We start from the raw sequence: 115,343 nt of genomic DNA on the forward strand, positions 1-115,343 counted from the left end.
TAATAAAGTCAAGATAGGCAGCCAAATGGGACCGAATAATATTCCATAAAATGTGTTAGCAGAGTACATAACACCTATTGTCGTAAAATAGGCTCCGAATGCAAACGGAAGAACTGATAATCGAGGGTTTTCCCCTTCTGAAAATATATAAGCATCATACATTGCGTACATATAAACACATGGATAAAACATAAGCCATTGGTAATCAATCGTCCTAACGGCCTCCGATATTTCCCCAAGAAAACTTAACATAATAGCTTTATTAAATGAACTCATAACATTAATCACAAATTCTAAAATAATAAAAGTTATTCCTTTTAATATCTGGCCATTTAATAATTGGGCAAAACCGGGCAGTGCAATGCTCCAAAGAACTGCTTCTAACTTCTTTGTCTTTTTCATTTTATCAACCTTTGTGTAACGTTTTTTATCTTCCTTAGGAACTCATTCTTAAATTTATATAATCTTCCATATATATCCAAAAAAAACAGTTCGGAATTTTTTCAAATACTATTGATCAACATCCAAAGGGATATCTATATTAAACTTATCTTAGAGTTTTTCCTAACTTTTAGTAATTTCCCTTATTTTGATCCGTTGAATAAAAATGCCAAAGAAATAATGCAAAAGGAAAAAAGTCTATTTAAGATTTTTTCTCTATAAAAACATCCTTTCCAGGTAAAATTGAAGGCTACCCCCACTAAGATGAGATGATAATCCCCAAATTATTAACCCTAACCCTAATCCAATAATTAGAGAAATCGAAGACCAAATCATGGCCTGCTTCTTATAAGTTGTCGGAAAGTTTTCTTGGAATAACAAACTAAACCTGCTTTATTACTATTCGGAAACAAAATTATGCAAAATCCATAAAATAAGTAGGACATTATTTCTTGTACGTCGTCTGAAAAAAATATTGATGTTGTTGGGAATTCATCTTTTAAAATAGACTGGTCAATTTTTTCGTTTTTTTAGGGAAATTCTGAATGATTTTCTCAAATAATGTCTCGAATACCAACAATTCATCAATGATATTCTCACATTACATGAAAATTATTTCATTTCCTTTTTCTTTATATGAATTTAATATCCTAAACTCCACATCCTCACAATGGTTAAGCCTTTGTTGAAAAAATTTATAGTTCTTTTCCAAAGAAGTGCTGAGCTTTTCCATTCATTACACCTCATTCTTGATGAATCATAATCATTTTTTATTTGTCCACTTTGCCACTGGAGGCTCATTTAACCAGTCTTTTTTAACAAGCAGCTTAAACACATCTTTAGAAAAGTCCTCAACATCGTTAATCAATTTTTTTAAAATTTTCACATGTTCCTTTTTATAACTTGAGCTCACAGCACTTTGTAAGTTATTTATACCTATCGGATTTAAAAACATTATTAAGTTTGTCATTAGCCGGTCTGATAGACGTCTTGGTGATTCGCAGCAGTCCCAAAAAATTATTTAATTAATTGACTTTCATAAGCTTGTAGGTTGCAATATATAACTTTAATTAAAGGAGCATCTATACTATATTTGTTAGCGAGATTTAATAAGTATCCGTGAATATGTTCCCCTTCAATCTGAGTCCCTTTTTCCATATCTCTAAGCATTGACGACTTCATTTCTCCGGGGATTTCCATCATCTTCCTTAATTGATTATCCTCTATATTATTAGGAAGAGGAACTTCGTGTGCTTTCATTATGAGTCCAATCTCATTAATGAGTTTATTGATTATCTCTAAACCGTCTTTATCTCTAATGAATTTAATACTAGAACGAAATAAAGAAGTTATTCCCGAAAAGCATGCAATAAAGAAATATTTACCCCACATATCACTTACAATAGAATCACTAATACGAATCGATGCTTTTGTTTTTGAAAATACTTTATTTATATATTTCACCCTATCTGAAATTTCGCCTGTTAGTTCTCCAAACACTAAGTCATGAGAGGGGCTGGTTTGAACGATTACGTTTTCCTCGTTAGTTGTCGTTTCAATAAAGCATAAACCTCCCATTACATTATTATTTGGGAAGGCATTTAATAGTAAGTCGAGATGGGTAATACCGTTCAATAAAGGTATAATAACCGTGTCTTTACCCACGAATCGTTTAATATCTTCAACAACATTATCGACGTGATAGGATTTAGTACTAACTAGAATAACATCATAAAATTCAGGAGGATAACTTGCTGTAATTGTTTTTGGTGATATATATATGTTTCCATGGGTACTTAGCACATTTAATCCATTTTTCTTTAGTAACAATTGTTTGTTTTTTCTTACCAAAAACGTAACATCCACTCCGCTTTCTGATAATCTTGCTCCAAAGTATCCTCCTACTGCTCCAGCACCTACAACTAATACTTTCATAAAATTCACTCCTCATTTTCATCAATTAATCGATACATTCACTCACTGACTTCACATTTTAATATACATCTTCAGATTTTTAGGGAGCGTCTTACTCCAAACGCCATTAGCCTTAAAATTTTAGGTATATCATTTAATTGGGGTTAATGCGCCAAACCATCCCTTACATTTCCCTTAGGATATTTGCAATTCATATTTTCCTGAACCCGGGCCTAATTCTGATTAATGAATACCAATATTCATTGAAGGATTAAATAAGAAAACATGGTAACAGGATGTATAACTAGTTTTGGTGTACTCTATAGTACTCACGTATAAAAATGTCTTTTCTTTCTAAAATTAATTTGCATTCTCTTCCCTCGCTCGAAGTAACATCTTTCCCCCCTATAATATTTGTGAATTAATTGGTAAACTCATTTTGAAATTTCACTTTTTTGGAGTATCCACTCCAAAAAATGATGTATTGAAAGTATATACTATATTTTAGATAATTTCAATTTGTTTGAATTTAATTACAAGTGACTGTCGTACCTATACTAGGTCCATAAATGAAATTTCTATTTCAAGGAATGAAACTAAATTATATAGTACCAATGGCAATAGTTTATAAGTTATAATACATATATGAATAATAAATTTAATTCAACTAAAAAAACAAAACTTACGAAGAAGGGGCAAGAAACACGCTCTCGAATTATTGTAGCTGCTGCAGAATTGATGTATGAACAGGGCGTAGCTAGAACAACAATTGAAGACGTTCAGCATAGAGCAAAAATAAGTCCATCTCAGATGTATCATTATTTTAAAGAAAAAAAAGATTTGGTGTTGGAGGTTATTTCATTCCAAACCTCAAAAATAATTAAAAACCATAAACGATTCCTTAGTGATCTTGACTCGTTCGAAGCTCTATATGCTTGGAGGGATTTTATTGTAGATATTCAAATAAAACGAAATTGTGAAGGAGGGTGTCCTTTAGGGTCACTTGCTAGTGAATTGGCTGAAGTAAACACAGAAGCACAGCAGGAAATTATGTCTAGTTTCATTGAATGGGAAGATAGCATACGAAATGGTTTACGTAACATGGTTAATCGAGGCGAATTAAATTCAAATGCTGATCCTGATAAACTAGCAATTGCACTACTTGCAGCACTTCAAGGCAGCCTTTTACTAGCTCAAGTACGCAGAGATCCAAAGCCAATTATTATTACGTTAGATGCAATGATTGAACATATACGGTCATTTAAAAAAATATAAAATTATCTACAATCAAGGCATAAAAGTATTGTCCCTATCGAAAACGAATTGGGCTTCGCATTAATGGCAGTGAATTTAAGAAAATTCACTGCCAACAACTAAAGAAATAGAAGAACTTACTTGCTCAAATTCACCTTTTTTCTGTTAGAAGCTTGTCATGTCTCAGCCTCTGTATTTATATGAGCATACAAAGTTGTCCACTATGGAGGAGATTTCTATACGTACAATATGTAACATAAACCTTTATTAGATAATTGTTGATCTTCATTATCATAGTCTTTGATTATTTTTTGATTATAATCAGGCATAGTATATCTATCCCTTTAACATTGGTGTCAACCTATCAATCACCCTTTGTAATTTTTCGCTATTTTTTCTATACATCTTCTTTGCGTCCTCTGACTCAGTAGGTAAACAAAATAACTCTAAATCCGCCTGACATTTTTTCATCATCGCCAACAATAAAGGGTTTTCTTGAGGTGAAGGTACTTTAATTTTGTCATCAAATATATCGATTGTTAATTGCCCATACGAATCAACTTGAGCTAAAAACACATTTTCAATACTAACATTCTGCTTGTCTAATTCCGTTTCTAGCCAACGACGATTTCTTCCAGCTGATGAAAGTGGCTCATCTAAGACTTCACCGTCCATTATAACTGTTTGAGGCTCTTTTTCAGAAGGGGTTGTCAAACCCAGATCTTTAGCTGTAACTGGTCTATTTTCCTTTTTTAATAGGACATTTAAATCACCAGTAGGTTCTAATACAGCAAATTCAACGTCTGCAACTTTGAATACATCTTTTTTACGCAGAAGTTCTAGGAGTTCATCAGTTGTATATCTTTCTTTCTTTAAATTATCTTCCATTACTTTTCCATCTTTAATGAAGATAGTTCCTTTCCCTTCTATATAATCACGGAACTTTTTGTTTTTTAACGAAATTAATCCTACTAAAAAGGGGACAATACCAAAGATTAAAACTCCAAGTATCCCATGCCATATGTTTTTTTCAAGCCCCATTGTGACTTCAACTGCAATTCCACCAATCGTAATTCCTACTACATATTCAAAAAAGGAAAGTTCCGACAACTGCTTTTTCCCTAAAAATTTTGTCATAAAAAACAATATAGTTAGAAATACAAATGACCTTAAAACAACATCCGTCCAATTCATCATCAATTCACCTCTTATTTTAAAAACCTTTGTATTGTAATTCTTCTATCTCTAATTGGCCTACACGCTTTTTCAAATCGTCTTTTACTTCTTCCATTGCCATCATCATTTCATGAAAAACTCTTTTTGCTTCTTCATCTTGAGATATGATTGCTAGTCTTGATAGACTGGCATCAATGCTTTTTATATTTGAAAGACATTGTTTTACTTGTGAGCCGACTGTCATAAGAGAACCTCCCTTAACCTTTTGGTTTAAAGATTAGAGCACCTAAAAATCCAAAAATAATCGCAGCTGAAATACCTGAACTTGTTACTTCAAACATCCCTGTAATGACTCCTACGAGTCCATGCTGCTCTGCTTCTTGCATAGCACCGTGAACAAGGGAATTACCAAAGCTTGTAATTGGAATTGTTGCTCCTGCTCCTGCAAAATCGATCAAAGGCTCATATAAATTAAGACCGTCTAAAATCGCTCCAATAACAACTAAAGTGCTTAAAGTGTGAGCTGGTGTCAGTTTAAAAACATCAAACATAATCTGGCCAATGACACAAATGAGGCCACCAATGACAAATGCCCAAAAATAGATCATTCTTCCGATCCTCCTAACTCAATTGAAACTGCATGAGCAATACAAGGAATGGTTTCGTTCTGTTGAAACGTAAGAGGGGAGTGCAGTGCACCGGTAGCCACTACCAAGAGCCTCTTAAATTCACCAGCCTTCATTCGATTAAGCAAGTGACCGTAAACAACTGATGCGGAACATCCAGCACCACTGGCACCCGCAAGAACAGGCTGTCCTTCACGATAAATCATCAATCCACAGTCCTGAAACTTCTTTTCATCTATCCTAATCTCATGCTTTTTTAAAAGACCAAGTGTAACTTCATGTCCTATATGTCCAAGATCACCAGTTACAATCAAATCATAATACGATGGATCAACCCCTCGTTCCTTTAAATGAATTTCAATAGTATCAGCTGCAGCAGGAGCCATTGCACCACCCATATTAAAGGGATCCGTCAACCCCATATCTATCACACGGCCTATCGTTGCAGAAGTTACTTTTGGCCCTTCACCTTTGTCCCTCAATAACGCGACACCTGCACCTGTAACAGTCCATTGGGCAGTTGGGGGTTTTTGCCCTCCATATTCCGTAGGATATCGAAACTGTTTTTCAGTTGCAGCGTTATGACTAGAAGCCCCAGTCATTAAGCAGGTTGCCCCTCCGTAATTTACAATAAATGCTCCTAGTGCCAACCCCTCCATAGAAGTTGAACACGCACCGAATAACCCTAAATAAGGAACACCAAATCTTTTTATCGCAAAAGAAGTAGGGGTAATTTGATTAATCAAATCTCCTCCAAGAAAAAATTGAACTTGTTCTTGTTGAACGCCTGCTTTTTCCATTGCCTTTTGACATGCTTCCTCTAACATAACCTTTTGCGCCTTTTCAAATGAATCTTGCCTTAACCAGATATCTCCATGTAACAGATCAAAATCTTCAGGGATTTTTCCACGTGCTTCAAATGGACCTCCTATGGTTCCAGTTGAAGAGATTACCGGCCCATTTTGAAATAACCAAGTACGAGATCCGGATAACATTACATACCACCCCATTGAATAAGAATCGTTTTAATTGTTGCAATGACAAATGCTGAAAACACACCAAACATAATAACCGATCCTGCTAATTTAAACATATTACCTCCGACACCTAGAACGATACCTTCTGTTCTGTGTTCAATTGCTGCTGAAATTACAGCATTTCCAAATCCAGTAACAGGAACTGCTGAACCTGCACCACCGAATTGGGCAAGCCGGTCATAGACACCAAAACCCGTTAAGAGCATAGACAGAAAGATCATAACAGCTACCGTTGGATTACCGGCAGTTTGATCAGTAAAATCAAAGTTATAAATAAAAAAAGATTGAATTACCTGACCAATCAGACAAATAACACCGCCAACTAAAAAAGCCTTTATACAATTTCGTACTATTGGCCGCTTTACTTCACGTTCATCTTGAAATGCTTGGTATTCCTGTTGAACAGGGGTTAAGTTTTTCTTTTGGTTATTTGACATGCCTCGTATCCTTCTTTCATTATGTTTTTTCCTTCATAAGGCTTTTGATTATGTCTAATTCTTTTTTTAAATCTTTCCTTTTTGTCTTATCTTCTTGTAACCTTTGTTCTAATTGTTCCAATTCCATATACATTTTTGAATCAGTTGAGACGAGAATTTTATAGTCTGTATATTCTTCTTTTAAGTCTGATTTTACTTTTTTTTCAATTTCCTTTAATCGAAATCTGTCAAAATTATCGACTTTTACAGCCAATAATAACTCCTTATCTGTGTTGACAGCCCTTGCACTTGAAATCGCTTCTCTTTTTAATACTTTTTCTTTTGCTTCGTTAGCAATAAATTGATCAATTGGCTTTATTGTATGTACCTTTTCGACATTCACATCTTCATGGTTATTGGTAAACTGCTTTTGATTTCCGGCACATCCTGAGCATAGTCCGAAAGCTGTTAGTATTAAAAAGCTAATTTTCAATTTAGTTATTATGTCTTTCATGAAATCACCTCATGTTTTATTCATTATCAGAAGACGAAAAAGGGAAAGGTTGGTTCACTCCATCCAACCAACCTTTCTCTTTTCTAATTACTGTTGTTTATATTGAGGTTCTTCTTGCTCGATTTGTTGAATACGTGGTCCAATGCTGTCTACAATAGCTTGGGTTTGTTTGGCGGCATCTTGGTAAAGCTGCTTTGCTTGTTGATTCTCTGTACCAAGAGCAAATGTTTCTAAACTAGCCTGAGCACTTTTCAGCCCTGCTAAAGTTGTTTTAACGTCATTAATAACTGTCATATTCGATTCCTTCTTTCTTTTAATTAAATAAATTACGAATAGAATTGTTTCTTTTCATACCATGTTTGAAAAATGAAGAATGGATTTTATTGAAATACAGAATAGAAAACATTAACGTGTTTAAGATGTAAATCATACTTACGGATAGTTTGATTAATAAACTCAATACGCTCGGAAGGCAGCAACGGGTTAAGAGGATCGCTTAGAGTTATTATTTTTCAATTGCGGTTTGCCCCATTGCAATAGCAATTCTATTCCAAGTGTTAATTTGATTAATGATTAAAACAAGGTCAACATACTGTTTTTCGTCATAGTGGTTACGCACTCGTTGATAAAGCTGATCTGGCACACGTTTTGTCGGGATTAAGGTTACGTGCTCTGTCAACTCTAAAGCTACTTTTTCTGCTTCTGAGTAAAATTCACACTCTTCCCAAGCACTAATACAATATACTCTTTCTTCTGATTCACCCATTTTCATGACATCTGTTGTGTGCATATACATACATAGTGGACAGCCGTTAATTTGAGAAGCACGAAGTCTAATTAGTTCACGAAGTTTACGGTCTATACCTGTAGTTGCCGTATACTTATCCAATTTCCCAATGATGTCAAGTGCGTCAGGTGCTACACTGTAATAATCAATTCTTTGTGCCAATTTTATAACCTCCTTAAAAAGTTTATTCAAATCAATTCAATGAATAATTGAGTTGAATTCAGAGCTTATGCGTTTCTTTAAACCAAAATCGATTTCGGTATAAAATTTTCCTTAATATGTCTATTAGTTACATTTGTACATCTTAAGGTACGTTTGTTATAAACATTTCTATCTCCTTAATGAATTACTCTTTTATTAACTTCGTTTCACCTCCTGATTTTTGTATTGGCCATTCCGTTTTAATAAATCAATATTAATATTTTTTGGAATATCCACTCCATTTTTAGAGGTAAAATTATCCACCAAATATGACTTCGTTTCACCTCCTGATTTTTGTATTGGCCATTCCGTTTTAATAAATCAATATTAATATTTTTTGGAATATCCACTCCATTTTTAGAGGTAAAATTATCCACCAAATATGACTTCGTTTCACCTCCTGATTTTTGTATTGGCCATTCCGTTTTAATAAATCAATATTAATATTTTTTGGAATATCCACTCCATTTTTAGAGGGAGATTATCCATCAAATATGATAACCTAGATTCAAAATTCTTATTCCCGTTTTGTATTAAGATAGGAAGAAGTGAATCCCCAGGATGTACCGTCAGGTTCATAGAATTCAGGACATTATGCTTCATGCCGGGATCGCGATTAGTTCTGAGATCGGTTTTCCCATAACCCCATTATTATGAAACATAATGTCCGGGCCAGCAGGAAAAGGACCAAGTCCAAGTGCCGTAAGAATAATTAGACCGAAAACAATTTCAGGGATGGAACAACAAAGCTGAGGCAGACTCTGTTTAAATGGTAAACAAGTTAAAGCTGGTTTTGTTTTGTAGTAAAGGTAAAAAAGACCCGTTTCGAGTCCTTTTTCAGATTACATGTATCCTTCTAGGATTCTGTTCTGTAACAGCAACAATGATGGAAGCCCATTCTACATCTTTTTCCTTTAGGTCTTTAAGGAACAATTCAGCTTCTGTGTTAGGAACGGTTATTAAAAGCCCTCCTGAAAGTATGACATTACAAAGATTCACTTGGTTCACAACATCAATATTTTCTTATTGAATTCGGTCTGATAACCATTTTATGAATTTTTTGAAGACTTCAGGAATAATAATCTTTTCAGCAAGCTCTCTTGTTTTTGGAAGGATCTAAACGGCTTCGCTTTCAATGCTAGGCTCTGTGCTCAGGTCAATGCATGCACAGACATTACTGGCTTTGGCCTTTTTAGGGCATGCAATGGAGATTGCGGAAGGAAGAGGTTATCCATAGCTTCAGTTACGTCTTTATTCGATGCAATTATGACGTTATTTCTTTTTGTCCCCAATCGACTTAATGCTTACCTTTTCTGAATTAATAATATTTAAGATTGGACATCTCAACGTAGTCCTTTTTTTGAGTTCTTGAATTTTATCTTCGGTTTCATTTATATCCAATTCTGCAAATATAATTATGTAACGAAATGTTGGATTTAAATTCCCCCCTTATACCCCTTAGGATCGATTCGTCCCTCTATAATAAATTCGATATCTTTTAGACTAAAATTTATTTTTTCAGCAATCATAATGGCGATTATAGTTTCACTTGCGGCTAAAGCACCAAGAAAGGTATTAAGCGGGGTGGTCCCTTTTTCATTCCTTTCAAGTGTATTTGACTCGTCAATAGTATATTGGTGATTTTCGGACATTACTAAAACTGATTTTTTTCTGTTTGTAGTCGCGCGGAGGTCTTAGCATCATGCTGAAGAAAGAAAACCAGCCGCTTACCCCAAAGGATCTTCAATTGAATTTACCTCAGGAAAAAGAGTACAAACGTTTGCCAATGGCAATGATAAAAAAGTGTGCAGCTGTCCATCATCTCCTGGACTTGAAAATTACACCATATATATTAAACAAACAACAGAATGAAGATTGGTTATTTTTTTTATCCAAGTTACAGACTTTCAATGGCTTTTGTTTTACCCATGTGCTTATGTATTTGCCATAAGTGATGCAGAAAAGTATCAAATATATTATATTTTAATCGGGAGCAGTCTGCCTTTAAACGTTTTAATGATCAAATCAAAATGAAAGCCTTTTTTATTTCAAAGTGACTATCTTACTGGCCACAACTCAAAGAATACTCCATAGCTTTTGTCCTATTTATAATTATTCACTAAACAAGCCTGAATTATAATCCATTCGTTTAGGGTTGCAGCAGTTATTACTACGCCTTATTCCAATTTTTCCTTATTTTCGTGACGACGAACATAAACGGGATATACCCATAAATAAAATAAAGTCCGGCATCTAAATAAAACTCGGAAATCCATTGAAATATGTTAGGTTCCTTCACAAAATACTCTAATATCAGAATTACAACCAAAAAAGCAAGCAAGCTTGCACGCGGTTTGATCTGGAACACATTTTTCATTCCACGACATGCCGCCCATAAGTTTAAAGATATGTTTGCTAATATTTTTATCAACCACATTGAAATGGCTAGATACTCTACTCTCTGTAACACAGGACCCTCAATAATCTTGAGCATATTAAGCGTCGGCCAAAAGATTTGGAGTAATTGCCCTTCACTGAAATACATAAACGTTATGATTATTATCATCAAATACATTAATGTAACGAACACTACCGTTAAATGTGCCCATTTTTGAGATTTTGCCGGTGATTTAATAAATGGGTAAAAGAGTAGCAGAGCTTCAAATCCCATGAATTGATATATCATGTATTTAGAAGAGAGTAAAATGTCGGTTATTGAATGATTAAACAGAGGCATCATGTTTAACGGATGTGTATACGGCAAAACTAACAAATTCTCTGGAATAATAAAAGTAATAGTAATTAGTAATCCAAAAAAACTTAATGCTGTAACCGACCGAACCCCGCCGGATACGGTATAGTAAATGAGCAACAACAAAATGGTGCATAAGAGTAACATATTCATTGAGGGAAACACCCACACTTGAATAACTTCAATATAGGCTCTGAATTCCATATAAGCTCCGACACAAAAATAAAGAACGATTGCGAAATTGATTAGGTTCCCTGCAATTTTTCCGAAACATGATTTATTAATTGCAGTTACATCTAAATGTTCTTGATTAGAACGTAAAATATTATAAATCATCCATAAGATTATATTAATACTAATACCTACTAAAACAACAGAAATATAAGCATTATATCCTGCATGTTCGGCCAATTCTCGTTGGAAATTCAGTACACCGACCCCGACCATACTGACATACAAAAGAGGAACAATTAAGGATGGAGATATTTGGTGTTTTTCGTCAACAGGATTTTTCATATACTAAACACCTCACTAAACTGTACTTCCAGATATCTTTCAACCACTACCATTATTGACAATTTTAACCTGAACACTCACCGTTGTTTCTATTTCTTGATAAGTGTTTTCAAAATCTTGGGCACTCCATTCCTTAGACCGACTTCTTACCAAGTCGCCCAGGCCCACTGGATCAACTTTATTTTCCTTCATTAGTGACAATAATTTTTCAATTTCTGTTTTAAAATAAGAACCCATTGTTTTTTCAAGCTGTGTAAGCTGCTCTTCTGATTTCAAATCCACCCAATCCGGGACATCCTGAAGTTCCGTCACCATATCCAACCGAATTGAAATAGAGGGGATTGGATTAACTTTGTTTACAACATAGTTTGCAGTTGAATGCATGCTTCTTAATAAGATAGAATCTTCATCCTGTTTGGTTGATGCTTTTCCTGCAACTGGAACCACGTAGTTTCCATTTTTTGAGTTCTGAATAAGCATTTTTAATAAGAAAGCTTCCTTCATGCTAATTTCGGTTATCTTTTGATCACTTTTAAATAAAGCCAGACCATCGATTATTACTTCCCCGTGATCCTTTTTAAAATACGGTAAAAACATGTCTCGTCCTTCACCATAATAATTAAACAAGGATTCATGAAGGTTCATCAGCGGTAAGTTTCCGTTTTTCATGTTTTGCTCAATCATATCCGAGAAAAAAAAAGGTTCTTCATGTTTTTGTATGAATTCCAGCAGTCCCGAAGCGTCCCCATCCACGACTCCAAGCTGAAGCCGAGATGAAATTTTAGGGTCGATGAGTAAATTATGGATCTCAGGCTCAATCCCTTTTTCTGCCTTAGTTTTTCCGAATAACATCATCCTTAGCTGTCCCCTTTCAAGGGGGGCTTTTGTCCGCTTATTTAATCGTGACAGGGCGCCTTTACTAGAGTTGGATTCCGTATGTAAAACATGTATTTCTGTTTTTCCCTGTTCATTAAAGTGAGCAATTAGAGCAGAACTTTTTATCCCATTCCGAACGGTATCAAAGCTAATTACATGGGTAAGAATAATCTCATTCACAATTTTTTGATCGGCACAAGCCGTTAAAACTCCACACAAAATGATAACCAGAAAAATTTTCCTCCTATTCATCATGGCCCTCCTTTTATCATTTATTCTTCATCTAAGTCATTTTTCTGTTTAACTGATTTAGGCATATACCTAAATATAGAATTTGGTCTTAAATGTTGAGGTCTTTTATTCAAGATTTGAAAGGATGAACGTATAAAACTGTCTTTAAGATCCATAGTCCTTAATGGAAAAATCGGAACCATGTAAGGAGACCCTAATGATTTTAAACGACTAAGATGGACTAACAGAAAGCCCACCCCGATAAATAGGCCAATTTCCCCCCATATTGCTGACAAAATGATGATAGGGAAACGTAAAAATCGTATCGCATTTGACATCTTATATATCGGTGTCGTAAATGAGGCTAAAGCCGATAGCGAAACAAGAATTAGTAAAATATTACTTGTTAAAGCTGCTTCGACTGCAGCTTGACCAATAACAATTCCTCCGACAATACCTAAGGTTTGGCCAATTTTTGTTGGTAATCTGGCCCCAGCTTCCCGAAGAAATTCAATGGTTATTTCTAAAAAAAGCACTTCAATGAAGGGCGGAAATGGAACGTTTTTTCTGGAAAAAATAAGGGGGCTAAGTAAATCCTTTGGTATGACTTCATAATGGAATGTGGTTATTGCAACATACATTGACGTGGCAAACAGCGAAAAAATGACACCAAAGATTCGAATCAATCGAAAAAAAGAACCTAATATCCATGGCAAATAATAATCTTCGGGAGAAATGAAAAAATCAAATAATGTAGAGGGGCCCGTAACAATATAAGGGGACCCGTCGGTAATGACTGCGACTTGCCCGTTAATAAGTGAATACACCACTCGTTCCCTGCGTTCTGTTGATGCAAACAATGGAAATGGGGTCAAAGAATTGTCTGATATTATTTGGTCCAGTACGGACGAATCAAACACGACATCGTGATCAATAGCAGTAAGTCTTTGCTCAAAAGTTTGAATATGCTGTTTATTTGTCACCCCATCAATATAAATTAGTGCGACTTTTGTTTTTGAAGTTGTTCCAATGATAATTTCTTTTATAATCAAGTTGGGGATATTGATTTGTGATCTTAGCAAACTGATGTTTGTATCCAGGTCCTCTACGAACCCGACTTTAGGACCTACGACGCTAAACTCATTTTCCGTATCATTATTCTCTCGCAATCCACGATTGTCCGCTAAATTAACCAACGCACACTTTGGATCGTTTTCATGAAGTTGAACGAGCGTATATCCTTTCAGCAGTTTGGATTGAATGTTGGTTAACTCGTCGGTAATCTCTATATCATTAATGGGAATCCAGGCCTTAATATCCTCGATTTCCTTGATTTCAGAATCCAATGAGCGATTTTGCAACACAAGAATCAAATGTTGTTGCATCCACTTCGCATCGACTAAGGTAATATAATAGAAAATATTTACTTCTTGTTTTCCAAGTAAAATCGATGTTTTCTTAAAGTCACTCGATTGTCCGGAGAATTGTAATAATTGATCGAGGTTTTTAAATTCAGTTTTCATTGCGAATAAATCCTTCCTGGCTAAAATCTCCAAATGTTCATTATGGTACCATGTTATTTTTGTAAAAAACTCTTTTTTTATACATAAGTGGAATCACAAAAAAATTTGTCTGTCCAAGGACGTTGAACGTTGATCTGTATTTCTTTCAGTCCATGGGTGAGTATTGGAGGCTATTGGAAAAACATCGTGGTTATCCAGTAACAGGTCCCGGATTTTTTGGGATATGGGGACTAAGCGGACATTTTCGCGATATGTTGGTTGTGCTACAAATCGAGAATAACAGAGAATTCAGGCTTTATCTGCGGTTCGTACCGAATCCGAAAATATCGAAGACTTAAATGCGCTATCTGCCGAGAAATGGAGTTGTTGAAGTAGAGAGCTTGTAGTACCAGTTTTTTCGGCTTATCGGTAGATTTCGTAAGTACGGAATCTCATTAAATATTTATGGGATGATTTTGAACCGACTACAAGGAGAATTATTCCAAGTCTTTACTCTCGGGTTAGAATGTTTTATCAAGGAATCGCTCGGAAACCGTCCAGCCCTTTGCATTAAGTCGCTTTGTTCATGGAACAGCTACTACAAATAGCACAAGGAAAGAGAGAACGGGAATAGCCCAGAAATGCCGACAGGCTTTGCTGTCACTTTTATCTTGGCACTTTCACAGTCACTGCCACTACAGTAGCAGCAACTTCTAGCAAGCCGCACATCTTCTTTAATCGTTCGATGAACTGGATCTTAGTTCTTTACTTTCTAAAGATGACCGTGAAACTCTACACACATTGAAAAGCAAAGACCACCGGATTTCCGGTGGTCTTTGCTTTTACCTTAAGGACTTGTAAATTGCTTTTTAGTTCCCATGTCCTGAGCCGGAAATGACAGGGCCTCAAGGCGACGATTATTCACTAGGCCCGTTCCGTGAGTCCTTACGAACGAACGCGGATGATCGTCTTTCCCTTAATCCGCTCGGTTGGGTTGAAGGCGGCGACAGCATCTTCAAGGGTCGCCACATTGCCGATGTTCGTCCGGATCCGACCATCCCGGACCCGCTGAACGATCTCACCAAGTTGGACGCGATCAGCCTCGACGACGAAATCAATCGCCAAACCATCGGCCGGCTGTGCCTCCGGCGGACCGGCGATTGTCACCAGCATTCCACCTGCGCGTACCAGACTCGCTGACCTCTTCCCGATGTCGCCACCGATCACGTCGAAAACCAGATCGACGCCACCTACCTCTTCAAGCGATTCGTTGTCAAGGTCTACGAATTCCTGTGCGCCGAAGTTGAGCGCCGTCTGACGGTCGGCGGCATGTCCTGTGCCGATGACGTAGGCTCCTGCCTCGCGGGCAAGCTGCGTCACCATCGAGCCAACTCCACCGGCCGAGCCGTGCACGAGAACACTCTGTCCTGCCTGGAAGCGGCCGTGCACGAACAGTCCCTGCCACGCGGTCAGACCTGAGATCGGTAGGCTCGCTCCCTCCGTGAAGTCGATATCTCCTGGCAACGGCGCGAGGTTTCGTGCCTCGACGGCCACGTACTCCGCGAGGGTTCCGTCGCGCGTCCAGTCCGTGATCCCGAATACCCGTTGTCCTACCGACAGTCCCCTCGTGCCATATCCGAGAGAGCTGACCACTCCGGCCACCTCGTGGCCGGGGATTGACGGTGTGCGGTCTCGACCATTGCGATCGGTCCAGGTTCCGGGCCACGTTAGCTCGCCTGGGGTGAATCCCGACGCATGAACCTGAACGACGACATCATTCCCCGCCGCCTTCGGTTCCGGACGCTCAGCCAAAGTCATCCCGGCCGTTCCCGCGGCCTCATCTGTCACTACAATCGCTTTCATTTGAATACCTCCCTGTATAGTCTTCGCCTGTACTGCACGTCGGTCCGAAAGCTATTAGCGCCGCCAAATCCCCGCTTACCACGGCAGTTAAACTGGCGTAGAGGCGCTGCTACAACCCACGTTATTCGTTTGTTGAGTACGATGGATAGTCACCATCGTACTCACCTCACCATTGATTAATTGCTTAAACGGATAAAATCGGATACAAAAAATGCTGGAAGCCACTTTCATTAGTTTGTACCGCTCACATACGATATGAAAGGGAGGGTCGCATCGACAACATTCATAAGCAATCCAAAATCTGTCTTCACGGACTTGCTTGGGAAGCTTACACGTGCCGCCATATTGTATTTATTTGACCCACTTCACAACATCATCAAACGGAAGGCGTATTCTCGGTCCCGGCTCTTTTTTACGATAACCGAAGGCAATCATGACCGAGATGGTAAAGTGTCCGTCCTCCAGAAGCCCTTCCTCTTCCAACAGCTGATTGATTTTCTCAATGTTAAAGCCTTCAATCGGACATGAATCAATGCCGATTAGAGCCGCGGCCGTCATCATGTTTGCAAGCGGAATATACGTCTGCTTAATGGCCCAATCGGTAAGAAAGCGTTCATGATCCAGAAGCTTGAAATCATGTCTCTGGAACTCTTCAAAGATTTCAAGATGTCTTGGCAGGCGCTCCTTCGGAACGGCTTTGGACTGCTGCTCCTTCTGGTATGCGGAGTCATATCTCATATCCTGTGGGGTCCGGGAAAGAATAATGACGAAATGACTGGCTTCTGGCAGTTTGCTGGCCGCACCATACGAAGAATTTTTTATTTTGTTCCGAAGCTGTTCGTTTTGAACAACAACAAATTTCCACGGCTCAGAGCTAAACGAGCTGGGCGAAAGCCGGCCCGTTTCCAAAATAAATTTAAAGTCCTCGTAGGAGATGGTTTTGCTTGGATCGAATTCTTTGGTTGCATGGCGAAAATGATAAGCTTTCAAAATTTCTTCCTTGGTAATTGTCATGATATATTCTCCTTTTAACCAACATTTAGTAGAGATGCTTAGTTGCCCAATGTGTACAACAGCAACCTACGTCTGCCGCACGTGGCTTTATCAAATTGTTCGAATATTTTATAAAATCGTAGAGCTTCTCCATAAATAAAGTCCTGTTCGAGCGCCGGCTCCTATTGTTGCTGAACACACCCATTAAAGCTTCTCTTGTATCACCAGCATATATGGATATGTTCGGTCTCATCGTACGTACTGCAAGATAATTATAGATGTAATATCCATTTCTTCAGACTTGTTCTTGGCAAGAACAATTGCTACAAATGAATGATGTAAAAATCGTTACAGCTTTTTTAGCTCTTGCAAAATTTCCTCCGGGCTTTGACGCTGCATGAAATTCGGATTGACATAGGAGGAGCGAATAATGGCGCTCTCATCAATCATGAAAGTAGCAGGAACTGGCAAAACCCATTTCGAGGTATTGTTGTACTCCGCAAGATCAAGTCCGATACCTTCCATGACCTCCTTTACTCCCGGCGGAACATCGAAGAGAAGATTGTACTTGGCCGTTACCAGGCCGTTCGGATCGCTCAGGACTTGAAATTCTAATTCTTCCTTTTCCTGAAGGGATAACGAATGATCCGGATTTTGCGGGCTAATCGCTATAAGCTGCGCACCGATCTCCTGGATTTCCGGCAATATCTCCTGGTAAGCCTTTAATTGCATATTACAAAAAGGACACCATCCGCCGCGATAGAAAACTAGTACAACCGGCCCTTTCGCGAGCTCTTCAAATAGAATTACGTCACGGCCTAGTGCGTTTGTTAATTTAAAGTCCACCGCCTTTTCGCCCGGTTGCTTCCCAGAAGCGATCCCCGATTTCTGCAGTTCCTCAATCATTTGTCCGATTTTGATCTGCGCTTCAATCGGTGAATTTGCCTTGAACTGCTGTGTGGCCACCTCAAGCTGTTCGGTTAAATTTTGGTTACTCATCGTTCTGGAACCTCCAATATCGAATGATAGCTTAATTATAATTCTAAAAAAAACAGAGTTCTGTAATGCAGCTTACAGTTCTCAATTTTATTTTTTGAAATAGGTGTATAACGGCGAACAAAGTAATGTAGATGACGGATGCCGATTTAAGTTGACATGTTAATCTGTAAACTAGACCGCAAATCACCATTGAGCTATCAGTGAATTTTATTTTTTCCTTGATGGCAGGAGAAAATTCGCTTAATTAATAAAATAAGGATACAAATGTAAAATGGAAATATGGATGAAGATAGTCGTTTTAGGAGGAATAGCGTTTTTCGAAATCCAACAATTCCTAAGCTTATATAAAACTGCTCAGAATTAGATTTTTTTTGAAGAACTGGAGTATTCATGGACCACACCATGGTACCCAAAAGTCCTACAGTGCGACTCCCAGATTTTTTTCACAAAGTTTCCATCTGATACATGTTAATCGCCATTTCAATTTCCAGCTGTTTTTTGGTTAAGAATTCAAATGTTTAAATACTCATAATATTTCTATATATTCCACGCTATTTAGATTTTCGCTTTTAACTTACCCATCTCTAATGAAAGTGGCTACGTTTAACAAAGTGATGGTTATTATTACCACCTGATAACCTGTTATGGATTATTTATATTTTAATCATTTAAAGAATCGATTAATAATTTCGTGGATTCCCTTTTTAAGGTATACTATCCATTTTTTAATGGCATTTCTAAAACGATTTTTGGAATTGTAAAATCTATTTTTTTGCATACTTATTATATGGAAAAACTAAATGAAACGAGGAAATCAAAACATCGGCTGACGAAAAAGGGTGAAGAGACTCGTTCTCGAATAGTTTCTGCTGCAGCCAAATTGATGTTTGAGAAAGGCGTTGCAGGTACAAGCTTAGAAGATGTACAAAAAGAGGCTCAAGTTGGATCGTCCCAGATATACCATTACTTCAAGGAGAAGCGAGAACTGGTTATAGCCGTAATTATTTATCAGACCGAGAAAGAGCTAAGTACCCAAGAATCTTTGGTAATCCAACTTGACAGTATGGAAGCACTAAAAACTTGGCGCGATGCGATGGTTCAACTTCAAATTGAGAGGAAATGTCGTGAAGGGTGTCCAATCGGAACGCTTGCCAGTGAGTTGTCAGACTTTGAGCCAGATGCGCGTTCCGAGCTCGAAGCCGGTTTTATGAAGTGGGAGAACTTTATTCGAAAAGGGCTAAGTGAGATGCAGAAGCGTGGCGAGCTGAGCATCAATGCCAATCCAGGCGAACTCGCTCTAGCGTTGCTGACCACGCTTCAAGGAGGACGTCTTCTTACGCAAGTTCGAAAAGAAACACTACCTCTTGAAGTAGGATTGGACAGTATGCTAGCACATATCAGCTCATTCATCATTTGATATCACAGAAAGATAAACCTTATCTAATTGCACAAGGCTAAATACATCATAATGAAAGGAGGATAATGTTTTTATCCTGTTTTGATCTATGAATGGAATCGGTACGATTGTCCCTTTTGAAACCATAACTCCCATAAGGATAAAGAGTTCCTTTTAAGGGCTTAAAGCAGAAAGTAGGATGGAAAAAGCACACTAATTCGAAACTGTACTTACCTTTAAATGTTAGATACTAACTAATTTCTACGGGGTAGTCAAATTATAGCTGAAGGAAAGTTAAAGATTGTTTAAGGGAACGAAAGTATTCATAATATCACAAGAGAAGCTAGTGGTTCTCCTACTATTGTGAGTTGGCGGATTAGGCTGTATGAACAATTCTGAATAGAAGCATTTTTAAATCTTATACAAGTTACTCTTTAGAGCTTGAACTAATAGCACATTATTGTATGAACGAAACAAGTACACACTCTGTTTTTCAGACATGGTCTGAAACTGGAGGGATCGTTGCACTAAGAAAATGGATTATCAGTTGTTTTGATTTGTGTATAGGAGAGATCATCCCGTTTAAAGTAAGAATTGTCCTGTTTGTTCCCTGGTTGGTGATATTGTTAGGAAGAACAGTGAACCCATTAAAAATTGAAAATACAATGATCCTCCATTCAGATCAAGGGTGGGCCAATATCAAAACAAACTTAAAGAGCACGATATTCGTCAGAGGATGTCCCGAAAAGGAAATTGTTTAAATAAATCAGTCATAAAAAATTTCTATGGGTTATTAATGTCATAATTTCTTTACATTTTATGGGACAATTTGAAAGAGAGAATTAGAAGAGTATCTTTATTATTACAATCGCAAAACGAATGAATGCAAAAATAAAAGACCTAAACCCAGTGGGATACCGAACTTAGGTCTTCCGAACCTGCATAGCCATTAATGTCTATCTTTATTGGGTCAAAACATAACAAATGTCGTGAGTTTTTATAATGGGAACATCAATGTTTTGGTTATTAGTAAACCATCTAATGTAAATTTAGATAAATTAAGAAAATAACACCCACTACTAACTATTTATTTTCATTAATAGGTGTACCTGGGATTACACAACCTTCGGGACCACAGGCTAATCCTTCTTTTAAAAGGGCTTCTTGTGCCTTTTCTTTCTTTAATTGTTCCTGCTGCCATTCAATATCAATAATGGGTGAAAATTTTTCTGGATATCGTATATACCATCGTTGTTTTCGAATAAGAAAATTATCTGTATCAAGAAAAAGAGACTCGTCTAGTTCTTTTAATGCTTCTTCTTTTTTTCCGTTATTCGCATATTCCATCCCTAACTTAAACTTAGTTTCTGAAAGTCGCTTTTCTATGTTATTAACGTTATTGGAGGGAGCATAGTATTCATCATCTAAAATAACTTTTTCTACTGTTCCGTGTATTAGTTTTTCAATTGCGTCCAAATGCGTGGGATTTGAAACATGGAATCCTTGTTTAATTAAACGAATTGTACTGTTTTTATCGACGAAAATCCCATTCGGTCCAATTTTAAATTCAAAATAATTCGCTAATGAATTGTCCGTATCGATTACTGAAGTAAATGCCTTATCTGCTACATAGGGTTTTACAACATCTGCACCTTGAATATCGACGGAAACAGATAGAATTTCAAAGTTTTTGATGCTTATATTTATGATAAAAATCCTGCCTACCTGGCAGTTTATCCCTGCACCGTCACCAGGAAGCCCACATAAAAATTAATATGTTTTTTCCTTTAAAATCGTTGATTGATACAGTCTTCCCTTGTAAATCCTTAAATGAAAAATTCTTCATTTTAGTTAATATCATCATTTCCCTCCTAACATTAGTCTTACCTACTCAAAAACGTTTACACTTTATAACTGTTTATTAATAAATAGAATAAAGGATAGCTTCAAAGTTGAAGGACAGATAATAAAACATTCACAACCGTTTTAACTCGTCAAATTTGAAATTATTATGCGTACGCACATTTTATAGTAGAACGATCGGTAGGAAGAAAAACAATTGTTTCTGCGATCTCATTCGCTAAGGCAGGACGGCTTGTCGAAGCTTGGGTTGCCAGTTGATCATACGATTCGGCCACTGCTCACGTTCGTGTAGACTCTGGAGTGATGGAATAAAATCTTCACCAATAGGACCATATTCGGCTGACCTAGCTAAAATCACTTCACGGTTTTTTACATCACTAATACCCTCACCATGGTCAGGATAAAATAGAAAGCAATCACATAGGAAATGATCGTCTCTTTGAAATACTGCGCTCAAGGGAAATCCTCTTTTCCTTTAAATAAGAAAACAAGGGTGAACTCATCGCCCTTGTGTATTCATTTTTAACACAGACCTAATCCAGCAGCTTTTACACTTCAATATTGATACCACTCATTCACACTATTTTCCCATTGATTGTAACTGCTGGAAAGGATTTAACTCCATAGTCGTTCGCTTTCGCTAACCCCTCTTCCCTATTCAAAATTTTGGAAAAAACATGCAGATCTTTAATAAAACGAACAAATCATAGACGTTCGGAACCATTCAAATAATCTGATTATTTTCCCACTTCCGGATAGCACTTCTCCCGGGTTTCATGGAACGTTCAACGTCTAACCGCCTTCAGTGACTCTCCCAAGGCAAACACAGAAGCGCCAAGCAAGACCAGATCCTTCAACAGAAATTGACCTGGCGCAGCAGAAAGGGCGGGAAAACCGAGGCTCGGCTCAAAGACACCCGGCGTGGAAACCATGAAACTCAGTGTCGTCAGAAATAGAATGCAGGAAAGAAACGCTCCAACAGCTGACAGCTTTGCAGACACAAAGCGGCTGAGAATCAGTAGGCCGACTAATAATTCTAATATGCCCAATAGAGAAGAAAACGTACGAATTGAAAAATAGTTGTAAAGCCATCCAAGTACTGGGCTGTTGCTTACAAGGCCGGCAATCTCGTTCGCTTCGTAGGCAGTGAATTTCATCGCACCAATCCAAATATAAACTATTGCAAGTGTAATAAACAAACCCTTTGTACCGATGATCTCAATTTTTTGACCGAAAGCTTCAAATAACTTGAACATGAACGTTTCCTCCTCTGCCATTAGAGATAGTAAGTTTGTTATTTACCGAACGACTATAAAAATGGTCCTCCATTTTCCACTCGGATCCATACTTTTTTATCATACCTGCGCTTTTTCGAAAAACCTGTCCGTTACATTCCAATGTGTCGAATTTTTTATTAAGTTTATAACCCACTTGCTTTAGAGCATCTTCACAAACACTACAGCCTGCTATAAATACTTCGATTAATCTTTTTGCCACTTTAATTCACTCCTTTTGATAAATTTTTTTCGAACACTGACTTTTTAGAACTCCAGAACCAGGGCATTTTTCAAACAAACCATCTAACAAGAATTACATATCGTTTAAACACAAATCTTTTTATCAATTTCCTCAATTTTTCCTGATGCAAATTCGATCATTTCTTCTTAATGAAGTTTTTTATCCCTGTTTGATACAGTTGGTAGATCTTTAATATTTTCCAAAGTAACCTAAGATCCTGAGCTCGTTTAATAAACTCAATGTCTTGAATTAATTTATGCGGATGCATTTTGTATCCGTATCACTTGTGGGTGGTGTAAGCAACGCTGGTACTACCCCGAAATGAGGGTTACTTCTCAATGCTTTTTTAGGCTTAGGTATGCTTATTTAATACTTCCTCAAGTGCTTCCTTAGACTTAAAACCAACCAAAGTATCTACAACATTGCCATCTTTCATGACTAGTAGAGTCGGAATACTCATGACACCAAATTTGTTGGCTGTTTCTTGGTTTTGATCGACATCAATCTTTATAATCTTAACTTGGTTCCCCATGTCTTGATCAAGCTCTTCAAGAACTGGTGTAATCATTTTACAAGGTCCACACCAAGTGGCGAAAAAGTCAGCTAACACTATTCCATTGTTAGTTTCTTCCTTAAAAGTTTGATCAGTCACGTTTAATAATGCCATCACTTATCCATCTCCTTAAAATTTGTAATAGTCTTTTCTTACACTTACGAGTATAGTTTTTTTTTTGTATTTAAATATGTTAGATGGCTAACATTTAGTCATTATATTTAAGAATTGTTGGTGGCAAAATTTTATCAATACAAAAAAACACACCATCTGTTCGAAGAGATGTTCATTTTCTCATTTAGCTTTTTAATTTTTCCAAGAGCTCTTCAACATACTGCTGGGCACTTTGTGCGGCAATACTACCATCACCAGTTGCGGTTACAATTTGACGTAAGGTTTTTTCACGAACATCCCCTGAAGCAAAGATACCTTCCACTTTTGTTTCCATTCGATTATTTGTTTCAATGTAGCCCATTGAATTCGTGATTCCAAGTTTCCTAAATGGCGCTGTTAGTGGAACCATTCCGACATATATAAATACACCATCTATAGTAAACTCTGTTTCAGCGCCCTTTTCCGTCGATACTAGCGTCACTGACCCTACCTTTCCGTTTTGCTCATTAATGGTTTTAACTGCTGTATTAAACATAACCTCAATTTTTTCATTATCAAACGCACGTTGCTGTAGAATTTTCTGCGCTCTGAATTCATCACGTCGATGTACAATTATCACCTTATTTGCGAAGCGAGTTAAGTATACACCCTCTTCAACAGCAGAGTCTCCTCCCCCCACTACCACAAGATCCTTGCCTTTAAAAAAGGCTCCATCACAAACTGCACAATAAGATACACCACGTCCTGCTAGCTCTTTTTCACCAGGTGCACCCAGCTTTTTATACTCAGCACCGGTTGCGATGATCACGGCGCGAGCTTTATATTCCTTTGAAGTGGTTTTGACAGTTTTATACTGCAAACCATTTTCAATGTCTTTAATATCTCCATATGCATATTCAGCACCAAACTTCTTTGCATGCTCAAACATCTTGTTAGAAAGATCAGGACCTAGAATATGATCAAATCCAGGATAGTTTTCAACCTCTTCTGTATTGACCATTTGTCCACCGGGCACTCCTCTTTCAATCATTAAAGTTGAAAGGTTGGCACGAGATGTATATACCGCAGCTGTCATACCAGCTGGGCCAGCTCCAATTATAATCACATCATAGATTTTTTCACTCATCATCTTATCCATCTCCTTTTTCATTTAAGCAACTTTGAAAGTCTAATATGAATTGTCTATTGTCTTACTTTTCGAAGTATAAACTAACTTAAAACATAAAAATGTTAGATAGCTCACATTAAAGATGGTTTATTTTATTAACAAAAACAGCGGTTAGACTATGGCTTGTAAACATATCTAATCATTTCATAACATCATACAAGTGGGGTACGAAGGTTTGAATTTGTACATATAAATGAAAACTTTCTTCAGCATGTAATAAATGCTGAAGTCGAGAATGAGAAGCTTGCGAAGGTTATTAAGCAATAGAAAAAAATAGGAGAAACTTCCTGATAAAAGAGAATATTTCAACGTGTAAGCCTGATTACAGAATACAAAGTGGTTATCTCGTATCATGATGTTGTGTTAGATAAATAACTGAACATTTATGGAAAGGAAGGTAAATATGGAGAAAAGAATAGAAAATCAACCGGATTTCAACTAAATTATTGACTCAAAGGAGCCAGTTGTTATCAAATTCGACACAAACTGGTGTCCAGATTGCAAACGTATGGGTGCATTTATGGGAGAAGTATTAGAAGAATTCAATCCATTTTCTTTTTATAAAATGGATCGAGATGAATTCCAAGAAATTTCAACCATGTATAAAGTGATGGGAATTCCGAGCATACTTGTATTTAAAGAAGGTGAGAAAATAGGCCACTTGCATAGTGCAAATGCCAAAACACCTGAAAGTGTAACTGAATTTCTAACAATTTATTTTGGGGTCCTACCAACAAAACGCGGAAAACATACGCTAAGAGAATTTTGGAATGAAAAAAGCCGGTTTTCCCTACGCTAAGAGAGTAACATCAGGAAAATACGGGTTTACAACGGTAAGGAAATCCAAATATAAAAAAAAGCCTAATTTCTCGCTTTTAACACCGAGAAATTAGGCTTTAGTTACTTCATTAAAGCGCCCTTTAATTGAGGAACTATCTACTTGTTTGTATAATTTCCCTCGATTTAGCATCATAAATTTTATAACCTAATTCAAACTCATGATCCTTTGTGACAGTGACCTCACAATAGTAGGGAACTGCCCCTCCATAAGAATCCAATTCAGGAATATCTCTAAAATAAAATACCTCGTTCGTATCAAGTATTTTAAATGCTGCTTCACTGGATCGCCCAGATGAATCTATCTCGATGGTGCAACTCCCTTTTACAACATCATACTCTTTAAATATCATATATTTTAGGCTAGGGAGAGTTATAACTAGCAATAATCCACCCAGTATTAATGACAAAAGAGCTTTAAATGTATTGAAAATAGTAAATTCTTTTTCCTTGTACATATAAATAAACCAAAAAACACCAATGAACAATAACACCAAACCGAGTATCAACATAGCATTATACATTTGAATCCTCATTCCCATAATGTAAGTAGTTTCATTCACTTTTCATTTTATTGTATATACTTTTAAATACATTAAAAAGTTTCGTGAAGTTACTCCATTACCTGGCCAAAGAAATAAAGAAAAGACACATTTCTTACTTCTGAAATGCGCCCTTTAATTGAATAACTAAAATCTGAAATCACTCATAAAATCACTTCAATTTTATTAAACTAACGCACCCGATAGTTTAAGTACAATATTTCACAATCTTCTATAAGCAAAAAGGTGGCCATCATACTGGAGAATTATAGAAGATTCTGAAATGAGATAAGGTGGACCTTGCAAGAGGAATTTTTATGCTTTATATAAGCATAAAACGTAAATGCATCCAAACTGGTGATCTGACCCAATAAAGTTAGACAAATATTTTTAGGCAGCTTCTAAGATCTGAGTTCGGTATTCTACTGGACTCAGATCTTTTAATTTTGCCTTCATTCGTTTGTGATTGTAATAATCAATATATGCTACTAATTCTTGTTCAAAATGCTCGATACTCTCAAATTCTTGCAGGTAAAGTAGTACAGACTTTAATAAGCCAAAGAAATTTTCGATGACCGCATTATCTAAACAGTTGCCTTTACGAGACATACTCTGCGTAATTTTGTGCTGTTCTAATGTTTTTTGATACCGTTTCATTTGATAATGCCAGCCCTGATCAGAATGAAGAATCACTTGATCTCCCGGTTGAAGATGCTCAATCGCCTTGTCTATTATATCGCCAACGAGTTTATAAACTGGGCGTTTCATAACGGTATATGCAACGATTTCACTATTGCACAAATCGAGTACTGGCGAAAGATAACGCTTCTCCCCAAACAAGTGGAATTCTGTGACTTCTGTAACCCATTTCTGATTCATTTTCTCTGCCTTAAAATCGCGTTGTAATACGTTTGGCGCAATTTTTCCTACGTTGCCTTTATAGGAATAATATTTCTTCATACGCACCAGACATTTTAAGCCCATTTCATTCATTAAACCATTAATAGTTTTTGGGTCATGATGAATACCTTTTTTCTTTAGTTCTTTCGCGATACGGCGATAGCCATAACGCCCTTTATGTTCATGATAGATTTCTTTTATTTCTTCTTTTATATTCGCATATTTATCGGCTTGATTTAATCGTTTTTCCCAATAATAATACGTACTGCGTGGAATGTCAGCGACTTCAACTAAATCCACGACATCATACTGATCCTTTAGTTCAAAAATTACTTGCGCTTTGATTTTGTTTGTAATTTTTCCTGCATTTGAACTAAAGCATTCAACTTTTTTAAGTAAGCATTCTCCATTTCTAATCGTTCATTTTTCGCTTGTAATGCTTCTACTGTGCCTTCAACTGGTGTTAGTGTTTCTTTCTTTGATTCACTTTTCTTTGTTTCTTTCTTCATTGATAGACGCCCCTTTTTCATTGGTTGTAGGGCATCTATTCCACCTTGTTTCCAATTTGTTCGCCAATTTCGAATCATTCCAGGAGAAGAAATATTGAAAATCTCAGCTGCATCAATAGAGGATGTACCCGTTTCGTTCATATAATTTAGTACATTCATTTTAAACTGTGTTGAATAGCTTGTATAGTTTTTTAGAAAGGCTTCGCTACCTTGTTGTTCGTAAAGGCGAATCCATCCACTCACAATCCTTTTATTTACCCGTACCTGTCGCGCAATTTCCTGGATAGATTCGGTACCATTCAAATACCGTAAAACAATATGTATTCTATCTTCTGCTGTAAAAATAGCCATAAAAAAACCCCTAAATGTTAGATTGTTGTCTAACATTTAGGGGGCAGTTCACTGGATCACTTGGATGCTTATTTCTACAATCTGAGATGAACACTATTATATTTTTTAGTAATTATTTTTCAGTTGCTGTATTTCCCATTGCAATAGAAATTCTATTCCAACTGTTGATTTGATTAATTATCAGAATAAGGTCAACATATTGTTTATCGACATAATGTTCACGTACTCGTTGATAAAGCTCATCCGGCACACGTTTTGTTGGGATTAAAGTCACGTACTCTGTCAACTCAAGAGCTACTTTTTCTGCATCTGTGTAAAATGTGCACTCTCTCCAAGCACTAATACAATATAATCGTTGTTCCGTTTCTCCCATTTTTCTAGCATCAGCTGTATGCATGTTAATACAAAATGCACAACCATTAATTTGAGAAGCCCGAATTTTTATAAGTTCACGAAGTTTACGGTCTATACCTGTAGTTTTCGTATACTTCTCCATTTCCATCATTATTTTAAGTGCTTCTGGTGCTACATTGTAATAATTAATTCGTTGTTCCATTTTAATTAACTCCTTAAAAGGGTTATTCAATAAAAATTCAAATTGAAGATGAAGTCAAATTAAAAGGCCATAGCATGTTTTTCTGCATCTAATATACCTTTGCGAATAATATCATCTGCTTTATCTCTGTCAAAGTCATGTCCTTCCACATACAATACTTCCACATCATCTATACCTATGATATTAAGCACTTGTTTTAAATATGGATGACTATGATCCATTTTCGCAAAAGGTCCATGTGAGTAAATTCCACCACTTACTTGAACGTGAATAGCTTTTTTACCTTGTAAATGTCCAACAGGTCCATTCTCCGTATAATGAAATGTTTTTCCTACCACTACAAAGGAATCGATAAATGCTTTTAATCGTGGAGGAGTTCCCCAGTTCCACATAGGAGATACAAATACATATTTGTCAGCGTTCGCTATCATGTCTGTAAATGTATTTAAAGCATTTATTTTTTGTTGTTCTATTTCATTCAATTCTGAAAAGGAAATTCCGTCTTTACGCATTTTTCCCCAACCGTTAAGGACATCGTAATCTATTACTGGAAAGTCTTCTTCATATAAATTTATTTCTCTAATCTCGTCATTTGTATGAGAGTGGCGATAAGCTTGAAGAAAAGCTTGCCCTACTCTATGACTAACTGAGTTTTCAACTGATTTTGGATTAGCAGTAATGTATAGAACTTTCGCCATGTTAAACCAAACTCTCCTCTTTTGTTAAATTGAAGGAAATGTCAAATTAATGATTAATTTTTCATTTCCTTTCTTTGGACAAGTGTTCTTTATTTCGTAGCTAATCTCGAAGCAGCTTCTTCAACTTCTTTATATGCTTTCTCTAATACCTCATTCGGCTCTAATAAAGCAGTTCCTTGTGCGCGAATGATTTGATAATCTTCAATCCCAAGGAAATTGAACATTGATTTCAGGTATTTATGAGAGTATTCAACTTCTGTATACCAATCATCATTTGTATAGATTGATCCACTTGCTTGTATGACAAGCATTCTTCGTCCGTCTTTAAGGAGGCCCACTGACCCATTTTCAGTATATTTAAAAGTTTCACGTGCGATCATGATATTATCCATATAATCTTTTAACTTTGAAGGTATATTAAAATTATGCAACGGTAAAACGATGACATACGTATTTGCACTTTTAAATTGTTGCAAGATCTCGGACATACGCTCCGTTACTTTTTGTTCTTCGAAGGTTAGTTCTTCTTCTTTTCGTTGTTTTTCCCATGCGCTTAAAACCGTTTGATCTACCATAGGCACTACATTACTGTACAGGTTAATCTGTTCAATTGCTTCGCTATCGGGAATTAGCTCTTTATAAGCTTTCAAAAAGTAGTTAAAAACCTTCAAGCTAATTGAAGAAGTATCATCTATTTTTGGATGTGCGTTAATGATAAGTGTTTTGTTCATTGTTATTTCTCCTTTAAAATGAATTTCATGCCCTGATTAAAGACTAGATTAATCGACGATTAACATGGTCAATAATATATGCTATAATTATTTTTGTCAAATGAATATGATTTACCCAAAAGATAATTCTTTTTATTGACTAACACTCTAAATACTCCTAAGATACAATTTGGTAACCCTTAAAATCAAAAGCAGGTGAGTTTATATGCAATATAGTGTCGGAGTTGAATATGCTTTACATTGCCTGGTTTATTTAATTGATGTTCCTTCAAAGGAAAGTGTTGGGATAAAGGATTTGGCTGAATTCCAAGGACTTTCTGAGACATTTCTTTCAAAAGTTTTTGGGAAATTATCTAAGGCTGGTATTGTAAGTTCTGTCCCTGGTGTGAAGGGAGGATATAGGTTATCTAAGCCCCCAGAAGATATTTCCTTTTGGGATGTAGTAGAAGCAGTTGAAGGTCCTAAGCCTATTTTTCAATGTAAAAATATTAAGGATAATGGTTATTTGTATAGAGAAAACTGTTGTTCAGCTCCCTCCTCTTGCACCATCAATTTAGTTATGCTCGAAGCAGAAGAAAAAATGCGTGATTACTTGCTTAGTAAAACACTTTCATGGTTGAATGAAGAGCTTGAACGTGTCTTACCCCAAAAAACACGTGAAGATACTCGGAAATATTTTTCGAAGAGCAACATATAAAAAAACCTCTCGTGAAATTCCTAAATTAACAGGAATTTAGAGAGGATTTTTTGATTAGTACAAGGAAACAGCTCGTTCAATTGTCTATCAATACCTAGAACCAATCTTCAACTAACCTGCTCGTTAGTTTAAGTGAATTTCTTCACAATCTTCTCTATATAATTTAAATTAAATACACAATTTTCCTTTTAGTGTTCTTCAACAATCTGGCCCGATTGTTGAACAAAATTAAAAAGTCATTTAATTCATTAGTTATGGATAAGTGACCATAAACGACCGTTTTTGGTTATAAATAGAGAACTTCTTTAAAAGCCTCGAAAACTACTTAAGTTCATAACCAAAAATATAACCAAAAACTAATTACCAATATATCTATCTATTACCCCTTTTTGGTGTAGTTAAGGTATTAAAAAGGGGGAATTCTTGTTGAAATTTGGATATGCACGTGTCAGTACACAAGATCAATCATTATCGTTACAACTTGATGCATTGACTCACTTCGGAGTGGACCAGACTTTTGAAGAAAAAGAATCAGGTAAGAAAAAAAACCGACCACAGTTAGATGAGCTTCTTAAAACTTTACGTAAAGGCGACACGGTGATTGTTTATAAATTAGATCGTATCAGTCGGAGTACCAAACATTTAATTGAACTAATGGAACATTTTGAATCATAGGAAATTCATTTTGTCTCCATACATTAAAACGGCAACAGGGATTGGATCAACAACTTTATATCGTTACTTAGAATAGAAAACGATATCCAGCCTGGAGGTGTAGCATGAGAGGGAAAGAATTACTAACAGAAGATCAAAGAACGGAATTTGTACAAATTCCAGCTGATATGAGCGAAAGTGAACAAGAAACTTATTATACATTTTCACAATATGACCTTGATATTATTAAACGACACAGAAGAGATCATAATCGATTAGGCTTTGCTGTTCAGTTATGTGTTCTACGCTATCCTGGATGGTCCCTTTCAGATGTTGGACCTATTCCAGATTACATAATCAAATTCATAGCTAGACAAATAAATGTTAATCCTAATACATTTTCTTTATATGCCCAACGAGAGCCAACTAAACATGAGCATATGGAAGAAATCCGTCAAGTTTATGGTTATCAAAATTTTTCCCTAAGTAACTATCGAAAGCTAGCTCAGTTTTTGTTGAATCATGCCCTTCAAAATGGAAATTCAATGTATCTTCTTCGTACAGCACAAGAAGAACTACGAAATCAGAAAATAATTCTCCCTGGTATGACTACTATAGAAAGGCTTGTTTGGGAAACTCGTCAACGAGCAGAGGAAAGGATTTTTAAATCATTAACTTATACTCTTTCTAAATGGCAAAAACAAAAATTAGATAAACTTATAGATCCCTTTGTAGACAATAGAAATACCCCATTAGCATGGCTTAAAGAACTTCCCGGCCAATCTTCACCTGAAGCCTTTTTAAAAGTAATAAAGCGCTTAGAATATATTCGAGATTTAAAATTAGAAATAAATTCAGAGCAAATCCATCCCAATCGTTTACTTCAATTATCTCGTATTGGAGCAAGGTATGAACCACACTCATTTCGAAGGTTTAAAGAAAAAAAGAAATATGCAATTCTTGTCGCCTATCTAGTAACACTAAGCCAAGATCTAATTGACCAAGCAATTGAAATTCATGATCGCCAAATGATGATCTTGCAATCAAAAGGACGTAAAACACAAGAGGAAATGCAAAAAGAAAATGGAAAAGCAGTGAATTAAAAAGTCGTACACTTTGCAGATATTGGTGCAGCACTTATCCAAGCACGAAATGAAGGGCTTGATCCATTTAATGCTATTGAAATGATTATGCCGTGGGATAAAATTGTTTCTTCCGTCGAAGAAGCCCAAAAATTAGCCCGACCGATGGATTACGATTATCTAGATTTGTTAGGAAATCGGTTTTCTTATCTAAGAAAATATACTCCTACTTTTCTTAAATCTTTTGAATTTCGTTCTACACAAGGTACAAAGCCATTATTGCAAGCCTTAAAGACGCTAAATGAAATGAATGAATCTGGTAAAAGAAAAATTCCAAATGATGCACCGGTAGATTTTATTCCTAAACGTTGGAAGAAGCATGTTTATGGTGATGATGGAATAATTAACCGACATTATGCGATGGCTGCACTAACAGAGTTGAAAAATCATACTCGTTCAGGCGACATATCCGTAGTCGGTAGTAGACTTCATAAAGATTTTGAAGAGTATCTTGTTTCTAAAGAAGATTGGACAACAACTCGTCTTACGGAAACTAAATTAGCCGTTCGTTCATCGGCAGATGAATATCTTGAGGAAAGAAGAAAGTCACTAGCTCAACGCCTTACATGGGTTTCAAATAATCTTGTTTCTCTAGAAGGAGTAAATATCGAAAAGGCTAAGATCCGAGTGGACCGATTGGAGAAGAATATACCCGAAGAAGCGAGAGCTTTTAGCCTGTCTTTATATAATATGTTGCCGAGAATAAAGCTCACTGATCTTTTAATGGAGGTAGCACACTGGACAGGATTTGACGAAATGTTGATACATGCCTCAACCAATCGACCACCAAAGGGAGAGGAAAAAGGAGTTCTCATGGCTGCTCTCATGGCGATGGGAACTAACATAGGACTTACTAAAATGGCAGAAGCGACACCAGGAGTTACCTATCATCAAATGGCTAATGCAGCGCAATGGCGTTTATTCGATGATGCTATAAGTCGTGCAAGCGACATTAGTGAATTTTCAACATAAGCTTAAACTAGCTTCCTATTGGGGAGATGGAAGTACCTCTTCCTCTGATGGAATGCGCGTACAGGTTGGTGTTTCATCGTTACATGCCGATTCCAATCCACACTATGGGTCTGGAAAAGGAGCAACCATTTATCGATAAAAAAATAGATATGGCTGTATTTAAACGTAACGGATAAAAGCTTCGCAACAGAAACAAATAATTGAGTAATACTGCTGATTATTTTGCTACATGGGGTGGGTCTTGTAAGTTATCTATATATTTCATAGAAGCCGCCAGAACTATGGTACTCGTACCAGACTTAGGCTTATCAATTGGACTAGTTCATTCTCATCAAATGAAAATGGAAGAGCTACTAGAAGGGGCAGACAAGCTTCTCTACCATTCGAAAAAATCAGGTGGAAGAAAAATTACGAAGGCGGAATAATCTTCTAAATAAACGTAACGGTATCCTCATAAATGTGAAATAGTTAACAATATTCATTCCAATATTTCTACAGTTAAATCAAAAATAATGTGAACATTATGAGATAAAATGCGCATATTCGGTGTAAAAATGGTAAAACAGTGAGGTGAACGGTTATCGAGAAGAAATACAGTGATTCGATAGTACCTCTTTACTTTTTGAGGTATATGATTGAGGTAAAACGGGGAGAATTGACAAAATTATTCAACGTAGATAAGGAACTTCAAAAATCTACCATTCTAAAATTGAGTCAAGAACTTGACCAATTAATCAATCAATATTTGAAGTACATGAGGAGTCATCAAAGTGAAAATGATGATTCATGAAGTTAAGAAAAGGGATCGAACACAATGCTCGGTCCCTTGTTTTTATTTAAAATGGGGTCCTACCAACAAAACGCGGAAAACATACGCTAAGCAAATTTCGACATGAAGAAAGCCGATTTTTCCTACGCTAAGGAATCATCGGCTTTTAGTATTATTGAGTTAGCAAGAGCCTTATTCTTTGGAAAACGAGGTGAGCTAAGAGAACGAGGAATACAAGACCAACTACAACGTGCAAGTGCTTTAAATATTCTAATAAACGCTATTAGCGTATGGAATACCGTTTATCTTACAGAAGCAACAAAATTATTGAAGGAAAAGGGGAATTTGAGAGAAGATTTACTTAAACATATTTCTCCGTTAGGATGGGAACACATTAATTTTCTTGGTGAATACAACTTTGATGCAAGTAAAGTAGCAAGTTTACATTCACTACGCCCTCTTGTGCTATTTCTTAACAAATACCCCGTAAAATTCAGCTAGCTTCTCTAAATTACTTCTCTTTGGTAAATTGATATTCCGTTCATAACAACTTATAATGCGAAAAGACAACCCTGTAGATTCAGCTACATGCTTTTGTGTCAGTCTTTTCTTAAGTCTAAGCATTTTTAAGTTCATTCCAATGCTGCCGTACATATAATCCCCCAATCGTAATTTTGGATTCAAGAACAGAATTTTTAATCATAAAAAAATCCCCTCTCTAATAGACAGATTAATATGCTTTCTGTTTTCTGCCTAATATGAGGGGAACGTATCAACTCGAGGTAGGATCCACATTGTTTTAAGGATTCAATGGCCATTCTCTCAATTGTTATCTAGCAGCAAACTATACATATACGACCCTTAATCATACAAACATTCTGACACTGCGGGCACTGTAAATAGGCCAAATTAGCAGCCTCTCCTTAGATTTTTAACCAGTACATCCCTGGGGAGGGGAGTGGATTAGTTTGCGGTCCTACAACTCCTTCTTCTCCCAAGTTGTCATAATCATAGCAGCAAAAGTGAATGCTATTCTTAATATCCTTTGTAATAAAGAAATGGAGGCAGTTTTCTCATCAATTACATCTTGTTTTCCTCAAACCTTTCTTTTGCTATAGCTGTCGAAATACTGCTCATGATTTTTTACACTCTTTTGATTGTTCGTTTAATAGAAGCACTTAAAATTTATCTTGATGTTTATCGGTGGTTATCCAATTTATCTCTTCTGAAGTATACCCAGAGTTCTGCTTTGTTAAAAGAGTTTGAACGAGTAAATACACTCGAAGTTGATTCATGTAGATGTCTTTTTAATTTAACGATTCGAACTAATAAAAATGGCTTCTTTATATCTCTGATTTAAATTGTAAAATTATATCCAGACGTACATGGAGTTCCAGAGTTGAAAAGAATTTGATACCTCCGAGACCTATATCTTCGATTAATACTTCCACTTTACTTAGTTTCACGTTTTGCCCTCTAACAGTTATTAATGACATTTGAGAACTTAATGGGGATTTTTAGGTTAATTCAATCATATTATTTATATTTAATTACCATAGTAATATTAAGTAATTCTGTTGGTTCAAGTATTCCCCTTTTTTAATAGTTTTTCAAATTCTGCCTTTGGTAATGGTTTGCTGAACCAGTAACCCTGCACTTCATCACACCTTTCTTGTTTTAAAAAGGTGAGTTGCTCAATTGTCTCTACGCCTTCTGCAACAACCCTAATTTTCAATGCTTTTGTTAGGGATATAAACGACTTAAGGATTATATTACCACGATGATTTGAAATATTTTGGACAAATGTTTTATCAATTTTAATGGTATATATTGGAAATTCTTTTAAATGAGTTAATGATGAATACCCAGTACCAAAATCGTCTAAGGCATCCCTTATGCCAACTTCTTGAAGTAAATAAAATGCGCTCTTTACAGTATCATTAGTTTGAAGTAAGGCTGTTTCTGTAATTTCAAATTCTAAGAATGAAGGAACAATATTTGTTTCTTTTAATACGCTAAAAACATTTGTTGTCCAATCATCTCGTGAAATTACTTTAGGCGATTTGTTAATTGAAATGGGAACAAATGGTGATCCCCTTTGTTCCCACTCTTTTATATAATGACATACCTGTTTAGCACCCAATCCTCAATCTCTATAATTGAGCCATTTTCCCCGTATTTGTATCTACTCTAGGTTGAAAATAGACAAGAAACTGGTTGGCTTTAATGGCTTTTCTTAAATCTCTTTCTAAACTTAATATTTTATTTGAATTTAAATTTATAAATGAGGAATTAATTTGGAAATTATTTTTCCCAATTACTTTTGGACGATTTAAAGCAACCTCAGAATTTTAAATTAATTTTTCTGTGGTGTCTCCTTCGGCTGGAATACGTCCTGTTACTTTCTCGATACCCGGTGGACTCAATAAAAAGCTATTTTTTTGCAAATCGAATGACCAAGTTCCCACTTCTGGATTATTAAAAATATTTTTAAAGTTTTTCGGAAATTCCAAATCTTTTATCTTTATGTTTGATTCTTTTTACTTTGAATGTGATCACTGATTATCCTTGATAACCCGAAAATTCCGGTCACTTGCTGGTTATTGTTTAAAATTGGTATGTATTTCACATCTGCAGCAATATGTTGACCATTTTTATTAATAAGAGTCGCTGAATAATTTTGGCAATCCCCTTTAAAGCTTCTTGTTGAAAGTTATTACTTTTATCTTGGAAATTTTCATCAAAGTATTTTTGGAAGTTTCCGGTAAGTTTTTTATCTTCATTACCAAAGATTCTTTTAAACGATTTATTGTAATCAATTAAATTTCCTTCTAAATCTAATGTGAAAACAGCATCTGGATGATTGTCGTATAAAGCAATAAATGAAGTATTTCCCATTTTTACCCCCTGGTTTGAACCATTGATACCGTAAATATCTCATCCCAATTCGTCTAATGTTGTACATTGCAGAAATGACACCAATCGCAACTGTAAAAAGTTAAACGACCTAATATCCCACATACTAATCCTATAAGAATACAATGATTTAGTGCATTGGTGAGTAAAATACGGGGTTTTGTCTCCCTCTCTAACAAGTACATTGCTGGACAGCTGTAGAACCTTTTTGTGCTTTCTCAGGTAAACTTCTTTACTGATTGGGGTACCACCAACATTTTGACATAAAACCCACGCTAAGTAAATTTCAACATAAAATAAGCCGATGATTCCTACGCTAAGGAATCATCGGCTTTTTAGTCATTATTTTGTCTTGTCATTTTATTTATAAAACCAGTTACATTACCAAGACAACAAGAACCTTGAGGGTTGTTTACTTCGCATCCACATCGATTTGCCATTATGTGCATTGAGAAACATCAGCATTGGCGATACAACGGTTAAAGGAACTAGACCTTGAAGTTATTATGATTCCTGGAGATAACCGCCGTACAGCTGAAGCCATTGCTAATCAGGTAGGTGTAAATCGAGTTTTAGCCGAGGTATTGCCAGAAGATAAATCTGCTGAAGTGGAAAAGTTGAAAAAAGAAGGTAAGATTGTAGCGATGGTAGGAGACGGGATTAATGATGCTCCGGCCCTTTTGGCTGCTCACATTGGTATCTCCATTGGCACCGGAACGGATGTAGCGATTGAAGCGGCGGATGTTACTTTAATGCGAGGCGACTTGACGGGAATCGTCGATACCATCCGTCTTTCCAAAGCGACGATGCGTAAAATCCGTCAAAACCTATTCTGGGCGTTCGCATATAATGCCCTTTTAATTCCTGTTGCCGCGTTCGGACTTTTGAATCCGATACTTGCCGGTGGAGCAATGGCTTTTAGTTCAGTGTCTGTTGTTACGAATACCCTTTTCTTACGCCGTTGGAAATCTGTGAACACATAATTAGTAGGATATAAACGATTTTTATGTTTTATTAGCGTTAAAAGGAAAAACATCTGCAATATAGGGGGCGCTCAAACCAAACTTCAATCGAAAATGGGCTTACTGGTATCCTTAACCCTTCTTTTGGATAGGTTTGTTGTTAGGTAGAATCAGCAAAACCTGATGATACTAGTATCAGAAATTGAATTAAAAATGAAGATATGTGAATAAAGTAAAAATATTACGAAAAAACAACAAAAACCTCCTCCTGAAACATAAAGGGGTTAAATATGAAAAGGCAACCAGATTTCGGTTGCCTTTTAGGATATGATTTTTTGATTAGTATCCTTATTAGAAATAGAGGGTACATTTGCTTGTTTAAATGATTTCATTTCATCCATTAGCTTCATATTTTGCTCCTGTCAATTTCGAACTTGCATTTGTAATGATTTCATCTCGCCAGTTGAATTATTTACTTGTTTTGAATGACAGTCCTTTTTACCTCCAGTAAACATCCCCTTCATGCAGAACAACATCATTAAAGGACAAAGTAAGTATAATAACCATTCCATAGTTTTTCTCCTCTCATCAAATATAACGAAAGACCTTCACAAAGAAGGTCTTTCCACAACATCTTAAAATAAGGAGTCTTTTACTTCTCCATCATAGAAGATTCCATAAAATTCCCGCAAGCTTTCATCATTTTTTGCCCTTCTGGAGAATTCATTGCTTCCATCATATTTTCCATCCCACTGCCATTCATCATGTCTGAATTATTTTCTGGTGTTTCCGCAAAAGTAAACTGGCCAATGACCAGCAATGATGCTAAAGCGAACGATGAAACAAATGCAATTTTCTTTTTCACCAAGATCACCTCCTTTTTGTTTATTCAAAGCAATTATAGATAATAAGATTGAAGAAAGTATGGAGAATACACCTTTTTCTCATATGACTCATTGAGTATGCTGCACTGCTTTTCTTCGATAAACTAAGATTAGTAAACTACAAATAACTAACACAATTGAAATAAATTGCGCCATTCTTAATGTCTCCGTTAACATCAGACTATCTGTTCGCATCCCTTCAACAAAGAAACGCCCAATAGAATACCAGATAATATAGCTTAAAAACAACTCACCATGACGAAGGTTTATTCTACGCAACATTATTAAAACGATAAATCCAACTATATTCCAAATTGATTCGTATAAAAAAGTAGGGTGGTAATATTGTCCGTTAATAAACATTTGATTAATAATCAAATCCGGTAACTGTAAGTTCTCAAGAAAGCCTCTAGTTACAGGCCCACCATGTGCTTCTTGATTCATAAAGTTTCCCCATCGGCCTATTGCTTGCCCTAAAATAATGCTAGGAGCTAAAATATCAGCTAACTTCCAAAATGAAACACCTCTTTTTTTAGCAAATACAATAGCAGTGATGGTAGCTCCAATAAGCGCTCCATGGATGGCAATACCACCTTCCCAGATAGCTATCATTTCACCTAGATTATTGGAGTAGTATTCCCATTTAAAAATGACATAATATAGCCTTGCACTAATAAGAGCAATTGGAATAGCCCACATAATTAAATCTATAATAATATCATAATGAAATCCTGAACGCTTTGCCTCTTTTGTGGCTAAATAAAGTCCAAGAACAATACCAAAAGCGAAAATGATGCCATACCAATAAACTGTTATGGGTCCAATTTCGAATGCTATTCGATCAATTGGTTGAATTATGCCCATCAGGCACCTCCTATGTTTTATTTATTTTAAAGAGTACATGAAAAGTTTGGAGAAAGTATGGAGAAAACAAGGAAGAAATACTGATTAAAAATATAAGTAAGAACTGAACATCTCTGGTCTTTTTAACTTGGAATTTTTAATTTTTAGTCATAAAAAGGGGAGAAAAAAGTTCTCCCCTTTAGTCAGTTTACTTGTTACACATTTTTCATTCATTTATATTGAAGCAATACAAAAAGATTTATTCATTAAATCTTAATTCGCCAGGAACAACAACATTGTACAGGAACCTTTTTTTAGTACCATCCTGATAGAAAGCTATAACTTCCATACTCATGGTCCCAGATGCATGCAACAAGTTTCCAGTTATTTTAAATGTGTCCTCGTCTAATTTGAAAGCGTTATATTCAACATTATACGTTGGTGGCATGGACAGGTTCACTTTTACATCTTTAACATTCTTACTAGTAAAATCCATTGTTAAAACGTTTAATCCAGGTGTCAAAGGTGAAAAACCGACCTTCAATTCATCTCCACCATCCACAATGGTTTGAGGATAGACTCCTTGTTCAGCAGCACTAGGGGTTGAAACAACCAATAAGGAAGCAAGCAATAAAATAATTGCACTATAGATGAGCTCAACTCTTACTCGTTGCATTATGAGACGTAAAGTGCTTTCCATCCATTTTTTAAGAGATCTTCTTTGGAAAAAACCAATCATCACAACTAGCATAGTCACGATTATCTTAAGAATTATAATCTTTCCCCACTCACTTTCAATGAAACTACTGGCAGAAAATGAAGGTACATACTGAAAAGTCATGATAATTCCCGTCACGATAATTATGACTAAACTTGAAAAAGCCCATTTAGAAAACTTCGGAATGACCTCTGTTATCCACTTCTTCATATCGTCTTTTTTGGGAAGGATAATCAAAGCAAACAGCCCGCCTATCCAAAGAGCTGCTCCAAGTAGATGGAGAGCATTAATCCCCATCGTGACATAACCACCATATCGAGGGTAAGCAGCATGTCCAACGACAAAGGGCATCAATAACACTGGGATGCTATAAAAGTACGTTTGATATTTATTAATTAAGTATCCGAGTACAAGAAACAGAATTTGTAGTAATGGAATCCAAGTAAATTTCAACTTCAGAAATTCCTCAATTGAAAGACCTTGTAATTCTCCTTTTTGAAGCAGAAGAATAATAACTTCTCCGGCTACTACAATAGATAAGATTATAGAAGAGATCTTCCTCCACTTTACATTCTTTTTCTCCTTTGCAATAAACTGCAGAAAGAAAGATCCTCCAAATAATATCGAAAGTCCAGTGAATACAAACCAATATCCTACCTGTTTTAAACTAAAGTTTTGGATTGAAAAGGATTTAGTTGACTCTCCTATATTTGATTGCTGTATTGGAGAGAACTCATCAACAGCAAAATAGAATACGTTTACTATATCGGGTTGACTCACATCAGCATCAATTGGTCTTGCGTACCAAGTTACTTGATATGTACCTGAATGAAGAGCTTCCTCAATTGGTATAGTAAGATGACTTGGATTACTAGGATCGACCTCAGGAGTACCTAAACGTATAGATTGCTGTTTATCATCAAATACACCTATTGCTGTAATTTCAGCTGGTTTATTGAACCAGAGATCAATCTGTTTAATTGTTTGATTGGTGATTTCACCATCTACTGGGGAATATTTCAAGACTTTTAGTCTGTCTTCTCCCAAAATTCCTTCATCATTTGTCATTTGAAATTTTATTCTTTCTTTCATTACAAATCCATCTAATGCAATTACATTTATCTCAGCAATATATAATCCTGAAGGTAATTCTTCTGGTAAAGCACCTATAATATGAGTTTTATCGTTCGGATCAATAAACGCTTTACCCATATCAATGTAGTTTCCGTTGTTATCCTTAACCTTAATTGACTCTGAGTGCAGGACGACTGGGTCTTGAAACCATACCTCAATCGTTTCTGGACTAGTGTTTAGCTTTTCTCCTTCTTTAGGGTAAGTTTTCTCAAGACTCGAATGAGCTAGACCAGTCAGTGGTGGATAAATAGAAATAATAACTAATAATAGAATTAATATTTTCTTTAGTCCTCTATAGTAGGATGATGCCATAACTATTTCCCCTTACACTTAATGAGTTTGGATGTTTCCATTGATGATATTGATATCCTTATCTTTAGGTTTTTGATTATTCTCGGTAAAAATATTAACAAACATGTTTATAAGAATGAAGATAATAATAATTACTATCAACCAGGTTGACTTACTGATCTTCATATAACTCTCCTTCAATTAATTCATTAAAACCCAGTAAATCCGTCAAAGAAACGGCTAGATAGAAATGATGTAACCTTTGTCATCCAATCTAACATTAAGAACACACCCATCATTATCATAAAGTAACCTCCAACCTTTATAACTATGAGGTTGTACTTCTTTATCCTTTTTAGTTTCCCAATAAAAAAAGCCATGACAAGAAAAGGTAAAGAAAAACCTAGAGAATACATCAACATATAGAATAAAGCCTGGTTTGGGTTCGTCACTCCTAAAGCAATGACAGAAGCTAAAATCGGGCCCGTACACGGAGTCCATCCCGCAGCAAAACCTACACCTATTAAGCTTGACCCCATATATCCAGTTGGCCTATTTCTAAAAGATAATACCTTCATATCTTTCATCAGAACAGAAGGTTTTATAATTCCAATTGTCACAAGACCAAAAAATATAATTAAAAGAGCCCCAACTTGTCTGATCAAGTCATCATATTGAAGAAAAAAGGTTCCAATAAAAGATGTCGAGAACCCAATGGCCACGAATATTAATGTGAAACCTAACAAAAAGAAGATCGTATGAAGGATAGCCCTTCTTCTAACCATATTGCTGTTGTTTTCTTTTAATTCCTCAACAGAAATTCCTGTAATATAAGATAAAAATGCTGGATATAAAGGCAAACAACATGGAGAGATGAATGATAATACACCCGCCCCGAATGCAAAAAGGGCATTTACATCGGTCATAGGATATACGACTCCTTCCCATAGAAAAAGGGAGTAGGTTACTCCCTTCACTCTTTATATTTTTCAGGCATAATAGAATTCATGTAATTTTTAATTGTTTCTTCTGATAAACTAGCTGTTACTCTTTCTACCACTTTCCCGTCTTCATCAATTAGGAATGTTACTGGAATGGGCCCCACTCCATAAGAATCTAACACTTCCTGATTTTGATCTAAGAGTATAGGAAATGTAAGGCCATACCGTTTCGCAAATTTTTCAACCGTTACTTTAGGTTCCCCCACATCTATAGCTAATATCGTTACTCCTTTATCTTTAAATTCTTCATATTGGTTTTGCATATAGGGCATTTCCTCTTTACATGGGGGACAATACGTTGCCCAAAAATTCAAAAAAACCCCTTGTCCTTTAAAGTCACTTAATTTGACGGTCTCTCCCTCCAAAGTTTCTAACTGGAAGTCTGGAGCTTGATCCCCCGCCTGAATCACTCCGCTATTACTGTTTGTTATATTTTGATAGAGCACATATCCAATCAAAGTAGTAAAGATAGACAACATGCTTATCCTTATAACTAATCTTCTTTTCTTTTTATCCATAAAAACCTCCTAAGCATATGAATGCAAACCAGCGATGACGAGATTCACAACAACTAAGTTAAACATTATAATAACGAAACCTAAAACGGTGAGCCATGCAGACTTTTGCCCTTCCCATCCTTTAGATAATCTAAGATGAAGATACGCTGCGTAGAATAGGAATGTTATTAGTGCCCAAACTTCTTTTGGGTCCCATCCCCAAAATCTTGACCATGCTTCTTGGGCCCAGATCATAGCAAATATAAGTGCTCCTAAGGTGAATACCGGGAATCCAATCATGACAGATCGATAGCTGATTTCATCTAGTTGCTCAGGGCGGATATTCTCTAACCACGGCTGAACTTTTGCACCAATTCTTTTCAGCAATAATAGCCTTAGCATTAAATAAAGAACTCCCCCAGCTAGAAGAGACCATACTAAAGTGTTTAATTTACGTGGGGCTTGGCTCCCATTCATCCAAGATGGTGCTTCTACTATTGGATTGAATGAAGGCGTTGTATTTACCACTTCCCCATTTGGCGGTCCTACAATAGCCGGTAATTGATAAACCAATTCTTCTTCTTGCTGCGTTTCACTTACCCATTTAAAAGTAGTTTCAAATTCCATAGCGGTGAAGGTATAAGAGATTATTGCAAAAGCGAGAGTGCTTAAAATCGAATAGAAGACAAACTCAATTCCAAATGTTCCCTTACTTCTTTTTGATTGATCAACAACTCGTAACAAATAAATAAAACCGGCTACAAAACTAAGTGCAAGTATCCCCTCACCAAGCGCCGCTGTCGTTACATGTATTTTTAGCCAGTAACTTTGCAAAGAAGGAACTAAAGGTGAAGCTTTTTTTGAAAAGACACTAGCGTATGCAATGACTGATAGAGCGGTCGGTAAACTAAGTAGACCCATAACATTTGTTTTATATATGAAATAAATGATTACATGGGCTAATACAATCATCATTCCAAAAAATGTTGTAAACTCAAACATGTTACTTACCGGAACATGCCCAATGGCAATCCATCTAGTCACAAAATAACCTAGTTGAAGGGAAAGACCGAAGAGTGAAAGTACTAAAGAAATAGTTCCCCCTCTTCTTGTTCTTGAACTAGCCTTTTTACTTTTGGAGGATAGTGATCCCAAAATGAAAATTGTTGCAATTAAATAGGTGAAAAATGCTCCACCCAATAAGTAATTACTTATATCAATCATCTGTTCCCTCTCCTTTTTCTTCAACTTGATCGACAGGTACACGGAGGCATGAATTTCCTACAGCATACTCAATATCTTTTTTTATTCCGTACCAATTTTTATTCGTATGTGCTGCAATCAACACTTCATTTTCATTCACTTGAACCCAAACTCGACGGTGGTTCCAATACAACCCCTGGATTAATCCAATCATAAAGATAAAGCCGCCAATCCCCAATATCCACAACGTATGATCCTTCCTTATGGTCAAACCAGTCAGGCTCCTAACATCCAATGCTGAGAAAGTCATTTTATATTGATTTTCTCCTAACGGCTCTAAGTTTTGTTGAATTGCCACAAAACTAGTTTCTCCCTCTGGGGTATCGGGGGTATACATCTTAAAGATGAACGCTGGATTATTAGGAAGGTTAGATTTTGTTATTGGCCCTTCATCAGAGTCATACTCAAAGTCAGGGAAATAGTCTAGCACTTCAACACTGTACCCATTCCCTAGGTCAAATTGAGTTTTAGGGTTTAATAAATCTAATTCGATTTCACCAAATGTCTCCCCGCTTTCCTTCTCTTCTAATTTAATCGTCATCTTATGGAACTCCCCTTGCTTGTAACTTGTTTGATAAAGGGAAAATCCGTCAATTTTCATGGGATTATTAACAGTAATAGAACCTTCCTTAACTTGAACTAATTCTGGCTTAGCCCCTGCTATTCCTTGGTTTATATTTTCATAAAGAACTGCATTTGTTTGATAAGTCTTAGGTATTGTATTTCCTACTTCTTCTATTGTTTCTTTGAATTTTTTATCTTTCTCTCCGTAAGTTTCGAAGATGAATTTCTCGTTTTTAATGTAGTACTGTCTGTCCGTACCTGGTACAGTTTCCGTTTCTCCATCACGGACCCACAGAATTTCATCTACATACATACCTGGAAAAAAGCGTAACATGGCTCCGATCAGTACAATGATTAGTCCTAAATGGTTCACATAAGGCCCCCATCGTGAAAACCGACCTTTTTCTGCTAAAATATTTCCATTTTCTTCACGAACGATATAACGTTTTTCTTTAAGACGTTCCGAAACTTTATCTACTGATTCTTGGCTGTCGGAAAGAATTGTAATGCCGAAAATTCTTTGTCTTTTAAGAAAGCTATCGTGCCTTGTCACCCGTTGTTTTTTTAGTGCTCGGTATAAAGGAACAACTCGGTCTAGGCTAGCAATGATTAAAGATAACCCCATTGATGCTAGCAACAACATGTACCACCAAGAACCATATATATTATGGAAACCTAAACTATAAAATAAAAAACCTATAGTTCCATATTGCTCTCGATAAAAATCTTCCGGAGTTATATTTTGTGGAATATACATTTCTTGTGGTAAAAATGTTCCTATAGCAGAGGCAACAAGTGTTAAAAAAATGATCCAAATTCCTATCTTTACAGAAGAAAAGAAATTCCATATCTTATCGACTATTGTTCTTTGACTGGTTTTCGATCTCCTGGCTACCCCCTCATAGCGCATATTTAATAACTTCTGACCCTCTATAAGCTGAATTGGCTTCCCACAAGCTTCACAAAATTCTGTTCCAGTTTTATTTAGATGCCCACATTCACATTTAACATTACTCACTAATAATTCAACCCTTCATTGAGAACTTATCAATCACACTGGTTTAACTATAAAAGATAAATGTGTAGAAAATATGGAGATTGAATCCACAGAAAAAGGAACTGATTTTAAGCTCTCTTGTCGAGTAAAAATCAGTTCCTTACTTATTTATGATTTAATTGTAAATTACATTGCCAGTAGGATTATCTTTCATTTCAAAAGTTCTCTTTTCTCTTCATATTCTTCCCTTGAGATATCTCCACGTGCAAAGCGTTCTTTCAAAATGGTTAGACCTTTATTTGACTTGCTTTCAAACGGCTTCATTATTAACAGGATAAATCCATAAATCGCAAAACCGATTATAACAATCCAAAGTAACATATTTAACATTATTCCGATACCCATCATTATAAATATCCCCCCTCTCATGTTTTAATAGGTGAGACTAAGGCACTTCAACTACAAACGGAACCGTCACAATTTTCCCCTTATGATTAAATTGTCCCCAAATCTTATATACACCAGGTTCCGGGAATACCGTCATAAATGTAGCTTCTGGACCACTTATTTCATTATTCATAGGATGACTGTGAACGTATTGTTCACCATCCTCACTCACAATGACAACATGACCGATTGCTCCTAGGTATGGCTTCAAATCATTTATAGACTCTCCTGTTTGATCATCCTTAAGTGTGAAGGTCATCGTCATGTCTTTATTTGACTGGATTTGGTCTTCGAAAGACAATGATATCCTTCTGCCATCAATTACTTTTGTTAATGATTCATCAACTATTACTGCTTCTCTGTTACTCTTTCCATCAATATCAATCCATTTTGTGACAGTGGACGTATCTTGTCCACTTGGAACAACGTCAGCTATTAGTTTGTAACGTCCACCTTGTGGAAAACTGGTACTCACCTTAAATAGTCCATTCCCTTTAAATTCTGGATGGATATGTTGAAAAATTGATAAATCTTCACTAACAATAATTAAATGCATTAACTTTTCATGTTCAATATCAAATTTATCAATCGGTTCACCTGATGAGTCTTTGATATTTATTTGCAATGTTTGCTTATTGCCAACAATAGGTTCATGATCAAACTCCCACGAAACATCTAATCGATCTTTCTCATTATTGTTACTTCCATGATCAGAAAGCTTCCCTTGAGAATGTTGACTTTCTGTTTGGGATTTAGATACTTTAATATTAATCGAAGACCCTACCCCTTTTTTAGCGATTTTCGCCCAATTTTCCCCCATATCACTTGTTGAGAAGATATCTTTTTTGAACGTTGAAATAACAATGTGTTGTTCATTTTGTGGATTTATAGCGATATAGCCAATTGCATCATCCTCTTCTAGTGATGGTATTTGTAGACTGGTTTTTTCTCCACTTTCAATATTTATTTGATTTAATTCCACATCACTAGAAACACTTCCAGCATAAAGCTTACCTTGATTTGAAAAGGATAATGCCGAAGTTGGAACATCAGATAATTCTTCAAATGTATCACCGAAATCTTTAGATAAGAAGATCCCTTGGTTTGTTGCTATAGCTACAATTTCTTCTTTATTGGGATGTACAGCAATGGCCGACACTTGACCTTTAATGCCTTTCATACCACTTTTATTCCAGGTTTTAGTATCATCTAAAGAATAGTAAATGCCTGTATCGACCATCTGGGAGTTTTCTTTGGGATTAAATACGTAAATTGCATGATTGTTGTACCCTACATCCATTCCGTGAAAATCTATTTCACCATATAAGCCTAAAGTTTTTAAATCCTCCCCCATATTGGTACTTCTAACAATACCAAATGGATTCTTCATGGATGAGTCAGGGGCTGGGTGACCACTGCTGTAAAATCCATCATCCACCATGGAAAAGCCCATATAGTCATGTTTTTCTCCGGAAGCCTCTGACCATTGACCATTACTAAATACTTTTAACCCATCATGAGCAGGGACATATATTTCAGATCCATCTTTGGTAAAGCCCAAGCCATGTATATGCATTAACTCAACAGAACTCTCATTCACATTATCCTTAGTGAAAAACGTAGCAGCTCCAGTGATTAAAAGGACAACAATAGCTATGACGGAAACCCATTGGCTTACTTTCATCCATTTTTGAAATTGTTTGCTTTTCACTTGGCCCTCTTTTGTTTTTACATTCATTGACTTTCGCTTTTGATTTAGTATTATTACTATGATAATAGCAATGGCAGCCATTACACCCGCAGCTATCATACTGTAGTCTATAAATGAAAACCTTGCTGTTTCTTGGTGTTCTTCTCCCTCATGTGCAAACGATTGAATAGGAAATGTCATCATTAATATAAATATCGATAATAAAATTGATTTAATATTTTTCAAAGCCATTAACTCCTTTTTTTAAAATAAATAAGATATAAAATAACTCCTGCTACTATCGGTAAAGACATCCAAAAACATAGAGTAGCAAAGGTCTTAAAGTAGGATCCTAACTCTTGATAAAACATGAAAGTCCCTGACATGGTTAAACAAGCTAAACCGGCGAATATCAATAAAAACGGTATGAGGAATTCCAATTTCTTCATGATAATCCCTCCTCTGTATAAACTGGGAACTCTAGCCTTACCTTGGTGCCTTTTCCTACCTTACTTTGAACATCGATGGAACCATTTTGTAAGCTCACAAGGTGCTTGACTATTGATAGCCCTAAACCCGTACCTCCATATTGTCTTGATCTTGATTTTTCAACTCGATAGAACCTATCAAACAAAAACGGTATTTCATTTTCTGGAATACCAATCCCTGTATCCTCAATTTCTATAACTACTTTTGATTCATCACTGAACAGCTTGATTTTTATATAGCCCTCCTCTGTATATCTAATGGCATTTTCAACTAAGTTAATGAGAACCTGTTCAACCCTTAGTCCGTCTGCCAATATACTGGGAATCGAAATGATAGGATCAAAGGAAAGCTGCAGCCCTCTTTCTTTAGCCTTCAACCGAGTTTTCTCCAAAGAATTTTCAATGACTTCAATAAGATCAATTTCCTCCAGTTGTAAATGGAAATGTCCTTCTTCCATTTTTGATAGTTCAAAGAGGTCATTTACTAACTTAGTCATCCGTGTTGCTTCTTGTTCAATGATAGATAAATACTTATCCTTTTCTTCCTCCGATTCGTAAAGGCCCTCTTTCAGAACCTTTGCAAAACCATCTACATATGCAAGAGGTGTTCTAAGTTCATGAGAAACACTTGCGAAAAACTCCTGACGATTCGTGCGATAACTCTCAAGTTCACTAGCTAAATCATTAATTGATCTTCCCAACGTCCCAATTTCATCCCCCGTAGTGATGCCTACTCTTGAGTTAAGTTCTCCTTTAGCCATACCACGGGTAACGGAAACCATATCCAATAAAGGTCTTGATAACCTTTTAGATACGATATATATCAAGCCTGAGGCCAATAGTATACTGCCAATACCAGCAAGTATTAGCAAATTTTTAATCACCTCTAAAGATTGTGTAATAGGTTCAATTGAAGAGAAGACATAAATACTGCCAATAATCTTATCATTTCTATCAAAGATGGGTCTCCCTATATATAGAAACCTTTCATTTAACAACCGATCATAATACTCATATCTCGGAATATTTTCATCTTTGCCAAGAAGGAACGGTTCCATTGTGACTTTTCGGTTTTCTTCAAAACTAGGAAGACCCGAATTTGCTAATACTTTTCCATTACTATCTGCAATCACTATTTCCTGGTCGGTCATCATTGCTAAAGTCTCGAACATATGGAAGATTTCTTCATTTTCCAATGAGGAGATTGAATCAGCATAGCGCTTAGACAAGTCCATAAGCTGATCCTGAACTTTACTAAAATGAAACCCCGAGAAAATCTGTTGGGTAACAAAGCCTAAAGGGAGCAAAATTATTAGTACAATGATTAAGATACTTCCACCGAGTTTAAAAACAATACGATTCCAATTCATTTGTCTGCCTCAAGCTCATGGAATTTGTATCCCACTCCCCATACCGTTTTAATTGGATTAAAAGAAAGCTTATTTTTTCTAAATTTCTCTCTTAGGTTCTTAATATGGGAATCGACTGTCCGTATGTCCAGGACCTCATGAATTCCCCAAACAAGGTCCAAGAGCATGTCCCTTGTAAAAACTGATTTGGGATTAAGTACTAATAACAAGATAAGTTCATATTCCTTAGGTGTTAGTTCAATAAATTGATCTTTCACATAAACTTCCCTCGCGTTTTGATCAATTCTTAAATCATGTATCTCGATTTCATCTTCTGAGTTTTTAAGTGACTCTTTCTTTATAGAATTAGATCGGCGGATAAGCGCTTTTACTCTTGCTATTAACTCTTCAGCTTCATAGGGTTTTACTACGTAATCATCTGCCCCTACATCAAACCCCTGCACTTTATCCTTAATTTCACTTCTGGCAGTTAACATTAAAATTGGAGTTGTTTCATTATGTTGACGAATTTCCCTACATACCTCCCATCCAGACATATCAGGCATCATAATATCCAGGATGATTAAACTTATTTCTTTCTCGCCCACAAAAACTTCTAATGCTTTTTTTCCATTTCTAGCTTCCACTACCTCAAATTCTTGTCCTAAATGAATGGATAATAACTTTCTCATATTCCATTCATCATCAACAATTAAAATTTTATCTTTCGTCATTTTACATCACGTCCAGGTTATAACTTCTTTCGTTTTCTCTTTCTTTTTTTGCCCATTTAAAAAATATATAACCAATCATTGAACCATACACTATCTCTTGGAACACTTTCATAATGATACCGCCTGTTCGTTGATCTTCTAAATGAGGAAGAACATCAAACAATTGGGGGGCATGTGCGTAAACCGTATAAAAAGGAACCTTTGAAAAAATAATTAATGCACATGCTGGTGTAAGTAAAACTCCTGACGCAAAAATATACCCTATTTTTTGAATTTCAGATAAACTTTCTAATTCTCTTGTTAGCGGGATTAATGGAATCCACATTAGAATTGCACTAAGTGTCAAAAAAGCATGTGTCATGTTATGAAGCAAAGTATCCGCAACAACCGTATTAAAAATTAACGGTATATGATAAAAAGAAAACAAAACGTTAAACAGAAGAAGCAGAATTAAAGGAAACTTTAAGATTGAAAAGATTTTCTTCCTTAATCCCCATACCACAACTGGCTTTATCACCTTTTTTGGCAAGTAGCAATAAAGGCGGAAACGCAACATACACAATAGATTGCTCCAGCATATGTGCACTAAACAGGTACTGATCACCCAGATAATGTAGTGGACTTCCTAGCGCTATATAAAAAACTACTAGTGCGAGAAAAAAACATATAGACTGACTAAATGATTCTCTAAGTTTAATTAAGGAGAACATGAATATTAATACAGCAGCTAGCAGGTAGTTCCATTCACTCAAGTAATTTGGGGACAGCTCACTTCCATCCCCGCCATGAGCTAATGAATATATTGGCATTAGCATTGTGAAAAATGGCATTAGTAACAAGATTCTTTTGTATTTAATCATTCATTCTCCCTCGTTCTAAGTTATCTCTAGATAGATTAAAATTTTAAGAATTAAAAGTAGTTAGATTGCCCAATAAGTTAATGTATCAGCCACTCCTAAAAGAATCATGATTACTCCAGCAATTCTTTGGATAACCAAACCTATTTTCCTCCCTTTTTTCATTACCGTCCCACCAGCCTCATAATACCAGATTAGAAATATAGCCATAAATAAAGGAAGAGTTGTTCCGATTGCGAATATGCTAGGCAAAACAAAACCATAGGAGGTTGATACCACAACCGGCATCAAACTTACGAAAAATAATACGAACATGGTTGGACAGAACCCTAACGAAAAGCTAACTCCCATTAAGAAGGAACCTAATTTTCCTTCTTTAATAAATTCTCTTGGAATTTTTAATAACGTTAAGGTCCCTCTTAGCTTGATGATTCCTACCATAAATAGACCAGCAAATAATAGGACTGGGCCAATTATCTTTCGCATCCAAGGAAAGAATGGGATAATTTCTCTTTGAAACTCATTACCTAAAGACCAGGCTAACAATCCTATAACTGTAAAGGTGAGGATTTTCCCTAAGGTAAAAAAGACGACTTCTGACCACGCCATCCCCTTCTGCAAAGATTTGTTTCCGTAAAGTGTGATAGCCCCTATATTTCCTGTGAACTGACATGGTGCAAGTGCACCTACAATCCCTAATATAAAAGCAAACAATATAGGTATTCCTTCAGTGCCATATGTTAGATTTATAAAAGGCTCGGATAAAATATTGCTTGCTTTTGAAAAAAACTCGTACATATTATCACCCTATTCATTTCTTCACAGCTAATTTTAATTAAAATGTTTGAAGAAAGTATGGAGAAAGTCCATTTTTATTTATGTGATTATATTTCTAAACAAAAGAGCCACTCTTGTTTGAGTGACTCCTTTGACTTCAATCTTATTTAATTAAATGGCCAGAAACACGAAAAGACGCGTTTCTAATGAAGGGACCGATCGGAATAAGAATAACATTTTCTTTTCTGCCTATTTTATATAAAGTTATTATCGGCAATTAAACGTTGCTATTTTTTCTCATTCAAGGGGTCCAACTTGTAAAATTAACGTTACATTTTCATATCGAAATTTACTTAGTGAATGTTTACGTACTGGAACCCCTATAAGGGATGTTAACATCAAACCCTTTATCCGTTTCATAAATCTTGAAATGCACAAATGGTTCCAGTTCTCCAAATGCATTCTTTACACTAATTTGATAATTTAATTTGGATTCATTGTAACAATATAAATCCGTTTTTTATGAAGCTTGTCGACAAGCTTCAGCACATTATTTGGCAATTTCGATATCCCTAGTTTCACAAATTTCAGCGCATTTAATACAAACATCCGAACAAGCTTTGGCGAGGGCACCCATAAATTCACTGTCGCGTGCGCAAAATTTGCCGCAAGTATAACACAAATCAGCACAATCCCTTAAATACCGAATGAGTTTGGTGTCCTCTGAATCCAATGACGCAGCGTATGTTTTTTCACAAAATCTTGCCGCCTCAAAACATAATTTCATTGTATTTCCTTTAACATGTTCCACTTTTTAAACATCTCCTTTATGCATACTCTTATTTACTATTCACTCAAACCAAAGAAAAATGTATATTAAATTCAAATTTGTCTTAGAGAAAACTTTCAACTTCAGTTATATAATATGGATCCTGACGTCAAAACCTGGATAACGTATATACCAAATCCGCGTTTTGTCTTTGCTCCTAGAATGCGAGATCTATCTGACTCTAAACTTTATGTCATGGATAAATCCAATGAATATTTAAAGATTGAAAGCATTCTACGAGGAAAAATCAACATTAAGGTTATTCAAGATAACTATGATGATGTCTTACGATTAGCACATTCCATACGGGAAGGTAAAGTATCAGCTTCACTTATTTTAGGAAAGTTAGGATCTTATTCTCGCCAAAATAAAATGGCAACAGCATTGCGTGGATGGGCAGAATTGAAAAGACAATCTTTATATTAGACTATATTTCTAATGAAACATTACGCCGGCGTATCCAAAGGGGATTAAATAAGGGTGAAGCTATGAATGGATTGGCAAGAGCCTTATTCTTTGGTAAACGTGGAGAGTTACCGGAAAGAGGATTGCAAGATCAACTTCAACGAGCTAGTGCATTAAATATTCTTATAAATGCTATTACAGTTTGGAATACCGTTTATCTCGCAGAGGCTACAAAGATATTAAAAGAAAAGGGCCTATTAAAAGAGGATTTATTACCTCACATTTCCCCATTGGGTTGGGAACATATAAATTTACTTGGTGAATATTCATTTGATTCGAAAAAAGTACCAAAATCAAATGAACTACGACCTTTAAAGATATAAAAATCATGCTGATATCTCCTTAGCGTTGGGAATATCAGCTTTTATTTTCCATTTATTGTATTAAAGTGGGTTTTATGACAAAATGTTGGTTATACCCCTGATTTATTTGTTCTTTTAACCATCATGGTCTAATGCCCTTTGGTCTTTTTTTGGAATAAACAATCCATTTTTTACAGAAACAATCATATCAATATTTTTTTTGGATTGTCAACTCCACTTTTATTATAATAAAAGTATAGATAATCAATTTGTGGGAATGAAATCAAGCCGGCGGTTAACGAAAAAGGGAGAAGAAACTCGTAATCGAATCATTTCTGACTCAATGATGATTGAAAATGCCTTTGAAGATGTAGTTTGATCTGTTAGTATATCAGACTGAACAAGTGCTGATTAATCAGGAAGCTTTGGTGATTCATCTCGCCAGCATAGAAGAATTAGGGATTTGGCGCGACGCAAGAACCTGGCGAAATGTGCAAAGATTCCAATCCGGATGCGCTCTTGCATTGCTGACGGCACCTCAAGGCAGCTTCTTCTCACACAGATGCGAAAAGAAACACTACCACTTAAAGTTGGGGTCAAACCAACAAAAGCGGAAAAGATACGCCAAACAAATTTCGACATGAAGATAGACAAATTTTCCTACGTTAAGGAACCATCGGCCTTAAATTATTGATTATTGTATGCCATACAAGAAAAGAACATTCCTAAACGCCTCCTTTACGAACGGCTTTTTCCTTGCTATAGAAAAGCTTCCCATTGAGGAATAACTAGAAAGCATATATTAGCTGTTTATATTTAAGCCTATTGAAAATTTAATATATAAAGGATGATCATCTTCGTAAAACCAATAAATTTTCCCAAATCTTCATATATTGTCATGGAGGTATTTTTTTATGAATAAACATTTTAAAATATATCTAACTGGAAATATTATTAGAATCGGTTATACTGACTACATATATTTATAAGAAGAAAGCGGAGGATGAAAACAATGAAGATCAAATTAGATTGGAATAACAAAATGGCATTTTCGAGTATAACACCATCCGGTCATGAAATAAAAATGGATGCTGCGGAAGAAGTAGGGGGATCAAATAGTGGGGCAAGACCCACTGAACTACTCCTTAATGCAGTAGCAGGCTGTACAGGTATTGATATTATCTCTATTTTAACAAAAATGCGATTGGACCCTACTAAATTTTACATGGATGTGGAAGGTCAGCGGGCAGACGATCACCCAAAAAAATTCACAGAAATTCACATTCGTTATGCATTAGAAGGTGACCTTCCTGAAGAGAAAGTTGTTCGTGCCATCCAGCTTTCAGTAGATAAATATTGTTCAGTGGCCCATTCATTAAGCGCAACTATTAGTGTAAGTTACTCCATTAATGGAATAGAAACAAAAAGTGTTTAAATTGTTGGCAAGGAACTATATCCAATAATTCTTATGTTCATCTAACTGAAGAGCATAAATAATAAAGAAGTTGCACCCTAGGTCATTTATTACATAAAAATTTCCATATAAAAAAAGCTCACCATTATGTTCTTGTCCCATCAAATAGATAACGTAAAAAGCTAAGCAGTGAGCGTGTGTCGATATTCAATCGGCGCGCGCTTCTTTAGTTTCTTTTGTCTTTGTTTGTAATTGTAGATGTAATCCTCAAGAGCTTGCTCTACTTATTGTTCTGACTTACACTTTTATATAGGCTTTCGTTTTTGAGGTGTGAGAATAACGATTCTATATAGGCATTGTCCAGGTAGCTTCCTTTTCGCGAGTGGCTGCCTTTGATGCCGTAATCCTCTAATCGGCTGCTGTATAGCTTTGACGTATACTGGAAGCCTTGGCCGGCTCCAGCTATGTCTTTTTTTTGTCCATTTTTCTACTGTATTTAAACACAATTTCTAGATCATTTCTCTTAGATGGCTCCCAACTTACTATTTCGTTATTAAAGTCTCTTTCCTCTTCAACCGACTTGAATTTAGTCCTACCATTTAGAGGTAAGAGACTCCTCTACTCTCATCAAACGGTACTCCATCTTTCCATTTCTTATCACACTTTAAGCTGGCTGCAGTGACGGATTCCCCAACTTCTGCCAACACTTTATAACTCTTAGACCCATTCACATATTTCATGACGGTATTATGTATAAACTCCTCCGAGTACTTATTAAAAGTTTGTCCTTTCATAACATAGAAAAATTCCCCTCCAAGTAGCATTCTCTCCTCCATGGTAAATTGAAGGTTTTTTTGAATGTCTACTTATAGGGGACATTTACATTATGGCAAGATTTTTTATATTTATTTTAGAGTGATATTAGATAATTTAAATAGAATTTTTAGAACTGTTATGGAGAAAGGGTAACTTTTATAAAGATTGGTCATAATTACTCACAACTCCAAAGTTATCCACTAAAAGATATATTCTCGGAACCGTAAGAAATAGTTGTTTATTTAAAGCAAATAGTTACTCATGCTCAGTTGGATTTTTATGTCTTCAGAATAGACCAAACTTTGCAACCTGTTTTTTGATAATTTTTGATATGAATTATGGAGCATTGACAAAATGGTCAACACTTCAGTCCGAAATGTGGATATATATCATCCATCATAAAATTCTCTTTTTTCTCTTCTTCCTCGAAGATTTCGTCAGTTACTTTTTCTATTTGGATATTCTTAGGGCGGAGAAAATTTATGGTTTCGTGCTCTTCATCATATTGCTGAACAATCCCTACCATGGTTGGATATTTTTGAATATGCTCTTCATAGCATGATTGAAAGTCTTCGCCCACAACGAGGATTTCCTTTTTATGACCACCAATTTCATTATCTTCTATATATGAAATAATAAATTCTTTCATAATTTCCTCCATTAAAAACAATTTATATTAGGTGAAGTTTAGAATCAAAAGCATTTAGGTAAGCCTGTTATTCATTTATATCTATTCCAGATAAATTTAAAGAAAGGTCATCTATTACTAAAAATACACAACCAAAAATGGTTCTGTGATCGAAATAGTCCCCTTTAACTTCAACATTTATCTCAATAAAATTCCTTCTATTATGTATGTATTTTTCCTCATATTGATTAAAATTAATACTTGTAACAGATACACTGATTTCCTCAAAAGATTTTTTCAGCTCTTTTTCGAATATTGAATTATTAAAGTTTTCCCTGAAGAAAATACGAATAGTAAATTTCATCTCAAATCCTCCTTTCACTTATAATTTGTCAAATCTTCCTTACTTAACCTTTTTTCGGATAACTTGTGTATCCTTTATCCCATTTATTCAACTCACTCATTTTAAAACGAAAGAAAAAGCTGCCTGTAACCTTTTGATAGAATGAATGGAAATTTTATACTACACTTTTGGATGTGTGGTTCGAAAAATTCCAATCGAGATTTTTGCTCCTTTGAAATATTTGAAGAAACTCCCGAATACTAGTCTAAATAAGCAGTTTTTTTAAAAGAAAATGTATTGTATTACGTATATTGGTCAGCGGCCCTCACCAATATAATTATGGTGAAGGGAATGCAGTAATTGTTATGTATGAAAGAAATAACTGGCACATCTGCCTCGGCAATCTCAGATAATATCGTTCAAAATTATTGTTTAATTTAAAAACTGTGGGTATAATAGAGATATATTAAGACAAAATAAAAAAAGGCCACTGGCGGGAACCAGTGACCTTTCAGCACAGCAAACTGCATAAAGAGCAGCGACTTTTAGCGGTATAAGTTGACTGTTAGCTCAAAAAAAGAGTAACCATTTTCTTAACGCCTTGGTCGGGGGTAAGAGGGGGCTACTCTTTTCCTTTCGTAACCGCGATTACTGCAACGATGAGGGAAGCGAATGCTATCATTTACCCTAGTGCGTCTGCTATTGTAATCACCAGCGTCACCCCCTTTCTACAAGGGAATGGCCGCTGCCCTTTACCGACTTGCCGTATCTCCATTATACTCAAAATTTTAATCAGATACAGTAAATTCTTCTAAATTAAATGAACTAAACCCTTTAATAATTAATTGCAAAACCTGTTTTAATATCAAATGTTATGTAACATGCCTCCATGTCTCAGGACTTGCAACCTATAGACTGCACCCATGCCTGGAGCACATAAGAAAACGCAGAGGTATCCCCTTTGCGTTTAGTGATATGCAATGAACACAATTAGCCCTCATGCACCTCATATAATTCCTTAGCCAAGGCTGTATTAATTTTTAAAGGCTTCTTCTTAATCACTTCTTCCTTCTCTAACTCGCTTAAAAATAAACTGACCGTTTCTCTTGAAGAGCCGATCATACTGGCAATATCATGTTGAGTAATTTTTACCTCGACCGTTTGCCACTCCCCACTTCTCACACCAAAGCGGTTACTTAACTGCATGAGAAGAAGAACAATTCGATACTTTACATCTTTATAAGCAATACTTTCGGTAATTTGATACATTTCTTTAAGCTTTGAAGTCAAAATGGTAATGAGATTGATGGCAATAGATGGGTTTTGACGGATAAAATCCTCAAATTGATCCTTTGTTAATGTGCACACAAACGAATCGACCATCGTTTCTGCATAAATTTCAGACTCTGTTAATGAAAAGCTTGATGTTTCTCCAAACACATTTCCCTCACTTAAAAGATCAACCGTGAATTCCTTTCCAGTAGAAGATACTTTGTATAGACGAACCTGCCCTTTTTTCAAGAAAAATAGCGACCTCAGCTGTTGAGTTGGACTTAGAATGATCGTCCCCTTTTTAATAGGAGCCGTTAATGTTACTTGATCTAATTTTTTTAATTCTTCTTTTGGAAGCTCATCAAATATATTAATCTGCGAAAGAAGCATTAATTTATCCATGTCTAACCCTCACTTTTATATCGTTTAATAATCATCTCATAATCTAACCATTCGTCATTCAGCTCTAGCACTGGTAGCCCTTTGTCTAACGTTAGTGACTTCCCTATATCTAGGTTATCAAAAATATTAATCACTGTCACATCTATTCTTAGCTTGGAAAATAGCTTTATCACTTCCTCACATTTACAACAGCTTGGCAAAATATATAAAGTCATATCCTACTCACTCTTCCTTTCTTCATTAGTTGTCTTATCAACTGAATACAAATTGACTTCATATTACTGTTCATTATTTTACACAAAAAGCTTAAAAGTAAATGTAAGGGGTCTTATATTTTTTTCAAGAGTAGGAGACATAATAAAATTATCCAATATGAAAGGAAAATCAAACTTGAGTTTAAATTCTGAATTAGGTGTTACCTCTAGAATCCAAGCGGCTTAGCCCATTTGAGGCGATGCAGGTATTTGAACGCGTTCCATAAAAGAGGAAAGGAATCAGGGTTAGTAAATTGGATTGCAGAAGGCGAGAAAGCAAAGGACTACACATTAAAAAATCATCATAGCGAGGACATTTATTTATATGAAGAGCAGGAAAAGGTCCGGTAGTGATAACGTTTTACAACGGATCTCGGTGCCCTTTCTGTAATCGACAATTTAATCTAATTCGATTTCTCTTGCATGGATAGTGTATCGCCCGGTGTTTGTGGACTGATTGCCAAAGGCTGTACGCATAGCTCCTGTATATCGGGTAGGATCTCTTGGTAGGCTTTTTATTATTTAAAAGGTACTTATGAAAAGATTCGCTTAGATTTCGAATCCTTCAATGGGAAAGCAAACTCGATTTTACCAGTACAGGCTACGTTTATGATAGATGAAACTGTTGAGAACCGGTTTAAGGATGTAAATACAAACTTCATGTCTTGCATTGAGCCATATTTTACGTGCTTTAAGAAGCCTATAAAACTATAGCAGCCCTAGTTCAGGCTGCTTTTCATTTACCTCTTGCATACTATATCACACGCTTCACGTGCTTGATTTTTCGTCTCCATTGACAGTTCTTCGATCACTGACCAAAGAGTATGGTAGCCTGAATCCGAAAATTCCAGCATCAGCTCTTGAAGTGACCCACAGTCTTTTGAAAGGCCATTTAACCTGGCTGCTAGGGTTGAATCAACTAGGAATTCCTTTCCTTCAAGCTGCTGCCACTTTTCATAAACTGGCTTCCATCTTTGAAGATAATACTTTTGATGACGGATTTCTGCTTCGTAAAAAGTGTCAAGAGGCTCTACAGCGGTATAGCAGCAACCATGAAGCTGCTTGATGTGTTTTACTTTTTGAAGCATTTTATCCTTTTGTTCGTCGCTTTGATAAAATAGAACAGAACGATACTTAATCGAGCGAGGAGATCTCGTTGTATTATGCTGCTCAAAAAATTGAGTCAAGATCTGATCTAAATTAAGTTGATTTGAATCATATTGGATGTGTAAAGCCTCTGTATAATCTAAACTGTTTTTGGAGGTAGGCTGACCTTCTTTACCTCCCGCATACCCGACTCTTGTTCTGATGACTCCAGGGTGGTGGCCAAAACGTGACTCAGGTCCCCAGAAACAGCCCATACCGAACGTCACTGTATCCAATTAAATCACTCCTAAAAAAATACAAATCAAGGCAATCTTACATGGCAAGATACTTGATTTGTATCATTCTTAATTTCTATATTCTAATTTCATATACGCCGTATAGATTTGACTGTTACTTTTTAAGATAAACGTGGACTTACTTGGATTATAATCCACTACTAAGTCTTCATCAAATAAATGGTCTGACTTATGTCCCAATAAAACCGGCTTAAAGTTTGTAGAAAGGAGTTGTTGTTCCATCTCTGAACTTAGCTCCTTCATCCCGACAAATGTCACCCAATCCGCTCCAATGGAGCAGCCACCCAGACTAGGATTCAATTGATAAGCAATGGCAGGCTCCTGGTTTAATCTCTCAACTGCTTTATCCGAAAATTGTACATTCATAGTATCTGCCTCCTTAAAGAAATTTTAGCACCAGCCAAGGTCACAGCCTTCGACATATGCTTTAGGTTGAACTGCTTGTATGAGGTTCATATATTTAAAGATCTCCCCATTTTCCATCACATAATCTTGATGCAGCGCTAAATTTCACTGCTTATCAGGAGAAATGGAGATCGTTTCTATCTTTTCATCTTTAAAGAATAATTCTATTTGAGCTTCTTTTACAACTGCTCGAATATGCTCTGTTACATTCATCATGTGCTTCATTGTATTTCCTCTCCTTTTCGTCGTAATCATGAATCATCCTTACAATTTGAGTATAGAGGAAACCACGAAAGAAAAATGTCATGTACCTTACAGATAATGTTTGAAATCTCTAACTGGTAGAATATAAAAAAAGGAAAAGTGACCACATATAGTGGTTACTTTTCCGGATGATTTTGCTGTTTAGATGTGTTTAATGAGTGCTTCTTCAAGAGCTTCCGCTGGTCTATAACCAACAAGTGTATCTATACTTCGCCTTCTTTCTCACTAATAGAGTCGGGATGCTCATTACACCAAATTTATTAACTGTATCTTGGCTTTGGTCGACATCAATTTTCACAATTTTAACTTGATTACCATATCCTGATCAAGTTCTTATATTAGTAGTAAGAAAATCTTGAGGTGATAATTAAGTTTCGAAACTTTATCAAGGGGTGTAGTCTGTCCGAAATAAAGTGGAATTCATACAAAGACTGTTCAGGATAACCACCTAAGTAGTTATCTAAAAGTGGACCTACAACTTAGTTCAATTTGTCTTAGTGTTTTCACCAGAACCGGTCTTGATAAATTTAAAATCCACTCTTTCTATACAAGCCCTATTGTATAAGAAAATAACAGTCCATATTAAGCTTTTACTAATTTAGGCTGTGTCTCTTTTACTGTATCAGGATAAATTAAAGAGAATACAATACCAGCGATTAAGCAAATAAAGAACGTTGTAGCCTTTGCTGTTAAAATCGACTCAAGCGATGAAAGCGGCCAAACGATAGCACTGACAAAACCGACAATAATCGTTGAGATAACACCCCTACCTGAAATACGCTTCCAGAAAAAAATTAATAAGATAATAACAGAAAATGTATTTCCGATACCTGCCCATGCAAAGGATACAAGACTATAAATAACAGAGCCAGATTTTAGCGAAATAATTATGCCCACAATACCACTAATAACCGCTATAAGACGTGAAAGATGAACCAACTTTCTGCTTGAGATATTCCAACGTAATGTTTTGTGAATAATATCTTCACTAATAGAAGTTGTAATCACTATTAGCTGTGATGACGCAGTAGACATAATTGCTGCTAAAATTCCTGCAACGATAATTCCTGCAACCCATGGAGGTAAGATATCGAATACCATGTGAGGTAAAATCACCTCTGGATCATCGATCGTGGCTTGTTTGTATAAAGTCGAAGCGAAAATCGCTGATAAAAAGGCACCAATATAGACAATCAGCGTCCAAATAATTGCCATATTACGGCCTGTAGTACGCTCTTTTTCCGTTGAGATGGCCATAAAACGAGAGCTTAATTGAGGCTGACCACCTAACCAGCCAAAGAACCAGGAAAGGTTTGTAAAAAGCATAGCCCCTAAGTCAATCCCATTTTAGCCTCCAACCCAGCTATCTGCACCATTTCCCATATTCGCAAGCTCAGTTGAAATACTTAATCCTTGATTTTTTATTTCCATGAAAGCTGCAATAGGCACGATAATGAACGAAGCAAGCATTAAAAAGCTTTGAATCGTATCTGTCCAAACGACAGACATAAATCCACCCATACAAGAATATGCAATAATGATTACGGCTATAATAATGGTTCCCCATGTTATATTAAAACCTGAGAATGAATAAATGGTTTTCCCTATACCTGAAAATTGAGCAGCTAAATAACAAACAAAGAATGATGGTAAATGAAAATTTAGGTATTTCAATCGTACCGAATTCGATTTTAATCCATGCACCTAATACCCTTATTCGAAAAAAATTAATGAGTTGTATGTTAGATACGTCGGTATTGCACACAAACAGAATATTCAGCTTTCTCAAAGCGCTTTAAAATTTGTGGAAATTTCTAAAAGTATTGCTTCAAGTTTGAAATATGATTATTGATAAATGAAAATTCTGATATAATATCTGATTTACGCTACTAGTAAATGGACCCAGTATAGCCCCGGTGTCATCTTATTTAGGTACCATTGATTACGATGCTGGTAATATCTTGATTATTCGATCCTATTCTTTTCTATTTTAATGATTTATGCTCTGCTTTTTTACTTCAACTTTGGAAATGGGAATTAATATAGCAGTAACCTTGGGCAGAGTTTAAGTTTGGAGATGTCGCTCTTTCACTTTACATTTTAAACTGCTACCTAGCTTAAAGATTGGCCTTGTAATGAGAAAGCCCTTGGAGAAACCCCCAAAGACTTTAGATTTCTATTGAAACAAACCAAGATATTCCTCGTAGCCCTCTTCCTGTAGTTTATCTTTTGGAATAAATTTAAGGGCAGCAGAGTTGATACAATACCGAAGCCCGCCTTTATCACGTGGACCGTCATCAAATACGTGTCCTAAATGAGAATCTGCTGAGTTGCTTCTTACTTCTATCCGTCTCATCCCATGGGAAGTGTCAAGTTTTTCCATTACTTCTTGTTGCTCGATTGGCTTTGTGAAGCTTGGCCACCCACAGCCAGAATCAAATTTATCAAGAGAACTAAATAATGGTTTGCCAGAAACAATATCGACATAAATCCCTTCATCTTTATGATCCCAGAATTCATTTTGAAAGGGTGGTTCAGTTCCGTTTTCTTGTGTGACACGATATTGAATAGGATTAAGCTTCTTGATGTTTTCAGCCTGATGCTTCTTCCAGTTTTCTCGAATAAAACCTGCTCGCCCTGATCCTTCCTTATATCGGTTATAATGAAAGGAATTCTTTTTATAATAGTGCTGATGATATTCTTCTGCAGGATAAAACACAGACGCCTCTTTAACTTCTGTCACAATTGGCTTTGAAAACCTTTTACTTTCTTCTAATTTCTGCTTTGATTCTTCGGCTAGTCGCTTTTGCTCCTCTGTATGATAAAAAATAGCAGTTTTGTATGACTCTCCTCGATCACCAAACTGACCATGAGCATCGGTAGGATCAATTTGCTGCCAGAAAAGCTCTAATAGCTTCTCGTACGGAAAAACGGTTGGGTCGAACGTAATTTGAACTGCCTCATAATGACCAGTTGTATTAGAGCACACATCATTATAAGTTGGGTTCTCTTTATGCCCACCTGTATAGCCAGACACAACTTTTTTAATACCTGGTAACTCATCAAAGGGTTGAACCATACACCAAAAACAGCCACCTGCAAACGTAGCTAATTCATATTGTACTGACATAAACAGACCTCCATTATAGTTAATATATCCCTAGTTAGCGTAACCTTTTTTTCTTCATTGGGACAATAAACCTCTCCGTACAAACAGGGTTCCTTGCCTAAACTTAAGATTATTTTCTTCTCCAAGTGGATTGAATCTTAATAAAGTTTGTATCCTTTAAAATATTAAATACTGGGCATCTTGAATCTGTCTTTTCCTTAAGTTCTTGAACTCTATCGTCAGATTCGTCAGTATCAACAAGTGCTTCAATTGTAAGGGTCTGGAAGTATTGCTTTACGGATACATCTCCCCTTAAACCTCTTGGATCTAAAACTCCTTCAATTTTGAAGTCGATTCCATTTAAATTAAACTTCATTTCCTTTGCAACCATGTTGGCAATAGCGTTTTCACAGCCTGCAAGAGAGCCTAACAGTGTATTTAACGGATTTGCCCCCTTATCACTTCCACCTAAGTTTTTTGGCTCGTCTACATAAAATGTATGAGCTCCTGCCTTTACTTGTGTTGTTACCTTTTGAGATGCCGATTCGATATTGAATTTCACTGATGGCATTATATATTCCTCCTCTAAATTGTTTTTACTTATATTTAGGAATATACCTGAAATCCTTTAAAAAATATGTTAGATGCCTTACATATTTAACGAAAAATAAAATTACACGTTTATTTTTGAACTGGCCAAGGTGGTCCTAGGTAAATAATATTCTTTTGCGTTACTTACCGGAAATGAAATGTACATTAATTTAGCTAAAGATTAGTTTGAAGCAGAGAGTGTTGGATTGTTCAGCATTAGTTTGAAGACTCAAGAACTTTGGAAGCCTCTGAGTCCCAAAAAAACCAGATTACAGACCAGACGCGCCCCAATTTTTAAAAACTGATTGAACACTGCGTCCATTTAAGTATGGCCATTTCTTGTTGTTTTAGAATTTAATTTTCATGGTAATTCAACATTTCGTTTCCATTAAATTATGCAAGTACTAAAAAGTGTACTTATTTCTTTAAGTTGCTAAAGAAATAAAGCTGCTTATTGAGCAGGAACTATCATAAAAGAAAAAAAGGAGAAAGAACCATAACATTCTATAAACTAATTTTTCCATTAAGGACACGGTATACAGGACGTCCAGAATAAAAAAACTCCAAAGCTAGTTGGCTAAGGAGGTATAAATATAACCCATAATTTTCTCAAGTAACTGGTTGTACTTATCTTTAGACGAAGGATTCCATTTAGTCACTACTTTCGCCTTTCTGTAATGATTCTTTATGAATACCAATGAAATTTATTCTTCAATCCAACTATTGTAAAACTAAATAGACTCCCGGATTCTCTTAGGAAGACCTTTGACAACCAAATCGTAAGATTGGTCAATCATTGCAAAGATATCCGACTCCGGCAAAGAACCCTCGAGAATAATTGTATTCCAATGCTGTTTGTTCATATGGTACCCCGGTAGGACGTCCTCATGCTTCTCTCTCAAGTATTCCGCATACACAGGATCGCATTTGAGGATTAAGTACTCTTTTTCCTTATAAAAAAGAGCGAATATTTTATTTCCAATTTTTATCGCGATTGGATCGGGTCCCACGGGATAATCCTTAATCGCTCCTTTTTTGCTTATGGAGTATTCGATGAATTTATTTTTCAACCTACCTAATCTCCTTCGTAAATGACATCGTAAATCCTCGCTGTTAATCTATACCGTTGAGGCATCTTCAATTTTTTATATTATAAAACGAACGTTCGCAATCTTCAAACAGAATCCGTTAATTAAGCGTAAGGTGCAATTCTACCGGCAGCCAGGGTTGAGTTTTTCCTCCAAAATAATATGGGCTAAGTCATTGGATTTCATTACAGTAACATTATTTATTGCAACGAATGGAATTCTTTAGCTTTAAGCGGTTCCATCATCGACCTATGGTCAAATCTGAAGCACCAGCTAAAAGACTATACATTTTTATATCGTTATTATATGTTGCTGTGACAGAAAGCTCAAATGTATGGTCACCGGTAAATTGATGTATCTCAATACCAGATCTTTTCTGATTTGTTTGCTTAAATTCTGGCAGCTTGTTTTAAGATTGCAGTTTTCCACAGTGTCGTTGTTCGCATCAGTTAGCTTTGGCGATTTATAACACGCCTGCGGAAATGCTGCATTCTGAAAGATATAGGCTTCTGCCTGGTGTTTTCATTCGGCATAGCCATTTTTCTGGGAGTCTAATTCGATCAGTATTTTTTTGGCATGAAGTCGTCTTCAAGGAACACTTCCATCATGGCATCCTGTTTCGTCCAGCCCGCCTATTCTCGGCAAAATCTTCCGTTGTCTATCCTCTCGTTAGAGTGGTCACATCGTGGCCATCACCAAGCAATACATGGACTTAAAATGCTATTCCTCCTAAAATGTGTATATTAATGCATATTCTTCTTTTAGTTTATTAATTGAGAGAATATTCTCCTACCATCCAGGACAATTGAAAAAAAAACTGACTGATAAACTCAATGGTACTTGGGCAAATGTCATCTTCATTATATCGTTCTGTCATTTACACCAATTTTAAAAATAAAATGGCAAACTGTAAGCTGCATTACAGAACTATGTTCTTTTTAGAATTATAATATGCCTATCATTCGATATTGGAGGTGGCAGAACGATATCAACCTAAAATATAACCGAACAGCTGGAAGCTGCAGATTTAAAAATAAAAGTGGATCTGATGGAAACCACTATACATGTTAACATGAATATTGCCAATATAAAGTATCAGAAAGAAGCTGAAACCGATGAACCTTCGAACCTTGTGTAATCGGACTCGTGAAGGGAATGTTCGAAACATCGAAGCAAACTCACCCCCTCAGGGAATACCTGCGAAGGCGGGCGACTGGCTTCTGATCGTCGCCCTCTTTATTGCATCTCTGAATCTAAGGCCTACAATTAGTTCAATTTCGCCCATGCTTGAGGTCATTCGAAAAGATCTAGACATGAATGCATTTACCGCCAGTTTATTAACCTCTATTCCGGTTCTTTGCATGGGCTTTCTTTCACCGCTATCCATTCGACTTGGCAAACATATTGGCTTTGAACGAGGAATTGCCTGTTCACTGGTTTTGATAACAGGAGGCACGCTTTTGCGTATTGTCGCGCATTCCACTCCCATGATGCTTCTTACCGCCGTTTTGACAGGTATTGGCATAGCTGTGATGGGACCACTTTTATCCGGATATATCAAAAAGCACTTTTTTCGCAACATTCCAATTATGATCGCCTTATACTCTATGGCCTTGTCGCTGGGGGCCGCTTTGGGCGCCAGCTTGTCCGCTCCTATTCAAATGAAATTACACTCATGGCAAACAGCGCTTGCTTTTTGGGCGTTGCTCGCGGTCACAGCTGTTCCAGTGTGGTATGCAGTAGTTAAACAGCAAGTCTATTCTCCAATCGTTGAGGCTACAGAACCGTCTCAAACATCGGCTTTGCCGTGGGGAAATAAAAAAGCATGGCTGTTAACCATCCACTTTGGACTTATGGCTTTGGTTTTTTATTCCCTGATGGGATGGCTCCCACCCATGATGGAAAGTGCGGGATACTCAGTCTTTTACGCGGGTATGTTACTGACGATGTTTGCCTTGGTTCAAATACCGAGCGGACTGGTGGTTCATATGCTGCTGAAACGCTTCCCTTCCCGCCTGGTCTGGCTTCTTTCAGCCTCATTTCTACAGCTGATCGGGCTGATCTTAATTTTTTTCGCTACACTTCCTTGGTTGGCGGCTCTATTATGCGGGTTTGGATGCGGAATGCTATTTACTTTAGGGTCCTTGCTACCGATAGACGAAGCGGCAAATCCCCAAGAGGCGGCATCCTGGTCAGCTATGACACAATCTGTTGGATACTTGATTGGAGCAATCGGACCGGTCTTTGTCGGTTGGGTTAATGATATTACAAATAAATTCAGCTTTGCGATAGCGGGATTGATTCTTATCACTTTAATATTAGCGATGGTCCAATGGATGATAGTTCCACGAAAAGAAAAATCAGCAGTTGAAACCTCAGTAGGGATCATGAATCGCATTTAATAATAAGAGGAATACTAGTGACCATCGCATTCCTCAGTGATACCGTCGTTGTTATTACCCTGACCGATCGGATCACGGAGAAGACGATTATCCAAGGTATTTACACCAGCGTTACGAATGAACCACAAAAGTTATTGAAAAGATTGAAGGAAAATTCCTATGAATTCACATCCGCCCCTTCTCGAATCACCCAATGGGCTATGATTTCATTTATAGAACACGGACATTGGTATCGGCATATCCGAAGAGTACGTAAATTATATCGTAAAAAACATCATAAATTAATTGAGCTTATTCAGAATAATTTTCACAACCAAATAAAAATTACTGGTCAAAATGCCTGCCTTCATTTACAAATCACGCTTAACATGAATCAATCCACAGAGACCCTGATAAAATCAGCTGCTGAAGAAGTAATAATTGTTTTTGTTTTTAAAAACATGTGGATTACGAAAAGAACTGAGCCTTTACCAAGATTGTGTTTAGGGTTTGCTGGCGTGGGTGAGAAAGACATTGAAATTGGAATAGAGTTATTAAAGAAGGCTTGGTTACCCTATCTTCAGTAACCCTTATGCAAATTTTATTATTGTAAAGTGATAAATGATAGTTTTTTGAAAGGATGGAACACTATAATGAATGAAACATTAAATTTAAAACATAAATTTGGGCATGGAATGACTCCTCAACAGTTTATGGAAACTATGGAAACTAGAGTAATGGAACAAAGCAAAATATTAAATACAAAGGATCAATTTTTGTACATCTATGAAAATTTTTCATTGGATAAAAATACGGATAACTCGTTCTTTAATTCTTTACGTAATACTCAAGATCTTTATTGCTTAATTCTTTGTACCGATTGGTGCCCAGATGTTATTTGGAATGTCCCAGTTCTTTTTCGCGTTATGGAAAATTGCAACATTCCTACAGAAGTATTATTAATGGAAGAACACTTGGAAACTATGGACCATTTTTTGACTGATGGAGTACGTAACCAACCAATTGCTGTCATCCTTGATAAAAATGGTAATGTATTGGGTAGGTGGGGAGCTCGACCTGCCTATATTCAAGCTGTTATGGATCAATTTAAAAGTTCCAATCCTAACAAGGAAGCTCCTGATTACAAAGAGAAAATAGGAAAAGTATATGGAGAAATAGGTGAGTTGTACCATTTGGGAACTCACTATCAGAAAGTTATACTACAGGAATTAACTGTACTTTTTTCCTCTATAAAAGACTTTGGATAAAGTGTTACAATTGTTAAAGAAAGAAGGACATTACGGTACGAACTAAATGTACTAAGTCCCTATCAATGGGACATACCGATCATATGAAAAGCATTATGAATATTGTTAAATAGTTAGTAGATATAGAATAATCTAACCAAATGATTCCTTATAATCCATGTACTACAACGATAATTAACGAACATATGGAGTTCTGAAACAAGTTAAGCTAGTGTAATGGAGATATTTGCTTACTTTATCAATAAAGATGATGTTTCTAAACATTTACCTTTATTGTTGCATACAATGTCAGTTGTATCATCCTCAAAATCGTCGATTTAAACTTCCACAGAAGGACTTTTCAATCCTTCTGTGTCTTCATTTGCTTTTCTTTTAAGCCTATAACTATTACCCTTTAGAATGAATACACCCGCATGGTACAAAAGGCGGTATAAAATAGCTGTTGCTATAAAAGGATTTTCCGCCATTTCTCCCATCTCTCCAAACCAGTATAATCGAACCACTTTAGTATCTTCTAGAAATTCCTTGATACAGGTTACGACATCTTGAAAATCAAAGTAATTGTATCCTATCCACCTATTATCAAAACTAAAGGTTTCCCAAACGATCGAAACTTAAGTTAAAACATCAAAAAATCGAGTATTAAACCTATTCGATTATATACTCGATTTGATATTCTCTTTGACGACTAATCAACTATTTTCACTAGCATTTCATAATGTAGGCACTTCCCAAAAAATTGTTTTAGCTGTTCAATTAAGTCCTGGAATACCGAATGTTCATGATACATAAAATCGTTATGTTTTCCATTAATGATGAATAGCTGCTGCTTAGGATCTGTTGCTGCATCGTAAAAACGAAGTGATTCTTCCGCTGAATAAAGCAGGTTGTCTTTTCCATGTCTATAAATAATGGACATTCAATATCTTTTGCTATTTTATCAGCGTCTAGTTCAATAATAGATTCAGTAAATTGCAAATGAGTTTGTTTACCGAATGGTGATAACGGTGCAAGTTCTTTTTGTACATAATCATTTGTAGCAGGATCTAACGGATAACGGATAATGGATAATGGATAAATGGAACCTCATATTTTGAACTTCCAGACGAAACTCCCTCTGCGAGTACATCTACTAAATGGACTCCTTGCACTTGGCCGCTGCACCCCTGCCTTTCGATTCCAAGACGCATTTGCAAAAGTCATACGGCAACCTCGATTTGGTCATTTTTTATATGACCCGAGCCCATCACCGCATTTTGCGATTTCTGAGGCGTCTGTTCCCTTCTACGGTGACGGGAACCAAGCGTAATATTGAGCACCTTCGTCGTCGGGTCGTCTTACAGTGAGTAAATCATCCCGCCGGCAAGGCCCTTATCCCAAATGCCTTGGTATACACAACAGTACTTATAATATTGCCCCGGACGAGAACTAAGCAGGACCCAACGAACCGTCTCACGTGTCAGGATCTGGAAGCGCAAGAGGAAATGTTTTACAAACGGAAGAACATACAAATCAGGATGCTGGACGGTTTGCAGGATGCCGTGACCGTTATCCAACTCTTTAACACGCTAATTTAATTAATAAAGGTATTACAGTAGAAACCTTATAAAAATTCAGGACCCTATTTATTTTTTAAAGTGTAAGTGGCTCTGTCCGTTTTTATTGTTAGAAATTCTTGAGAGGCTTCAAACGATAGAAGTTGTCTGATTGGTAACTCATAGCTATTTAATGGTAGAGGAGATGATCCATTCGGGTAAACGACGGTTCCTTTACCTTTTAATTGAATTGTGTAGGGATCAACATAGTCGTCTTCATCCTTCACTTGATGCACAATTTCCACATCCTCTAATGATATTGTATTCTTATCAATATCATCTTTCTCCTGCTTGTTTATGGATATATTCGTGCCCTTCCAGTTATTCAACGCTTTTAGAATTGACTGAATTTGTTCATTGTTTTTTTTCGTCATAAAGCTGCCCCCTTAATTTCGTTTCATAAATATTTTTATCAATTTTAGCCAAACTATGACTGATCATTTAAACATTTTAAAAGTCAGGCTTTATTTCATGGAAAGACAGGAGAAAGGGAATGCTAACGCAAAGCGTAATAATAATGCCAAAGTTCAAGGGAAAGTAAATCATCTTGTACTTTTTGCTCCATATGCAGAAATTGAAGCAAAAAAATGACCTCTAAGAAGAAAAGGTAACAGGATAATAGTGATTATGATCCTTCAAAAACATTTACAGCAAGCAATTGATTCAATATATTGTGTACTCTTATGTTTAAGTCAATTTTAGTTAGAAACACAAAATCAACAAGTTTAACCCTCTAACTGGCCCATTTGTTCAGTAATCACCGTTTAACAAAATCTGTATAAAAATTGATACCTATACTCTGAGAAATGATTCATAATGATGCTGTTTTTTAAGTTGAGACACAGTATTCTCATGTGAATTCAAAGTGCGGGATGCCGCCAACAACATCCGTGCCCATTTTTTATTCCTCCACGAGTTCGTCACCACTCGGATAGGCGTTGATTCCCTAGCTGAAGATCCACAAAGCTTGACACTTTTCCTTTTACTTCTAGAAGAGCTTTAAAGGCGGTTAGGCTTGAATCCTTTTCTCTCATGAAGTACCCCTGGGGCAGGATACACCTAGCCCAGGGGTGGCTATTTTAGTCTGCTCACCATAGTCAAGCAGTCTCTCTATGCTAAGATTTATTTATAAAACCACATAAACGATGTCATGTGTCTTTATTAATATAAGCTCTTGATTATGTAGTTATTTATTAAATAAATATTAAATTTATAAATGAAATTAATTGATATAAATTGAACATCATTAACATATCGCTCTATAAATAATTGAGCAAAAAGGAGCAAAAGAAGCTAGTCCGACAATGGCCAAGACCGGCCTTTAATGAATGTCTCAGTTAAAAAAGGAAAATCTCATGGCTACCCATGCGGATTCTGCTAATTGCGGCTCGAATCCAAGAAGAGGCGGAGAAGAAAAGTGAAAAGGTGGTTCTGCAACAATTCAGAAGACAATTCGTACTGCAAAACCTGCGCAGAATAGCATACTGAACCATGCAAAATTTTCAGAAAGCGAATTGTCTTCTGTAAAGTTAAGTATATTTAAATCGGTAATGACCTGATATATCTTGTTGAAATATAGTTGAGAGTATTAAAACAATCACAAAGTACTAAACAATGATATTGCAACTACAATCAACCTCACACTTCTACGAACAATCTTCGTCGAATATGCTAAACTTTTCTCACTCCATTTGACCGAAAAGAAACTGCCTATGCAATAAAGCTAATCCAAATTCCTTTATTTTACTGATTGGCTTTCTTTAGCCGCTCAGCGATGGTTACTGTACGTTTAGCTTGATGTTTTACAGCTGCTTGAACATCTTCAATCATTTTTCCATCCTGGCCAACTGTAACACTTGTTCCATATGGATTACCACCTGCTCCAAAAATAACCGAATCCGTATAGCCAGGTGTAGCAATAATCGCACCCCAATGCATCATGGAAGTGTATAAGGTTAAAAGTGTGGCTTCCTGTCCACCGTGTGGGTTCTGGGCAGATGTCATGGCACTTACAACTTTATTGACAGTCTTACCAGTCGCCCACAATCCACCTTGAATATCAAGGAATTGCTTCATTTGTGAAGGCATGTTCCCAAATCGGGTTGGAACGCTAAAGATAATTGCGTCTGCCCATTCAATATCGTCTCCAGTTGCGACTGGAACGTCCTTCATTGCTTCTACAGTTGATTTCCATACATCATTTTTCTCGATGATAGATGTTGGAGCTAATTCTTCTACTCTTAGAATTTTTACCTCAGCACCCGATTCTTTTGCCCCTTCTTCAGCCCACTGTGCCAATTGATAGTTGGTTCCACCCATGCTGTAAAAAATGACTGCTAATTTAACATTTGACATTGTTTTAATCTCCTTTATAGATGAATTTCCAAATAACTTGGATAGAAAACCTATTTTCATAAACCTCTTTTCCTTATTTAAATAAACAGTTCTTCTCTCTTTTGATTCACTTTTAAAAACTTATTGGTCATGTATACGAATTTACTTCCATTGACTGAACGAGATAGCGGTGGATAAAATGGGAGTTTTTCTATTTTACATTTGAGTGTAACTAAACCATGATAAAAAAATATTAATTTAAATTAAGTGTAATATAAAATCTCCAAGCTCTGCTTACAAATTGACTAACTTACTCCCTCATTAATATTCTTATTATAATGAAAACGGACACTTTCTATACCACTTTGCAACAGCCTCAACCTCTGCAACAGTAAGTTGATGCCCCCTGTTCTCCCAATGAAGCTCTACATTAGCGTTTGCCTTTTCAAGTATCGAGTGCAATTCTTTCGATTCCATTGGTGAACAAATTGGATCATTAGTACCGGCAGCTATAAACACATATTTCCCAGTCAAATCAGGAAGTTCAATTCCTTTTCTGGGAACCATTGGATGATAAAGAATAGCCCCCTTCAATGCATTTTGATAATGGAACAGTAGACTGGCTGCTATATTCGCACCATTTGAGTATCCGATGGCAATAATATTATCTCTGTCAAAACTATACCTTTCAGCAGATTCATCAAGAAATTCAGTTAATTCTTTTGTACGGAATACTAGATCTTCCTCATCAAAAACACCTTCAGCCAATCTGCGGAAGAAACGAGACATGCCATTTTCAAGAACATTCCCTCTGACGCTTAATATGGATGCTTCATCTCTATTCTTCCTGCAAAAGGGAGCAAATCTAACTCATTGCCTCCGGTTCCATGCAGCAGTAATAAGGTCGGTTTTGATTTATTTTTCCCTTTTTGAAATATGTGCTTCATAATTACCCTCCTTTTATTTAGGGACCTCTACAATGGGTAAGGCCTCTTCCAATTCTCCCCTCTTCGATTCCAGCCAAAAAGGTAACATAAGCCTGCTGCCAAGTTCCTTTAGTGGTTCGTCTACCGTAAATCCTGGAGGGTCTGTCGCAATTTCGAATAAAATGCCGCATTCTTCATGAAAGTAAAGTGCATTGAAGTAATTTCGATCTAGAATTCCAGTTGGATAATAGGCCTTCTCCTGCAGAAGGTTTCTCCACCTCATATGGTCCTCGCCATCTTTCGCTCTCCAGGCAATATGATGAACAGTACCAGCCCCCATAAGTCCTCGTACAGAAGGAGTAAGTTTTATATCAATCGTATTTCCAATCTCGGCTTCTAATTTAAACCTTAATAATCCTTCTTCTTGGCCGAGACATTCAAGCCCTAATACATTCTCAAGTACTTCAGCCGTTTTATTAGGCTTTGCAGAAATCAGGGTTGCTCCTTCAAAGCCTTTAATGGCAACCTCTGGATGAATGTCTTTCAAAATCCATGTATTCAAAGGCCCCGCAGACCGCTCTACCAGTTCGATTTCAAGGCCGTCTGGATCCTGGAATTGCAAGTAAGTTTCACCATAGCGAACCGTTTGTATAAACTTAATTCCAAATTTACTCAGCCGTTTTTTCCAAAATTCAATTGATTGATCAAGGATCACATAACTGGTCACCCAGACCTGACCCGCTCTTTTAGCTGCTTCTCCCACGGGAAGAAAGTCATAACAGTCCCAGGATCACCATTTTCATTACCGAAATAAAGATGATAGACTTCCGACCGATCAAAGTTAATTGTTTATTTACTAGCCTAAGTCCCAGTACCCGTGCATATAAGTCGATATTTCGCTGGGCATCGTTAACCATGGCCGTAATGTGATGGATACCTGAAGTAATTTGCAAATTCATCCCCTCCACTTCTTTAAAAGTGACTTAAATTCTACTTGGGTCTGTCGATAGGAAACATTTCGCCAATCTTTGCATAATTAATGCCAGCCAAACGGCTCACTGCAGCGAGTCCCTGTGGATCAATTCTTCCCTTTTCATAGATGCTTTCATCAATATGAAATTGAACAACCTTTCCAATGATAAAATCACAGCCAGGAGTATCCGTACCCCCTAATGAAAGCGAATGTTCCAAGGTACACTCCATACGGATTTTCGCTTCCATCACTCCAGGCACGGAAATTTTCGTACTTTCAGCTGGAATTAATTGTGCTAATTCTATTTCACTTTGATCAGGAAGCAGAGCTGCTGCTGTCATATTTATTTTTTCTACATTCTCCTCATCGACAATATGAACAACAAATTCCTTTGTGCTGATAATATTTCTGGCCGTATCCTTCCGCGTTCCTTCATTTCTTTGAATCGCTAAGGATATCATTGGGGGATTTGATGTTACGATATTGAAATAACTGAATGGTGCCCCATTCAACACACCTTCATTTGAGAGAGTTGTTATAAAGGCAATCGGCCTTGGTATGATGCTTCCTATTAAAAATTTATAATTTTCTCTTTCTGTATTGTCTATTGGGTCAATTGAAAGCATAGCGGGTCATCACCTCTTTTAAATTCAATCCAATTCCTTGACTGTAAACGGAATTAGAAGACTTTCTATCTTATCTCTTTGCGGCTCATACTGTTCTGGAAGCATTAACTTCTCGCCCATTGTTTCCTGGGATTCATCATGGGAAAATCCTGGAGCGTCTGTAGCAATTTCAAATAAGATTTCTCCAAGTTCCCTAAAATAAATAGCATTAAAGTAGTTTCTGTCTTGTACTGGTGTGACCCCGTATCCATTATCGGCAACATACTTTTGCCAATCCAATTGGTCTTGATCATCGATTGCCCTCCAGGCAATATGATGCACGGTTCCCACACCCATACTCCCCCGTCCAATTGGAGTTAATTTAAGATCGATGATATTTCCAATATCATCAGAAGAACGGTAACGGATAAAATCTCCTTCCTGGCCTACAACTTTAAGTCCCATTATGTTTTCAAGCAGATCAGCTGTCTTCGCCGGCTGAGTTGATAAGAGAGTTGCTCCACCGAAGCCTTTTATAGCTGCTTCAGGGGTAACCTCCCCGAAAGTCCAGGAATTCACTTCCCCTTCTTCTCTTTCAACTATCTCCAAATGAAGTCCATGAGGATCATCAAATTCTAAAAATTTCTCTCCGAAACGTTCCATTTTTGTATAAGGAACTTTAAATTTTTCTAGCCTTTCTTCCCAAAACTTCATGGCACCTGCCGGAACGACATACGAAGTGACTCCTACCTGGCCATCGCCAATAACCCCTTGACGGGCACCTGTCCAAGGAAAGAATGTAATGATTGTTCCTGGCCTGCCGCCCTCATTTCCAAAGTAAAGGTGATAAGTGCCTGGATCATCAAAATTGACCGTTTGCTTGACTAAACGCAATCCTAAAACTCCAGCATAGAAATCTACATTCTCTTGTGGATGGCCTACGATTGCAGTTATATGATGAATCCCCATTGTTTTTTTATTCATATTTACCTCACTCCTTTTAAAATTGGATTGATTATATTCTGTCACCACTGACATGGTTATGATGCCCAGGTATTTATTCTGCAGTTATTTTAACTTTTCATTCACTAAATATTTATAATGAAATCTTCATTATAGCCATATGGTTGTTTTATTTATAAATTTTGCGGGCTAAATTTCCTACCGAAGAGGATGAGAGTACCCATTGAACTGTCTGGGGGGTTCCCCCTTTTCTCTTTCCGGCAACCTTTCTACTATCAACTCTTGGATAAAACTCTCTCCTTCCTTTACGGCCTTTGTTTGAAAGACATACTCGAAATATTCAGCTTTGGTGACAATCCCTTCAACTACATAAAAATTTTTATCTAAATAGTCTTCAATTCCCAGCTGACAGCTTTAGAGGAACGATCAAAAAAATAACTTAACCCCTGATTTCCAAGTGGCAATTAAGCTATAGGAGTTTCTCCATGCACTATCAGCATTATGAGCAAAATTCACATGTTCCTATGAAGAGTAATTTATTGAAGCTTGCTGATTTTCACTGGGTATCTTTTGAAGAAATAACTGGAAAAATAATTAAAGGTACTCTTGATTAGGTGTGGTGGGGGAGTAGCACTCACTGCTCAATTTGTGTGAAGGAGTGTGTATCTTGATAATTACTACAAAAAAGAACCGGACGAATCTAACATCATGGTTTTGTTTTTGGAAGTGGTTATTTTAAATCAGTTTACTTAATTATTACCAATTGCAAAATTAAACAGAAATAGAGGCATAGCCTGGTTAGAGGGGTAAATATGGAACATTCAAAGTTTGGAGAGTTTATGTGGAGAGAAAGCTATGTATAAGGAGCTGGAGACTGCCGGAAAGATAGCCGTCATTCAATTTGATGAATATTTTAAAAGTTCATGGATTTATGACGTTCCAACTTTTTATCTAGCTTTATCTACTTGCCTCTGGCTCTTCGGCCCAAAGCTCTTCCTCATACACAGCAAACATATCAGCCTCATAGCATCCGGTATGAGCATTTTTATTAGGGAATATCGACACATAATATTGAGTTGATCCGTTTGGAAAGAGATAATAAATTTTCTCCTTAGCCAAGACTACAATTTGGCTATCTATGCTCTATCAAATGGAATAAGTCTTCCCGAGAGCGAAATAAACGTCGCCTGAACGAAAATGACCCGCCATCTTGACGGATCATTAGCTTTAAGAATCTGCCGCCGAACTACTGCTTGGCAATTTGTAAGAGCTTGGGGGGGATGTATCGGGATGTTGCCGTGGTGTCCATCAGGTGGAATTTAAATCTCCTGAGCGGCTTCAAATTTGGGCCATTAATCCTGATGAAAATATTCTGGGATTTATCCCCACGCAATTGTTGTCGTTCGGTTCGCCATTTCAGCTGTGACGGCAATATCATGGGTGATCAACATGATCGACATGCCCCGTTCTTTCCTTAGCGAGCGTAACAACTCCAAAATCTGGGCTTCAATAGTTATATCGAGGGCAGTCATCGGAGTCTTAAAAACCCGGCGAACAATCGTATGGCTCATCTCTAGTTACCTAACAATATCTCGCAATCCCCAAGCTTGGCGATCGGGCGTAAACACATCCAATATAGTTAATGCCTTACTTACTGTCTTTGAACTTATATATACGCACCCTTCTGGATTGATAATAGAACCAATATACTGAATATTAAATTAATTTAAATTTAATTTAGCATACTTTTATAAATTTTCAATTAATTTCGATGAGTTTTTTACATTTTTTCATTACCCGAAATACTTTAATAAAAGCTTATAGTATATAACATAAAAAAACAGTCTCTCTATCAGTTTGACAAAAAAATCCCATTAATCAATTTCCATTCAATAAGCGATCTAAACGGTTACAGAGTTGTATTTCACCTGCTATTAATTCAAATAATCTGATATCAAGTAGTAATAAAACAAGCATTTTTTTTTTTTAGTTCATACTCAGATTGGAGTTCCATAAGTTGACTTTTAACCATTTCGAGAGAACCAATAATTATTCATTTGCGATTTTGCTTATCAAATATGGAGTATTCGTAATCCCTTCGGAATTAGAACAAACAAAATACATAGTTACAACCAGAGAAGGTTTGATAGCTCGAAGGTACAAAGTTATCATTATATGCTTGAAATATTGATGGGCCTCCTATAGGATTAATATAATGAGCATAATTAAAGGATAGTCCTTTTTTAACTGATAGTTGAAGACTACTTCTTCCAATTCTTAATAACATGTATTTGGTTTTGACTTAATGTGCCAAGTTTTCCACTGTAAAATTCTCTAGAACTTTATATAGGCTTTAATTCGGTAACATTAACCCACCACAACCTAACCAATTCTGAGCAAAGGAACAATCGTCTATGATGGTTCCTTCTATTAAGATATTAAGCTGCAGTTTTGTATCAAAAAATTAATAAATTGGTAAAATAACTTCAACAATTGTTCCTTTTTTGTCATTCCTCAGGTGAAGGGTCCCTTTATGATTTTCTATGATTTGTTTCGAGATCATTAGCCCAAGTCCTGTGCCATTCTCTTTTGTGGTGAAAAAAGGTTCGTAAATACGATTTAATAAATGGTCTGGAATTCCACTACCCTCATCAATAAACAATAACTTTAACTTGTCAAACCCATGACTCCGTAATACTATGGTAATTTTCCCACCGTCTGGCATTGCTTCGATAGAATTTTTCAAGAAGTTAATAAACACTTGTTTTAATTGATTTTCATCACAAAAAATGGAGAAAATATTCGTTTCATATAATGTTATGATTTCGATATTGTTCATAAGCGCTTGTGTATCTATGAGAGTTTTAACACTTTCAAGGATTTGTTCAATATCACTTTTGGCGAACTTCATATTCTGTGGTTTAGAAAGAGTCAAAAGCTCAGATAATATCAATCCAATTCTATCCATTTCGGAAGTGATAATATCAAAATACGTCTTATAATCAGTAAGTTTTGCTTCCATAAGCTGCAAAAAACCTTTAATTGCAGTAAGTGGGTTCCGAATTTCATGAGCAATTCCAGCTGCAAGCTGCCCAGCCACTGTTAATTTTTCCGATTGGAGTAGTAGCTCTTGTGTTTGTTTCCTTTTGGAAACATCTCGAATAATTGAGTGAATTGCAGGCTCATTTTGAAAAACAGTTGGTACGGCTTTGACCTCCACCTCCAAAACACTGCCGTCCAATCGATTAATTTTGTAATCCTTAAAGTCAGCCGTTTGGCCATTCTTTACTTGTTGAATTCTCCTTTTAGCCAAGTTGAAGTATTCTTTATGTATAAAATCAAATATACTTTTATTCTGTAAATCTTCTTTGGTTGTGGCACCAAAAATTTCTAAACTTGTATCATTGGTATAGACAATAATAGAATCCTTTACAACAATAATAGCGTCGGGAGTGTGTTCGATTATATTTCGATACCGCGCTTCACTGATTCTTATAACTTCTTCGGCTTTTTTTCTTTCCGAAATATCCCTTACTACGCTAATGATTTCTTTTACATGATTCGTATTAGAATCAATTAACGGCTTACATAGGCATTCAACCCAAATGTAGCATCCATTCTTTTTCCGGACTCGATATGTATCAAAACCGCTTTCTTTTTTATTGATCAAATGTGTTTGATTTATTCTTGCTTTTTCAAAATCCTCAATATGTATCAAACTAGAACTAGGAGTTCCAATTAATTCATCTGGAGTATATCCAAGGATCTGGAGGTAAGCGGGAGAGATATAGATAATATTACCATTTAAATCCGTTCTGGTGGTCATCCCCAAGTAGTTATTTGTCAGTAATTGATAGAGAAAGTCTTTTTCATCTAACTTTTCCCTACTCTGCATGATTTCTGTGATATTTTTAGCAACTCCGTAAACACCTAATATTTCACTTCCTACGACAACTGGAAAGTGAGTGAAATTAAGATCAATACGATTTTGATTACTATTAATAATCGAACAATCAAAGTTTTGTAAACTTCCTTTAAGTGATAACTGTAAATGATGTAAAAATTTATCAGCTTGTTTGGATCCCATTAATTTCTGTAGGGTCATATGGGTTAATTCTTCACTACTGTATCCTGATATTTTTTCAAATTCTCGATTTGGTTTGATAATATGGCCTTCTATGTCGATTACAAAAACGATATCAGGAGAGCAATCAATAATAGATTTATAGTGGTGAGGATTTACATCTAAATACTTTAATAATAATTGTCTTTTTTCTTTAAATGATAATGTAGAACTGTTCATCTTTTTCTATCAGTCCTTTTTTTATGTGTAAAGAATGGGCCTGGGTATTATTCATTCTCTATACTAGATATTTAAATGCAAAAAGCCAAAATAAAAGTATCATTCGTCACTTTCATTTCGGCTTATGATAGTTTTCGTTTTTTTATTTGCCAAATTAAATTCCACCTTAGTTTGTAGGTTTTAATATAATAGCAAGGACACATTTGACTTAGTTGAAATACAAATCCCACAGAGATATAGATTATCTTTTTATTCAAAATATTATCAAATCGGATATTATTATGTAGTAAGCTTTTCAAGGTTGCTCGGACTGTTATTGTTCCATAACATGTTCAAAAAGTTGCATTTGTTCGTTCTCAGGTCGTTGGTTACAAACATTTCCTTCTCTTGAAATCAATTACACTTTTAATAACATCAGTTCACCCCACTTATTTTTTGTAGTGATGACTCCATTTTAACAACGTTTTTTTGGAGTGTCAACTCCATTCGGTTGAAGAAGATAACCCACAAAGGCCAAGTGTTCGACATCTGGTTCACCAAATTCACGCGCTCGTCGTATCACGAAGAGCCCTCTTTCAAACCCAGCTTTTCGGATATCTGTAACCATCTGTACTCCACGATTTACAATACGGGCACAAGATCTCTTACCTAGTAAAGAATGAGATAAAAAGTTTAGACAAAGGAAATAACGTTGATCTGTCCAAAAAAACAAAAATTCAAAAATAAAATGAAAATAAAAAATATCCCAAAAGAATCGCTTTTTAACGACCTTTTGGGTAAGTCCCTATATTTTTAGGTGTATTTTTTCATCTTTACTCTGTATTACTAATAAAGGTCAGATGCAATACTTGAATAAAATATAAAAAAGCAAAAATATTTTATGCCCGTTACTCTTAATCACTAGTCCATACGGATGAAAGATGAATGCTATTGATTTTGGTCAAACATTCCCTTGAAGAGTAAGTCATCCTTTGATCATGTGCATCGCCTCTATCCCCGCAATAATCCGTTTACCAGTCAGCAAGGACTTTAATCAAAGCACCGGGTGATTTCGTTTTTAATAAAGAGATGATCCGAGGACTTGAGCATCTAGATTGTCACCATACCTAATAAGAAAGATGGGGATTGGATTGGGACAAAACCCAGTGATTTTGTTCTAATCTTCCAGGATAGCTACAACCCTAGCCCAGCCAGCACTTGCCTTTTCGATGTTGACTGGAAAGGCTGAAACCTTAAACCCGTATGGTTTTGGTAGTTGATCCAAATTTGTTAGTTTTTCGATCTGTAAATATTCTTTTTCTCGTCCAAGCATGTGAGCTTCCCAAAACTGAGTTTTCCCCTCCAATGCTTCCTTTGCCAATACGTTAAAGGGTCTATCTAACCCCCAAGCATCGATTCCTATCATTTTTACTCCCTGATTCACTAACCATTCAGTCGACGATCTAATCAAACCAGGATGTTGGAATTCATAACCTTTATTCTCAAAATATTTCGAAGCATCTGTGCGAAGCAATACAATATCAAAGGGTTTCAGTTTATATTCAATTCGACTAAGTTCAGTTTGTAAATCATCAATCGTAATGGCTTCGCCAGCCTGCTTATGAGTCATACTCAGTACAACACCATCTCCATAACACCAAGAAAGTGGTACCTCATCAATTGTCCGTGCTGGTTCTCCACTTTTCATTGTCGATCCATAATGGTAAGGTGCATCGATATGCGTTCCACTGTGAGTCGAAAGATTAACATCTTCTACTGACCACCCCTCTCCTTGTGGCCAATACTCCTTCCCAAGCCCTAAAAACTTCTTAGTAGTTTCTACCGCTTGTTTGTGATCGAAGTAATTAATTTTATGAGGACTTGGCTCGAATTCTGATGTACTATTTTTTAACTTATCACTCAAATCAATCAGGGTCATACTTTTTCCATTTCTCTCTACCGTTTCTCTCATTATGTCACTCCTTATTTTTACTTTGAAAATCATACCACCATCAACATGAATCGTTTGCCCAATTTTGTATCTCGGAGAATCGAATATATCTCATTTTTCCACCTGCTTAGCAGTCAATTAAATCACTACATCAGAATTTATTGTCGCTAATTTTGAGCGATATCGCATGCCTAATTCCAGGGGAACTCTAAGAACGATTACAACTCGATTTTCTAGCACTCTTGTGTCAACCTTTTCATTGTAAATTTATGAACTTTCAAATATATTCATTTATTTACGAAGTATTCAACAATTTCAAAAAATTCGTTGATTTGCAAATATTGATAACTCCATTTTGGTTCTGACTCCAGACTTAAACAAGCATATGAATGAAAGGAAGTGTGATGTCTCGGGTTTGACGAGGCAAACTCGAGTGGCCAAGAGAGTACAAAAAACTCACATGACTTTTTACAAGGCCTTTAAACAAGTAAGAATTCCTATATTCTCGAGGGACACTCAGAACTTAAAGAACTGTCAAATCAAGATACTAAATACCTTGGATATACTATCTGATTTCTAGGGGAACTTATTTGGCAACAGCTTTTTCGAGCGAAAAATACTAATTAATAAATATGAGTAGTGGCAGCGAAGGTGACAACAGCCCAATAAGGAATTGCAAAGGTAATAACTGGATTTTAAGTCTTATGCTGGAAAGTAAAAAGAACGCCACCTTGCTGTATTTGATGGGAGTAAAATAAAAGTTTATCTTCAACAATCGTGCCCAATTGCTGAAGATAAATAATAGTACTAAATATAACCGAACTGAACTGAACACTAACAGATGCTCGCTTAGAGTTATTATGATTCAGTTACTGTATCCCCTACTACAATCGATATTCTATTCCAAACGTAAATGTGATTAATTATTAGAACACAGTCAACAAACCTCGTCATAGTGCTCAAGTACTCTGTCTACTCAAAAGCTACTTTTTCTGTATCTGTATAAAAACGTTTTTCACCATTTTTCTAGTGATCAACTGAATTCAGGTTAATACTAAATGCACATCCACTTTTTGAGAAGCCCGAATTTTGATATATTCACGAAGTTAAGGTCTGTAACTGTTGTTTTCGTATTCTGATCCATCATATCAATATTCTAAGTGCCTATGGTGCTATATTGTAATTATCAAATTTTTGTTCTAATTTTTTAATTATCTTCTTATATTTCATTTTCTAGTGCTAATCTTGAAGCTGCTTCTTCAGCTTCTTTATTTGCTTGATGCAACACTTCATTTCTATCTAGTAAAGCTGTTCCTTGCGCCCGAATGATTTGATAATCTTCAACGCCAAGGAAATTGAACATTGACTTCAGGTATTTATTAGAGTATTCAACTTCTGTATACCAATCATCATTTGTATAGATTGATCCACTTGCTTGTATGACAAGCATTCTTCGGCCGTCTTTAAGTAGACCCACAGACCCATTTTCAGTATATTTAAAAGTTTCACGAGCGATCATGATATTGTCCATATAATCTTTTAACTTTGATGGAATATTAAAATTATGCAAGGGTAAAACGACAACATACGTTTTTGCACTTTTGAATTGTTGTAAGATCTCGGACATACGCTCCGTTACTTTTTGTTCTTGGATTGTTAGCTCCATTTCGTTTCGTTGTTTTTCCCATGCACTTAATACTGTTTTATCTATCATAGGCACTAAATCACTGTACAAGTTAATTTGTTCAATTACTTCGCTATTAGGGATTAGCTTTTTATAAGTCTGCAAAAAGTGGTTAAAAACCTGCAAGCTAATTGAAGAAGTATCATCGAATTTAGGATGTGCGTTAATGATAAGTGTTTTGTTCATTTGTATTTCTCCTTTAAAATGAAATATGAATAATTATTAAAGACTAATTTAATCGACGATTAACACGGTCAATAATAAGTTATATAATTATCTTTGTCAATTGAATAAAATTCACTAAAAGACATTTCTGACATATGACTAAACCTTTAAATACTCATAATATACAATTTAATACTTCCTAATAATAAGTAGGTGATTTTATTGCAATATAGCGTCGGTGTTGAATAAGCTTTACATTGTCTTGTTTATTTAATTGATGTGCCTTCCAATGAAAGTGTTGGGATAAAGGATCTGGCAGAATTTCAAGGCCTATCTGAGACATTTCTTTCAAAAATTTTCGGTAAATTATCTAAGGGTGGAATTGTAAGTTCTGTCCCTGGTGTAAAGAGAGGATATAGGTTATCTAAGTCTCAAGAAGATATTTCCTTCTGGGATGTTGTTGAAGCAGTTGAATGGTCCTAAGCCTATTTTTCAATGTAAAAACATTAAAGACAATGGCTACTTGTATAGAGAAAACTGTTGTACAGCCCCATCCTCTTGCACCATCAATTTAGTTATGCTCTCTGCGGAAGAAAAAATGCGTGATTTTTTGCGTAGTAAAACTCTTTCATGGTTAAATGAAGGGCTTGATCGTGTCTTGCCGAAACAAATACGTGATAAAACTAAGAAATATTTTTCCAGCGACATACAAAAAACCTCAACATTTTCTTTAATTTGTTAATGTCCCCTTAAGCAGACATTCAAAAAACCTTCTTGATACTATGGAGGAAAGAATGTACTTGGAGGGGAATTTTCTATAGCAAAGAAAGGACAATGATGTCGGAAATAGACATACAATCCGTCATCCGAAGGAAGAGAAAACAGCAATGCCACAGTACTTCTGTCAATTTTCCTAATCACCTAAAATGAAAATCAAGAAATCTGGACCTAAACAAAAAATGGCAACGGATATAACCTAAGTATTTGTTGGGGAAGAATTTTAATAATTATCGGTCATACAAGATCTCTTTAATAACGAAATAGTAAGTTGGGAGCTATCCAACAGATATAGTCTTGAACTTGTATTAAATACGATAGGATAGAAAGATGGACAAGGAAAAAGTCGTAACTGGAGCCGTTCTCCATTCTGATCAAGGCTTCCGGTATGCGTCAAAACTATTCAACAGCCGAATAGAGATTATGGCATCAAAGGCATCTTCTCTATAGACACTTTCTGATCATATTAGGGGTAGTACCAGCGAAGCTGTCACCACCCGCAATAAAGGAGATACCAAGATTTAATTTTAATCCTTCAATAAACGCATACCCCCGACTTGTTTTTGGTGGAGGATATTTAGTCTTATTACCCTTTGAAAATAGATAAGTTAGAAAATAATTTATGATATAACTTTTAATAATTCATGGAGAGACCTTATGACAATAATTTCTGGATGCTGTTGCTTATCAATTCGATTTAACCATATTCCTTTCATTCCAGCCATCTTGCTACCTAATGCATCTGTATCCACACGATCACCTACATAATAGCAGTTTTCAATAGTGTTATTCGTTCGGAAACAGGCTTCCATAAAGATTGATTTGTCTGGTTTTGCTGCACCTACTTCACTTGAAGTAATAACACAGTTAAAGTACTCTTCTACTCCGATTCGTTTCAGCTTTTCCACTTGTTGTTGAAAATCTCCATTACTAATAACGCCCAATGGATAGCCTAATTGTTTTAGTTCGTCTAGTACCTCTATCACATCTATATAAGCTTTCCAATTCTTCTTAAATAAAGACAAGTATATCTCGAACTTCTCATCAGCCTCTTGATTTGTTAGATTAACTTTCACCATTTTAAAAAGCTCAATCATTCGTGCTCTTTTTTGGACTTCTTTCAAGAAAATGGACATTTAAAAATGAGATGCCAACTTGTCAATATCCTACCGCACTTCGTTTGGTGGGGCATTCGAAATGATCAATCAACCCCATGATTGATCCATTCTAACGCCAAATGGCTGTTTTATGAGATGGAATCCAGGATTGAATGTTGATAGTTTCTCTCAAAGTTATTAGGGGACAGATACCCCAGCTTAGAATGCTTTCTTTTCTCGTTATATCTACTCGTAATATAATGGTTGATGGCCTTTACGGCTGCTTCTTTTGTTTCAAATCTCCAGCGATAAATAAGCTCTTTCTTTATTGTCGCATGAAATGATTCAATACAGGCATTTTCGTAAGGGTCTCCTTTTCTACTCATACTCATTTTAATCCCATGGTGATTCAATTCATCTACATATTCATTTGAAAAATATTGAGAGCCACGATCAGAGTGGTGGATCAGTCCACCACCAGGCCTCCTTGTGGTGATAGCCATTTGTAATGCTTCTAAAAACAAGCTCTGTTCTCATAGATTCCCCTAAACTCTACCCGACAATCTTTCGTGAAAAGAGGTCCATAATAGAAGCGAGATACACCCAACCTTGCAGGGTTCGTATGTACGTGATATCGGCGACCCAAATCGTGTTTGGAGTGTTTACATCGAACTGTCTTCTGACTAAATTAGGATAGATCGTTAGATCGTGATCCGAGTCTGTGGTGACGACATACTTCTCCAACGGTGTCGCTCTTAGCTCCAATTCCTGCATATACCGAGCCACCGTTTTCTGAGAAATAGTGTATCCCCACTCGATTAGATCATCGTGTACTCTAGGACTACCGTACGTACCTTGACTCTCATGAAACGACTTACAGATCTTTTGTTTTATTTCATTTTTCATCTTTTCTTTTTCTGTCTCTTCTTGAGTTTGTCGGTTTACCCAATTGTAGTAACCGCTCGTTGCTACATTTAGAACCTCGCACATCTTCACCATCGTATGCTCATCTTTGTGGGCATCAATAAATTCATACTTTACTCTGGTTTTTTCATGAAGATGTGCATCGCCTTTTTTAAGATTTCGTTTTCCTCTTGAAGAGATTTTAACTCTTTCTCATGTTGCTTCTTTAATTTTTCAAAGTCAGAAGGAGTAATGTATTAAACTGATTTGTCAGCCGATTTCTTCTCTTTAAACGTTCTCACCCATCGCATAATGGAGGAGTAAGGGATTTCTAACTCGTAAGCTAAATCTGTTGCTTTTCGGCCTTCTTCGACCACCATCTTTGCCACATACTCTTTATATTCTTGCGAATGATGTTTACTCATGTGAACACGTCCTTATTAATGATAGTTATAGTGTAACGAATTATCATTTTCTTGTGTCCACTTTTTAGACTAACTTTAGTTAGAACTTATAAAAAAATATATAAATTCAAATGCTCACTTTTTTCCAAAGTCTGACCAGGTTCCATTAGATGGTGTGATCCGTCCCAGCTGGAGATACCTAGTCGTGGAACAGGAGACTTCAGGCGAAGAGAGAATCAATCGTATTAATTATGAGATTAGCACCTTGCAAGCCTTACGTGATAGGCTACGATGCAAAGAAATATGGGTACCTGGTTCGGAACGATATCGTAATCCAGATAAAGATCTGCCGCAGGACTTTGAACAGCGTCGCGAAGAAAACTATAAAGCACTGAAAAAACCTATTAATCCCGATGATTTTATCACAAATTTAAAGGAAGAAATGAAAAAGGTATTAAATAAATTGGATCAAGGAATTCCTAAAAATAATAAGGTTCGTATTATAACAAAAGGGAAAGGGAACGGTAATGGACGAATATCTATTTCTCCTTTTGATCCGGTGCCTGAGCCAGTTAACCTATCACGCCTAAAAGCTGAAATTATGAAACGATGGCCAATGACAAGTTTACTAGATATCCTCAAGGAAGCTGATTTGCGTGTAAACTTTACGGACCTTTTTAAAACAGCAGCATCAAGAGAGGTCATTAGTAAAGAATTGCTACAGAAGAGGCTTATCTTATGTTTATACGGTTTGGGGACAAATGCAGGGTTAAGCGAGTTTCAAATGGGAAACAAGGCGAAAAGTATAAAGATTTATTATATATACGGCGAAAATACATTGATAAAGACAATCTACGTAACGCTATTGCTTAGATTGTGAATGCCATTTTGCGAAAAATAAATTGACAGATATATGGGGAGAAGGAACAACTTCCTGTGCTTCCGATTCCAAGAAATTTGGTGCGTGGGACCAAAATCTAATGACTGAATGGCATATTCGGTATAGGGGCAGAGGTGTAATGATTTACTGGCATGTAGCGAAACATTCAACCTGTATCTATTCTCAATTAAAATCATGTTCTTCTTCTTAGGTAGCGTCTATGATTGAAGGAGTTTTGAAACATTGTACAAGCATGGAGGGTGAAAAGAATTATGTAGACAGTCACGGTCAAAGCGAAGTAGCTTTTGCATTTTGCCATCTATTGGGTTTTCAGCTTATGCCCAGATTAAAAGCTATCAATTCACAAAAACTTTATAGGCCAGATAATGGATGAGTGATGCTTTCCCTAATTTACAACCGATTCTTACAAGACCTATTAACTGGGAATTGATTCGTCAGCAATATGATCAGATGATTAAATATGCTACGGCCCTGCGTCTTGGAACTGCCGAAACAGAGGCTATCTTAAAGCGATTTACAAGAAGTAACCTAAAACATCCGACTTATCAGGCTCTATCTGAGCTGGGAAAAGTCATTAAAACCATTTTCTTATGTGATTATTTAGGATCGGAAGACATTCGGAGAGAAATTAATGAAGGTCTCAATGTGGTAGAGAACTGGAATTCCGCCAATGGTTTTATTTTTTACGGAAAAGGTGGAGAAATTTCTACAAATAGATTGAAAGACCAAGAGGTTGCCGTTCTTTCCCTGCATTTATTACAAAATTGCCTCGTGTATATTAATACACTCATGATTCATTCAATCTGTATTATCGGAAAAGCAGTGGCAGGATATGATGACACCTGAAGACTTGAGAGCGTTAAGTCCACTTATATATAGCCATGTAAATCCTTATGGTCTCTTTAAATTGGATATGATGGAGAGAATTCCAATCGAAGAAAGGCAATTAGAAATAGAAAATACTTTGCATATTTAACTTTATTCCTTATTTCGGGTAGTGACAGCTCCGCTGGTACTACCCCTATATGGCGAACCCGCTAAAGAAAAAGATCCAGAGAGTTACAGAGATGAAAAAGGGAATTTTTATATTGTGGGTAGTTTCAATAACAAATATTTCTAAAATAATATATACAAAAAAAGTACGGGGGGTATTTAACCCCCGTACTTTTTTTGTATATATTAAACATTGTCAATTCCATTGTATCTATCTTTAGCAGTACGGCAAATTTTTTCCATCTCTAATCGAGCCTTTTTTGCAACTATCGGAGACATTGTTTTTAGAAGCTTTGTTTCATGGTATTCAACTTCCTCACGTTCATTATCAGTCAGGATGTCTTTAACAGATAGCTGTTTGGCGGAGCTGAAAGGATGTTTAGGAGATTTAGGGTTGAATTCAATTAATGATGGGTTATCAGAATAAAATCGATCTTTAGCTCTTTGAATAATTTCGCTAATCTCGTTCTGGTATCGCTCTACACTTGAAAATGAATCAACTTCCAACATTAATTTCTGCAGCTCTTTTAATTTGGTATACTCATTGCTTGTGAGTAACTCCTTGAATTTTTTCATCCAACTCGCCTCCTTCTACAAATTTTATTATCCTAATTTTAACATATTACTAAATTCAAATAAATAAAAAACCACTGCCTCAAATGTGAAGGCAGTGGTAAACAATGTTTAGAAGACCTCTCTAATACTATGTAAGTATCGAGATTTTGCTCTTTTTACAACTTCATGAAGTTTCTTCTTATAAATTCAGGCACTAATGTGATTGTTACTTGTAAGTAATCGATCTTGTAATGCTTCGTATTTTAATTTCTCATCCTCTGTAAGTAGATCCAATACTCGGATTGATTGCTGCATGTTAAATGCCTCCAATTTTTAATTTTAAGAAGATAAAGCTGTTATGCTCCATCTTCTTTTTCATTCTCAGGTTTCTGTTCTACAGGTTCATTGAGGAGTAAGTCTGTCTGCTTGAGTAGCTTGTCTTTGTAATTCATAAGAGATTGCTTAAGAATAGCAAAAACAATTTCAGGACTCCTGGCACCCATAGCAACGAGTACACCAAAACGAACCCAGCCTTCTGTTCTCTTTTCAATGTCCTCTCTAATATCCCAAAGTGCCCCGTCATAATCAATTAATGTTACTCAGGCCAAAATTGAAATGAAGGAAGAATTAAAGGATAGAGAGCTTTTAAGAAGTAGATGAAATAAACGAAATTCATCGTCGAAGCACCTATTTAACCACTGCAAAGCAAATTGTCGGAAGATTTATGGTGCATATAATAAAGGCTTAAGATTAGAAAATGAGTTGGTCAGTATCTGATAGTATGTACTCAACTAATTCAAATTGCTCGGGATTGGACGCAAGATAGCTTTAATGATCAATACCCAAATTTAGAAGTTGAAATTGAAACGAAGATAAACTTTCTCCAGACGGGAGTGAATGGATAGTGGAGCAAAATACCGTCTGAAAGTAGATTCACTAGGGAAATTCACCTCAGAGGTAGGTTTCTATTTTATAAATAGCTACATTCCACTTTTATTTATGATTTATTCCCTACGTAAAAGCAAATTTAAAAGTACTGAGTATTAAGTTCAATGAAAACCTAGAAAATAGCTACTTTGAAGAACCTGGTGTTTAAGTAATTCAAAAGTTTTTTCTATGTTTACTTTTCGACTGTCTGGTAAAAAACTGAACACTGCCGGAACTAAGGGTTGTACAGTGGGTTCAAACTTGGCAATTTCATGAATATTATATTAAAAGCTGTCTCTAAAAGATTGTTTCTATTGAATAAATGGCATACCCATTGATAGTGATATGCTCCCCTAAAGGTAGACAGATCAAATATAAAATCTGTTTACCTGGGGAGTTTTTTATATGGCCAAACAATACTATTCTGTAGAATTCAAGCTTAAGGTTAGTTTCATATCTTCGCTTGTTATTCGAGATCAATCTATGTGTGTTTAGGAAGAATTACTGATTCATGAATAATCAAGAATTTTATTGACAAACTAAAAAAAGAAATTGATTCTTTAGGAGGTATAAAATGAACGTAAATGAATTAGGATTCCTTTGGTACTTACAATCAAGTTCAAACATGATCAATTTATTATTAAAATATCTTAGTGAAACTTCTGAGGATACTGATTTAAGGAATACTTTAAATGAAATATATGAAATCTCTACATATCAAGAACAAGAGGCTACTCAATTATTGTCTGAGGAAGGATATAAAAATACACCGTTCTTCATGGAAGATGATATATATAGTTCAACAACAAAGCTATTTTCAGACCAATTAATTATAGAAATCTTAAAGCATATAACGAGTAATGGATTGAAAGCGCTCGCTATTCAATATGTTGAATTAACAGATTATAAAGTAAAAAATTTTTATAAAAAACTACTCAATGATGTAATTCAATTAGATTTTTCTTTATTAAAATTGCTTAATGATAAAGATTTATTACAAAATAATTCCTTCTCTTATAAAAAAGCAGATGAAAGGGATGGGAAACTATTCAAAGTTGCATCAACTCAGCAACGGCCACTTAATGCGGTAGAATTGGCAAATATGTTCAGTTCCCTTCAATGTAACAATGTTGGAGTTGCTCTTTGTATCGGTTTTTCTGAAGTCGTAGAGGATATGGACACAAAGAAATTTATACTAGAAGGGAAAAAGCTAGCATTTTATCAATCAGCCTCTTTATCCGATATCTATAGAGAAAATGGAATTCCAACTACAACTGGACTAGAGGCTCACGTTAACAAAGTAAAGGAATCACCTTTTTCAGATAAATTAATGGCAAACTTAATAATGTTCCTAAATCCAGTAAGTATAAGTAATCTACAAAATGCAGTGGTATCCAGTTATAAAAAGGATCATATAGATTCTTTAAAGGAACTAATCAAAATGGTTGAAGACTATTCAGAGAAAGGACTGAAGTTATTAATAAGGAAAAATTGGTTTAATGAACCACCAGTGTCTAATTGGTCCCATAAATAGAAACGGTGGCAGGTGCTAATCGAGAAATGGTAACTTCTCGGCACATACTTTAGGGTTTTTCCGCGAAAGGATATTACTTGTTAAAACTTCTTTTCTGCGGCCAAAACAGAAATATTCTCTTTACTGTGGATTTTCAATAAGATATGAAAAGAGTACTGAGTTTGAGATTGTTTTTCTTGAACATAATTTTTATGCTTAATTCCTTACTATAGTATGATGATCGTAAGAAATTTACCATAGAAAAAAACAAAAGAGATTAAATTTACCTTTTCGAACACCAGAGGCATTCCGCCTATTCTATACAGGGCTTTGTTATCAATAATCTTTTTTTATACACTTTCCATCCGGCCAGTTACACGAATTCTATAAGCGACACCCACCGCGACATGCTCCCCAAGTGAGCAGACGTCCAGCCAAGATTTCACAGATGGATTTTTCGGAAAAAGTAGAAAATTATCAGCGACAGATATCATTTGTATTTCTTTCAGCCTTAAAAAAGCATTATGGCTAAACCCTTTCTATCGCATTCAGTCAAGTCGCTCAAATAAAAGAAGAAAGAAAGTTCTTAACTGATTCCCAGAACACGACTTAAGGTCAAATAAAAAATTTTCCAAAAATAATGCAAAAAGATAACTTACCAGTTCCGAAATCTTGGGAAGCAGAAGTTACAACTTCAACGGACTCTCCTTTTTCCGATAAGTTAATGATCATCATATCGGTTTTTAGTTTCAAGCTGCACAAAACTATCATGGGGCAGGACTAGCAGAAGCCATGCGTACAGACCTTCTGACCGCTTTTGAGGGTACTATTCTCAAAAATCTTATGGTAACAAAGAAATGGTTTAATATTATGGCACAAAATAAAATGGTTAGAACCACCCCCACTTGCTCCTAACAGAAAAGAAATTGCAAATGAAGTCTAGTAAGCACAATTGCTGGGGGTTATTGAGTGAATAAGAGCATATTTGAAAAATTAATATGGAGCATTGCACTTCCTGGGTTTGGACAGTATTTAAACGGAAAGTATTTTAAAGGCACAGTTTTATTAATACTTGAATTTCTGATTAATATACAATCCAATTTCAATCAGATCATACTTATGAGTTTTCACGGAGAAATTGCCAATGCAATAAAATATGCGAACTATCAGTGGTTGATGTTTTATCCTTGTTTGTACTTTTTTTCTATGTGGGATGCAGTTAAAGACGCAGGAGGAGACAAAGCCCCTTATTCTTTCCTTTCGTATGTGTTCACTGCGTTTTTTGTAACTGTTGGATTAATTTTCTCCTCAGACTTTACGATATTTGGAGTGTTATTGGGTCCTGTATGGCTCCCAATGTTGTTTGTTTTTCCTGGATTAATATTCGGATTTATTGTTGGAAAAATCTTAAATAAAATATCTTAAAAACCATCACTTTAAATATTTTAGAGGATGGTTTTTTATGTTGAATGTGCATGAAAGTTTATTTAACTAAACTGCTTATGTTAGTGGAACAAGAAAAGCCTTACTCTTTATTGAAGTAAACCGTTAGCTCAAGAAAAACATCATCAGTTTAGTTCTAACCTTTAGCTATTTCAGCATCTTTGCATATGCATATGCTGCAGCACCAGTCATTCCTGCCCGGCTACCAAGGTTCGTCCCGGCACTAAATGTTGTGCCATATACTACCTTACCATCGCTGACTATGCCCGACCAATCCTGTATCCAGAGTAATTAATACAATGTTTTTATATCCTACTCCCGCACCATACTTCCATTCCCATATAGATTGACCCTGTACATCATTATCAATAAACACAGGAAAATCAAAAACCCCCTAATGAATAAATTCACAAAATATAAATCGCATGATTAGAATTATTCGAACTATAAGAGGCTAAATCCTTTTCACTTTATTAATTAATCACATGATTCTGCTCCATTTGTTATAAGAAAGTTTCTTCATAACAGGAATGCTGCCCCAATAATGGAATAAGGGTACAGTTGAAGATCGGCTGCCCGACCTTCACCTGTACCCTTAGAGAATAGCCTTTGCAATGATAATAGATTATGATGTTAAAGCATCAACTTTGTACCAATCACCTTTGACTGTAATTTGTAAATCATCTATAACATTGCTCTTCATCTTAATGTTCGGATTTAGTAAAATCGTTCCATTCTGAGACAGTTTATTTACTTTTGACCTTGAAATGCCAAGAATTTCTGCTATAAGTTTATCTATTCTAAGACCAAAATCATATTTATAGCAAAGACTAATTGTAAACTTGTTAGATCGTGAATCGAGCTTTTCTTTTCTTAACTCGTATCGTATATCTGTAATTACATCATTACATAGTTTTCTTAATTTGTTGATTTGAAAAGCATAGTACCAAATGGTCTCTTTATCATTATTCATAAACTTTTGAATGAGCATTGAGTCAATTTTATTAATATTTACTCTGGATAAAATGGGGTAATTCCAAGTTCCCTCACAATGTGTACAGTTATAAATAAGCCAAATATCAACTATTTTTTGATTCGCATTTACCCTGAATTTCTCACTACAATAAAATTTTGTGTTCGTTTTACATTTACTGCAATTTCGTTTTATATAAGGGGTTTCCTTAGCAATGATCTCATACGTGAATAAATTATTTAAACTCATACACCAGTTCCTCCTATTTATTCAGAGGAACGCAAAAAATGGTTGAATGGAGAAAAATTTCCCATTTAAAAAAGCGGAATACCATATAGGTATCCCGCTGGAATTAAAACAACTGACTATCCTGCGTTCCCTGTAATGGTTAAAAATAGGCACACTTCTCCCGTCATTGAACACTAATGTTCAAAAAGAAATGTACTATTTAGTTGCTTAAACCATTACAAGTATGTTGGCAAACCCAATTCCACCTTCCAGATTTCTGTATCTTTAGTATACCATTATTTTATCAATAATTTCCATTGTTTTATTATCATTCAGGAGATTTACTGTTGGCTTACTCTCCCCATTCTACATATTCACTGCAATCTTGAGAGGTTTTTGCCCATCCCCTCAAAAAGTTGGAGTAAGGGGGCTTTCGGAAAATAAATCCTTATCAATATGACTTAACTATGCCAATTTTATATTCATCATAATCCCAACCAACTGATTCACACAGCACAATTAAACCTGGAATGTCATATTTGCTAAACTGGACTAATTTTAACTTTGACTCGTGACTTGCAACCATTAATTCTTCTCCATCTTTAAATCCTAATTTTTTTGGGGCTTATTGCATTAACTCACTACTTTATTCCACCAACCTCCCTATAAAGGAACAATGAAAATAGATGGAGATTGCTATCAATTGATAACTGTCAAAATCTCAAGAATATCTGGAATTATTTTTGATTTTTTTGTTACTTTTTTCTTAACCATAGAACAGTACCCTCTCTTTAATTTATATAACTCATTAATTTAATTCATCTGTTAATACTAAAGATTAAGGAAATCAAACCATTACTGGGGATGAAGTCATGATAAAACGTTTATTAGTAATTTTTTCTTTTCTTATTTTTGCTATCGGGTTTACCGGCAGCAGCCAGGACTCGCCCATGGATACCAAGATACCGTTCCCTCAGCAAACTGGCAGCCAATACCATCCGAAAGTGGTTCTCCTCGTTATTGACTCATTAATGGATAAATCGCTGAAAAAGGCAATTGAGGACGGAAAAGCTCCCGCCCTGGAATTTTTTAAAAAGAACGGCCAATACAGCACTGATCTGGTAAGTTCGTATCCGACAATGTCGGTCACGATAGACAGTTCTTTAATTACAGGTACTTATCCAGATCAGCATAAAATTCCAGGGCTTGTCTGGTTTAATGATAAAGAAAGACGAATCATAACCTATGGAAATGGATTTTTTGAAATCTTAAAGCTGGGTGTTTCTGATTTTGCAAGGAACGGTCTTTATGCCTATAACAATCAAGACTTGAGTAGCAATGTAAAAACCATACATGAAGACCTGGACAATGCAGGCTTAAAGACTGCTTCTATAAACGCTTTGATTTACCGTGGAAATTATCCTAATACCCTGAAGGTCCCTGCCTTCATTTCGGCAGTGACCAACCTGCCTGATGAAATACAAACCAAGGGCCCTGAAACGCTGTCATTAGGATTGTTTTCCAGAAAGAATCAGGAAAACAATCATACCGTCAATCGAATTGGCCTGAATGATTCATTTGCAGCAGAGGAGTTGATATACCTTCTTAAGAATAACACTTTACCTTCCTTTACAATTCTGTATTTACCGGAAAATGATTATACAGTACACAGAAAAGGTCCTTCCGCGATTAAAGGAATAGAAGATGTGGATAAGCAGCTCCAAAACGTTCTGAATAGCTTCACTGATTGGAACGAGGCACTCGATAACATTGTGTGGGTTATTATGGGTGACAGCAACCAGTCCTTAGTGAAATCAAATAAAAAAGAAGCTCTCATAGACCTTAGAAAAGAACTCTCTGAATACAACATATTGGAGCTAGGCGAAGCTGTCCGGGCTAAAGACGAAATTGTTATCACCGCAAATGAACGGATGGCGTATCTTTATATTCTTAAAGAGGACATTCAGCTACGGCAAATGGCGAAAAAGTTACAAAAAGAGTCACGTATATCTTGGATAGCATGGAAGGAGAACGAACGTATTAAAGTAATTTCCCCTGACCATCAAGGGGAACTGTCATTTCAACCAGGAGGCCCCTATAAGGACCAATATCATCAGTCATGGTCCGTAAAAGGAAACAGTGATATCCTCGATATGAAAATTAAAGACAATACAATCAGCTTTGGAAATTACCCAGATGCTTTAGCAAGGCTATATGGAGCAGCAGAATCACAAAAAGGCAGCTTTCTTATCACGGATGCCAAACCAGGATATGAATTCATAGGAGAAAGTTCACCGGAGCATTCCGGCGGAGGTGCCCATGGCTCGATGCACAAGGCAGATTCAACGGTTCCACTCATAGTGACAGGAACAAATAAAAGCATTGAAAACTTAAGAATCGTTGATTTAAAAGACTGGATTATTGAGATTATCCAAAGATAAAGAAAGCCCACCTGAGTGGGCTCTTTCCTGAATGAGCTTTCTACTATTCATTCTGCATTTGATTCTTGTCAGGAGCTATTTCATTCGCAAATTCGTTGATTGCTGCCAGGTTTGGCTTGGCTCCACTTAAAGGATTAGTGTTCACTAGATTCTGAAACGTACGTCCAATGTTGCTGTTCATGCTCCTTCTGTTCAGACCATAGGCAGCAGCACTCATGGCAAGGCTCAAAACCGATCCCCAAACCATTCTTCTGTTAGCTCTTTTTCGACCAAACATATTTAGGAAAGAAGATCTCTTTCTTCTATTGAAAAGCGATAATAATTTATTCAAACAAACACCTCTTCGTTTAGATTAAGAAAGTTCTACTTTGACTTTCAAATTTATTATCTGTCTAGTCACTAGCATTATGACTGGTAAAACATTAAAGGGATACAGGTTCCACCTTATTATCTGTAAAACCTCATTACCGATTTTTAAAATAAAACTCCCGCACCTTCAGGATTTCCCCTTCCTCCTCAAAGGGTTGGATACGATACGGTCCCCTTCAAGGCACGAAAAATAGTCGGGCTCAAATAAAGTAACCGTTTGTATGTGTCAAGCTTCCCTCGACATGGTAATATTTTAGCCAACATTTCCGATACTGTAGTTCTAAAAGGTAAATTGCCTCATATAGACATTGCCGAATAAAATGAACGATGAAGCCATCCAGAAAAAAAGAACGTGGGTTTATAAAACTTTTAGTCACGTTGGCCGACCAAACATTTTAAATCTTTAATCACGGCTGATAGTCCATTCTGCTACCAGTTCCTCGACCACCTTTAATTCATATTTATCGACCCTGTATTAATCTTCAACTTTTTGACCGATACAGGAAAAGGACGCGTTCTTCAATAAACGCGCCCGATTGCGGAAGATGCTCAACTTACGCCAACGTTTGTAAAGCAAAATTTTTATGAAAGATCAACTTTTTGAAAGTGTTCAACTATCGGGAATGGATCATAGAAATGATGGAGTTGATGTTTCCATTCTTGATATTCGTGTGATTGTCTAAATCCAACTGTATGATCTTCTAAAGTTTCCCACCTTACTAATAATAAATATTTCCCCTCAGCTTCCATACAACGTTGTAATTCGTGGGATATATAGCCCTTCATCGATGAAATAATTTTAGAAGCATTACTAAAGGCCTCTTCATATTCCTGTTCCATACCTTTTTTAACTTGAAGCATGACTCCTTCTAATATCATAAAAGCTACTCCTCTGTGTCAAATTATAGAATGAATATTTTTCACTCCATTTCTTCTTTTTGCGATTAATATTCCTTTTGAAAAGACGCCATTCTCTATTCAAGAAATGCGTCCTTGGAACTACTGAGCTGCTTCTATTCGCTGGGTTATCAAAAAACTACTTCAGCAACCTTAATTTTTAATCCTAGTCACCTCTCTTTAATTTAACGACAAATTATAATTTCGAGCCACACCACGGACAAAAATCAATTTCTACATTTGAAGAACCACCATCATGAAAAATCAATCCGTATTTATTATCTCTTTTATTAGATATGATTATTTTGTCAGAACAATCAAAGGGATTGTTCTGAATATCACACATGAAATTTGCCTGATAACCCCTGTCCTCGCAACATTGTTCATTCATTATTTTCACTTCTCCAAAATACTTCAACCTCCATTACAGGAAGAAGACATCATTTTTCTAGTCTCACTAACGTTTTTTCAGGTATTTTAATGTGATCAATATCAAAGTTATTGATTTGAAGGGTTAGATCAGCTTCTCGCTTTTCTGTTTCTTCTCCGAGCCAACAGCTATACAATTCGAAATAATCACCTTGTTCAAGATATTCATCCATAATTTCACATAATCTAATAAGCTTTTGCTTTGATTGAGCACGTACACTTGAATTCGTGAATTTCGAAATTTCAATCCCCCAATCAGTTGACACTTCATAAACATATGTAGTAGTAAATTGGTGTTTCTTTATATTTATTCGGTGTTGTTCTTCCGAAAAAGAATCACCTATAAGTATAATATCATTCGAATCTTCACCACTTAGTGGTATTTCAATATTACAGCCAATATAGCTAGCTAAACTCATTTCCATCCATCCCTTTTAATCCTTATTAAGCTAACATGACCCGTTACTCTAAGGACAACATTTGAAATCTCTTCCTAATTTTAGTATTATACCACAACTGCGTTGCTCCATAATCTAGCTCAATTCATTAAATTGAACGCATTTCTTGCTCCAGAAATGCGCCTGATTGTTGAAAAAAAGGCGTATTGTTTCACATATCTATTCAACATATAATTCGTTATTCCGTTATCGTTTTCTGCCATTACTCACTTAGTTGTCTATAGATTTGGATTTATGAACCTCCTCACTCTGTACATTCTTTCAGCACTTATCTTCCAGACCCAAAAAAAGTCACAAATTGGATCTCCATCAATATGAAGGGAGACGAAATTTTGTAACAGTGTATATTCATGGATGCTTATTTAATGTCCTACGGGAAATGCGGGTAAAAGGAGATCCCTCATGCACGTAATGACCGAGGATCGTCAGACCTGCAGCGGAAATCGAGTTTCCCCGAGCGGATCAACAATTAAGTGTCTATTAGATTTAAGAAAAAAAAACAATGACTCTTCAGCAGTCATTGCGTTTTTCCTAGCGTCCATTTTTTGATTGACAAGTTTATACTAAATACCGCTCGATGATTAATAAAAGAGTATCGCCAGGTAAATGTAGATTTACTCACCAAATATATGTGGCCCAACGTCTCGGGGCTGCCCAATACACAATCTGACGCATTATCCTATTAACGCGTCAGATTGTGAAAGGTCCTTGCGCAAAGTCTTATTAAACCAATTAAAAGGTTTTAAGCTTTTATTATAAATATTGACCTGTCACAGATGATGGATTCGCCCTGATGTCAATTGGTGTTCCATTTGCAATTATTTGTCCTCCTTTGACACCACCTTCTGGACCTAAATCTATAATCCAATCACTTGCATGGATCATATGAATGTTATGTTCTACCATAATAATTGAATTACCATTATCGATTAAACGGTTGAATAACTCTAACAGATATTGAATGTCATAAGGGTGCAGTCCTGTTGAAGGTTCGTCTAATAAGAACAGACTCTTTTGTTTATTTTTCTTCATTAAAGAAGTTGATAGCTTTAATCGTTGCCCTTCACCACCAGATAATGTTGTAAGTGATTGACCAAGTTTTAAATAACCTAATCCGATTTCAGTTAATAATTTGAGGACTTTATGGATTTTTGAATCATTCCGGAAAATATCTAGTGCTTCTTCAACTGAACATTCTAAGCAGTCATTTATATTATAGCCATTGTACGTGATATTGAGGATGTTTTCTTTGAAACGTTTACCTCTGCACGTCGGACAGACAACTTCCATATCATTAAAAAACAACATGTTACTCATTACATAGCCAAGTCCTTCACATGTCTCACAACGACCGCCATTCGTATTGAATGAAAAGTGTTTAGATGTAAGCCCTTGTACTTTACTAACTTCGAGTTTGGCAAAAAGATTTCGTATGTCTGTGAATACATTGGTATATGTAGCAACATTCGAGCGTTTCATTTTTGAAATACTTGTTTGGTTAATGGTAATGATTTCGTCAAACTGGTCTAACCCTGAAACATTGTTTGCTTCTTCTCCTACGACATCAAATATCAATGAAGATTTACCTGACCCTGAGACACCTGTTACACTTACCAGTGATTCAGTAGGAACGGATACACTTACAGAAGCGAGGTTATGACGCGTGGCTTCTTGAATATGAATGGGTGTTTTTCCTGCTTGTCTAACATTTTTCTTAGGTTGACTTCTGTTTGAAATGTAGTCTTTAATTAGAGATTCCACATTTTTTTCAAGATCCCCTAATGTACCAGTACCAATTAATTCGCCACCGAATCGGCCAGCCTTTGGTCCAATCTCAATTAAATAATCAGCTTCTCTCATGACATCCGTATTATGTTCAATCACTAGAACTGTATTGCCTTTATCTCTTAGTTTTTTCATGATGGCAATGATACCTTCAGTGTCTTTAGCATGAAGACTAGCTGTTGGTTCGTCGATAATATAAACAACATCTGTTAAGTCTGAATCTAAGATGGCAGATAAACGAATGCGTTGACTTTCTCCGCCAGATAAAGTGTTTGTCCCACGTTCTAATGTGAGATAACCGAGACCAAGACGTTTTATACGTTTAAGTTTAGTTTCTATATCACGAATATAGACATCAACTGACGATATTTCCTCCTCAGTCAGGATCAACCTACAGTCATTGACCCACTCTAACAATTGATCTAAATCCAACGTTGAGATTTCTGTTATTGAACGATCCATCACTTTAACACTACGGCTTTGTTCAGTTAATTTCGTGCCATTACAATCAGGACATGTATCACTATAGAAAAAAATAGATTCTTTCCCCATATCTCCACTTTTTTCTTGATATTTACGCCAAAGGTTTGTCATTACACCTTGGAATTTACCATCACCTACTGTTTTCGGTTCTTTTTTATCAGTAAGCTTCCCTACTTCCTTACTGCTTGTCCCATAACAAAGTAAAGCATATTGTAATTCACTAAAATGTTTAAGCGATGTATTTTGTTCAAGTGGCACGTTGTAATAGTTCATTGTCCTTTTGATATTATCAAGTTGATAGTCTAAGTATCGACCGTTCCATAAAGCAATCGCACCATTTTCAATTGACAATTCCGAATTAAATAAGGTGTTGACATTAATTTGGATGACTTTACCGATACCTTTACATTTTTGGCAAGCGCCTTCGATTGTGTTGTAAGAAAAGTGGCTTCGTATCAATTTTTTATACTTATGCTCACAGTGGGGACAAATTTGAAAAACAGTAAACTCGCCATCTACGTGTTCTGTTTCTTCAATGGCCTGAATGGGGTTCACTTTTTTCTTGCAGTTGGGACATGGGCGGATACCAAGCTTTTCATAAATCATACGTAAACTCGTATACATGGCAGTTTTAGTTCCTACTGTTGATCGAGGATTAGATGAAGTTTCTTGCTGCTTTAAACTTATAGCAGGAGAAGCACCACTAATATGTGCAACATTTGGTTTTTCAATGCCTTGCATTCCCATTGCCTCTAAATATTGTCGTTGTGACTCATTAAATAGAATGTCATGTGCGAGTGTTGACTTCCCTGATCCAGAAACACCAGTTATCACTGTCAATTTACGTTTGGGAATTTTCACACTAACATCTTTTAAATTGTGTTCGTTCGCATGTTCAATACTTATCCATTCCGTCATCACAACATCCTCCTTATTCTATTGAAGAGGTTATTATATATGTGTACATAAGAGCATGCAAGCAATATCCGAAAGTATTGCTCAAACCTTTACACATGGTTTTTCATTGAAGGTATTGCTCTCGATTTTCGATGATGTTTCTTTTCGTTAATTATAAAGAAAGTAGTAGACTGATTGGTGCTAATGGTGAATAACGTCCATCATTCTGAATAAGATGACCCGAAAGCTAATATTATAAAGCTTAATAACTTTATTATAAACGTCGCGATTTAAATTCAAACCTACTCCATCTGTTACTTTAAAAGTCTCTTCACCATAGTTCGTGATCCTGGGTAATGTTACTACTCTATTATCAAGTAAATTTTGGTCCGTTTGAACAAATTTATACTCATGATTTTAGAGAAACTGGTGACACACCTGAAGCTCAAGCTGGAGAAATGGAGTATTGTTTTAAAAAGATATTGTAATGTAATTATGTTGCTACATTGTCATAAAAACCAAGATAATTTTGTATTCATAATAGGTTTCTCGCACAAAACGGTAAGATCCCGAATTAAGTAAATTTAGACAAGATATGCTATAGGGTTTATTCCGCTGATGATGATTCCATGAATATGAAAATTTAAATTAATATAATCATGAAAAAACCCTAAGCATTTTTTCTTGTTGGCGGTATACCTAATCAATGGTATGTATTTTTAGTAAGTAAATATATAACAACGTAAGAGTGAGTAACAGGAGGAAAAGAGATTGACAACAGTTTTATTTGGAAAAGCAACCAACCGTCTAGCAAATCAAGCAGTTAGTGTAAAAATTATATGAGGCTTTTTTAACGAGCTATAAAGAAGCACATCCAAATGATACAGTGGTAGAGCTTGATTTATACAATGAAGAATTGCCATATGTAGGAGTAGATATGATTAACGGTACATTTAAGGCTAGTAAAGGACTTGATTTAACTGCAGAAGAAGCTAGAGTTCATTTTTTTCCTTGATTGAAAGTTAAAAGATTGAATATCTCCCCCACTCCGGGACTTATATACTAAATCAACATTCGAAACCTATCATTTACTTTAACGTATATCTGCACACATGCCCCCAACAAAGAAAAGGAATACTAGAAACAAAGAAACAATCAAGCTTCCTTTGTTTTTAGTATTCTTTTTCTTGAATTACCTACTATTTGTAATTAATTTAACACTATCTTTTACTGTGCTTTCCTTTGTAATGGTACCTTGCTAATGTCTTGTTTTACAGATTTATGTTCATTTTGCAAGGATTTGAATAAGGATACACTGATCAAAATCATAATAATGGTAAATGGAAGGGCGGCAATTAACGCAACAGATTGCAAACCTTCTAATCCACTGCTGACAATTAATACACCTGTAATTGCAGCTATTAATACTCCCCAAATTGCTTTTACTGTGTTGGACGGATTTTCATTTCCGTCGGATGACATAATACCAAGAACGTAGACCGTAGAGTCCACTGATGTGATAAGGAAAATCGCGATAAGTACAAGCATTAGCACAGATAGCAGGCCGTATAGAGGAAACTCTTGCAAGAATACGAATATTGCTGTTGCGACATCCTGCGAAACTGCATTAGAAAGGGCCGTGTTTTGGAATAAATCCATATATATTCCTGTTCCACCGAAGATTGCCATCCACATAAATGCAATGACTGGAGGGATGATCAACACACCAATGACAAATTCTCTAATGGTTCTTCCCCTTGAGATGCGGGCAACAAACGAACCAACGAATGGAGACCATGTAATAACCCATGCCCAATAAAATACCGTCCAGTCATGTACCCACTTATCACCTGTGTAAGGTGTTAAGAAAAAGCTCATTTCGATAAAATGTTGTAAATAATCGCCGACTGCAAGTACAAAACTTTCTAAAATAAATACAGTCGGACCTTTAAATAGGAAAAAAAGCATAAAACCAATAATTAATACCATATTCGTATTACTTAAGATTTTTATACCTTTATCTAAGCCAGTTATCGCTGAGGTCATATATAGTATAAACATTGTACCTATGATCAAGATGGGCATCCATTTAGAGTCGGGCATGGAAAACACATAATTTAAGCCTGCATCAATTTGTAAAACACCCATACCCATCGATGTAGCAACCCCTGTTACAGTTGCAATGATAGCGAGAGTGTTTATGGTTTTTTTAATACTTCTTTTTTTCACCTTTACACCATCAAGCGTCTCACTTACAAGCAATTTACTTTTTTTACGGAATTGAAAATAGGCCAAGGCTAGTCCGACGATGGTAAAAACAGACCATTGATGAAATCCCCAATTAAAAAAGGAGTAACGCATTGCGACGCGTGCCGCTTCAGGTGATTGAGGTTCGATTCCATTAAGAGGAGGATTGGCGAAATGGGTTAGGGGCTCGGCTACACCCCAAAAGACAATCCCGGCACCGAATCCTGCTGCAAACAACATACTGATCCAAGCAAAAAAGGAAAATTCAGGTTTCTCCTGTTCTTGTCCAAGCTTAATTTTTCCATACTTACTGAAAGCCAGGAATAAACAAAACGCAACAAAACCTGCAACGGAGGCTAAATAAAACCAACCAAATGAATCATTGATAAACCCTGAAACAGAAGAAGCATTTTTTGCTAGACTCTCAGGAGAGAGTGCCCCCCATATTGCAATAAAGACAACAATAATTGCCGACACATTAAAAACTGGATTGTTATAAAAAATACTCTTTTTGTTTTTCTTCAAATCAACCACCCTTTATTAAATTTTTTATACGTAAATCAGATGTTCTGTTTAGTGGTTTGAATTTTCAGATACTTTAAAACGGAAAAGGGAATCATGCTTCTATAGCATCTTCCCTTTCATTGCTTATTTGCACTTCGTATTAATAATTGGATAATTTGAAACAAACTACTTTCGGTTCTGTCATTTCCTGTATCGAAAACGAGATACCTTCGCGCCCTAGCCCCGAATTCTTCACCCCACCAAACGGCATCGCATCAATTCGGTAGTCACTGCTGTCATTAATCATAATTCCTCCAACATCCATTTTAGATATGGCCTTATGAGCATTTTCGATATTTTTCGTGAAAATTCCTGCCTGTAATCCATAATTTATGTCATTTGATTGTTGGATTGCATCATCTAGATCCGAAACAGAGTAAAGAAGAACTACCGGTCCAAATATTTCCTCTTTAGCAATGGTACAGTCCCCTGGTACTTTTGCCAAAACAGTTGGAGAATAAAAAGCACCATTCCGTTCGCCACCTGTTAAAATAATTGCACCTTTCTGGATTGCCTCTTTAACTAAATTCTCAACTCGAATAGCTTCTTTTTCATTAATAAGTGGTCCTATATCTGTTAACTCTGATTGTTTATCACCAACACGACATTGATTAGTGCGTTCTACAAATGACTTCTCGAATTCATCCATAATACTTTCTTGGATGTAAATACGTTGAACACCTAAGCAGTTTTGTCCTGCTGCCCAAAAGGCACCGGATACTGTTGACTCTATCGCATCTTCAAAATCAGCGTCTTCTAGTACAATAACTGGTGAATTTGAACCTAGTTCCATGCTAATTTTTTTCAAACCAGCTTTACGTGAAATTTCTTCCCCTGCATTTAATCCTCCTGTAAAAGTGATCATTCTAATAGCAGGATGTGTAACTAAAGCATCACCAATCTCACTTCCGTAACCAGTAATGACGGATAACACCTTTGGAGGTAAACCAGCTTCAGCAAATGCTTCAGCTAGCAGCAAAGCACTCAAAGGTGTGACAGTTGCAGGCTTGACGATAATCGCATTACCTGATGCAATTGCTGGTCCTACTTTGTGTGCAACTAAGTTCAACGGATCATTAAAAGGTGTTATGGCACCGATAATTCCGATTGGAAAACGATAATAATACCCGATTCGATTCTCACTTCCTGGACTTTGATCAAAAGGAATTGTCTCCCCATGAATCCTTCTTGCTTCTTCAGCACTGATGCGAAGTGTTTGAATAGCCCTAGCCACTTCTTTTGTTGCTTCACGAATGGTTTTGCTTCCTTCTCTAGCAATAGTTCGCGCATATTTTTCTTCATTTTGTTCAATATAATCAGCCGCGGCATTAACAATTTTCATACGTTCATGTACTGGCATGGAAGCAGCAATTTTCGCTCCATCTTTCGCTTCTTCAATACACTGCATCATATCTTCCGATGTTGCAGCAGGGACTGTATCAATGATGCTGTTATCTTGGGGATCACGTACCTCAATTACTCGATCACTTTTCACCCATTTACCTGCAAGAAACATTTTTTGACCTGTAAGTTGAGTTGTCATACTATTACCGCCTTTCCATCATTAGATTTTTGCTAGTTTTCTTTCCCGATCAATAGCAATTAAATCAATTAATAGGGAAAAACCAGTCTCTACTTTCCCGGCACCTGCTCCGCTTAACGTCACTGTACCTAAGAGGTCACATTCATAGGTGATCGCATTCGTAGCACCACTGATGGATGCTAGTGGATCCGTAATAGCAACTTTTTCAGGTGCAATCGAGGCAATTACTTTGTCGCCAACTTTACGGGCTTTCCCTAATAATTTCCAGCGTTTCCCTTCTGCTTTTGCTTCGTCTATATCTTTTAAAGTAATGTCTGTAATCCCTTTGCATGATACTTCTTCTACCGTTAGAGGTGCTTTCATACAGTAGTTTGATAAGATCACAATTTTATATCTTGCATCATGGCCTTCTACATCACTAGTAGGATCTGCCTCTGCGAACCCACGCTCCTGTGCTTCTTTTAATGCATCATCGTAAGACGCACCTTCATTTTCCATCTTTGTTAGGATGTAGTTAGTTGTACCATTTAATATACCGCGTATTTCGGTAATTTCATTACCTGCTAATGTAGCGATCGGCATACGTAATGCGGGTGTCCCGCTCATAACAGTTCCCTCAAATCCCCAGTAAACACCCTGTATATTCGCAATTTCAGCAAGCTCATTATAAGCAAGTGCGACTGGCCCTTTGTTTGTCATTACAACATTTTTTCCACTTTCAAATGCAGCCTTACAATGGTCAATGGCTGGTTGACCGGTTTTGACGTCCGTGTAAGAAACTTCAATGATTGTATCCGCATTTGTTTCACGAATCGTTTTAAGACTATCCCATCCTTTAACTAGTCCTGGCGTTTGTGGATAGTTTTCTAGACTGCCGGTTTCAATTATCACTTGCAAAGCAGTATCGATATCAAGGCCGTTCGGATGATAAATCGACCCTTTCATTAAATCCGAAATTGCAACAATATTAGCTTGAAAATTTTCCTTTTCCTGCAGCATTTCTTTTTTATCGCGCAAGATTTCAGCTAACCCTTGACCGACTACACCAAATCCAATAAATGCTAGTTTATGAGCCATGTATTTGCACCTCCAAATTTTTATTGATTGGCAAGTTTACTTCACCTATTAAATACCTTATTGCTGTTTGTGCAAGGATCGCTGCCCCTATCGGCAGGCATGTTTCGTCAATATCAAATATTGGTGTGTGTAAATCTCTTTGCACCCCATCTGATGTTGCAGCCCCTATGAAAAACAAGGAACCAGGAAGCTTTTGCGTTACAAAACCAAAATCTTCTCCACCTAATCCAAATGGACCTTTCCTGATCCGAAGTTCAGGGTAGATTTCAAGCATTGTTTCAGTAAACCACTTGTTGATGATCGCACTATTATTTAATGCTGGTTCACCTCTTTGGACTTCTAATGAAAATTGACCACCAAGGGGCTCCACTATTGAAAACGCTTTCTTTAACTCCAATGATAATTGATCACGGATTCCTGGTGTATAACTGCGAATCGTACCTTCTATAACTACCTCTGTCGGGATAATATTACTCGCTGTACCTGCATGAATTTGACCTATGCTCACGACTGCCGCATCTAAAGCAGATACTTTCCGGGCAACAACCCCATGCAGTGCTTGCATAACAGGACCAAGCATCCAAATTGGATCCGTCCCAAGTTCTGGATATGCTCCATGGCCGCCTGTTCCATAAATACTTCCTTTGAAAACATCTACATTTGCCATACTGTAACCGTCGTTAATTTGGACATCACCGACCGGAAGCCACGGACACATATGAAGAGCAATTGCAGCATCTACTTTGTCATAAACACCCGCTTGCACTAGATACGCAGATCCTGATCGTCCACTTTCATCTGTACTTTCTTCTGCAGGCTGAAATACAAATTTAACGGTTCCTGTTACCTCACCCTTTTGAAAGTAATCAGCAAGTACGGAAGCAACACCTAGTAAAGTAGCCGCATGTGCATCATGGCCACATGCATGCATTACACCAACGTTTTTAGAGGAATAACTCACTTTATTTTCTTCTGTAATTGGGAGAGCATCGATATCAGCCCTAATCGCAATTGTCGGACCCTCGCCAGAAGTTAATGTGCCGACAACACTGGTTTCAACACCAATACCTTGTTCTACTTTCATTCCATTGATTTGTTGTAACGTTTCAGCCACAAATTGGGAGGTCCCGAACTCCTGAAAGCTGAGTTCGGGATGTTGATGAAACGTTCGTCGCCATTCTATCAATTTGTCAAACAAGCTATTTACCTGCATGACTATGGGATGATCATTTGACATTAACCATTCACCTCATAGAAAACTAGTTATTAACTTGCAAAACACTGTCTACATGATTAAATGCTTGCTCAAAGTCGGCAATAATATCTTCAATATCTTCAATTCCGCAAGATACGCGAATAAGTCCTTCAGGAATTCCCATTGCCGCACGCTCCTGTGGTGTACATTCAACATGGCTTGTAGTACGGGCAGGTCCTACTGTTGTTTCGACAGCACCAAGATTCGCAGCACGGTTTGCGAATTGTAATTTAGGAAGTAGTTCTCTTACTGTATCTACACCGCCTTTCACTGCAAAACTAAGCATTCCTCCAAAATTTTTCATTTGTTTTTTTGCAATATCATGATTTGGATGTGTTTCAAGACCTGGATAGTAAACGCCTTCAACTAGCTCTTTTGATTGTAAAAATTTCGCAAGTGCTATTGCATTAGCACTTTGCTCACGAACGCGAAGGTGAAGTGTTTTCATTCCCCGCAATGTTAAGTAAGCAGCCATTGGATCCATTGTCGCACCATTGATTTCACGGTAGTGATAAATTTTTTCTACAAGTTCATGTGAACCGCACACCACGCCGCCCAATGCATCTGCATGACCTCCAAGGAATTTCGTTGCACTATGAATCACTAAGTCTACCCCTAGTGAAAGTGGGTTTTGATTAATTGGTGTCCCGAACGTATTGTCCACGATGACTAGAGCACCTGCATCATGACCAGCTCTTGCCATGCGCTCGATGTCTGTAATCTTAACTGTAGGATTTGTTGGTGTTTCCAAGTATAAAATTTTGCAGCCTTTTTCTACTTCTGCTTCAATCGCCTCATGATTCCCTGTCTCACAAAGAGCCACCTCGATTTGCTGGCGAGGAAGGAATTCTGTAAAGATTTTGTTCGTGCCGCCGTAAGTATCTTTTATGGATACAATGCGATCACCAGGAAATAAAAATGTTGCCAGTGTATTGCTGATTGCAGCCATCCCTGTTGAAAAGCTTGTTGCTGCATCAGCACCTTCTAAAATTTTTACTTTATCTTCAAATGCCTGAACAGTCGGGTTTGTGTTACGTCCATAAATATGACCCTTCTTTTTTCCAATCGCTACATCATACCACTCATCCATATCATCATAATTGTACGCCACGCTAAGAACGACCGGCACCTGTGTTGCACCATGTACTAAATATTCCTTTTCTCCTGCCCATACTGATTTCGTACCTTCTTTAATTTTTTCGTATGACATATGACCCCTCCTCAATTAGTTTTTCAATGATAATGTTTTGTTCTCAACTTTTAGCCCTAAATTTCGTTTGACCATTTCGTTGTATCCAAACAACGCAATTGCTGTATCTTGAACACCTGTTCCAGTTAAGTCACAAACAGTAATTTGTTCTTCATTGTCACGCCCACTCAGTCTTTTTGAAGTTAATTGACCAAGTTCGATAATGGACGAATTGTTTGTTAATATGCCACTTTCAAGGGCGTGATGCAATTCTCCCAATCTAGCACATTGCGGAATCGTGTCACACACTAGCTTATCCGCTCGAACCAACACTTCCGGTTCCAACTCTTGCTTATGTTCGGCATCTGAACCCATTGCAGTAATATGAAGCCCAGGATGAAGCCATTCTGCTTTTATTACTGGCTCTTTTGCTGGCGTTGTCGTTACGATCAAATCACTTTTCCGAACGACTTGTTCCGCACTGTCCACCACTTGGACTTCAACGCCAATTTCTGCAGACATATCTTCTGCGTATTGTTTTGCGCGATCCATTGAACGAGTATATATAAGTATCTTTTTGAAGTCACGTACTAGTTTTAACGCTCTTACCTGGAATCTCGCTTGACTTCCTGCTCCAATCACACCAACTGTTTCACTGTTTTCTCGTGATAGATATTTAGCTGCAATAGCTCCTGCTGCTGCAGTTCTAACCTCAGTTAAATAGCCATTATCTAGAAGAAGAGACTGAGGAATACCTGTTTGTGTACTAATCAACATCATTAGCCCATTCCCGCTTGGAAGACCAAGTTTAAAGTTGTTAAAGAAGCCGGAAGAAACCTTTATCGCAAACATGTCTTTACCTTTTACATATGCTGTTTTTACATCTACCTCGCCATTCTGATCGTGAACATCTACACGCATAATCGGTGGCATTTCTACTTCCTGGTTTGCTAGTTTCGTAAACCCTTCTTCCACAACGGTAATTGTATCTTGATTTAAGGGCACATAGTTTTTAAGTTCTTGTTCTGTAAAAATAAGCACGGTTCTGCTTCACCTCCTTTAAATTTGTCTAGTTTTTTGCAAGGAGTCCATCTTTAATGAACAATTGTCTTGGAAGTTTTGCGAATGTTTCACAACCCGTTTCTGTAACTCGTATTGATTCACTGGCTTCAAATCCATATTGATCTAACCAAATACCAGGAATTAGATGAAAAGTCATATTCGGCTGGAGAATCGTTTTGTCTCCTTTACGGATACTTGCTGTATGCTCCCCCCAATCAGGAGGATAGTTCAGCCCCATTGCATAGCCTAGTCGCGATTCTTTTATAATGCCGCTTTTCTCGATTGTTTTACTCCATGTTTCTTCCACTTCTTCACAAGCAATACCTGGCTTAATCATGTCAAGACAAGCATTTAACCCTTCGACAACTGTATCTGAAAGCGCTTTTATTTCACTTGATGGTTGACCGATATTCACTGTTCTTGCAAGTGGTGAATGGTAACGCTTATAACATCCGGCCAATTCTAAGATGACCGTATCACCGTGTTTGTAACGCTCATCCGTCCATGTTAGATGCGGAGTAGATGTTTTCTCTCCAGATGGAAGTAATGGCATGATTGCTGGATAATCGCCGCCGAATTCATCAGTTCCCGTAATTTGAGTATGGAATATTTTCGCAGCAACATCACATTCACGGACACCTTCATTAATCAATCCAATTCCATCCATCATCGCTTTTTCTACGATGACAGCAGCCCGTTTCATATACTCAATCTCAGTATCAGATTTCACAATGCGAACCCAGTTTACAAGAATTGTAGCATCCCTGAATGAAGCATTTGGCAACCCTTTTTTCAGCTGTTCATAACACTTCGCAGTAAAATAATAGTTTTCCATTTCTACACCAATGGAGCGTCTCTCTTGGCCGATTTGTTTTAGGATATCTGCCACAAAGTCCATTGGATGTTTCGTATCTGATTGTACATAATCATCAGGGTACGGAATAATGTTTTCATGATATAGCCATGTCGTTACTTTCGCTCCGTTTGCATCCTGTCCTCTTCCAATCCAAATCGGTTGCTCTTCATCATTAATAATCACTAACATTTGATGTACATAGAAGGACCAACCATTATAACCAGATAAATAGTTCATATTGGCCGGATCTGTAATAAGCAATACCTCAATCCCTTTTTCTGCCATTCTCTCCTTTGTTTTGCGAATTCTCTCTTTATACTCTGCTGTTCCAAATGACATGGGAACATTCCCTCCTAGTTCAACTCATTAGAATTTTCTTAATACTTAATCTGTAAGTTTATTATAGTTGCAAAGGGAAAAAGCAATCATCCGCAAAATTGTATGAAGATTCAAATAAGTTTGTAGTCAAATTATCAAAAAAGGAGGGAATTGGATGAAAGGGGGATCAAGCGTTTTGGTTTTGTGCCTGCAACAACCGCAAAGTCCTATGCGATTCAAAATATAATAAACCGCCATAAAAATCCTTGATCTACCGGATTTTTATGGCGGTCTATTTTGACTCACTCTAATCGTTTACCTGTAGCACTCTTACAGCTGTGGTTCAGGTTAATACTGTTCCATAGCTAGCCTTTCGAATTATCGTTGTGGACTCTTTTCAGATACTCCCATTTTCCATGTTCTAATGCTTAAATCCAGTAAAAATAAATCATCCGGGTCAATAAGTGACAGTCCTGTCAATGATTCAATTTTTCTCAGTCGATATAACAAAGATTGTCTATGTAAATTCAAGGATCTTGCTGTTTGGCTTACATTTCCATGGAATTGGTTATACGCCATAAATGTTCCGATTAAATCCATATTTCGCTGCTCATCATAGTGAACAAGTGGTTCAATCGTGGACTTGATGATTTCTTTCATATCCTTATTTTGGGTAAAATTCAATAGTACGCGATCCACGCGCGTGTTCTCGTACATCATACGATGCCCTGATCCTTTTTTCCGTCTTCCAATCGTTAACGCAGCGTTTGCATGTTGATAACTTTCTGCAAATCCCTCCACACCTTCACAATAATTGCCAATACCCCACGAAAGGACAACTTCAGGAAGCAAATTTCCTAAACGGCGTTCTACTAGGTCTAAGAAGTGTAGAGCGTTTTCATTTTCATTTTTGCAAGGAATTTCAAGAAATATAAGGAGCTGTTCTCTTTGGTATGTCAGCATTACTTCTCTTTTAAGGGATTGTGCTGCGTAAAAAACCTCTTCCTCAATATAAAGAATCATGCTTTTTTGCCAATGCTCATAGGATTCATAATCTTGTTTTCGTTTAAGGAATATCTCCTCAAGGTTTTCAGGAAGTCCTACAATACAAACGTAGGGAAGTTTTATATTATATCTAAGTAATTTTGCTCGTGAATTTGCCTGATCACAAGAAATAAATTCTCCTTTGGCAAGCTCCTGGACAAAATCACTGCGAAGACGCACTTTCGTCTCCTCAATGGCATTTTTCCTTGAGAGCCAAAGTGCTATTGTTGTTGCCGCGTGCTCCAACACGTTCACACGGAACTCAGTTAAATAGGAGTCTACTGTTGTGTTAGAAGGTAAAACAACAAATATAAAACCCTGGGCGTCGCCTACAACTTGTAACACTGGAATCTGTAGTATGGTCTGATCGCCTACCTTAATCATTTGAAACTTCTGATACATTGGATCACGGGTTTCTATAGTTGATTGTTTTCGCAATGGAAGGATTCCCTCTAGAATGTAACTCTTCCATTTGTTTAAAAATGATTGTGTATGGCAGTTTTTTTCTTGGATAGATCCCGTT

108 protein-coding genes and 17 pseudogenes (2 of these 125 running past the window's edge) are annotated in these 115,343 nt (G+C 36.4%); 27 read left to right on the plus strand and 98 right to left on the minus strand.

From position 1 onward, the window contains the following. From ACYH0O_RS12565 to ACYH0O_RS12575, 3 genes are all read right to left on the minus strand, one after another. Positions 1-402: the 5' portion of a hypothetical protein gene (locus tag ACYH0O_RS12565; RefSeq protein WP_482628986.1), read on the minus strand. It extends 57 nt beyond the left edge of the window; the window shows 402 of its 459 coding nt (coding positions 1-402); the start codon lies at positions 400-402; the stop codon falls past the left edge of the window. A gap of 802 nt (positions 403-1,204) precedes the next feature. Further along, positions 1,205-1,462, minus strand: coding sequence for a DUF3231 family protein (locus tag ACYH0O_RS12570; RefSeq protein WP_482632559.1), 258 nt, complete (start codon positions 1,460-1,462; stop codon positions 1,205-1,207). After that, positions 1,459-2,376: a ketopantoate reductase family protein gene (locus ACYH0O_RS12575; RefSeq protein WP_482628987.1), complete on the minus strand. Its 918-nt coding sequence runs from the start codon at positions 2,374-2,376 to the stop codon at positions 1,459-1,461. Before ACYH0O_RS12575 ends, ACYH0O_RS12570 begins: the two co-directional genes overlap by 4 nt. 624 nt (positions 2,377-3,000) lie before the next feature. Between ACYH0O_RS12575 and ACYH0O_RS12580 the strand changes: the two genes are divergently transcribed. Beyond that, entirely contained in the window at positions 3,001-3,630 is a 630-nt protein-coding gene (locus ACYH0O_RS12580) for a TetR/AcrR family transcriptional regulator (RefSeq protein ID WP_482628988.1), read from the plus strand. 315 nt (positions 3,631-3,945) lie between these two features. Here ACYH0O_RS12580 and ACYH0O_RS12585 read toward each other — a convergent pair whose 3' ends face one another. The 9 genes and pseudogenes from ACYH0O_RS12585 to ACYH0O_RS12625 all read right to left on the minus strand — a co-directional run. Further along, on the minus strand, positions 3,946-4,806 hold the full coding sequence (locus ACYH0O_RS12585; RefSeq protein WP_482628989.1) for a DUF421 domain-containing protein: 861 nt from the start codon (positions 4,804-4,806) through the stop codon (positions 3,946-3,948). A gap of 16 nt (positions 4,807-4,822) precedes the next feature. Continuing rightward, positions 4,823-5,029 carry a DUF1657 domain-containing protein gene (locus tag ACYH0O_RS12590; RefSeq protein WP_482628990.1) on the minus strand — a complete coding sequence of 69 codons (207 nt, stop codon included), beginning with the start codon at positions 5,027-5,029 and terminating at the stop codon, positions 4,823-4,825. Positions 5,030-5,042: 13 nt separating this feature from the next. Beyond that, the gene (gene spoVAE / locus ACYH0O_RS12595; protein ID WP_134177344.1) at positions 5,043-5,393 is read right to left on the minus strand and encodes a stage V sporulation protein AE; all 351 of its coding nucleotides are present in this window, start codon (positions 5,391-5,393) and stop codon (positions 5,043-5,045) included. Beyond that, positions 5,390-6,406 carry a stage V sporulation protein AD gene (gene spoVAD / locus ACYH0O_RS12600; RefSeq protein WP_482628991.1) on the minus strand — a complete coding sequence of 339 codons (1,017 nt, stop codon included), beginning with the start codon at positions 6,404-6,406 and terminating at the stop codon, positions 5,390-5,392. The genes spoVAE and spoVAD overlap by 4 nt, the downstream gene beginning before the upstream one ends. Continuing rightward, entirely contained in the window at positions 6,406-6,885 is a 480-nt protein-coding gene (gene spoVAC, locus ACYH0O_RS12605; RefSeq protein WP_482628992.1) for a stage V sporulation protein AC, read from the minus strand. Before spoVAC ends, spoVAD begins: the two co-directional genes overlap by 1 nt. A 19-nt stretch (positions 6,886-6,904) precedes the next feature. Continuing rightward, entirely contained in the window at positions 6,905-7,378 is a 474-nt protein-coding gene (locus tag ACYH0O_RS12610; protein ID WP_482628993.1) for a YhcN/YlaJ family sporulation lipoprotein, read from the minus strand. An 87-nt stretch (positions 7,379-7,465) separates the two neighbouring features. After that, on the minus strand, positions 7,466-7,672 hold the full coding sequence (locus ACYH0O_RS12615; protein ID WP_482628994.1) for a DUF1657 domain-containing protein: 207 nt from the start codon (positions 7,670-7,672) through the stop codon (positions 7,466-7,468). Between the two features lie 211 nt (positions 7,673-7,883). Next, entirely contained in the window at positions 7,884-8,327 is a 444-nt protein-coding gene (locus ACYH0O_RS12620; protein ID WP_482628995.1) for a carboxymuconolactone decarboxylase family protein, read from the minus strand. 653 nt (positions 8,328-8,980) lie between these two features. Next, positions 8,981-9,144 (minus strand): annotated as a pseudogene (locus ACYH0O_RS12625) (phosphonate ABC transporter, permease protein PhnE); the annotation flags it as partial. A gap of 338 nt (positions 9,145-9,482) precedes the next feature. Here ACYH0O_RS12625 and ACYH0O_RS12630 point away from each other — a divergent pair. Then, positions 9,483-9,594, plus strand: a pseudogene (locus ACYH0O_RS12630) (AIR synthase-related protein); the annotation flags it as partial. Between the two features lie 208 nt (positions 9,595-9,802). On the opposite strand, the gene ACYH0O_RS12635 reads toward ACYH0O_RS12630, so the two are convergent. Then, a complete protein-coding gene (locus tag ACYH0O_RS12635; protein ID WP_482628996.1) occupies positions 9,803-10,018 on the minus strand; it encodes an OsmC family protein in 216 nt (71 codons plus the stop codon). A gap of 50 nt (positions 10,019-10,068) precedes the next feature. On the opposite strand from ACYH0O_RS12635, the gene ACYH0O_RS12640 reads away from it, so the two are divergent. Beyond that, positions 10,069-10,317 (plus strand): hypothetical protein, encoded by a 249-nt coding sequence (locus tag ACYH0O_RS12640; protein ID WP_482628997.1) that lies wholly within the window; start codon positions 10,069-10,071, stop codon positions 10,315-10,317. Between the two features lie 219 nt (positions 10,318-10,536). On the opposite strand, the gene ACYH0O_RS12645 is transcribed toward ACYH0O_RS12640, so the two are convergent. From ACYH0O_RS12645 to ACYH0O_RS12670, 6 genes are all read right to left on the minus strand, one after another. Beyond that, positions 10,537-11,634 carry a GerAB/ArcD/ProY family transporter gene (locus ACYH0O_RS12645; RefSeq protein ID WP_482628998.1) on the minus strand — a complete coding sequence of 366 codons (1,098 nt, stop codon included), beginning with the start codon at positions 11,632-11,634 and terminating at the stop codon, positions 10,537-10,539. Positions 11,635-11,673: 39 nt separating this feature from the next. Further along, positions 11,674-12,765 (minus strand): Ger(x)C family spore germination protein, encoded by a 1,092-nt coding sequence (locus ACYH0O_RS12650; protein WP_482628999.1) that lies wholly within the window; start codon positions 12,763-12,765, stop codon positions 11,674-11,676. 17 nt (positions 12,766-12,782) lie between these two features. Then, positions 12,783-14,264: a spore germination protein gene (locus ACYH0O_RS12655; RefSeq protein WP_482629000.1), complete on the minus strand. Its 1,482-nt coding sequence runs from the start codon at positions 14,262-14,264 to the stop codon at positions 12,783-12,785. 924 nt (positions 14,265-15,188) lie between these two features. Then, positions 15,189-16,106, minus strand: coding sequence for an NADP-dependent oxidoreductase (locus ACYH0O_RS12660; protein WP_482629001.1), 918 nt, complete (start codon positions 16,104-16,106; stop codon positions 15,189-15,191). 351 nt (positions 16,107-16,457) lie between these two features. Next, positions 16,458-17,120, minus strand: coding sequence for an NAD(P)H-dependent oxidoreductase (locus ACYH0O_RS12665; RefSeq protein ID WP_482629002.1), 663 nt, complete (start codon positions 17,118-17,120; stop codon positions 16,458-16,460). Positions 17,121-17,447: 327 nt separating this feature from the next. Next, positions 17,448-18,098: a peroxiredoxin-like family protein gene (locus tag ACYH0O_RS12670; RefSeq protein WP_482629003.1), complete on the minus strand. Its 651-nt coding sequence runs from the start codon at positions 18,096-18,098 to the stop codon at positions 17,448-17,450. A gap of 787 nt (positions 18,099-18,885) precedes the next feature. Here ACYH0O_RS12670 and ACYH0O_RS12675 point away from each other — a divergent pair. Both ACYH0O_RS12675 and ACYH0O_RS12680 read left to right on the plus strand, forming a co-directional pair. After that, complete coding sequence (locus ACYH0O_RS12675; RefSeq protein WP_482629004.1) at positions 18,886-19,515, plus strand: TetR/AcrR family transcriptional regulator; 630 nt, start codon at positions 18,886-18,888, stop codon at positions 19,513-19,515. Between the two features lie 443 nt (positions 19,516-19,958). Further along, the gene (locus tag ACYH0O_RS12680) at positions 19,959-20,255 is read left to right on the plus strand and encodes a hypothetical protein (RefSeq protein ID WP_482632659.1); all 297 of its coding nucleotides are present in this window, start codon (positions 19,959-19,961) and stop codon (positions 20,253-20,255) included. 322 nt (positions 20,256-20,577) lie between these two features. Here ACYH0O_RS12680 and ACYH0O_RS12685 read toward each other — a convergent pair whose 3' ends face one another. From ACYH0O_RS12685 to trxB, 6 genes are all read right to left on the minus strand, one after another. Then, a complete protein-coding gene (locus ACYH0O_RS12685; RefSeq protein ID WP_482629005.1) occupies positions 20,578-20,970 on the minus strand; it encodes a hypothetical protein in 393 nt (130 codons plus the stop codon). Between the two features lie 604 nt (positions 20,971-21,574). Beyond that, the gene (locus tag ACYH0O_RS12690) at positions 21,575-21,814 is read right to left on the minus strand and encodes a hypothetical protein (RefSeq protein ID WP_482629006.1); all 240 of its coding nucleotides are present in this window, start codon (positions 21,812-21,814) and stop codon (positions 21,575-21,577) included. 328 nt (positions 21,815-22,142) lie between these two features. Then, complete coding sequence (locus ACYH0O_RS12695; protein WP_482629007.1) at positions 22,143-22,613, minus strand: YkgB family protein; 471 nt, start codon at positions 22,611-22,613, stop codon at positions 22,143-22,145. After that, positions 22,597-22,854, minus strand: a complete 258-nt coding sequence (locus ACYH0O_RS12700; protein WP_482629008.1) for a hypothetical protein — start codon at positions 22,852-22,854, stop codon at positions 22,597-22,599. The genes ACYH0O_RS12695 and ACYH0O_RS12700 overlap by 17 nt, the downstream gene beginning before the upstream one ends. A 373-nt stretch (positions 22,855-23,227) precedes the next feature. Next, positions 23,228-23,542 (minus strand): thioredoxin, encoded by a 315-nt coding sequence (gene trxA / locus ACYH0O_RS12705; protein WP_482632560.1) that lies wholly within the window; start codon positions 23,540-23,542, stop codon positions 23,228-23,230. 184 nt (positions 23,543-23,726) lie between these two features. Continuing rightward, positions 23,727-24,680 carry a thioredoxin-disulfide reductase gene (gene trxB, locus ACYH0O_RS12710; RefSeq protein ID WP_482632561.1) on the minus strand — a complete coding sequence of 318 codons (954 nt, stop codon included), beginning with the start codon at positions 24,678-24,680 and terminating at the stop codon, positions 23,727-23,729. A 472-nt stretch (positions 24,681-25,152) separates the two neighbouring features. Here trxB and ACYH0O_RS12715 point away from each other — a divergent pair. Continuing rightward, a pseudogene (locus ACYH0O_RS12715) lies at positions 25,153-25,428 on the plus strand (thioredoxin family protein); the annotation flags it as partial. A 214-nt stretch (positions 25,429-25,642) separates the two neighbouring features. On the opposite strand, the gene ACYH0O_RS12720 reads toward ACYH0O_RS12715, so the two are convergent. The 5 genes from ACYH0O_RS12720 to ACYH0O_RS12740 form a co-directional block, all read right to left on the minus strand. Next, positions 25,643-26,071: a hypothetical protein gene (locus ACYH0O_RS12720; protein ID WP_482629009.1), complete on the minus strand. Its 429-nt coding sequence runs from the start codon at positions 26,069-26,071 to the stop codon at positions 25,643-25,645. A 408-nt stretch (positions 26,072-26,479) separates the two neighbouring features. After that, a protein-coding gene (locus ACYH0O_RS12725; protein WP_482629010.1) for an IS3 family transposase occupies positions 26,480-27,849 on the minus strand; the annotation gives its coding sequence in 2 pieces (ribosomal slippage) (positions 26,480-27,384 and positions 27,384-27,849; 1,371 coding nt in all). A gap of 112 nt (positions 27,850-27,961) precedes the next feature. Further along, positions 27,962-28,405 (minus strand): carboxymuconolactone decarboxylase family protein, encoded by a 444-nt coding sequence (locus ACYH0O_RS12730; RefSeq protein ID WP_482629011.1) that lies wholly within the window; start codon positions 28,403-28,405, stop codon positions 27,962-27,964. Positions 28,406-28,464: 59 nt separating this feature from the next. Continuing rightward, entirely contained in the window at positions 28,465-29,103 is a 639-nt protein-coding gene (locus ACYH0O_RS12735) for an FMN-dependent NADH-azoreductase (protein WP_482629012.1), read from the minus strand. An 89-nt stretch (positions 29,104-29,192) separates the two neighbouring features. Beyond that, positions 29,193-29,834: an FMN-dependent NADH-azoreductase gene (locus ACYH0O_RS12740; protein ID WP_482629013.1), complete on the minus strand. Its 642-nt coding sequence runs from the start codon at positions 29,832-29,834 to the stop codon at positions 29,193-29,195. Positions 29,835-30,039: 205 nt separating this feature from the next. On the opposite strand from ACYH0O_RS12740, the gene ACYH0O_RS12745 reads away from it, so the two are divergent. The 6 genes and pseudogenes from ACYH0O_RS12745 to ACYH0O_RS12770 all read left to right on the plus strand — a co-directional run. Then, positions 30,040-30,531 (plus strand): RrF2 family transcriptional regulator, encoded by a 492-nt coding sequence (locus tag ACYH0O_RS12745; RefSeq protein ID WP_482629014.1) that lies wholly within the window; start codon positions 30,040-30,042, stop codon positions 30,529-30,531. A gap of 426 nt (positions 30,532-30,957) precedes the next feature. Beyond that, positions 30,958-31,203 (plus strand): annotated as a pseudogene (locus ACYH0O_RS12750) (recombinase family protein); the annotation flags it as partial. 107 nt (positions 31,204-31,310) lie between these two features. Beyond that, positions 31,311-33,435 (plus strand): annotated as a pseudogene (locus tag ACYH0O_RS12755) (Tn3 family transposase); the annotation flags it as partial. A 145-nt stretch (positions 33,436-33,580) separates the two neighbouring features. Then, positions 33,581-33,724 (plus strand): hypothetical protein, encoded by a 144-nt coding sequence (locus ACYH0O_RS12760; protein ID WP_482629015.1) that lies wholly within the window; start codon positions 33,581-33,583, stop codon positions 33,722-33,724. 206 nt (positions 33,725-33,930) lie between these two features. Next, entirely contained in the window at positions 33,931-34,089 is a 159-nt protein-coding gene (locus tag ACYH0O_RS12765; protein WP_482629016.1) for an aspartyl-phosphate phosphatase Spo0E family protein, read from the plus strand. 159 nt (positions 34,090-34,248) lie between these two features. Further along, a pseudogene (locus ACYH0O_RS12770) lies at positions 34,249-34,569 on the plus strand (Tn3 family transposase); the annotation flags it as partial. Here the strand turns inward: ACYH0O_RS12770 and ACYH0O_RS12775 are convergent. The 6 genes and pseudogenes from ACYH0O_RS12775 to ACYH0O_RS12800 all read right to left on the minus strand — a co-directional run. Continuing rightward, entirely contained in the window at positions 34,534-34,722 is a 189-nt protein-coding gene (locus ACYH0O_RS12775; RefSeq protein ID WP_482629017.1) for a helix-turn-helix domain-containing protein, read from the minus strand. The pseudogene ACYH0O_RS12770 and the gene ACYH0O_RS12775 overlap by 36 nt on opposite strands. A 322-nt stretch (positions 34,723-35,044) precedes the next feature. Next, complete coding sequence (locus ACYH0O_RS12780; RefSeq protein ID WP_482632562.1) at positions 35,045-35,149, minus strand: hypothetical protein; 105 nt, start codon at positions 35,147-35,149, stop codon at positions 35,045-35,047. Positions 35,150-35,650: 501 nt separating this feature from the next. Further along, positions 35,651-36,211: an EAL domain-containing protein gene (locus ACYH0O_RS12785; RefSeq protein WP_482629018.1), complete on the minus strand. Its 561-nt coding sequence runs from the start codon at positions 36,209-36,211 to the stop codon at positions 35,651-35,653. 208 nt (positions 36,212-36,419) lie between these two features. Next, positions 36,420-36,581 carry a hypothetical protein gene (locus ACYH0O_RS12790; RefSeq protein ID WP_482629019.1) on the minus strand — a complete coding sequence of 54 codons (162 nt, stop codon included), beginning with the start codon at positions 36,579-36,581 and terminating at the stop codon, positions 36,420-36,422. A 112-nt stretch (positions 36,582-36,693) separates the two neighbouring features. Beyond that, a complete protein-coding gene (locus ACYH0O_RS12795; protein WP_482629020.1) occupies positions 36,694-36,966 on the minus strand; it encodes a PAS domain S-box protein in 273 nt (90 codons plus the stop codon). 353 nt (positions 36,967-37,319) lie between these two features. Beyond that, positions 37,320-37,430 (minus strand): annotated as a pseudogene (locus tag ACYH0O_RS12800) (bacterioferritin-associated ferredoxin); the annotation flags it as partial. Between the two features lie 6 nt (positions 37,431-37,436). Between ACYH0O_RS12800 and ACYH0O_RS12805 the strand changes: the two are divergent. Then, a pseudogene (locus ACYH0O_RS12805) lies at positions 37,437-37,967 on the plus strand (HAD-IC family P-type ATPase); the annotation flags it as partial. 401 nt (positions 37,968-38,368) lie between these two features. Here ACYH0O_RS12805 and ACYH0O_RS12810 read toward each other — a convergent pair. From ACYH0O_RS12810 to ACYH0O_RS12890, 17 genes are all read right to left on the minus strand, one after another. Beyond that, the gene (locus ACYH0O_RS12810; RefSeq protein ID WP_482629021.1) at positions 38,369-38,518 is read right to left on the minus strand and encodes a DUF2933 domain-containing protein; all 150 of its coding nucleotides are present in this window, start codon (positions 38,516-38,518) and stop codon (positions 38,369-38,371) included. A gap of 80 nt (positions 38,519-38,598) precedes the next feature. Further along, entirely contained in the window at positions 38,599-38,811 is a 213-nt protein-coding gene (locus tag ACYH0O_RS12815) for a hypothetical protein (protein ID WP_482629022.1), read from the minus strand. 88 nt (positions 38,812-38,899) lie between these two features. Further along, positions 38,900-39,694, minus strand: a complete 795-nt coding sequence (gene lgt, locus ACYH0O_RS12820; protein WP_482629023.1) for a prolipoprotein diacylglyceryl transferase — start codon at positions 39,692-39,694, stop codon at positions 38,900-38,902. Positions 39,695-39,932: 238 nt separating this feature from the next. Next, positions 39,933-41,837 (minus strand): copper resistance protein CopC, encoded by a 1,905-nt coding sequence (locus ACYH0O_RS12825; RefSeq protein WP_482629024.1) that lies wholly within the window; start codon positions 41,835-41,837, stop codon positions 39,933-39,935. 188 nt (positions 41,838-42,025) lie between these two features. Beyond that, complete coding sequence (locus ACYH0O_RS12830) at positions 42,026-42,742, minus strand: cytochrome c biogenesis CcdA family protein (protein ID WP_482629025.1); 717 nt, start codon at positions 42,740-42,742, stop codon at positions 42,026-42,028. 47 nt (positions 42,743-42,789) lie between these two features. Continuing rightward, positions 42,790-43,335, minus strand: a complete 546-nt coding sequence (gene resA, locus ACYH0O_RS12835; protein WP_482629026.1) for a thiol-disulfide oxidoreductase ResA — start codon at positions 43,333-43,335, stop codon at positions 42,790-42,792. Between the two features lie 9 nt (positions 43,336-43,344). After that, positions 43,345-44,538 carry a cytochrome c biogenesis protein CcsA gene (gene ccsA / locus ACYH0O_RS12840; protein ID WP_482629027.1) on the minus strand — a complete coding sequence of 398 codons (1,194 nt, stop codon included), beginning with the start codon at positions 44,536-44,538 and terminating at the stop codon, positions 43,345-43,347. Continuing rightward, positions 44,531-46,159, minus strand: a complete 1,629-nt coding sequence (gene resB, locus ACYH0O_RS12845) for a cytochrome c biogenesis protein ResB (RefSeq protein WP_482629028.1) — start codon at positions 46,157-46,159, stop codon at positions 44,531-44,533. The genes ccsA and resB overlap by 8 nt, the downstream gene beginning before the upstream one ends. Before the next feature lie 189 nt (positions 46,160-46,348). After that, positions 46,349-46,546, minus strand: a complete 198-nt coding sequence (locus tag ACYH0O_RS12850; protein WP_482629029.1) for an SHOCT domain-containing protein — start codon at positions 46,544-46,546, stop codon at positions 46,349-46,351. A gap of 37 nt (positions 46,547-46,583) precedes the next feature. Beyond that, positions 46,584-48,521, minus strand: a complete 1,938-nt coding sequence (locus ACYH0O_RS12855) for a F510_1955 family glycosylhydrolase (RefSeq protein ID WP_482629030.1) — start codon at positions 48,519-48,521, stop codon at positions 46,584-46,586. Between the two features lie 5 nt (positions 48,522-48,526). Next, positions 48,527-48,724 carry a hypothetical protein gene (locus ACYH0O_RS12860; RefSeq protein ID WP_482629031.1) on the minus strand — a complete coding sequence of 66 codons (198 nt, stop codon included), beginning with the start codon at positions 48,722-48,724 and terminating at the stop codon, positions 48,527-48,529. After that, complete coding sequence (locus ACYH0O_RS12865; RefSeq protein ID WP_482629032.1) at positions 48,721-49,959, minus strand: ATP-binding protein; 1,239 nt, start codon at positions 49,957-49,959, stop codon at positions 48,721-48,723. The genes ACYH0O_RS12860 and ACYH0O_RS12865 overlap by 4 nt, the downstream gene beginning before the upstream one ends. A 170-nt stretch (positions 49,960-50,129) precedes the next feature. After that, complete coding sequence (locus ACYH0O_RS12870) at positions 50,130-50,846, minus strand: response regulator transcription factor (protein WP_482629033.1); 717 nt, start codon at positions 50,844-50,846, stop codon at positions 50,130-50,132. 1 nt (position 50,847) lies between these two features. Continuing rightward, positions 50,848-51,363 carry a cytochrome c oxidase assembly protein gene (locus tag ACYH0O_RS12875; RefSeq protein ID WP_482632563.1) on the minus strand — a complete coding sequence of 172 codons (516 nt, stop codon included), beginning with the start codon at positions 51,361-51,363 and terminating at the stop codon, positions 50,848-50,850. Continuing rightward, positions 51,278-51,706: a cytochrome c oxidase assembly protein gene (locus ACYH0O_RS12880; RefSeq protein ID WP_482629034.1), complete on the minus strand. Its 429-nt coding sequence runs from the start codon at positions 51,704-51,706 to the stop codon at positions 51,278-51,280. Before ACYH0O_RS12880 ends, ACYH0O_RS12875 begins: the two co-directional genes overlap by 86 nt. A gap of 60 nt (positions 51,707-51,766) precedes the next feature. Then, on the minus strand, positions 51,767-52,501 hold the full coding sequence (locus ACYH0O_RS12885) for an urease accessory protein UreH domain-containing protein (protein WP_482629035.1): 735 nt from the start codon (positions 52,499-52,501) through the stop codon (positions 51,767-51,769). Positions 52,502-53,030: 529 nt separating this feature from the next. Next, positions 53,031-53,291, minus strand: coding sequence for a four-helix bundle copper-binding protein (locus ACYH0O_RS12890; RefSeq protein ID WP_482629036.1), 261 nt, complete (start codon positions 53,289-53,291; stop codon positions 53,031-53,033). A 162-nt stretch (positions 53,292-53,453) separates the two neighbouring features. Between ACYH0O_RS12890 and ACYH0O_RS12895 the strand changes: the two are divergent. Continuing rightward, positions 53,454-54,097: pseudogene (locus tag ACYH0O_RS12895) on the plus strand (Tn3 family transposase); the annotation flags it as partial. Positions 54,098-55,088: 991 nt separating this feature from the next. Beyond that, positions 55,089-55,511, plus strand: coding sequence for an OsmC family protein (locus ACYH0O_RS12900; protein ID WP_482629037.1), 423 nt, complete (start codon positions 55,089-55,091; stop codon positions 55,509-55,511). A 578-nt stretch (positions 55,512-56,089) separates the two neighbouring features. Here ACYH0O_RS12900 and ACYH0O_RS12905 read toward each other — a convergent pair. The 5 genes from ACYH0O_RS12905 to ACYH0O_RS12925 all read right to left on the minus strand — a co-directional run bounded on the left by ACYH0O_RS12905 (position 56,090) and on the right by ACYH0O_RS12925 (position 59,166). Continuing rightward, on the minus strand, positions 56,090-56,314 hold the full coding sequence (locus ACYH0O_RS12905) for a hypothetical protein (RefSeq protein WP_482629038.1): 225 nt from the start codon (positions 56,312-56,314) through the stop codon (positions 56,090-56,092). Between the two features lie 350 nt (positions 56,315-56,664). Then, the gene (locus ACYH0O_RS12910) at positions 56,665-56,955 is read right to left on the minus strand and encodes a hypothetical protein (protein WP_482629039.1); all 291 of its coding nucleotides are present in this window, start codon (positions 56,953-56,955) and stop codon (positions 56,665-56,667) included. Between the two features lie 67 nt (positions 56,956-57,022). Continuing rightward, positions 57,023-57,298 (minus strand): hypothetical protein, encoded by a 276-nt coding sequence (locus tag ACYH0O_RS12915; RefSeq protein WP_482629040.1) that lies wholly within the window; start codon positions 57,296-57,298, stop codon positions 57,023-57,025. Between the two features lie 969 nt (positions 57,299-58,267). Continuing rightward, the gene (locus ACYH0O_RS12920; protein ID WP_482629041.1) at positions 58,268-58,951 is read right to left on the minus strand and encodes a Crp/Fnr family transcriptional regulator; all 684 of its coding nucleotides are present in this window, start codon (positions 58,949-58,951) and stop codon (positions 58,268-58,270) included. A gap of 2 nt (positions 58,952-58,953) precedes the next feature. Continuing rightward, a complete protein-coding gene (locus tag ACYH0O_RS12925) occupies positions 58,954-59,166 on the minus strand; it encodes a glutaredoxin domain-containing protein (RefSeq protein WP_482629042.1) in 213 nt (70 codons plus the stop codon). A gap of 249 nt (positions 59,167-59,415) precedes the next feature. On the opposite strand from ACYH0O_RS12925, the gene ACYH0O_RS12930 reads away from it, so the two are divergent. Continuing rightward, positions 59,416-59,556 carry a hypothetical protein gene (locus ACYH0O_RS12930; protein WP_482629043.1) on the plus strand — a complete coding sequence of 47 codons (141 nt, stop codon included), beginning with the start codon at positions 59,416-59,418 and terminating at the stop codon, positions 59,554-59,556. A gap of 389 nt (positions 59,557-59,945) precedes the next feature. Here the strand turns inward: ACYH0O_RS12930 and ACYH0O_RS12935 are convergent, their stop codons facing one another. The 7 genes and pseudogenes from ACYH0O_RS12935 to ACYH0O_RS12965 all read right to left on the minus strand — a co-directional run bounded on the left by ACYH0O_RS12935 (position 59,946) and on the right by ACYH0O_RS12965 (position 66,047). Beyond that, positions 59,946-60,578 carry a peptide-methionine (S)-S-oxide reductase gene (locus ACYH0O_RS12935; protein WP_482632564.1) on the minus strand — a complete coding sequence of 211 codons (633 nt, stop codon included), beginning with the start codon at positions 60,576-60,578 and terminating at the stop codon, positions 59,946-59,948. Between the two features lie 78 nt (positions 60,579-60,656). Continuing rightward, positions 60,657-60,974, minus strand: coding sequence for an iron-sulfur cluster biosynthesis family protein (locus ACYH0O_RS12940; RefSeq protein WP_482629044.1), 318 nt, complete (start codon positions 60,972-60,974; stop codon positions 60,657-60,659). A 487-nt stretch (positions 60,975-61,461) separates the two neighbouring features. Beyond that, positions 61,462-61,575, minus strand: a complete 114-nt coding sequence (locus tag ACYH0O_RS12945; protein ID WP_482629045.1) for a hypothetical protein — start codon at positions 61,573-61,575, stop codon at positions 61,462-61,464. Between the two features lie 284 nt (positions 61,576-61,859). Beyond that, positions 61,860-62,981: pseudogene (locus ACYH0O_RS12950) on the minus strand (sodium:solute symporter family transporter). A 472-nt stretch (positions 62,982-63,453) separates the two neighbouring features. Continuing rightward, positions 63,454-64,407: a peptide-methionine (R)-S-oxide reductase MsrB gene (gene msrB, locus ACYH0O_RS12955; protein WP_482629046.1), complete on the minus strand. Its 954-nt coding sequence runs from the start codon at positions 64,405-64,407 to the stop codon at positions 63,454-63,456. A 109-nt stretch (positions 64,408-64,516) separates the two neighbouring features. Beyond that, positions 64,517-64,957, minus strand: a complete 441-nt coding sequence (locus ACYH0O_RS12960; RefSeq protein WP_482629047.1) for an OsmC family protein — start codon at positions 64,955-64,957, stop codon at positions 64,517-64,519. 751 nt (positions 64,958-65,708) lie between these two features. Further along, positions 65,709-66,047: an MmcQ/YjbR family DNA-binding protein gene (locus ACYH0O_RS12965; RefSeq protein ID WP_482629048.1), complete on the minus strand. Its 339-nt coding sequence runs from the start codon at positions 66,045-66,047 to the stop codon at positions 65,709-65,711. A 1,133-nt stretch (positions 66,048-67,180) separates the two neighbouring features. Between ACYH0O_RS12965 and ACYH0O_RS12970 the strand changes: the two genes are divergently transcribed. The 3 genes from ACYH0O_RS12970 to ACYH0O_RS12980 all read left to right on the plus strand — a co-directional run bounded on the left by ACYH0O_RS12970 (position 67,181) and on the right by ACYH0O_RS12980 (position 69,714). After that, positions 67,181-68,467 (plus strand): MFS transporter, encoded by a 1,287-nt coding sequence (locus ACYH0O_RS12970; protein WP_482629049.1) that lies wholly within the window; start codon positions 67,181-67,183, stop codon positions 68,465-68,467. A gap of 17 nt (positions 68,468-68,484) precedes the next feature. Beyond that, the gene (locus ACYH0O_RS12975) at positions 68,485-69,033 is read left to right on the plus strand and encodes a hypothetical protein (protein WP_482629050.1); all 549 of its coding nucleotides are present in this window, start codon (positions 68,485-68,487) and stop codon (positions 69,031-69,033) included. 66 nt (positions 69,034-69,099) lie between these two features. After that, positions 69,100-69,714, plus strand: a complete 615-nt coding sequence (locus ACYH0O_RS12980) for a thioredoxin family protein (protein ID WP_482629051.1) — start codon at positions 69,100-69,102, stop codon at positions 69,712-69,714. A gap of 317 nt (positions 69,715-70,031) precedes the next feature. Here the strand turns inward: ACYH0O_RS12980 and ACYH0O_RS12985 are convergent, their stop codons facing one another. The 12 genes and pseudogenes from ACYH0O_RS12985 to ACYH0O_RS13040 form a co-directional block, all read right to left on the minus strand. Beyond that, positions 70,032-70,190, minus strand: a complete 159-nt coding sequence (locus ACYH0O_RS12985) for an ATP-binding protein (RefSeq protein ID WP_258549852.1) — start codon at positions 70,188-70,190, stop codon at positions 70,032-70,034. A gap of 212 nt (positions 70,191-70,402) precedes the next feature. Further along, a complete protein-coding gene (locus ACYH0O_RS12990; RefSeq protein ID WP_482629052.1) occupies positions 70,403-70,633 on the minus strand; it encodes a hypothetical protein in 231 nt (76 codons plus the stop codon). A 702-nt stretch (positions 70,634-71,335) separates the two neighbouring features. Then, positions 71,336-71,683, minus strand: a complete 348-nt coding sequence (gene ymzB / locus ACYH0O_RS12995) for a protein YmzB (protein ID WP_482629053.1) — start codon at positions 71,681-71,683, stop codon at positions 71,336-71,338. A gap of 1,369 nt (positions 71,684-73,052) precedes the next feature. Continuing rightward, on the minus strand, positions 73,053-73,664 hold the full coding sequence (gene wrbA / locus ACYH0O_RS13000; protein WP_482629054.1) for an NAD(P)H:quinone oxidoreductase: 612 nt from the start codon (positions 73,662-73,664) through the stop codon (positions 73,053-73,055). Between the two features lie 312 nt (positions 73,665-73,976). After that, positions 73,977-74,590: pseudogene (locus ACYH0O_RS13005) on the minus strand (alpha/beta hydrolase). Positions 74,591-74,603: 13 nt separating this feature from the next. Next, positions 74,604-75,528, minus strand: a pseudogene (locus tag ACYH0O_RS13010) (ring-cleaving dioxygenase). A gap of 31 nt (positions 75,529-75,559) precedes the next feature. Beyond that, a complete protein-coding gene (locus tag ACYH0O_RS13015; RefSeq protein ID WP_482629055.1) occupies positions 75,560-76,168 on the minus strand; it encodes a flavin reductase family protein in 609 nt (202 codons plus the stop codon). 24 nt (positions 76,169-76,192) lie between these two features. Beyond that, the gene (locus ACYH0O_RS13020; RefSeq protein ID WP_482629056.1) at positions 76,193-77,131 is read right to left on the minus strand and encodes a ring-cleaving dioxygenase; all 939 of its coding nucleotides are present in this window, start codon (positions 77,129-77,131) and stop codon (positions 76,193-76,195) included. A gap of 1,358 nt (positions 77,132-78,489) precedes the next feature. Continuing rightward, on the minus strand, positions 78,490-78,681 hold the full coding sequence (locus ACYH0O_RS13025) for a hypothetical protein (protein WP_482629057.1): 192 nt from the start codon (positions 78,679-78,681) through the stop codon (positions 78,490-78,492). 893 nt (positions 78,682-79,574) lie between these two features. Next, complete coding sequence (locus ACYH0O_RS13030; RefSeq protein ID WP_482629058.1) at positions 79,575-81,413, minus strand: PAS domain S-box protein; 1,839 nt, start codon at positions 81,411-81,413, stop codon at positions 79,575-79,577. 1,156 nt (positions 81,414-82,569) lie between these two features. Beyond that, positions 82,570-83,364, minus strand: a complete 795-nt coding sequence (locus ACYH0O_RS13035) for a cyclase family protein (protein WP_482629059.1) — start codon at positions 83,362-83,364, stop codon at positions 82,570-82,572. A gap of 1,198 nt (positions 83,365-84,562) precedes the next feature. Beyond that, positions 84,563-85,213 carry an FMN-dependent NADH-azoreductase gene (locus tag ACYH0O_RS13040; RefSeq protein ID WP_482629060.1) on the minus strand — a complete coding sequence of 217 codons (651 nt, stop codon included), beginning with the start codon at positions 85,211-85,213 and terminating at the stop codon, positions 84,563-84,565. Between the two features lie 252 nt (positions 85,214-85,465). Here ACYH0O_RS13040 and ACYH0O_RS13045 point away from each other — a divergent pair. Continuing rightward, a pseudogene (locus ACYH0O_RS13045) lies at positions 85,466-85,934 on the plus strand (RrF2 family transcriptional regulator). A 655-nt stretch (positions 85,935-86,589) separates the two neighbouring features. Here ACYH0O_RS13045 and ACYH0O_RS13050 read toward each other — a convergent pair. The 4 genes from ACYH0O_RS13050 to ACYH0O_RS13065 form a co-directional block, all read right to left on the minus strand. Then, a complete protein-coding gene (locus ACYH0O_RS13050; RefSeq protein ID WP_482629061.1) occupies positions 86,590-87,066 on the minus strand; it encodes an HAD family hydrolase in 477 nt (158 codons plus the stop codon). A gap of 149 nt (positions 87,067-87,215) precedes the next feature. Continuing rightward, a complete protein-coding gene (locus ACYH0O_RS13055; protein WP_482629062.1) occupies positions 87,216-87,590 on the minus strand; it encodes a transposase in 375 nt (124 codons plus the stop codon). Positions 87,591-87,618: 28 nt separating this feature from the next. Then, positions 87,619-88,170, minus strand: a complete 552-nt coding sequence (locus ACYH0O_RS13060) for an IS3 family transposase (protein ID WP_482632565.1) — start codon at positions 88,168-88,170, stop codon at positions 87,619-87,621. A gap of 56 nt (positions 88,171-88,226) precedes the next feature. After that, entirely contained in the window at positions 88,227-88,394 is a 168-nt protein-coding gene (locus ACYH0O_RS13065; RefSeq protein WP_482629063.1) for a transposase, read from the minus strand. Positions 88,395-88,473: 79 nt separating this feature from the next. Here ACYH0O_RS13065 and ACYH0O_RS13070 point away from each other — a divergent pair. Then, positions 88,474-90,250 (plus strand): annotated as a pseudogene (locus ACYH0O_RS13070) (Tn3 family transposase); the annotation flags it as partial. A 203-nt stretch (positions 90,251-90,453) separates the two neighbouring features. On the opposite strand, the gene ACYH0O_RS13075 reads toward ACYH0O_RS13070, so the two are convergent. Next, entirely contained in the window at positions 90,454-90,843 is a 390-nt protein-coding gene (locus ACYH0O_RS13075) for a hypothetical protein (protein ID WP_482629064.1), read from the minus strand. A gap of 335 nt (positions 90,844-91,178) precedes the next feature. After that, positions 91,179-91,325, minus strand: a complete 147-nt coding sequence (locus tag ACYH0O_RS13080) for a hypothetical protein (protein ID WP_482629065.1) — start codon at positions 91,323-91,325, stop codon at positions 91,179-91,181. A gap of 998 nt (positions 91,326-92,323) precedes the next feature. Between ACYH0O_RS13080 and ACYH0O_RS13085 the strand changes: the two genes are divergently transcribed. The 3 genes and pseudogenes from ACYH0O_RS13085 to ACYH0O_RS13095 all read left to right on the plus strand — a co-directional run bounded on the left by ACYH0O_RS13085 (position 92,324) and on the right by ACYH0O_RS13095 (position 94,687). Next, entirely contained in the window at positions 92,324-93,283 is a 960-nt protein-coding gene (locus ACYH0O_RS13085; protein WP_482629066.1) for a DUF3231 family protein, read from the plus strand. A 399-nt stretch (positions 93,284-93,682) separates the two neighbouring features. Beyond that, positions 93,683-94,205, plus strand: a pseudogene (locus ACYH0O_RS13090) (DUF3231 family protein); the annotation flags it as partial. Between the two features lie 26 nt (positions 94,206-94,231). Then, complete coding sequence (locus ACYH0O_RS13095) at positions 94,232-94,687, plus strand: hypothetical protein (protein WP_482629067.1); 456 nt, start codon at positions 94,232-94,234, stop codon at positions 94,685-94,687. Positions 94,688-94,952: 265 nt separating this feature from the next. On the opposite strand, the gene ACYH0O_RS13100 is transcribed toward ACYH0O_RS13095, so the two are convergent. After that, positions 94,953-95,081 carry a hypothetical protein gene (locus ACYH0O_RS13100; protein WP_482629068.1) on the minus strand — a complete coding sequence of 43 codons (129 nt, stop codon included), beginning with the start codon at positions 95,079-95,081 and terminating at the stop codon, positions 94,953-94,955. Positions 95,082-95,330: 249 nt separating this feature from the next. Further along, positions 95,331-95,927 carry a DUF1062 domain-containing protein gene (locus ACYH0O_RS13105; protein ID WP_482629069.1) on the minus strand — a complete coding sequence of 199 codons (597 nt, stop codon included), beginning with the start codon at positions 95,925-95,927 and terminating at the stop codon, positions 95,331-95,333. Positions 95,928-96,778: 851 nt separating this feature from the next. Between ACYH0O_RS13105 and ACYH0O_RS13110 the strand changes: the two genes are divergently transcribed. Then, positions 96,779-98,347 carry an alkaline phosphatase family protein gene (locus ACYH0O_RS13110; protein ID WP_482629070.1) on the plus strand — a complete coding sequence of 523 codons (1,569 nt, stop codon included), beginning with the start codon at positions 96,779-96,781 and terminating at the stop codon, positions 98,345-98,347. A gap of 43 nt (positions 98,348-98,390) precedes the next feature. On the opposite strand, the gene ACYH0O_RS13115 is transcribed toward ACYH0O_RS13110, so the two are convergent. The 5 genes from ACYH0O_RS13115 to ACYH0O_RS13135 form a co-directional block, all read right to left on the minus strand. Beyond that, positions 98,391-98,678, minus strand: a complete 288-nt coding sequence (locus ACYH0O_RS13115) for a hypothetical protein (RefSeq protein WP_482629071.1) — start codon at positions 98,676-98,678, stop codon at positions 98,391-98,393. 620 nt (positions 98,679-99,298) lie between these two features. Beyond that, a complete protein-coding gene (locus tag ACYH0O_RS13120; RefSeq protein WP_482629072.1) occupies positions 99,299-99,595 on the minus strand; it encodes an antibiotic biosynthesis monooxygenase family protein in 297 nt (98 codons plus the stop codon). A 214-nt stretch (positions 99,596-99,809) separates the two neighbouring features. Then, complete coding sequence (locus ACYH0O_RS13125) at positions 99,810-100,004, minus strand: DUF6980 family protein (protein ID WP_482629073.1); 195 nt, start codon at positions 100,002-100,004, stop codon at positions 99,810-99,812. 49 nt (positions 100,005-100,053) lie between these two features. Further along, the gene (locus ACYH0O_RS13130) at positions 100,054-100,461 is read right to left on the minus strand and encodes a hypothetical protein (protein WP_482629074.1); all 408 of its coding nucleotides are present in this window, start codon (positions 100,459-100,461) and stop codon (positions 100,054-100,056) included. Positions 100,462-101,253: 792 nt separating this feature from the next. Beyond that, on the minus strand, positions 101,254-103,686 hold the full coding sequence (locus tag ACYH0O_RS13135; protein WP_482629075.1) for an ATP-binding cassette domain-containing protein: 2,433 nt from the start codon (positions 103,684-103,686) through the stop codon (positions 101,254-101,256). A 347-nt stretch (positions 103,687-104,033) separates the two neighbouring features. On the opposite strand from ACYH0O_RS13135, the pseudogene ACYH0O_RS13140 reads away from it, so the two are divergent. Both ACYH0O_RS13140 and ACYH0O_RS13145 read left to right on the plus strand, forming a co-directional pair. Continuing rightward, positions 104,034-104,153, plus strand: a pseudogene (locus tag ACYH0O_RS13140) (DUF3238 domain-containing protein); the annotation flags it as partial. A 283-nt stretch (positions 104,154-104,436) separates the two neighbouring features. After that, a pseudogene (locus tag ACYH0O_RS13145) lies at positions 104,437-104,662 on the plus strand (NADPH-dependent FMN reductase family protein); the annotation flags it as partial. Between the two features lie 230 nt (positions 104,663-104,892). Here the strand turns inward: ACYH0O_RS13145 and ACYH0O_RS13150 are convergent. The 8 genes from ACYH0O_RS13150 to ACYH0O_RS13185 form a co-directional block, all read right to left on the minus strand. Further along, positions 104,893-106,437 carry a BCCT family transporter gene (locus ACYH0O_RS13150; RefSeq protein WP_482629076.1) on the minus strand — a complete coding sequence of 515 codons (1,545 nt, stop codon included), beginning with the start codon at positions 106,435-106,437 and terminating at the stop codon, positions 104,893-104,895. Between the two features lie 139 nt (positions 106,438-106,576). Further along, entirely contained in the window at positions 106,577-108,019 is a 1,443-nt protein-coding gene (locus tag ACYH0O_RS13155) for an aldehyde dehydrogenase family protein (protein ID WP_482629077.1), read from the minus strand. A 21-nt stretch (positions 108,020-108,040) separates the two neighbouring features. Next, positions 108,041-109,096 (minus strand): homoserine dehydrogenase, encoded by a 1,056-nt coding sequence (locus tag ACYH0O_RS13160; protein ID WP_482629078.1) that lies wholly within the window; start codon positions 109,094-109,096, stop codon positions 108,041-108,043. Beyond that, positions 109,086-110,333, minus strand: coding sequence for a M20 metallopeptidase family protein (locus ACYH0O_RS13165; protein WP_482629079.1), 1,248 nt, complete (start codon positions 110,331-110,333; stop codon positions 109,086-109,088). The genes ACYH0O_RS13160 and ACYH0O_RS13165 overlap by 11 nt, the downstream gene beginning before the upstream one ends. 22 nt (positions 110,334-110,355) lie before the next feature. Further along, positions 110,356-111,561, minus strand: a complete 1,206-nt coding sequence (locus ACYH0O_RS13170) for a cystathionine gamma-synthase family protein (RefSeq protein WP_482629080.1) — start codon at positions 111,559-111,561, stop codon at positions 110,356-110,358. A 15-nt stretch (positions 111,562-111,576) separates the two neighbouring features. Next, a complete protein-coding gene (locus tag ACYH0O_RS13175) occupies positions 111,577-112,581 on the minus strand; it encodes a cyclodeaminase (RefSeq protein ID WP_482629081.1) in 1,005 nt (334 codons plus the stop codon). A gap of 28 nt (positions 112,582-112,609) precedes the next feature. Next, positions 112,610-113,797 carry a M24 family metallopeptidase gene (locus tag ACYH0O_RS13180; protein ID WP_482629082.1) on the minus strand — a complete coding sequence of 396 codons (1,188 nt, stop codon included), beginning with the start codon at positions 113,795-113,797 and terminating at the stop codon, positions 112,610-112,612. Between the two features lie 357 nt (positions 113,798-114,154). After that, positions 114,155-115,343: the 3' portion of a PucR family transcriptional regulator gene (locus ACYH0O_RS13185; RefSeq protein WP_482629083.1), read on the minus strand. Its footprint extends 521 nt past the window's final position; 1,189 of the gene's 1,710 nt are visible here — the last part of the coding sequence; the start codon falls outside the window, past its right edge; it ends in the stop codon at positions 114,155-114,157.

The organism is Rossellomorea sp. H136 (assembly GCF_056838065.1).

What these genes read in the sequence shown, in the direction of transcription:
- ACYH0O_RS13170 (WP_482629080.1), bottom strand. Translation starts at nt 111,561, where the DNA reads ATGTCATACGAAAAAATTAAAGAAGGTACGAAATCAGTATGGGCAGGA.
- ACYH0O_RS12985 (WP_258549852.1), bottom strand. Translation starts at nt 70,190, where the DNA reads ATGGGAGAAATGGCGGAAAATCCTTTTATAGCAACAGCTATTTTATAC.
- ACYH0O_RS12610 (WP_482628993.1), bottom strand. Translation starts at nt 7,378, where the DNA reads ATGAAAGACATAATAACTAAATTGAAAATTAGCTTTTTAATACTAACA.
- ACYH0O_RS12795 (WP_482629020.1), bottom strand. Translation starts at nt 36,966, where the DNA reads ATGGGAAATACTTCATTTATTGCTTTATACGACAATCATCCAGATGCT.
- ACYH0O_RS12680 (WP_482632659.1), top strand. Translation starts at nt 19,959, where the DNA reads ATGAACGAAACAAGTACACACTCTGTTTTTCAGACATGGTCTGAAACT.
- ACYH0O_RS13160 (WP_482629078.1), bottom strand. Translation starts at nt 109,096, where the DNA reads ATGGCTCATAAACTAGCATTTATTGGATTTGGTGTAGTCGGTCAAGGG.
- msrB (WP_482629046.1), bottom strand. Translation starts at nt 64,407, where the DNA reads ATGTCAGTACAATATGAATTAGCTACGTTTGCAGGTGGCTGTTTTTGG.
- ACYH0O_RS12640 (WP_482628997.1), top strand. Translation starts at nt 10,069, where the DNA reads ATGCTGAAGAAAGAAAACCAGCCGCTTACCCCAAAGGATCTTCAATTG.
- ACYH0O_RS12635 (WP_482628996.1), bottom strand. Translation starts at nt 10,018, where the DNA reads ATGTCCGAAAATCACCAATATACTATTGACGAGTCAAATACACTTGAA.
- ACYH0O_RS12650 (WP_482628999.1), bottom strand. Translation starts at nt 12,765, where the DNA reads ATGATGAATAGGAGGAAAATTTTTCTGGTTATCATTTTGTGTGGAGTT.
- ACYH0O_RS13125 (WP_482629073.1), bottom strand. Translation starts at nt 100,004, where the DNA reads ATGAATGAACAATGTTGCGAGGACAGGGGTTATCAGGCAAATTTCATG.
- trxA (WP_482632560.1), bottom strand. Translation starts at nt 23,542, where the DNA reads ATGGCATTATTAAACGTGACTGATCAAACTTTTAAGGAAGAAACTAAC.
- ACYH0O_RS13110 (WP_482629070.1), top strand. Translation starts at nt 96,779, where the DNA reads ATGATAAAACGTTTATTAGTAATTTTTTCTTTTCTTATTTTTGCTATC.
- ACYH0O_RS13135 (WP_482629075.1), bottom strand. Translation starts at nt 103,686, where the DNA reads ATGACGGAATGGATAAGTATTGAACATGCGAACGAACACAATTTAAAA.
- ACYH0O_RS12760 (WP_482629015.1), top strand. Translation starts at nt 33,581, where the DNA reads ATGGTACTCGTACCAGACTTAGGCTTATCAATTGGACTAGTTCATTCT.
- ACYH0O_RS12580 (WP_482628988.1), top strand. Translation starts at nt 3,001, where the DNA reads ATGAATAATAAATTTAATTCAACTAAAAAAACAAAACTTACGAAGAAG.
- ACYH0O_RS13155 (WP_482629077.1), bottom strand. Translation starts at nt 108,019, where the DNA reads ATGACAACTCAACTTACAGGTCAAAAAATGTTTCTTGCAGGTAAATGG.
- ACYH0O_RS13065 (WP_482629063.1), bottom strand. Translation starts at nt 88,394, where the DNA reads ATGAGTAAACATCATTCGCAAGAATATAAAGAGTATGTGGCAAAGATG.
- ACYH0O_RS12880 (WP_482629034.1), bottom strand. Translation starts at nt 51,706, where the DNA reads ATGATTAAATACAAAAGAATCTTGTTACTAATGCCATTTTTCACAATG.
- ACYH0O_RS12830 (WP_482629025.1), bottom strand. Translation starts at nt 42,742, where the DNA reads ATGACCGATGTAAATGCCCTTTTTGCATTCGGGGCGGGTGTATTATCA.
- ACYH0O_RS12765 (WP_482629016.1), top strand. Translation starts at nt 33,931, where the DNA reads ATGATTGAGGTAAAACGGGGAGAATTGACAAAATTATTCAACGTAGAT.
- spoVAC (WP_482628992.1), bottom strand. Translation starts at nt 6,885, where the DNA reads ATGTCAAATAACCAAAAGAAAAACTTAACCCCTGTTCAACAGGAATAC.
- ACYH0O_RS12825 (WP_482629024.1), bottom strand. Translation starts at nt 41,837, where the DNA reads ATGGCATCATCCTACTATAGAGGACTAAAGAAAATATTAATTCTATTA.
- spoVAD (WP_482628991.1), bottom strand. Translation starts at nt 6,406, where the DNA reads ATGTTATCCGGATCTCGTACTTGGTTATTTCAAAATGGGCCGGTAATC.
- ACYH0O_RS12970 (WP_482629049.1), top strand. Translation starts at nt 67,181, where the DNA reads ATGAACCTTCGAACCTTGTGTAATCGGACTCGTGAAGGGAATGTTCGA.
- ACYH0O_RS12730 (WP_482629011.1), bottom strand. Translation starts at nt 28,405, where the DNA reads ATGGAACAACGAATTAATTATTACAATGTAGCACCAGAAGCACTTAAA.
- ccsA (WP_482629027.1), bottom strand. Translation starts at nt 44,538, where the DNA reads ATGATTGATATAAGTAATTACTTATTGGGTGGAGCATTTTTCACCTAT.
- ACYH0O_RS12645 (WP_482628998.1), bottom strand. Translation starts at nt 11,634, where the DNA reads ATGAAAAATCCTGTTGACGAAAAACACCAAATATCTCCATCCTTAATT.
- wrbA (WP_482629054.1), bottom strand. Translation starts at nt 73,664, where the DNA reads ATGTCAAATGTTAAATTAGCAGTCATTTTTTACAGCATGGGTGGAACC.
- ACYH0O_RS12590 (WP_482628990.1), bottom strand. Translation starts at nt 5,029, where the DNA reads ATGACAGTCGGCTCACAAGTAAAACAATGTCTTTCAAATATAAAAAGC.
- ACYH0O_RS12675 (WP_482629004.1), top strand. Translation starts at nt 18,886, where the DNA reads ATGGAAAAACTAAATGAAACGAGGAAATCAAAACATCGGCTGACGAAA.
- lgt (WP_482629023.1), bottom strand. Translation starts at nt 39,694, where the DNA reads ATGGGCATAATTCAACCAATTGATCGAATAGCATTCGAAATTGGACCC.
- ACYH0O_RS13165 (WP_482629079.1), bottom strand. Translation starts at nt 110,333, where the DNA reads ATGTCAAATGATCATCCCATAGTCATGCAGGTAAATAGCTTGTTTGAC.
- ACYH0O_RS12990 (WP_482629052.1), bottom strand. Translation starts at nt 70,633, where the DNA reads ATGTCCATTATTTATAGACATGGAAAAGACAACCTGCTTTATTCAGCG.
- ACYH0O_RS12740 (WP_482629013.1), bottom strand. Translation starts at nt 29,834, where the DNA reads ATGAACAAAACACTTATCATTAACGCACATCCAAAAATAGATGATACT.
- ACYH0O_RS12735 (WP_482629012.1), bottom strand. Translation starts at nt 29,103, where the DNA reads ATGGCGAAAGTTCTATACATTACTGCTAATCCAAAATCAGTTGAAAAC.
- ACYH0O_RS12940 (WP_482629044.1), bottom strand. Translation starts at nt 60,974, where the DNA reads ATGAATGTACAATTTTCGGATAAAGCAGTTGAGAGATTAAACCAGGAG.
- ACYH0O_RS13075 (WP_482629064.1), bottom strand. Translation starts at nt 90,843, where the DNA reads ATGAAAAAATTCAAGGAGTTACTCACAAGCAATGAGTATACCAAATTA.
- ACYH0O_RS13130 (WP_482629074.1), bottom strand. Translation starts at nt 100,461, where the DNA reads ATGAGTTTAGCTAGCTATATTGGCTGTAATATTGAAATACCACTAAGT.
- ACYH0O_RS12655 (WP_482629000.1), bottom strand. Translation starts at nt 14,264, where the DNA reads ATGAAAACTGAATTTAAAAACCTCGATCAATTATTACAATTCTCCGGA.
- ACYH0O_RS12850 (WP_482629029.1), bottom strand. Translation starts at nt 46,546, where the DNA reads ATGATGGGTATCGGAATAATGTTAAATATGTTACTTTGGATTGTTATA.
- ACYH0O_RS13030 (WP_482629058.1), bottom strand. Translation starts at nt 81,413, where the DNA reads ATGAACAGTTCTACATTATCATTTAAAGAAAAAAGACAATTATTATTA.
- ACYH0O_RS13035 (WP_482629059.1), bottom strand. Translation starts at nt 83,364, where the DNA reads ATGAGAGAAACGGTAGAGAGAAATGGAAAAAGTATGACCCTGATTGAT.
- ACYH0O_RS12745 (WP_482629014.1), top strand. Translation starts at nt 30,040, where the DNA reads ATGCAATATAGTGTCGGAGTTGAATATGCTTTACATTGCCTGGTTTAT.
- ACYH0O_RS12695 (WP_482629007.1), bottom strand. Translation starts at nt 22,613, where the DNA reads ATGTTCAAGTTATTTGAAGCTTTCGGTCAAAAAATTGAGATCATCGGT.
- ACYH0O_RS12885 (WP_482629035.1), bottom strand. Translation starts at nt 52,501, where the DNA reads ATGTACGAGTTTTTTTCAAAAGCAAGCAATATTTTATCCGAGCCTTTT.
- ACYH0O_RS12615 (WP_482628994.1), bottom strand. Translation starts at nt 7,672, where the DNA reads ATGACAGTTATTAATGACGTTAAAACAACTTTAGCAGGGCTGAAAAGT.
- ACYH0O_RS13020 (WP_482629056.1), bottom strand. Translation starts at nt 77,131, where the DNA reads ATGAATAAAAAAACAATGGGGATTCATCATATAACTGCAATCGTAGGC.
- ACYH0O_RS12920 (WP_482629041.1), bottom strand. Translation starts at nt 58,951, where the DNA reads ATGGATAAATTAATGCTTCTTTCGCAGATTAATATATTTGATGAGCTT.
- ACYH0O_RS12665 (WP_482629002.1), bottom strand. Translation starts at nt 17,120, where the DNA reads ATGACAATTACCAAGGAAGAAATTTTGAAAGCTTATCATTTTCGCCAT.
- ACYH0O_RS12915 (WP_482629040.1), bottom strand. Translation starts at nt 57,298, where the DNA reads ATGAAATTTACTATTCGTATTTTCTTCAGGGAAAACTTTAATAATTCA.
- ACYH0O_RS13015 (WP_482629055.1), bottom strand. Translation starts at nt 76,168, where the DNA reads ATGCTTTCAATTGACCCAATAGACAATACAGAAAGAGAAAATTATAAA.
- ACYH0O_RS12910 (WP_482629039.1), bottom strand. Translation starts at nt 56,955, where the DNA reads ATGAAAGAATTTATTATTTCATATATAGAAGATAATGAAATTGGTGGT.
- trxB (WP_482632561.1), bottom strand. Translation starts at nt 24,680, where the DNA reads ATGGATAAGATGATGAGTGAAAAAATCTATGATGTGATTATAATTGGA.
- ACYH0O_RS12925 (WP_482629042.1), bottom strand. Translation starts at nt 59,166, where the DNA reads ATGACTTTATATATTTTGCCAAGCTGTTGTAAATGTGAGGAAGTGATA.
- ACYH0O_RS12810 (WP_482629021.1), bottom strand. Translation starts at nt 38,518, where the DNA reads ATGGAATGGTTATTATACTTACTTTGTCCTTTAATGATGTTGTTCTGC.
- ACYH0O_RS12905 (WP_482629038.1), bottom strand. Translation starts at nt 56,314, where the DNA reads ATGCTACTTGGAGGGGAATTTTTCTATGTTATGAAAGGACAAACTTTT.
- ACYH0O_RS13080 (WP_482629065.1), bottom strand. Translation starts at nt 91,325, where the DNA reads ATGGGTGCCAGGAGTCCTGAAATTGTTTTTGCTATTCTTAAGCAATCT.
- ACYH0O_RS12870 (WP_482629033.1), bottom strand. Translation starts at nt 50,846, where the DNA reads ATGACGAAAGATAAAATTTTAATTGTTGATGATGAATGGAATATGAGA.
- ACYH0O_RS12585 (WP_482628989.1), bottom strand. Translation starts at nt 4,806, where the DNA reads ATGATGAATTGGACGGATGTTGTTTTAAGGTCATTTGTATTTCTAACT.
- ACYH0O_RS13105 (WP_482629069.1), bottom strand. Translation starts at nt 95,927, where the DNA reads ATGAGTTTAAATAATTTATTCACGTATGAGATCATTGCTAAGGAAACC.
- ACYH0O_RS12900 (WP_482629037.1), top strand. Translation starts at nt 55,089, where the DNA reads ATGAAGATCAAATTAGATTGGAATAACAAAATGGCATTTTCGAGTATA.
- ACYH0O_RS13040 (WP_482629060.1), bottom strand. Translation starts at nt 85,213, where the DNA reads ATGAACAAAACACTTATCATTAACGCACATCCTAAATTCGATGATACT.
- resA (WP_482629026.1), bottom strand. Translation starts at nt 43,335, where the DNA reads ATGGATAAAAAGAAAAGAAGATTAGTTATAAGGATAAGCATGTTGTCT.
- ACYH0O_RS12660 (WP_482629001.1), bottom strand. Translation starts at nt 16,106, where the DNA reads ATGAAAGCGATTGTAGTGACAGATGAGGCCGCGGGAACGGCCGGGATG.
- ACYH0O_RS13120 (WP_482629072.1), bottom strand. Translation starts at nt 99,595, where the DNA reads ATGATATTAGAAGGAGTCATGCTTCAAGTTAAAAAAGGTATGGAACAG.
- ACYH0O_RS12575 (WP_482628987.1), bottom strand. Translation starts at nt 2,376, where the DNA reads ATGAAAGTATTAGTTGTAGGTGCTGGAGCAGTAGGAGGATACTTTGGA.
- ACYH0O_RS13050 (WP_482629061.1), bottom strand. Translation starts at nt 87,066, where the DNA reads ATGATTGAGCTTTTTAAAATGGTGAAAGTTAATCTAACAAATCAAGAG.
- ACYH0O_RS12860 (WP_482629031.1), bottom strand. Translation starts at nt 48,724, where the DNA reads ATGAAGAAATTGGAATTCCTCATACCGTTTTTATTGATATTCGCCGGT.
- ACYH0O_RS12980 (WP_482629051.1), top strand. Translation starts at nt 69,100, where the DNA reads ATGAATGAAACATTAAATTTAAAACATAAATTTGGGCATGGAATGACT.
- ACYH0O_RS12670 (WP_482629003.1), bottom strand. Translation starts at nt 18,098, where the DNA reads ATGAGTAACCAAAATTTAACCGAACAGCTTGAGGTGGCCACACAGCAG.
- ACYH0O_RS13180 (WP_482629082.1), bottom strand. Translation starts at nt 113,797, where the DNA reads ATGTCATTTGGAACAGCAGAGTATAAAGAGAGAATTCGCAAAACAAAG.
- spoVAE (WP_134177344.1), bottom strand. Translation starts at nt 5,393, where the DNA reads ATGATCTATTTTTGGGCATTTGTCATTGGTGGCCTCATTTGTGTCATT.
- ACYH0O_RS12960 (WP_482629047.1), bottom strand. Translation starts at nt 64,957, where the DNA reads ATGCCATCAGTGAAATTCAATATCGAATCGGCATCTCAAAAGGTAACA.
- ACYH0O_RS12720 (WP_482629009.1), bottom strand. Translation starts at nt 26,071, where the DNA reads ATGTATAATGCTATGTTGATACTCGGTTTGGTGTTATTGTTCATTGGT.
- ymzB (WP_482629053.1), bottom strand. Translation starts at nt 71,683, where the DNA reads ATGACGAAAAAAAACAATGAACAAATTCAGTCAATTCTAAAAGCGTTG.
- ACYH0O_RS13085 (WP_482629066.1), top strand. Translation starts at nt 92,324, where the DNA reads ATGAACGTAAATGAATTAGGATTCCTTTGGTACTTACAATCAAGTTCA.
- ACYH0O_RS12775 (WP_482629017.1), bottom strand. Translation starts at nt 34,722, where the DNA reads ATGTACGGCAGCATTGGAATGAACTTAAAAATGCTTAGACTTAAGAAA.
- ACYH0O_RS13025 (WP_482629057.1), bottom strand. Translation starts at nt 78,681, where the DNA reads ATGAGCCATACGATTGTTCGCCGGGTTTTTAAGACTCCGATGACTGCC.